The following is a 113,992-nucleotide window of genomic DNA, read 5'->3' on the forward strand; positions in this document are numbered from 1 at the left end:
TTGGTTCACCGTTCACCTATATGTGGGCACGGAGCGGGCGAGAGTCCGGTGCCCGCACACAGACCGCCCCGGCTGGCCTCCCCCGACCAGTCGGGGCTCTTCTGTGTCCGGCCGAGCCGGAACTTTTCGGCCAGGTCGTCGGCGAATATGCCAGAGATATGGCCAGAACCCCATGGTGACAATGTGCCGTGAAAGAAGATACTCGTTCACTGGGAAGGTTGAATTCTGTTCGAATCAACCGTGATCCACCAGTGAGAGGCCCGCGACTCGCGGCCGGTTGCCGACCGGACCGTTTGCGGGGCCCTGGCCGCGAACTGCCCTGGGGGAGTGGCTGTGCACGACGAATTCCTGTGCCATGTCACCGCGTACGGAGTCTGCGGTGGACGGCGGGTCGGTGTGCCGCTCGGCACCTATCGCGCGCCCACGCTTCCGCTGGCCCTGTGGTGGCTGCGTGACCGCGCGACGTGGATCTCGGAACGGCTGGATCCCAGCCCTGCTCATGAATGCTTCCCGGTCCGGGCACTCTTCGAACTGCCGTCCGATGCCCCCGACGTACCGGGTGCGTTCCGTGCCTGGCGGGACGGCGGTCCTCAGCAGGAAAAGGCCGCCGAGGTACTGGCCGGCGGTGGTCTCATGCGATTCGCGATCAACGACGACACCACCGAGTACGAACTTCTCGCGGAATCGGTCGACGCACTCCGGATGCAGCGTGCAATTCCCTCGCCCGCCCCGGCGGCTGCCGATTCTCCACCGGAACACCGCGCCCCCCTGAGGGCAAACGCACAAGGCGGGGGGAGCGGTGAATTCGGCTCTTCGCAATTGACCGGACTTCCGTCGGGTGCCGCCCTGCTCGCCACGCTGGACAGCTCCACCGTGGTGTTCAGCTCTGCGGCAGGATGACCGCGCGGCCGTTGATCTTCCCTGCGTGCAGCCTTTCGTAGGCAAGGGGGGCGTCGTCGATCGCGTACGTCTCCACGTGGACGTCCACGGCCCCGGCGCGCGCCAGATCGAGCACCTCGGTCAGTTCCGAGCGCGAACCCCAGTAGGGCGCGGCCACCGAGACCTCGAAGGGGAGTGCGCCGAAACCGACGGGCAGCGTGCCGCCGCCGATGCCGACCAGCGCGATATCGGCTTCGATACCGGCCACCGCACCGGCCAGCGCCACCGTGGACGGGACACCCACGAAGTCGAAGACGGCCTGGGCGCCGAGCCCGCCGGTCAGCGCGCGGACCCTTGCCGCCGCACGTTCGTCGGAGAGTACGGCCTCGTGGGCACCGACCGTCTTCGCCAGCGCGAGCTTGTCCTCGGTGACGTCGAGCGCGACGACCCGCGTGGCGGACATCGCCCGCAGCAGCTGGATGGCCACATGCCCGAGACCGCCGGTACCGATGACCACCGCGGTGGAGCCGGGGGTGAGCTTCGCCAGTGAGCGCTTGATGGCGTGGTACGGGGTGAGGCCGGCGTCGGTGAGCGGCACGGCGCCGACCGGGTTCAGATCGCCGAGCGGCACCAGGTGGCGGGGGCTGTCCACGACCATGTATTCGGCCATCGCCCCGGGGGCGCCGAGACCGGGCGGGTGGATGCCGAGTTCACCGGCGCGCAGGCAGTAGTTCTCCTTGCCCTCGGCGCACTTGATGCACGTGCCGCAGCCCCACGGTCCGTAGACCGCCACGGAATCGCCCTCGGCGAGCCCGGTGACGCCGGCGCCCAGCCCGGCGACCGTCCCGGCCCCTTCGTGCCCGAGGGTGAGCGGGAGCTCGTAGGGCAGGCTCTCCGCGGGGCGGCTCATCACCGCGATGTCCGAGTGGCAGACACCCGCCGCGGTGACCTTCAGAAGGACCTGCCCCGGCCCCGGCTCGGGCTCGGGAAGGGTGACGACCTCGGGTGCGGCGCCGATCGTGCGGTACTGGACTGCTTTCATGGGTTGTGCTCCTCAGCTGGGCGGCGGGACGGTCCCCGACCCTGGCCCGCCTGGGTGATCGGTCAGCGCGCGGCGTAGCCGCCGTCGACGAGGTGGTAGCTGCCGTGGATGAACGAGGCACGGTCGGAGAGCAGGAACGCGGTCAGCTCCGCCACTTCCCCGGCTGTTCCGAGGCGCCCGGCGGGGTGCAGCGAGACGAGCTGCTCGCGCGCCGGGTTGTCCGTGTCGTGCAGCAGTGGGGTGTCGATGAAGCCGGGACCGACGGCGTTGACGCGGATGTTCTGCGCGGCGTATTCGAGCGCGGCGGTCTTCGTGAGTCCGACGACACCGTGCTTGGCGGCGACATAGGCGGGTGAACCGGCGAAGCCGTTGGTGCCGAGTATGGAGGCCATGTTGACGATGGCGCCGCCGCCTGCCGCGAGAATCGCGGGCAGCTCGTACTTGAGCGAGTAGAAGACGCCGTTGAGGTTGGTGTCGATCACCCGCTGCCAGGCTGTCACTCCGTACTCACCGGTCGGCAGGCTCGGGCCGCCGATGCCCGCGTTGTTCACGGCGAGATGCAGTGCGCCGAAGGTATCGGCGGCGTGCCGCACGGCGCGTTCGACGGAGACGGGGTCCGTGACGTCCACGGTCACGGCGGAGGCTCGGGCTCCGGAGGCTTCGAGCCCGGCGGCCGCCTCGCGCGCGCCTTCCCCGTTGTAGTCGGCCACGACGACTGCGGCGCCGCCGGCGGCGAGGCGGCCGGCGACGGCCAGGCCGATGCCGGAGGCGCCACCGGTGACCAGCGCGGTGCGGCCGGCGAACTCATCTGTGGGGGTGGTGCTGCTCATGGTGTCTGTGTTCCTTTCGTGCTGTGCGCCGCAGCGGTGTCACGACTGCGGCAGTTCGCCGGTGAGAGCGGTGAACGCGGCGTGGACGATGCCGGGCAGGGCGTCCTCGCGGGAGCCGCGGACCCAGGCCGCCTGGGCGGCGACGAGTGCTCCCGCGCCCGCGCCCACCAGAACGGCCGGGCGCAGGTCGTGCTCGTCCGCGATGCCCATCCGGTCGGCCAGGATCCGGATCGAGTCCGCCTGGGCCTCCACACGGATGTGCTGGAAGGCCGCGTACAGCGTGGGCTCCCGGTCCGCGATCCGCATGAGTTCGAAGATTCGCGACCGCCGGTGCCAGGCCGGGCGCTCGTCGTCCCTCAGCCAGTCGGCCACCGCGTTGCGGTAGGCGACGAGCGGTGCCTCGCCGGCCGGGCGGGCACGCAGGGCGGCGTTGATCCGGTCGCCGTCGGCCCGTACGGAGTCCAGGACCGCGTCCTCCTTACTGGAGAAGTAGCGGCTGAACGTCCGGCGGGCGACGTCGGCGCGGTCGGCGATGTCTTCGACCGTGACGGCCTTCAGCCCGCGGTCGCACACCAGGACGCAGGCGGCTTCCGCAAGCGCTTCGCGGGTCCGGCGGGCCTTGCGGCCGCGCCGGTCCCCGGCTGTTCCCTCATCGTTCACGCATTTCACCGTACACCCAGAAATGTCCCACTGGGACATCTTGCCCAGTGGGACATTTCTGCCGCGGTCATACGGCTGTGCGGCTGTGGCTTCGGGGCCCTGGACGGTGCAGGTCAGCAGGCTCCCTTGTCCCGCCAGGCACCCCAGTCACCCGTGGTCCCCGGCTCCTCGTTCTGGGTCCACCACTGGGCCTGCCAGGTGTGTCCGTTGTGGGACACCGTGCTGCCGTTCGTGTATGTCGCTGTGCTGCTCCAGGCGGCCGCGGTGCAGGAGCCGCCCGGCGGCGTGGGAGAGGAGGAGGCCGGCGGCGTCGTCGGAGGCGTGGTGGGTGGAGTGGCCCCGGCGAATGTCACCGCGTACTTGGCGAACTCCCAGTCCGACTGCGGCACGCTGCTGCAGACTCCGGACGTGGCACCGTTGTCCGGCGGGTCGCACTGGCGGTCGCGGTTGAGTGACCAGAAGGTGAAGCGGTCCATGTGGTGGCTGGTGGCGAAGTCCAGGACGGTCTGGAAGTCCGCCTGCTTGAAGTACTCGCCGCTGTCGCTGCGGCCGTTCATTCCCGAGAAGCCCTCGTGGGCGTAGGCGGTCGCCTGGTCCCAGCCGAATGTCGACTGCAGGATCGTGTTGAAGTTGGTCAGCGCGCTCGTCTGTGCGGCGGCCCCGCTGAAGCCCCCGTCGAAGGGCATGATCGAGAAGTTGTTGGGCGTGAACCCCTGCGACTTGGCCTCGTTCAGCATCTGCTTGCCGAACCAGCCGGTGCCGTCGGCCGTGCCCGCTGTGGTCACCGAGACGTACAGGCCGGGGTTGTTCTGCTGGAGGATCTTCGCCGCGCCGATCTCATGGGCCACGGCTGCCGTGTTCTCGTACTCCGGCTCCTCCAGGTCGAAGTCGATGGCCTTCAACTGGTACTTGGTGATGACCTGTTGGTAGGCGGCGGCTGTGGACGCGGCGTCGGAGCAGGCCTGGCCGAGTTTGGTGCCGCCGTACCCGCCGATGGAGACCGAGACGTCGCCGCCCTTGGCGCGGATGCCGCTGATGACGGAGCTCACCGCGGTGTCGGACGACACTGCCGACGTGCCGCCCCATGTCGGGCTGCAGCCACCACCGTTGGGCGCCAGGATGAAGGCGAGCTGGAATGCCTTCAGGCCGGTGGCGTCCATGATGGCCCCGGCGTCGGGCGGGTTGTTGTCCGTGGGCATGAGGTACGGGGCCGCCGCGTACCAGCGGTTGCTGAGCGCGGCTTGACCGGTGGTGGCCCCGGCCGCCTGGGCGGTGGCGAATGCGGAGAGCCCGGCGGCGGCCAGCGCGGCGGTCGCCACGCCGCAGAACAGAGCACGGATGCGTTTCATCTGAGGGCCTCCAGAGTGGGGAAGTGGCCGCCAGAATCGGTGCCTGTCGAGTCCGCGTCAACGACTTGGACTAGACCATTGCCAATCCTTGGGGATTGCCCGGAGCGCGGGGCTCGGGCCCCCGGGGTCGGAACCGCGGATTCCGCGCCCCGGTCCGGGGCGCGGACCTGCGGTCAGCCGCGTGGCAGCGCTGCCGACTGCACCCGCGGGAGCAGGGTCCAGTCGTTGGAGACGACACTCGCGTGAGCTGCGGCGAGTTGGGCGACGCGGGCCTGCGCGTCGGATTCCGACGGATTCTTGTCGTCCAGGGCCGGGGACACGTTCTGGGCGTCGGTCATCACCAGCATGTAGTGATGGGTGTCGTACCAGGCGGTGTCGATCGTCCCGCCGAGGTAGGCGGCGGCGTCTCCGTCGAAGAAGACGAACCAGGGCCGGAGCGAGGTGTCCGCGTACCGTGAACGGGGGTCACCCGGCTGGGCGGAGTGCACCGCGGGAAAGATCTGCGCCTGGCCGATGTCACCCGACGCGTCCAGATCGCGGAGATGTCCGGCGTACTCGCTGTCGGTCCACAGCGAGTCGGTCGGGTTGCTCTCCTCGACGGTGCCGGGGATCGCCTCCAGCAGCACTCTGCCGGCGAGCTGCGCGCGCGTGGGCCAGTTGCCTGCCGTGGCCGCCTCGTCCAGCGTGGCGTACCGGCCGCCGCCCGGCTTGGCCAGCAGGTCCGCCGGGCGGAAGACGGCGGAGCCCAGGTGCGCAGCGATCGCCGCGTCCAACTGAGCCGGACCGAGGCCGAGATCGGACTGGAAGCCCGCTTTCATCTCCAGCTTGATCACGACCGGTGCGTGTCCGGGGTGGGCCGCGAGCCACACCCGCACGTCGTCCAGGCAGCTCTCCAGATTCTTGTTGGCGCCACCGGTGTAGAGCTGGTCGGGGGTGTCGGCGTTCACGCAGTTGTTGCTGTTTCCCAGCGGGTTGGAGTGGCTGACCTTCCACTCCTTGGTGACGAAGTCGTCCCAGACGTCCAACTCGATCATCGAGGTGCCGGTGTCCAGGGACTGGGCGAGATAAGGGAAGGCCGCAGGGTCATAGGTGTTGTGGAGGCCCGACGTCGTGGCTCCCGAGAGGGGCGGCGAACCGGCCGCGGCCGCGCTCCCCGTCCCGCCGGCCGCGGTGATGGCGAGGGCGGCAGCCGCTGCGCCGGTGAGTATCGCGCGCAGCCGGAGCGGAACGCGTCTGAACCGGTTACCTGACATGTGGCCTCCAGTGGGGGGTGACTCTCCGCCGGGATCGTCGCGGGCTCCGATGAAGCGACGGAGACATGCCGAGCAACATAGGCCGAAATTCCCCCGCGGCTAAGGGGTCTTGCACTATGAGCGTCCGATGAGGTCGCGAAGGCCGGACGGGCATAGTGCAAGGGCCCCTGAGGGAACACGTCCGGGCTGGTACGGAAATAGCTCCAGGCAGGCGACATTGACGGATCGTCAGCCGGTCGGGAGCTCTTCACCGCACCGTGAGCAGAAGCGCGCGTCGGCCTGCTGCGCGAGGCGTCCGCAGCCGGTGCAGACCAGGTTCAGCAGGCATGCGGCCTCGCCCCCCTCGTGCTCCACCGCACCCGGGGCGACGGTGAGGCCGGGGCGGCGCCGGTGCACGGTGAGATAGACGAGACCCTCCGGGCCGGCGGCCAGCGCGCGACGGGAACCGTGCGGCAGCCAGACGACCGCCCCCGGCCCCAGGTCCTGGCGCCCTTCGGCCGTTTCCAGGCCACCGCTGCCGCCGACGACGCACACGAGCACGTCGAGGTCCGGTTCCACATGCGCGTCCACCCCGGCGTCCGGCGGCAGCCGGATCACGTTCGAGTCCAGCTGCCGCGCCGGCTCGGCCAATCGCCAGAGTGCCCCGCGTTCAGCCTCGGTGGCCTCGCGGACGAGCCGTACGGTGTCGGTGACGACACCGGGGGCGGGCGTGGGGGACAACGATTCCTCCTGCTGCGGACGGACGGCTGATGCGGGGGAGATCGTACGCCCGCCCGCGCCGGCCCCGCGCAGTCAGGATCGGGTGAGTACCACCACGGGGATCTCACGGTCGGTCTTGGTCTGGTACTCGTCGTACGCGGGCCAGACGGCCGCCATCGTCCGCCACATGTCCGGCTTCTCGCCGGGCTTCGCGGTCCGTGCGTGCGCGGAGAACCGGTCGCCCTTCACCTGTACCTGCACCTGGGGATCCGCCTGAAGGTTCAGATACCAGGCCGGCGGCTCGTCGGAGCCGCCCTTGGAGGCGACCACGAGCAGGTCGTCGCCGTACGGCTGGTAGATCAGCGGCGTGCTGCGCTGCTCACCGCTCTTGCGGCCGGTGGTGGTGAGGATCAGGGTCGTCGTGCCCTGCCACTCGTGTCCCTCGGCTCCATCGGTCGCGACGTAACGCTCGACGTGCTCCTTGCCGAACAGCATCTCTGGCCCCATCTGTTGTCGGAATCCGCCGGTACCCCGTGGCTCACAACCTACGCCCGAGTGCGGGCGATTCAGCCGCCGGCTCCCAGGCGGGCGGGCGCGCCGGCCGGTGTGTCCAGCTGGTGTGCCGTGTCCTTGTGCAGCAGTCCGATCAGCCGGTCCGCCTCGGCGCGCGTCAGATGGAGGAGCATCGCGTCCTCGGGATGCGCGGGGCCGGGCGGGGCGACGACCAGCCGCGCGGTGCTCGCACCGGCCGAGTCGGTGGTGAAGGACGGGGGGAAGGCCTGGCGCCAGTTGACAAGCGCGTCCCTGAGCCGTCCGTGCGGAGAGCTGAGATCGCGTGCGACCCAGCCTGTCGTCACCTGAGCGAGATGATCCAGTTTCTGAGAATTCGTCACTGCTCCATACTCGCCGGACGGCTCGCGGCGCGCTCGCTGGAGACGCGCGGAGGGTGATGGACCACCCGCGCCGGCGGGGGAGGCCCCGGCCGGCGCCGGTCCGGCCGGGGCGAGACCCGGTCAGCGCTCCGGTGGCCGCCCCGCCGCCGGAATCTCCTCCGCGGGTACGACCGGCCCCGGCGGGGTCCCGTCCCCGAACGGGTGGCCGCCCAGCTCCTCCCGGTGGTGCGGGGTGAGCCAGCCGCTCAGGTCCGGACCGAGCGGCACGATGCCGGTCGGGTTGATGCCGGCGTGCACCCCGTAGTAGTGCCGCTTGATGTGGTCGAAATCGACCGTGTCGCCGAAGCCCGGCGTCTGGTACAGGTCCCTGGCGTACGCCCAGAGCACCGGGTCCTCGGTCAGCTTCGCCCGGTTGCACTTGAAGTGGCCGTGGTAGACGGCATCGAACCGCACAAGCGTGGTGAAGAGCCGGATGTCCGCCTCGGTGACCGTGTCCCCCACCAGGTAGCGCCGCCCTGCCAGCCGCTCGGAGACCAGGTCCAGGCGCCGGAACACATCGCGGTACGCGTCCTCGTACTCGCCCTGTTCCGAAGCGAATCCCGCCCGGTAGACGCCGTTGTTGACGTCCCGGTAGATCCCCTCCATGACGTCGTCGATCTCGTCGCGCAGTCGCTCCGGGTACAGATCGGGCGCGCCCGGCCTGTGCAGCGCGGACCACTGCGTGGCGAGATCCAGGGTGATCCGCTGGAAGTCGTTGGTGACCAGCTGACCGCTCGGTACGTCCACGACTGCGGGCACGCTCACGCCGCCCGGATAGCCCGTCTCCCGTGCCTCGTAGGCCTCGCTGAGGTAGCGGATGCCGAGGACCGGGTCCTGGCCATCGGGGTCGAGGGTGAAGCGCCAGCTGCGGTCGTCCTGGATCGGGTCGGTGACGCCCAGCGAGAGCGCGTCCTCAAGGCCGAGCAGCCGCCGTGAGACCAGCGCGCGGCTCGCCCACGGGCAGGCCCGGCTGACCACCAGCCGGTACCGGCCGGCCTCGACGGGCCAGCCGTCGCGCCCGTCGACGGTGATCCGGTCGGCGAAGTGGCTCGTCGACCGCTTGAACGGTTTCCTGCCGTATCCGGCGTTGCCGCCGTCGCCTTTCTCGCCGCTGTCGCTGGGGTGGTTCATCACCGTGATCCTTCCCGTTGGCCGGTGCCCGGTGTGCCGTCCGTACTCCGCCGGACCGCCCGCGCGTACATCCGTCCCGCGGGGTCCGGTGGATCCACGGACCCCGCGGCCCCTCCAGGCTGACACCGTTCCCCTCCACCGCGCAGCCGAAGACGGTCCCCGGGCGTCCACGTGGCACCCGCCCGCTTCAGGAAGCAGTGGGCAGCGTTGCCCCCACCGGCTCCCTGCGGACGACGTCGACCAGCGACAGATCCGTGATTTTGAGGCTGGGTGACACCGCGAGCGTCAGGGTCGACACACTCATGAACGGGTTGAGGTGGTCCCAGCCCCACTCGGTCAGCGCGGTCCGCACCGCACCCGACTGCGCGGCGATCTCCTCCGCCGGAGCCGGGGACATCACCCCCGCGACCGGCAGCGGCATCCGGGCCGCCACCGTGTCGCCGTGCACCACGGCCACCCCGCCGCCGTCGGCGAGCACCGCTGCAGCGGCTGTCGCCATCGCGGCCCGCGATGTCCCGACGGTCACCAGGTTGTGGCTGTCATGGGCGTACGTCGTCGCGACCGCGCCCGCGCCGAGGTCACGGCCGAGCAGCGGGGCGAAGACCGTGCCCGCGCGGCCGTAGCGGTTGCGCACCCTGACCAGGGTCACCCGGCCCTCCCACTGCACCTCACCGTCGCGGACCGGCAGTTCGGCGTCAGCGGCCTCGGTGTACGTGTCGCGCGCGTTGACCCGCATCGCCCGGAAACGGTGCACGCCGTCGGGCAGTGAAATCCGCCAGCGGAAGCCGTCCGGGGTCTGCGGCTCGACGTCGAGGGTGCCCGACAGCGCACCGGCGACCGGTTCCGTCTCGTACGCCGGTTTCCCGTCCCGAGCCACGGTCCGGCCGCCCGCGATGACCAGCGCCGGATCGAAAGCGGCCAGCTCGCCGCGGAGCAGGACCAGGTCGGCCCGCTTGCCCGGAGCGACGACCCCGCGGTCGTACAGCCGCAGCCGCTGCGCCGGGTTCCAGGTCAGGGCGCGCAGTACGTCGACGGCGGGCAGCCCGGCCCGTACCGCGACGCGCGCGATGTGGTCGAGGTGGCCGGTGGAGAGGATGTGGTCGGCGGCCAGGTCGTCGGTGACCAGACACAGCGGCGGCAGCTGCGGGAGTGCCAGGAGCGCTTCGACGACCTCCGGGAGCAGGCACTTCTCCTGGAGCATCATCAGCATGCCCATCCTGACCTTCTCCAGGACGACCTCGGTGCGGTTCTTGGTGTGGTCGGAGTCGACGCCGGTGGCCATGTAGGCGCTGAGTTCCGCGCCACTGAGGTTCGGGCAGTGCCCGTCGAGGATGACCCCGCGCTCGCGGGCCGCACCCACGATGCCCCGCATCCGGGGCTCGTCGGCCACGACCGCCCGGTAGTCCATGACCTCACCCAGCGCGATGACGCCCGGCCACTGCAGCATCGCGTCGATGTCGTCGGCGGACAGGCTGGCGCCGGCGTGCTCGAGGCCTTCGAGCGCGGGTACACAGGACGGCACGCCCCACAGCTGGGTCTGCGGTGTCCCCCGCCCGGCCTCGGTCATCCAGCGCATCGCCTCGGCGCCCGCGACATTGACGATCTCGTGCGGGTCGGCCAGCACCGTCGTCGTCCCGCGTGCGAGCGTCAGCCCGGCGAAGGTCTGCGGGGTGAGGAACGAGCTCTCGATGTGCATGTGCGCGTCGACGAAGCCGGGCACGACGAGCATGCCGGTGGCGTCCACATGCTCCAGCGCATCGCCGGGTGCCCCGGGAGGCAGTACACCGGTGATGCGGTCGCCGCGCAGCAGGACGTCCGCCGCGAACTCCTCACCCGTGAAAGTGGACACCACCCTGCCGCCGCTGATGCGGACGTCGTGGGGTTCCGGCAGTTGCTGCTGGTCAGTGGTCATGCGGTAGGTGCTCCTCAGCGAGCCGTCGTAGTCCCGGGCGGCCGTCCCCGAACCGGTCGGGGCGGCGGGGTCAGGGGACGAGTGTGTAGAAGTAGTAGCCGAGCGGGATCATCACGATCCACAGTCCGGCCGGGATCTCACGGAACCGGCCCGCTGCGGCCTTCACCAGGACGTGGGCGGCGAGTCCGACCGCGATTCCGGTGCCGAAGTTGCCGAAGAAGATGGTTGTGGCGACGACCAGTGCGGCCGGGACGGCATCGGTCGGATCCCGGAAGTCGACGTTGCGCAGTGCGCCGAGCATGCTCAGGCCGATGTACATCAGCACCGGGGCGGTGGCGGCGGAAGGGATCAGTGTGGCGAACGGCGTGACGAGCAGCAGCGCCGCGAAGCCGAGTGCCGCGTACACCGACGTGAGGCCCGTACGGCCGCCGCTGTCCGCGCCCGCCGAGGACTCCAGATACGCGGTCATGCTGGGCGCGCCGAGCCCTGCGCCACCGATCACGGCGCCCGAGTCGACGTAGAACGGCCGGCGGATGCCCGGCACGTTGCCGTCCTTGTCGGTGAGGCCGGCCCGGCCTGCCACGGCCAGCAGCGTGCCCGTCATGGAGAAGAACTCCGAGACGAAGAACGCGAAGATGTACGGGAAGTACGCGGGTTTGAGCGCGCCCAGGATGTCGACATGGAACAGGACGGCACCCGGGCTGTCGGGCGCGCCGAAGAAGTGACCGGGAAGTTCGGTCACCCCGCACGGGATACCCGCCAGGGTCACCACGGCGATGGTGATCAGGAACGCGCCGGGCACCTTCCGGGTCACCAGAGCCGTGAGAAGCACCAGGCCGCCGAGTGCGAGCAGCGCTCCCGGCTGCGAGAGGTCGCCGATGCTCAGTGAGTTGCCCGCGGTCTTCGCGACCACCAGGCCACTGTCGCGGAATCCGAGCAGTGCGATGAAGAGCCCGAGGCCGCCGCTGATCGCGTACTTGAGATTGAGCGGCATCAGCCGGGTGATCAGGTCGCGGATGCCCAGAGCGGTGAGCACCAGGAAGGCGACACCCGACCAGAAGACCATGCCCAGTGCGGAGTCCCACGGGACGCCGTCCTGGCCCACGATGGTGACGGCGAGCAGTGCCACCCCGCCGAGGCCGGGAGCGAGGACGAACGGAAGATTCGCGAACAGCCCCATCGCGAGCGTGGCGAGCACGATCGCGATGATCACAGCGGTGGTGACCGGGCCGATCGGGAGTCCGGCCTTCGCCAGCTGGCCGGGCACGACGACCGCCGCATAGGCGGCGGCGACGAACATGGACAGGCCCGCGACGGCCTCGGTGCGCGGCGTGCTGCCGCGCTCGCGGATGCGGAACCTCCGTTCCAGCAGCGAGGGGCGCGGCCCTGGGGCCGGGTCTGGCGCGTCCTTCACGTCGGACGCGTCGGGGTGGGGCATGAGTACCTCGGCAGGATGAGGGGGCGAGGCCGGGCGGTATCCGGATCCCTTGCGCGTGTCCGGCGGGAGGCTGCGGGTGCGGCACCGCCGGGATTTCTGCAACCGGTCTCTGTAACCGGTTGCAGAGACCGGTTGCGGATAGGATGACACGACCCGGCCGCCACGTGAACCCCGCGATCGGTCACACTGCGGTCACACGGTCCGCCCGGAGGCGTGCGAGCGGAGCGGCCCGGGACATGGCGGACGGGAGGGGATCCGACGATGGCGACGCTGGCAGACGTGGCCCGTGAGGCGGGCGTGTCCAAGGCCACGGCCTCCCGAGCGCTGATGCGCCCGGAGATGGTCGCCGACGCCACCCTGCAGCGGGTGCGTGAGGCCGCCGGGCGTCTCGGATTCCACCCGAATCCCGCCGCCCGCGCTCTGACCACCGGGCGTACCGGCATGATCGGACTGATTGTGCCGACCCTGGCCAACCCCTTCTTCGCACCACTGGTCCTGGGCGCCCAGCAGGCGGCAGAAGAGACCGACAGCCATCTCCTGCTCACCGTCTCCGAGTACAGCGCCGAGCGGGAGGCGGCGCTCGCGGACCGGATCTCCGGACAGGTCGACGGCCTGATCATGGTCGCGCCGGTGGGCCCGGACGCGGCGCTGCGCCTGAGCGCCCGTCGGCGACCCGTCGTCCTGGTCGACCGCCGCTCCGGCAGACTGCCCGCCGTCGTCCTCGACACCGCGTCCGGGACGTCGGCCCTGGTCCGGCACCTGCTCGGCCTCGGGCACCGCGATATCGCGTACGTATCAGGTCCTGCCGGTTCCTGGGCCGACGGGCGGCGCCGTGAGGCCATGGCGGAGCAGGCCGCGGACGCAGGGGCAAGGCTGCGGGTGCTCGGGCCGCTGCCGCCCACCTTCGACGCGGGTATCCGGGCCGCGGCGGCGTTGCCGGCCGGGACCACCGCGGTGATCGCGTACAACAGCTATCTGGTGCTCGGCCTGCTGCACGGGCTGAAGGCCGCGGGCATCCGCGTCCCCGAGGACATGAGCCTGGCCGCGGCCGACGACCTGACGGCGCTCGGAGCGACGTCCCCGGCCGTGACCGCGCTCGGTGTCCCGGTCGAGGAGGCGGGAGCACTTGCGGTGACCCGGCTGCTGGAGGTCTGCGCGGGCAGCCGCAGGACCGTCGTCACCGAGCTGCCTACGGTGCTTCACCGCCGGGCCTCGACGGCCGCGCCGGGGGGCACTCAGCCGTGCTGATCACGTCCCGGCGGTGGACGTTCCGGCCGTGCGCATCCGTCCGAAGGCGTAGACGCACCCGGCCAGTGCCAGGTCGGACAGCAGCATGAAACCGATCGAATAGGTGCCCTTGGCGCTGTAGATCGCGCCCATGACCAGCGGCGGAACGAACCCGCCCAGGCCGCCCATCGCCCCGACGATCCCGGTCACACTGCCCACTTGGGGCTGTGGGGTGACCTGGGAGACCAGCGCGAACACGCTCCCGCTCGCGGTGCCCAGGCCCGCCGCCATAGCCAGGAAGCAGATGGTCCCGGTGGGGTTCAGCGGCGGGTCGAAGGCCTGGATGATGGCCATCAGCGCGACGAGCGCGAGGGCGCCCGCCGTGACGACGGCGGGGTGGATCCGGTCGGCGAGACGCCCGCCGACGGGCCGGAAGATGACGGTGACGAGCGCGAACCCCGCGGCCTTGGTGCCCGCGTCGGTCGGTGACAGGTGGTACCAGGTCTTCAGGTACGTGGGCAGATAGACCCCGAACGCCACGATCCCGCCGAACCCGATCGCGTACAGCGCGGACAGCTCCCAGGTCACCCGCAGCCGTCCGGCTCCGCCGAGCCGGGTGGCGAGCGGGGTGGTGGGAATCTGCCGGTCCGGGTGGTCGGTGATCAGCAGCGCCCCCAGCACGGCGAATGCGGCCAGCGCGACGGCGACCACGATGAACGGCAGGTTGGCGCCGTGCTCTGCGATCCGGGTGGTGAAGTAGCCGGAGATGGCGACCCCGCCCATGCCCATCCCGAAGATGCCGAGTGCGAGCCCCCGGTTCGCGGGCGGGAACCAGGAGTTGACCAGTGGGATACCGATCGCGAAGGTCGTGCCGCCCAGCCCCAGCAGGAAGCCCACGGCCAGCATCGCGCCGTAGGAGTTCTTCGCCGGGATCAGCAGCAGCACCGGCACGATGGTGAGCGCGGTGACCAGGGGGAACATCAGCTTCGCGCCGTACCGGTCGGTGAGTGCCCCGACGGGGATCCGGCCCAGCGACCCGACGATCACGGGCACGGCGACGAGGAGCGACTGCTGGAAGTTGCTGAGCCCGAGCCGGTCCTTGAAATCGCTCCCCAGCGGCGCGATGAGGGCCCACGCCCAGAAGGTCAGCGTGAAGCCGATCGTGGCCATCACCAGGTTCCGGTACGCGGACGCGGTGGGCGCCGTGGGTACGCGCGGTGACGCGGGGGGTGCGGTTGCGGTGCCCATGTTCCTCCGGCTTCCTCTGTGCGGCCTTCCTCCGAGGCTCGGCCGGGCCTCGGAGCGCCGCCACTCGGCACACCCGAATGGTCCATGTCGCAGGGTCCTGTCCGCCGAGCCATAGTCCCGAGCGGTGGCGATCCCCGAGGACGGCCCGGGGACGTCCGCCGCACGGGGGGCCGTGGCACGACTGCGCGGCGGATGTCCGGGGCGCGGAGCGCAGCCGCCTCCGTCGGTAGCTGAGCGGGCCGGTCGGCCGCCTCCACCGCGTGACGGGTCCCGGATTCGGCTACCCCGCCGAGTCCTTCGGGCCGATGCCTCCACCTGGCGGCAGGCCTTCACGCGATGGTTCGGACGCTGCTCGCCGCCCCAGAGCGGTACGGAGCCCGGCTGCTCCCGTACCGAGATCGCCGGGTGATCGCCGCCGCGTCCGGCGTGCTGGACGACGTCTCACGGCCCGCGCTGGTGCACTTCAACCTGTGGCAGGGGAATCTGCTGCTTGCCGGAGCCGACGGGGAGCGGTGCGTCAGCGGGGTCGTCGACGGCGAGCGGATGTTCTGGGGCGACCCGGTCGCCGACTTCGCGGGTGGTCCCGGAGCTCGTCCTCGCCCTGGACGAGCCGGAGCCGGGCCCGTACGGGACGGCATGACGGGGCAGCGTCCGGCTGGGCCGACCGGGGGAGAGGGGCCCGCACCGGAATAGGCTCCCGTCCGGAGGCGGTTGGAGTACCCATGACCTCCGACGAACACGCGCGTTTCGGCAGCATCGGCATCTGGAGCGCAGCCCTGCACCCCGCGGATCCCGGCGACCGCGGTGAAGTGTCCGACGCCGTGGCCGAGCTGGACGAGCTCGGCTACGGCACGATCTGGATCGGCGGCAGCCCGTCGATGGAAGAGGTGGTGCCGGTCGTCGACGCGACGCGGCGCATCACCGTCGCGACCGGAATCCTCAGCATCTGGCAGCACACCGCCGCCGAGGTCGCCGAGCAGGTCGCGGGGGTCGAGAAGCGTCATCCCGGACGGTTCGTGCTGGGCCTCGGAGTCAGCCACGACGCGCTCACCCCGCAGTACGCCCGTCCGTACTCGAAGATGGTCGACTACCTGGACGCACTGGACACCGCGCCCGCCCCGGTCCCGGCCTCGCGGCGGGTCCTGGCCGCGCTCGGCCCGAAGATGCTGAAGCTGTCGGCCGGACGCTCCCTCGGCGCCCACCCGTACCTGGTCACCGCCGAGCACACGGCGCAGGCCCGGACGGCCCTCGGCCCCGACGCGCTGCTCGCTCCGGAGCTGAAGGTCGTACTCGACACCGACATCGAACGCGCGCGGACCGTCGCGCGGGAGACGCTCTCGATGTACCTGCAACTTCCCAACTACACCGAGAACCTGCTGCGCCTCGGATTCACCGAGGCGGACGTGACCGCCGGTGGCAGTGACCGGCTGCTCGACGCGCTGTTCGCCCTCGGTGACCTGGACACGGCGCGGGCCAGGGTGGACGCGTACCGGGCAGCGGGTGCGGACCATGTCGCGCTCCAGGTGCTTTCGGGGGACCGGCACAGCGTTCTGCCGCGTGCGGAATGGCGCGAGCTGGCATCGGCCTTCGCCCTGACCTGACCTGACCTGACCTGACCTGACCTGACCTGACCTGATGTGACCGGCTGACCTGACGCCAATCGCTCGCCCGCCGGTCCGCCTCGTGCCGGCCGGGATGTTCCTGCCATGTTCGACGGCAATGCCCGACGGCCCCGCGGCCCGGTCCGCGGGGCCGTCGTCGTTCGGTGGAACTCGTCTTCGGCGTGGGTCTATTGACGTCTCTGTCCGTCCGCTCCTAAGGTCTCGAACCATTCGACACCTGACGTCTGATGTCATGCGTCAGGTGTTCTGTCGGCCCGCACCAAGGAGCGTTCGAGCAGATGGCATTGATGTGGAGAGCGCCGGCCCGCCTGCGGCGTAAGGGGTCCTTGGACTATGCCCGTCCGGGTCGCGCGGGCCGGCGTCGTGCAAGGGCCCCTATGGCCATTGTTCTGCTGGGGGCGGTCGTGGTCGCCGCCGCCTCCCTGGTGACGACGGGTCCGGCTGTCGCCGTGGGCAGTGCTCAGTCGGCGGTGGTCAGCCAGGACTGCACGAGCAGCCGGGTGCGCGTGTCACTGCTCAACCCCACCGCGGCGGCTACCACCTTCACGGTCACGTGGCCGGGGACCGGCACGTGGACCCGGACGGTGTCGGCAGGCGACCGCAGCGATCTGTCCTTCTCCCGGCCCAGCGGTACGGCCTACTCGTTCCGCGCCACGACGCCCCAGGGGCTGGACAGGACCGCGTCGGGCACTCTGGACTGCAGCACGTCCATGGCAGCGCAGGTGAGCAGCGAGTGCCCGCCTGGCGCGGACGGCTCGCGGCCCGCGGCCCACGGGCTGGGGCTCACCCTCGTCAACCGGTCCGACGCCGCGAGGACCTTCACCGTGGCGTGGCCTGGCAGGTCCGGGTCTCCCTGGACCCGGACCGTCGCGGCCCATGGTTCGGACGACACGATCCACTGGACGGTGGCCGACGGGACCCCGTACCGCATCCGTACGACAGCCACCGGCTTCGGCCGTACCGAGAGCGGGACAGCGAGCTGCGGACTGGCCGCGGGCACGCCCGGCATGAACACCCGGACGCTCTTCGAGGCGCACACCGCCACGAGCGCCGGCACCCCGATCGCCGGCCTGAACCGCGCCAGGACCGGCGGCAGCGGATACGAGACCTACACCGGGGCCGCGGCTTCGGTCCGCATTCCTTCGATGGCCGTCACCAACGACGGCACGGTGATCGCCATGGCCGACGCCCGTGTCGACAGCTCGGCCGACCTGGGCGGCCGGAGCAACAACATTCAGGTCGCCATGCGCCGCAGCACCGACGGGGCAGCCACCTGGACCGGGGCGTCAACTGTCGTGCACGCGGCCACCACCAGCGAGGGGTACGGCGACAGCAGCCTTCTGGTGGACCGTTCGGCCGGCCGGGCCGGGAAGGTCTTCGCGTTCGTCAACTACTCGCCCGCGCCCGGTATCAGCTACGCGGGCTCGTCGGCGGGCTCCAACTCCGCGACCGACAGCACCGCCATGCACATCCGGGTCATCTCCTCCACCGACGACGGTGCCACCTGGAGCAGGCCGGTGGATCTCAACCCGCAGGTGAAGAACGTCAAGTGGGCCGGAATGTTCGCCTCGTCGGGCCATGGCATCCAGCTCTCCGACGGCCGGCTGGTCCAGCCGATCGTCTACAAGGAGGACGGCACCGATCACGCGGGCAACATCTACTCCGACGACCACGGAGCCACTTGGCACGCGGGTGCCTCGGCGGCGACAGGCGTCAACGAGAACAAGGCCGTTCAGCGGGACAGCGGACAGGTGGTGCAGAACCTGCGGTCCGACAGCGGGGGCAACCGGTGGTACGCCACGGCCGCGGACGCCGCCACCGGTCAGAACGTCGCCGGCGCCTACGGCCCGGCCTGGAACTCCGGCCTGATCGACCCAGGTTGCAACGCCGACGAGATCTCCTACCTCAGGCCCACGGATGTCTCCGCCGACGGCTATCCCACGCTGACGCCCGTCATGGCGCAGAGCAACAACGCGTCGTCGGCCGGGCGCAGCGAGCTGACCGTACGCGTGAGCGAGGACGACGGCGTGACCTGGCCCCACCAGGTTCTCATCAAGCCGGGCGCGGCCGGGTATTCGACGACGGCGATCCTCGGCGACGGGGTGGTCGGCGATCTGTACGAGATCGGTGCCACGGGCGGCGTCGTCCTCAGCAGCTTCACCCTTGACTGGGCCCGGCAGTCCTGACCCGGCGGCCGTGACGGCAGGGCGGACGCCCCCGCCCCTCCCCGGGCGAGGAGCGGGGGCGGAGCGTCCGGAGGAGCGGTCAGCCGGTGGCAGGGCCTGCTGCCCTGGCCTCCTCCACGCGCCGCCGGACCGGGGCGTAGTGCTCGGCGATGGCACGGGTGAACGCGTCGACATCGCCGGCGCGCGCCGCATCGACGATCCTGCGGTGGTTGTCCACGGTCTCGGCCTCGTCCTTGCTCGTGAAGTCACCGAGGTGCGGCACGACGATCGTGTACACGTCCCAGAACGCGAGCGACAGCTGTCCGATCAGCTCGTTGCCGAGCGGCTCGACCAGTACGCCGTGGAAGGACCGGTCGGCCTCGACGAATCCGGTGCCGTCGCCGTTTCCCGAGCGCTCCATGTCGTCCACGATGCGATTGAGCGTGCGGAGGTGGTCGCTGTCCAGCGAAGTGAGGATGCGCTCGGCCATTCCCCGTTCGAACAGCTCGCGTACGTCCACCAGGTCCGACATGACCTTGAAGTCGTCGTCACGGCTGAGCAGTCCGCGGAAGGTGAGCCCCTCCACCAGTGCGGAGAGGGTGAGCCTGCCGACGTAGGTGCCGTGGCCGTGCCGTACCTCGACGATGTCCAGCGCGTCGAGGGTCTTGACCGCTTCGCGCACGCTGGAGCGGCTCGCGCCGAGAGTGGCGCTCAGCTCGCTCTCGGTGGGCAGCGGATCTCCCGGACGAAGGCTGTTCTCCAGGATGTACCGCTTGATGCCCTCGCTGACCTCCTGTCTCAGCAGGGACCGTCCTTGACGTCCCTCCGCGACCTGTCGGCTCTCCACCCCTTGACCCCTCTCCTCGGCCCGGCTACGGTCCAAGGCTATCAGCCATCAGACATCAGACATCAGCTCTCTCCGTCGTGGGCTGTCTGCCCGGCGGCTGGTGGGTCATGCTCGGCCCCGACACCGCTCCCACGTCTAACGACGGCCGGGGGCGGGCAGGATGATGGCCCTATGAGTGATCACGACGAGACCGCGGGCAGCCGGAACGCTTTCGACGAGGAGGCGCGACAGGTACTCGCGACGGGCGCACGCGAGGAGAAGCTGCGCCGCCGCTACCCGATCGAATCGACGTCATTCGAGCGCACCCGCATGGCGCCCTACACCGCGTACGCCGCCATGGTCCTCGAAGGCGCCGGATGGCGCCAGATGTTCCCGGCCCAGCCGAGCGAGGACGAGGCCCGGCTCGATCTGGCCGCGGTGCTGCGCGGTACCACCGAGCATCCGCACGTGGCGGCGGTCCGCTACGCGCAGGCCGCCGATGCCGTCGAGAACGGTGCGGACCAGGTCATCCTGGGTGAGAGCGTCTACCGCGTCGTGCGCGTGGAGCAGACCATCGTCATGACGGAGTACGGGCCCGAACCGCCCCAGGGTGCGGACTGCCCCTTCCCCGAGGAGTTCGACGACCGGGAGTCCGAACACTGACTGACGCGTCCGCAGCGGGTGACGACGGGGCCGCCGGTCACGCCTGCCCGGCGAGAGTGTTCCAGAACATCAGCTCGTAGCTCTGCAGCAGCCGCCCGTGACGCCGGGCGGCTGTCAGGTCGAGGCCGCCGTCGAGCCCGGCCTGAACTGCGGCGGTGCCCTGCGCCTCGAGAACGGGGGCGGGTTCGGCGAAGAAGTCGAAGAACCCGCACGCCGCGTCGTCGAAGCCGTAGTGGGTGCGCAGCCCCTCCGCGATGGTGGCGCAGTAACCACCCCAGGCCGCGAAGTTGACGATCAGTGCCAGGGCGGCCTCCGCGGGTGCGGCGGTGAGGGCGAGCCTGGCCACGTACGAGGGGTAGGCCTGGCAGCCGGCGGTCGGCTCGTACGCGGCGGCGTCGGCCCTGTCGAGCCCGCACCCGGTGATGAGCGCCTCCAGCCGCTCGGCCGCGGTGTCCTCCCCGCGCGCGAGGGCGGCGAAGAATACGGCACAGGCGTCATCCCCGCGCGCGGCCGAACGACCGGCCAGATGAGTGAAGGCGCTGCGGTCGCTCGCGATGACGTGCTGCTGCTCCAGGGCGAGCGCCGCCACCGCGCCGCGGTCCGCCGCACCCGACGCGAGGAGTGGAACGAGCCCGTTTTCCGCTGCCCCCGGCGCGAGCTCGGCTGTGGTGGTCCTGAGTACGTCGTGCGCCGTACGGTCCATTCCGTCTGCCTCCGAATGCGTGAGCGGCACCTGTCCGGAAAGCCTGCAGCACCTGTCGTGCACACCTCGCGCGGCGGTGCCATACTCGGACATGTTCACTCGAACGGCTGTCCCTGTCCGAAAGGACGACGCGCCATGACCTGGGCTTCGTGGACGACCGGCGGAATCTTCGCGGGACCGGGCGGAGTCCGTACGGAAGAGGTCGGTGTGCTGACCGGCGACCTGACGGTACACACGACGTGGTGGGAGGATCAGGTGTCCTTCGCCGTGCAGTACAGCGGCGCGTCGGACTGGTTCACGCTGGTCGGCAGTCCGGTGCCGTGCGGCTCGGAGAAGGCCAGCCGGGAACTTCACCAGATCGTCGTCGAGGCGGTCCGTTCCGGTGGCGGTGCCACGGCGCAGACGGTCCAGTACCGGGCGGGGCCCTGGGCTCAGCAGTAGGGAATCCGGACCGCACGCGCGGGGCCGGCGGCCGTCAGTCCAGGGAGTGCGCCGTATCCGCCGTATCCGTCCTGCCCGCAGACTGGGCCGCGGCGGACGGCGCGGGGGCCTCCGCCCCGCGGCGGAGCCGCCGTGCGAGAGGTTCCGTCCACCGCGCGGTCAGGGGTCCCAGGACGACCAGGATGAGGACGTACGCCGTCGCGAACGGGCCGATGCGCGGCTCGGCGCCGACCGCGAGACCCGCGATCACGATCGAGAACTCACCGCGCGCCACGAGCGTGCCACCGGCCCGCCAGCGTCCCGCGGACCTGATCCCGGCACGCCGGGCCGCGTACCAGCCCGTGACGATCTTGGTGAGAGCCGTCACGATCGCGAGGAGCAGCGCGGGGAGCAGGACGGGCGGAATGTCGGCGGGATCGGTGCTCAGTCCGAAGAAGACGAAGAAGACGGCGGCGAAGAGATCCCGCAGCGGAGTCAGCAGGTGGTGCGCGCCTTCGGCGACCTCACCGGACAGTGCGATACCGACCAGGAACGCGCCTACGGCAGCGGACACCTGGAGCTGCTGCGCGATCCCCGCGACGAACAGGGTCAGCCCGAGAACCACGAGGAGCAGCATCTCGGGGTTGTCGGACGAGACAGCCCGGCTGATGAGCCGGCCGTGGCGCAGCGCCACGTAGAGGACGGCGCCGACCGTGCCGAGGGAGATCAGCAGGGTGAGACTGCCTCCGGCCAGACTCAGTCCGGCGAGCAGCGCGGTGAGCAGGGGCAGATAGACCGCCATCGCCAGGTCCTCGATGACCAGGACACCGAGGACGACCGGTGTCTCCCGGTTGCCGAGGCGGCCGAGATCCCCGAGTACCTTGGCGATCACTCCCGATGAAGAGATCCAGGTGACGCCGGCCAGCGCGACGGCGGCGACCGGGCCCCAGCCGAGGAGCAGCGCGGCGACGGCTCCCGGAGTCGCGTTGAGTACGAAGTCGACGATTCCGGACGGGTACTGCGTCTTGAGATTCGTGACGAGTTCTGACGCGCTGTACTCGAGTCCCAGCAGGAGCAGCAGCAGGATGACGCCGATCTCGGCGCCGGTGGCGGTGAACTCCTCGCTGGCGTCCAGCGGAACCAGACCGCCGTGGCCGAAGGCGAGTCCGGCCAGCAGATAGAGCGGGATGGGGGAGAAACCGATGCGGCCGGCGAAGCGGCCGAGGAGCCCCAGGGCGAGGATGACCGCCCCGAGTTCGATGAGCAGCGCGGACATGTCGTGCACGGGCGTTTATCCTCCGGTGATCAGTTCCGCCACGGCGTCCACGCCTTCGCGGGTGCCGACGACCACGAGGATGTCGCCGCCGGCGAAGCGGAAGTCCGGGGTGGGTGAGGGGAAGGCCGCGGTGCGGCGCAGTACGGCGACGATGGAGGCCCCGGTCCGGGTGCGAGCCTGTGTGGCGCCGAGGAGGCGCCCCGCGTACGGCGACCTCTTGGTGATCGCGATGCGCTCGCTCACCAGGTCGATCTCCAGGTGCTCGTGCAGCTGCGCCACCGGGGCCGGTGTGAGAAGCCGGGACAGTGCGGCAGCCTCGTGCGGGGCCAGTGGTGTCGCGTTGCGGCAGTTGTCGTCGTCCTCGGCGTCGTGAAGAGCGAGGATGCGCCGGCCGTCCTGGTGTGCGACGACCGAAAGGTGCTGTCCTGCTTCGGTGTTGAGGTCGTACCGGGTGCCGACCCCGGGCAGGCCGGTCTTCCGGATGTGGGCGGCGGGTTCCAAAGGAGGCTCCCTACAGGCAGGCAGGCAGGCGGTGCACGGGCGCGGACGCCATCGGGGTCGAGCGGGCGTCGTTGCCGGACGACCGCAGGCGGAGCCGTCGTCCGGGCCGGTGATCTGTCAATGGGTCTGCTCTTACCCTAGCGCAGGTCAAGGAAAGGTAAATGGCGTGGTATTTATGGTGATTTGTTTGCTTTTACGTGTGGGGTGATGGGGCAAGCCAAGGCGGGGGCGGTGCTTCGCCTCCGTGACCTGGTTCAAGGCGGCGGCGGGGTGAGGGCGTGGTGACCGGCACATCGGCGTTGCTGGCATGATCGAGGCATGGCTGAACGCGTTATCGCCGCGTGTGACGGGGCGTCGAAAGGAAATCCAGGACCAGCGGCATGGGCCTGGGTCATTGCCGACAGTGCGGGGGCGCCTGTCCGCTGGGAGGCGGGCCCGCTGGGCACGGCGACGAACAACGTGGCGGAACTGACCGCCCTGGAGAGCCTGCTGGCCGCAGTGGACCCGGATGTCGAGATGGAGATCCGGATGGACTCCCAGTACGCGATGAAGGCCGTCACGACGTGGCTGCCCGGATGGAAGCGCAAGGGCTGGAAGACGTCGTCGGGCAAACCGGTCGCCAACCAGGAACTCGTGATGCGGATCGACGGGTTGCTCACAGGACGTACCGTCGAATTCCGCTACGTCCCGGCGCACCAGGTCAACGGTGACCCGCTCAACGACTTCGCCGACCGGGCGGCCAGCCAGGCCGCGATCGTGCAGCAGGCCGCGGGCAGCCGTCTCGGTTCCCCCCAGCCGCCTGCCTCACCCGACGCGGTCCGTGCAGGCGGCGCGCCCCGGCGTTCGGCCGGAGGCGCGACCAAGGCAGGGCCGTCGTCGAAGCGCACCTCGGTACGGACGCTGAACGCGAAGTTCCCGGGCCGCTGCCGGTGCGGACGCTCCTACGCGACGGGGGAGCCCATCGCCAAGAACCCGGACGGCTGGGGCCACCCCGGCTGCCGCACGGCGGACGGCGCCGGGGCGTAGTCTCCCGGCCGGACGGGACCCGATGCCCGGTCCGGCCGGTCAGTGCGCCAGGTGCCACTGGCCGTTGCTGACGACCGGGATCGCCAACGCCTCGGACCGGGAACCCGAATGCTCCGCCGCGCTGTTCTGGCTGCTCGCCAGAGGCCTGGGCCCGGCGGCCCGGATCACCCCGCGGGGGAGTACGAGTAGACCGTCGTGGACACGATGCAGGCGCCCGGCTGGACCACCTCCGCACGCAGGGTGCCGGTGTTCGAGTCGTAGTCGACACCCTCGGACTCGAACGTTCCGGAGCAGATGCTGCGACGGGGGAGCTGGAGCAGCGTCGTCACCCGGCCGGTGACCGTACGTCCGTCCAGGGCGTGTTCCAGATCGACCTGGAGGAGGTCCTTGGCGCTGTCGTCGGAGACGCACACCAGCCGGGTGTCCGAGACGAAGTCACAGGCCTGGATGTCGTTCACCGTGCGGTCCAGTGAGATCTGGCCGGCCTGTGCCAGCGCCCCGCCGGTGGGGGGAGTGGCGGGATTGAGGAGGGGGGCCGGGAAGACCTGGAGGCGGTCCTGGTCCCCCCATTCCCCGGAGACCATCCACTGCGTGTCGGGGGAGACGGCGGCAAAGGAGTTGTTGAGCTTCTCGCCCGGGTCGAGCTGGTGGACGTACTCGTACCGCTTCCCGTCGGGGGTCGTCACCGCGTACATCTTGGATGTCGCGTCGTCGCCGCCCTGGTAGGCGTCGAAGACGTCACCGTCGGCGATGTCCGGGTCGCCGACGTGGCTCCAGCCCTTGACGCGCAGGGCCAGCGGCACCGATGCGAGTCCGCGGAAGAGCAGCGAACCGTCCGCGCGGCTCGCGACGCCCTCGCCGCCGGTCAGGGAGCCGGTGTAGGAGGTGCCCGATTCGGTCCATCCGCCGGGGGCGGCGGACGCGCTCGGCAGGAACGCGGCGGACATGGCTATGGCGCCCGTCAGAACGGCGGCAACGCGGAGCGTTTTGAGGGGCACTGATCCTCCGTCGGTCGGCAGCTGGAGGCGAATCGTAGACCGAATGCCCGTACGGCCGCACTCCCTCCGGCCGGCAACTCCGCTCCGGTGGCCGGAATGCGCCGTACCTGTGGGCCGGGGCGGCCCTACGCTGCGGGCTCGGCGGTCCAGCTGATCACCGGGGGGCGCACCGCACCGCAGAGCGGTTGCCCGTGGGTGTCCGTGAGCCGCAGCCGGCCGGTGAGGTGTCCGGACCGCACAGCGGCGGCGAGCACCTCGGGGCTGACAGCGTCCAGCATCAGTTTGGCGCGGCGGAACATGGTGGCGGGGGCGGCCCCGTCCGACGTGGTCCAGGACAGGTAGACGAAGCGTCCGCCGAAGCGGTTCTGGATGTAGGGGCCGGAGATGACGATGCCGTCCGGTGTCGTGACAGCCGTGCACTCCAGCGTCCACCGGGCCGACGGCAGATCACCGGCGTGCGGAGCGGCCACTTCCTGAGGCCTGTCCTTGGCCTGGACGCCGACATGGATATCGGTGGCATCGGGGAAGGCGGAACTGGTGCGGCCGGGGAGGGCCGTGGCTTCGATACGGATCAGCATGCGGCCATTGTCCCGGTGTCCGGTCCCGCCGGGGCGCGGGCCGGGGTGCCCTGCGGATCGCCACACGCTTGTTCCGCGTTCTTCACCCGCCGGACCGGGGGCTGTGGCAGTGTCCTGTGAACCGTACATGACATCAATGTCGTGCCACCGCACGGCAGTTGGAGAGGACACCCCACATGTCCCGTCTTATGGCCACGAGATGGATGACCGCCGCGGCACTCGCGGTGGCCGCCGCACTGAGCGCCGCACCCCCCACGACAGCGGCCGCCCGCCCCGCTCACGTCCCGCCGGCGACTGCCTCGACGGTGCTGGACGATTCGTACTACGCGGACGCCGAGGGCAAGACCGGTGCTGCGCTCAAGAGCGCGCTCCACACGATCATCAGCAAGCAGTCGACGGTCACCTACGCCCAGGTGTGGGACGCCCTGGAGGTCACGGACCAGGATCCGGCCAACACATCCGACGTGATCGAGCTGTACACCGGAAAGTCCGTGCCCAAGTCCAGCAACGGTGGCGACACGGGTGACTGGAACCGCGAACACGTGTGGGCCAAGTCCCACGGCGGCTTCGGTACCGCCACCGGCCCCGGCACCGACCTGCACCACCTGCGGCCCGCGGATGTCTCAGTGAACGGCATCCGCGGGGACAAGGACTTCGACGACGGCGGCACAGCGGTCGCCGGAGCCCCCGGCAACTACACCGACTCGGACTCCTTCGAGCCGCGCGACGCGGTCAAGGGAGACGTGGCACGCATGATCCTCTACATGGCCGTGCGGTACGACGGCGGTGACGGGTTCCCCGATCTGGAACCGAACGACAAGGTCGACAACGGATCGGCCCCCGCCATCGGCCGGATCAGCGTGCTCACCAAGTGGAGCGACGAGGACCCGCCCGACGCCTTCGAGGAACACCGCAACGACGTGATCTACACCGACTACCAGCACAACCGCAATCCGTTCATCGACCACCCCGAGTGGGTCGACTCGATCTGGTAGAGGACAGCGGTGCCGGGGGACGGCACGGGCGGCGCCGCGGCCCCGCCTGTGCCGTCCCCCGGGCGCGGTGTTTCCGCAGGCGCGCGCGCTCAGTCGGTCTCCGCGTCCCCCTTGGAGGTGTGGGCAATGCATTCGACGTCGATCTGATCGGCGAGTTTGGCCAGTTCGATGGTGAGTGCGGCCACGGTGTCCTCGTCGGCGTTGGACGAGTCGTCGCGCACCGCCTGCAGCCAGCCGGCGCCGAGCGTCCGCAGCATGTGGCTCACATCGGCGGCTGCCACATGCAGCACACCCTGCTCGTCGGGGACCAGGGCCAGCATGACGTCACGGTTCAAAAGTCTCTCCGCCTCCAGTGTCTGCGGAATGCTCCGCGATGCGACTCTAATGACACCTTGCGCCCTCGCGCGGGACATGAGGCCCATGCCCTGCGCGACGGCAGCCGATGCACGGGGTGTCCGTCCCGGTGTCCGTGGCGTCGTGTTCCCGCTTCCGGCCCGTGGTACTCCGCCGGTGGGTCACCCGTACCGGGGCGGAAGGAGTTTCCCGGGTACCCCCACGGCGCGCCGATTCTCAGCGACGCTCCGCGCGGCGCCGGCGGATGACGGCGATGTCGATCGCCGAAACGGCGGTGAGGACGCCGCAGACGGCGGCGAGGACGACCAGGACGGCTGTGCCCGGAGCTCCGGGAGAGCGGGCGGAAACCGCCCACAGGGCGAGCAGCGCCGCCCCCGCGGCGAAGAGCGGCAGCGCCACCGCGGAGAGAAGCAGCCGGGCACCCAGCGCGCTGCGGGCGGTCAGCGGCTCTGTCCCGGTCCTGCCCCGCCCGGGGATTCCTGAGTGGGCACGCGGGGCCGGTCCGCCGTGGCGGGTGCCCAGTACTGCACGGTGGGACATGAGAACCCCTTCCCGGCTGCGGCCGCCGGGAGTGCGGGCGGCCGCGCACTGAATCACGTGGATCCTGTACCACCCAGTGTGCTCCCGCCCGCGCGGGTTTCGGTGTCCCGGGCGGCCGGCGCCCGCGGGCAGGACTCAGTGCCGCCCGCGGACCCGTCCCACCGCGGCGTAGATCCCGCTGCCCTCCGCAGCGGGGGCGGCCGTGTCCCTGAACCACTCCGGCGCTGTCACCAGGCCGGGGGAGACGAGATCGAGCCCGCCGAAGAACCGGCCGACCTCGGCGCGGGTGCGGAAGCCGAGCCGGATGCCGCCTTTCGCGTACTGCGCCGTGACCATGGCCGCCAGCTCCGGGTACCGGTCGGACGCCGCGTGCGACATCACCAGGCAGCTGCCCGGCGGCAGTGTCCCCACCAGGGCGCCGACGATGCCGTACGGGTCCTGGTCGTCGGGTACGAAGTGCATCAGCGCGATCAGGGAGAGCGCGATCGGCCGGTCGAAGTCCAGGACCTTCCGGGCGTGGCTGATGATCGCCTGCGGCTCGCGGACATCGGCCTGGACGTAATCGGTCGCGCCCTGCGCACTGCTCACGAGGAGTGCTTCCGCGTGCCTCAGCACGATGGGGTCGTTGTCCGTGTAGACGACCCGGGCCGAAGGCACGGTCCGCTGCACGATCTGGTGGAGGTTCGGCCGGGTGGGGATGCCGGTGCCTATGTCGAGGAACTGGTCGATGCCGCTGCCTGCCAGCCAGGCCGCGGCGCGGTGCATGAACTCGCGGTTCTGCCGGGCCGCGTCCTTCGCCTCGGTCGGAAGCCCCTCGCCCACCTCCTGGTCGACGGGATAGTTGTCCTTGCCGCCCAGCAGCCAGTCGTAGACCCGCGCGGGGTGCGGCTTGCTCGTGTCGATCCGGGAGGCGGGTACGGCTGCCGTCATGGCGGGCTCCGTTGTGCGAGGAGTGGACGGGGAGCAGGCCCCTGTGTGCGGCCGGGACGACGGGTGGCTGCCGCGCTGCCCTCAGTCCACCGCACCCCGGCCGATCAGCGCCTTGTCGGCGCAGTCTGCCACAGCGAATCGGCGGGCAGCCAGGCACGGCTGAGCGGCGGCGCAGGAGACCGGCATCCGCTTGGTGTCCCGGCGGACCACCGGTCGAAGTGGCCCCCGGTGACAGGCTCTTCGGCCTGCTCGCCCGCCGACTCGCCACCGCGGTGGCGGTCATCACCGCAGGCGACCGTCAGCAGGGAAGCCCCCGCACGGAGACCGACACCGGGGCGGCGGAGCCAGGGCGGGACCACCGTGCTCGCGGTACCCGCCTCACCGCCCGCCCCAGGCCTGTCGGACGAAGACTTCACCCGCCGGACCGCCACCCGGCGATCCGGCGGGCACCGGCCCGCCCTCAGAGGTGGAGCAGCACCGCCGTGGTGCCCAGCGCCGGTACGTCAACCGTCGTCGAGCCGTCGGCATCCGGGTCCAGCCGCTCGCCCGGTGCTCCGAGAAAGTCGGCTGCCACGGTCTCCGCGACCGGGAAGCCCGGAGTGATCCGGCAGGCGACCGGCTCCTGCGCGTACGACTGGAGCCGCACCAGCACCCGGCCGGGGGCCGGAACGGTGAGCCCCACGATCCGGATCCGTGGATCACCGACGGTCAGCAGGCCGTACGAGGCTTCAGGCTCCTCGACCGCTTCTCCCATGGCGCGTACGGCGACCAGCGGGCGGCTTCCTGCGGCCGCTGTCCGCATGCCCAGTTCAGGACCTGCGAACTCCGATGCGGGTGCTACAGCCACGCTGTACCGGAAGACGTGGTCGAAGGCCTGCTCGGAGGGGAAGTTGGTGTCCCAGATGTTGTTGTGCACCCAGGAGAACAGCGTGCCCGGCTCGTCCTGGGCCAGCGACTGCGGGTAGGGCGCATAGGGAATCGCGATCCCGCCCACCTGCACCAGCGGGGCGTCCTGAGTGGCCACGGCGGCGGCCGTGGCCCCCTCCTCGAAGCTCACCCAGCGGCGGACCGCACGCATGTGCCGCGCGGAGCCCGGCACCACCGGCAGACCGGTGCCCGTCATGCCACCGGTGGCCTCCATGCGTACGACCGGATCCCGCATGGCGAAGGGGAATGCGAAGAACGCACTCTCCTTGGTCAGGGTCGCCCGCTTGGCGATCCGGTTCTCGAGATCGATACGGGCCTGACCGTGCGGGAGGTGGACGCGTACGCGCAGCCGCTCGGTGCCGGCCGGCGCACACTCGTAGACGAGCGTCTGGCCGGTCGCGTCACGGGAGCGTTCCACCAGCGCAGCCGCCGGGGCCGCCGTGCGCGAGGCGAGCAGGTGCATCGAATCGGTCGCCGTGGTCTTGCTCGACTGGTGGTTGAAGCCGCCCGCCGTGGCGTACTCGTCGTACACATAGCCGTTGAGGCCGACCGTCGCGTCCTGCCGGACCAGTTCCCGGCCGGTCTGTTTGTCGGTGACCGAACTGATCCAGGCCGAGCGCAGGTCGACGGTCACCCGCAGGAACTCGTTCTCCAGAACGGTCGAGTCCCCTGTGTCCGGTGAGACCACTGCGGCCGTTGAAGCGCCCCCGGCCGGAACGATGTCCACGCGGACCGCACCCTGTGCGGGCACGTCCCGGAGCCGGAACAGCAGGAAGCGGCCCGCGGCCCGGTGCAGCTCGTTGGTCTGGGCCTCCTCGGTGTGCTCCAGGTGTGCGCCGTCGCGCCCGTCGAGTACCCGGACCTGGTCCTCCAGCGGAACCGTGCTCTCCGGAAGGAACAGCCGTACGCTCTCCGAACGCTGCCAGCTGCACGTGTTGGTCACGTAGAAGCCGGCCGGTGTGCCCCAGCGGGGCGACAGCCGGGCGCCGAGTGCCGCCCCGGCGCCGTCGAGGAGTGTCTTCGCTTCGTCGTGGGCACGCAGCGCCTGCGCGTACTTCCAGTGCCACTGCCGCTCCCCGGACTGGTGGCCGTGGTCGCCGTGCGTCCAGGGGTCACCGCCGCCCCAGGTGTGTTCGTTGAACAGTGAAGCCGCACGGTAGACCTCGGGAGCGGCCGCGGTGATCTGCGAGCTGCCCGCCGCTCCGAGGATCTCCGCGTGTGCGGCCACGGTCTGGGCGTCGGCCAGCGCAGCCTGGCCGTCGCGAGTGGCGGCCAGCGGGACGGCGCCAGCCCCGACACCGTCCACCCACCAGTCGCTCCAGTCACCCTCGAAGGTCTCCAGACGGTCACCCAGCCGTGTCTCCGCGTCGAGGAAGAAGTCCTCGTTGCGTGAGGTGCGCAGGACGGGGAAGGCCCACTCCTCGTTCCACCGGCGTACGGTGTCCGCGATCACGCGGCGCGGCGGACCGTTGTCCGCGAACTTGCCCAGCACCCGCAGGTGCAGGATGTCCCACGGGTACGGGTCGCCCTTGAACTCCTCGTCCAGGACCGGGAACCCGGGGATGCCGCGGCCTTCGTGCGGATACTGCCGCGTGGCCAGTGCCGAGAGATAGTGCGGCAGGAGATCGTCGACCCGGTCGAAGGACTCGTCGAACCCGAGGACCGACCCCTCCATGTACGCCAGTCCGTGCGGGGTGTCGGTGCGCCACACCAGCACACTGCGGCCGCTCGGTGCCTTCCAGCGGAACAGCCGGGGGAGCGCCCCGCCGCCGACATGGTGCGGCACCGCACGGCCGGCCCAGTTGTGGGCCACCGAGAGATAGCGGATGCCGCTGTCCGCGAGGACGTCGGGCAGCCCGACGACCTGCCCCGGGACATCCGTCTGCATCGCGGTGGTGATGTCGATGCCGTGCTGCTCGCGGAACTCCCTTATAGGACGCAGTAGTTCGTGCAGCTCATCGGTGGAGCACGTCTCCGTGTGCAGGTTGAACGGCATCGCGGTGAGTTCGATGCGGCCTTCGCGTACCCGCTCCAGGAACCGCGCGACCTGCTCCGGCGGACGGTTCGCCGACCAGTTCTCGAAGCTGAAGAAGCCCTCGACGGCCCAGCGGAACATGGAGGCGTCCGGCCGGTCGTCCGTCGCACGGCACAGCTCGAGGAGGGAGTCGAGGTACTTGCGGCCCTCCGCGAGAACGGTGCCCTGCGGGTCCGTGTAGCCGATGTCGAGGTGGGCGTGCTGCACCAGATGCAGCGTCCAGTGCCGTTGCGGGGTCAGCCGCACCTCGATGTGCTCGCCCTCCGCGATCTCGGGCAGCTCGACCAGGAGCTGGACCGGTGAGTCCACCTCGGGTACCAGAAGCCGGACGTCGCCCTCAGGGCCGGGTATCAGGTCGCATCGCACAGCGGTGCCGGACAGGGTGGTGACACGGGCCCGCGTGAGAGGGCGGTCGGTGCCCACCCGTACGGACTGGAGCAGACCGCCGTCGCCGTCATGGCGCAGCAGCGGCTCGCAGGACAGCCGGACGGCGTGTCCACCGAGGACGCCGGTGGCGCTCACCCCACGGTCGCGCAGGATGTCGCGGGCGATGTCGGAGTCCCACCAGGAGGGGCGGGACAGATCGGGGCGGGGCATGGAGAGGGTTCTCCGCTCTGGCGTGGTGCCGGTTCGGTGCGTTTCAGCGGTCGGTGGTGGAGCGTGGGGCCCGGACGTCCGGGGGTGGTTCCTCAGGAGCGGTCCGTGGCGAGCCCGGCGAAGATCTGGACCATCGCGGACTGTTCGAGGGTTTCGGCGGGCGCGGACGGGTTGTAGTCACCGCCGCCCGACGGCTGGAACCGGAAGAGTCCGTCCGACGGATCCCGGTTCTCCTTCCAGATACGTTCCGCGTAGGCGCTCTCCACCTGCCGGTAGGCCGGGTCGGGGCGTACGCCGTTCAGGATCCGGAGGTTGTCGAAGTAGATGGCGTTGAAGATCGCCGGCTGGTCGTGCAGCCGGTCGCCCTGCTTCCAGTACGCGAGCGACGCGCCGGCGTCCGCCACCGCGCGCTTCAGGTACGAGTGGTCGCCGGTCGCCAGGTACAGCGTGGTGGCGGTGCCGACCATGGCCCCGGAGTTGTAGGTCCACAAGGTGGTGTCGACCGTACCGTCGTCACCGCGGCTGTTCCGGTAGAGCCCCGGGCCCTGGCGCAGACAGGACCGGTTCCACCCGTACCACTTCTCCGCGCTCCGCAGGTAGCGGCTCTCGTGCTTCACCTGGTAGAGCCGCGCGGCCAGCTCCGCTGCGAGACCTGTCACGTTCGCGGCGCGCGTGGTGTTACTGGGAGAGTCGACCCAGTCCATGCCCCCGGGGCAGGTCTTGGACGCGTCGTCGTCCCATCCGCGGCTGACGATGTCGAAGGTCTGCTCCGCCCGGCCGAGGTAGGCGGTGTCCCCGGTGGAACGGTACTGGTCCAGCAGCGACAGCCCGACGACGGAATTGTCGTCGTAGAAGACGTCGCCGCCCTGTCCGAGCGGCGCCGGCAGGTACGAGTCGTAGCCGGGCCGGCCGTCACGGGGTTCGAAGTAGCGCTCCAGGGTGGCGAAGCGCTCGGCCGCGTCCGCCCTGTAGGCGTTTCCGGCCTTGGGCAGGCCGGCCATGTCGACCGTGGCCGCCGCGGCTTCGCGCATCGGCCAGAGAAAGGAGTGGGCGTTGTCCGTGCTCTGTTGCGGGGTCTTCTCCTGGTAGAGGCCGTGGTTCTCCGGGCCCTGGTACAAGTGTTTCTGGAGTGAGCCGTACGTGGCCTCGGCGCGGCCGGTCCACGGGTCCGCGGCCGGTTTCGCGGCGGCGAGAGCCGGCGCGGGGCACAGAACGGAGCAGAGGACCGGGGCGGCGGCCAGGACGAGGGCGGTGCGGACGGGGATCTTCACCGTGGGGTGCCTTTCGGGGGAACGGCCGACGACCGCGGGGCGGGGCCGGTGGCGGGCTGTCTCCGCGGAGGGTCAGCCGAGCTTGAGGCTGCTGACGAAGAAGCGCTGGGCGGAGAAGAACAGGACGACGGTCGGCAGGGAGACCAGCAGCGCGCCGCCGAGGACGACCGGGGGACCGACACTGGAGTAGTTGCCCTGGAGCTCGGCGAGCGCGGCCATCACCGGGCGGATGTTCCGGCTGGTGGAGAGGGTGATCCCGAAGAGGAGGTCGTTCCAGACGGCGACGAACTGGAAGACGAACGCTGCGACCATCGCCGACCGCGAGAGCGGTACGTGGATCTGCCAGAAGATCCGCCACCAGGACGCCCCGTCCAGCCGCGCCGCCTCGATCACCTCACCGGGGAGCGTCTGCGCGAAGTTGCGCATGATGAAGTACGCGAACGGGATCGCCACCGCGACGTACACGAGGAACAGCCCGATCTGCGCGTCGTAGAGACCGGTGTTCGCGTACGCGAGGAACAGCGGCCGCAGGAAGACCTGGAGCGGCAGCAGGGTGCCCGAGTAGATAAGCCAGAACCACAGGGTCTTGCGCTTCACTGGCATGATCACGGTCGCGAAAGCGGCGGTGGTGGCCACCACGATCGCCGCGGCCGCACTGGTCACCGCGTACATCAGGCTGTTGCCCATGGCGGGTCCCAGTCTGGCCCGGGTCCAGGCCTGGGACATGTTGCCGAAGAGCCCGAAGCCCCCGTGCGGCCACCAGTGCGGGCTGCCGCCGTAATCGGCGGCCGGCACCAGTGCGTTGACGAGCAGCAGCCAGGTCGGCACGGCCCAGAGGAGGGAGACGACCACCAGGACGGTGTTGCGGACGGCGGTGCCGGCGGAGATTCGGCGGGTGGACATGGTCAGGCGCCTTTCGGGGTCAGCTGGCGTCGCAGATAGAGCCAGGAGGCCAGCAGCACGATGACGGTGAGGACGACCGCGACGGCCGCGCCGGCGCCCGGACGCAGGGCGAGGAACGTCTCCTGGTACATCGAGACCGCGAGTGTCTCGGAATTGCGGCCGGGGCCGCCCTGCGTGAGCACCCAGATCAGGTCGAACGACTTCAGTCCGTTGACCAGGCTGCTGCCGACGACGATCACGGAGACCGTCCTCAGCTGGGGCAGGACGACGTACCAGAACTTGCGCCACCCGTCGGCCCCGTCCAGGGACGCGGCCTCCAGGGTTTCCGGAGGGATGGTCTGCAGACCGACCAGGAAGAGGATCACGGCGACGCCGGTCGACTGCCACGTGTTGGCGACGATCATGACGAGTGTGTTGCCCGGCCATTCGAGCAGCCAGCCCTGGGCGAACGATCCCAGACCGAGCGCCCGGAGCGCCTGGTTGGCGGCGCCGTCCGTGGTGAGGATGAAGTTCCACACGACGGCCACCGCGGAACCGGATATGGCGTACGGCAGGACCACGAGCAGCCGCGCCACCCGGGACCACCCGGAGCCGTTGGTCATGACCGCGATGCCCAGGCCCAGAACCAGCGGCAGGGCGACCGTGCCCACCACCCACATCAGGGTGTTCTCGACGGACTTCGCGAGGACCGGGTCGGTGAGGAAGAGCCCGTAGTTGGTGAACCAGGTGAAACCGGAGATCCGTCCGTCGCTGAAGAAGCCGCGGTACAGCGTCACCGCGAACGGGGCGAGCAGCAGAGCGGCGACGAGCAGGACGGCGGGTGCCAGGAATCCGGCCCCGGCCAGCCGGTCCTTCAGCCTGCGCGGGGCTGCGCGGCCGGTGACGGACGGCGGGACGTCGGGCGCGGGGGAACCGGCCGCCGTAGGGCGCCGGTCGAGTGCCGATGTCATGACTCGTCCTTGTTCCAGGCGGCCCACTCCTTGGCCGCCCGGCTCGCCATGCTGCGCAGCGTGGCCTCGGGTGACATGCCCTGCGTCATGAAGGCTCCAAGGTCGTCAGTGTTGCCCTGAATGAGATTGGGCGGCCCGGACTGTCCGTACCGGGGGAGCTCGGTCCAGTGCTCGCGCGCGGCCCGCGCCTTGAGACGGGCGAGTACCGGATTGCCGGTGACCGCCTTCGGGTTGGCCGAGCCGTCCTGGAGGAAATCGGTCCACACGTGCTGGACCGAGGGGGCCAGCCAGTGCGCGGCGTTCGCCATGGCTGCGTCGTGCGACACGGCCTTCTCCGGTACGGCGAGAACACCGGCCTCGGTGACCACGGACCGTTTGGTCGAGGCGTCGACGGGAGGCAGGACGAAGGCGTCGAACCCCTTGCCCGGTTTCATCCCGGCGGCAGCCAGCCCCTGCGACTGCCAGGAGCCGTGCAGGAACATGCCGACCTTGCCGGTCTTCAGTGCGGCGGGCCCGTTGTTCTGGTCGAAGTCGGCCGGGGTCATCCAGCCCTTCTTCATGAACTCCTGCCAGATCTGCATGGCCTTGTGCGCCTGCGGATCGGTGTAGCGGGCCCGGCCCGCGATCAGATCGGCGTAGAAGACCGGGTCCACCTTGCTGATGAGCTCCTCGAACCATTCGTACGCCGGCCAGTTGCCGTTCTGCGTGGCGACGAACGGTATGACGCCTGCCTTCTTGAGCACCTCCGCGTTGTGGAGCAGCTCGTCCCAGGTGTCCGGGGCGCGGAGTCCGTGCCTGCCGAATACCTCCGTGTTGTAGAACAGCACGTAGTACGACTGGTAAAGGGGTATCCCGTACACGGCGCCCCGGTAGGACATCGCGTCACGGAGGGTCCTGGTCACCCAGCCCTTCCGCTCGTACGCGTCCCATACGTGCGTCAGGTCACTGAGGCTGCCCGTACGTGCGAGCTGCTTGAGGTCGTATCCCGACTGCCATTTGATGAGGTCCGTCGCCTTGGTGGTCTGCAGCGAGATCTGTGTGACCTGCGTGTAGGCGGTGGGGTTGGGGTTCGAGAGCGGGCGCAGTGCGTACCCGGTCAGCTTCTTCAGCTCCCGTCCGGCAGCGGCATACCCCGCGTCCCAGGTCGGGTTGTCGTTCGCCAGCGATGTCGTGCCCCGCATCGCGGCCGTGCTGTCGCCGCGTGCGCAGCCGCCTGCCAGTGCGGCCGCGGCGCCGGCCCCGAGGCCCGCCAGCACGGTGCGCCGGCGGAGCGGGTGAGACGACGGCTGTGTCGTCTCGCCGGTTGATCTCATGGGTTCACTTCCCTCTGGATCCCGGGCGGGGTCCCTGGCTCTGGGGTGCGGTGTGGGAGATCCGCCGGATGCGCGTACATCGTTCGTATGCGCTCCGGGTTGCCAGGATGTTAACGACACCATGAAGCCGAAACAAGAGGTGTGGCCCTAATTTCAGAGCAAGACCGCTGCTGGCTGCGAATAAGTGCCTCGATGTGTCGAGCGCCTTGTTCGTGCCGAGTGTTATCGATACCATTCAGTCGGTTGTCGGCCCACGTCTTCAGGAGCCCCTGTGCACCAGCCCCGCCCCTACGAACGCAACCCGCGGTACCCGGCCACCGGCGGCACCGTCGTCACCGGCTGGACCGCCGCCGTCGCGGATGTGCCCACCGCCCCGACAGTCCTCGCACTCGACGGGCCTGCCGCGCTGAACTGGGCAGGCGCGGTCGACGGCCTCGCCGAGGCCCTGGGCGCGCGGGGCACGGCCGTGACTGTGCTCGACATACGTGAGCTCTGGTCCGCAGCGGCCGTCGAGCGGCTCTGTGTCCCAGGACCGGACGCCGACCCGTTCTTCCTGCCTCTCGCCGAATTCTCCATGAGTGATCTCTTCGGGACGCCCCCCACCCAGCAGCGCCCGCGCGACGGGGTCCTGCTCGTCTTCGGTCCCGGCGCGGCCCTGAGCCGACCCGATCTGCTGTGGTGGGCCGACCTGCCGAAGCGGTACGCCGAAGAGGCCGTCACCGGGGGAGCGACGGGCACCAACCTCGGCCGTCCGGGCGTACCCGGCGAGCTGCGCAGCCTCTTCTACACGGACTGGCCCGTCGGCGACCGCCATCGGGACGGACTGGCCCACCGGGTCGACCGCTGGGTCGATCTCCAGAGCGAGCAGGGGCCCGCCTCACTGGACGGCGCCGCGGTACGGGCGACCCTCGCCGGGCTCGCCACCGGGCCTGTCAGGACCCGTCCGTTCTTCAACTCCACACCGTGGGGCGGCCAGTGGGCCGCGCGTGAGCTCGGTTTCGAACCGCGCAACGGCAACACCGCCCTCGGGTACGAACTCATCGCGCCCGAAGCCGGGGTCCTGGTCGGGCAGGACGAGGCCGCCCAGGTCGAGCTCCCGTTCCAACTGCTCTGCGAGCTCCATCCCGATGAGTTCCTCGGCCCCGAGGTCCACCGCCGCTACGGCACCTCCTTCCCCATCCGCTTCGACTACCTGGACACCGTCGGCGGCGGCAACCTCTCCCTGCATCTCCACCCGCAGGAGCAGTACATGCGGGAGACGTTCGGCTGGCCCTACACCCAGCACGAGACGTACTACGTGACCGCGAGCGAACCCGGTGCGCAGGTCTACCTCGGCCTGCGGGACAGTACCGACGTGGACGTGATGCGCAAGGAGGTCGAGGCGGCGGCGGACGGGGTCCCGCTGCGGGTCGAGGACCACGTCATGACGCACCCGGCCGAGGCCGGACAGCTCTTCATGATCCCGGCAGGCACCCCGCACGCCTCCGGCGCGGGCAACCTGGTACTCGAGGTCAGCGCGACGCCCTACCTCTACTCCCTCCGCTTCTACGACTGGCTGCGCAAGGGGACATCCGGCGCGCCACGCCCCCTCTCGTACGAGCACGGGTTCGCCAATCTCGGCACCGCGCGGCGCGGGGACGACGTGGTCGACGACCTCGTGCAGCGGCCGCGGACCCTGCGTGAGGGGCCGGGCTGGCGCGAGGAGGCCATCGGTGCGCTGCCCGAGATGTTCTACGCGGTGCACCGCTTCGTGATCGAGGGACCGGAGGCCGCCGCCGACGACACCGCCGGCCGCTTCCACATCCTGAACGTCTCGTCCGGTGACGGCGTCGTGGTGGAGACACCGGGAGGACTCCGTCACGACCTGGCTTTCGCGGAGACGCTCACCGTGCCCGCGTCCGTCGGCCCCTACCGCCTGCACCCCGTCGGCACCCGCCCGGTGCATGTGGTGAAGTCGCTGGTGACGCAGGTATGAGCCAGGTGCCTGTGCTGGAGATCGGCGGTACTCATGTGACGGCCGCCGTCGTCGACACCGGGGCCGGACCGCTCGCTCCTGTCCCGGCCGTACGGCAGCCGGTTCCCGCGGATGCGCCTGCCGGTGAACTCCTCGACGCGATCGCCGGCGCCGCCCACCACCTCGACCTCCCCGAAGCGGCGCACTGGGGCGTGGCGATACCGGGGCCCTTCGACTACTCCGCCGGCATCGGCCGCTTCCGGGGAATCGGCAAGTTCGAGTCGCTGCACGGCATCGACGTGGGCGCGGAGCTGCTGGGCCGTCTCCCGGCAGGCCCCCGCGGCATCAGCTTCGTCAACGACGCCGACGCCTTCGCCATGGGCGAGTACCGGGCCGGTGCGGCGGCAGGCCGGCGGCGGGTCGTCTGCATCACGCTCGGCACCGGGGTCGGTTCCTCGTTCCTCGACGGCGGACAACCGGTAGTGGACGGGCCCGAAGTCCCGCCCGGCGGGCGGGTGCACCGGCTCGCCGTCGACGGGAGTCCGCTGGAGGAGGTCGTCTCCCGCAAGGCGATACTCAGGTTCTACTCGGACATGGCGGCGGATGCGGGCGAGCGCAGGGCGGCGGACGTGCGCGACATCGCCGGGCTGGCGCGCACCGGCGACCCGCACGCCACTCGGACGATCCGGCACTGCTTCGGCGCGCTGGGACGGGCTCTGGCGCCCTGGTGCGAGCGGTTCGGTCCGGAACTCATGGTCTTCGGCGGTTCGATGGCCGGCTCCTGGGATCTGCTGGGTCCAGCCGTCCGCGCGGGCTTCGACGCGTGGGCTCCGGGCGCCGCGCCACCGATCGTCACCGCCCTGCGCCCCGCCGACGCCCCTCTCGTCGGCGCCGCTCACTGGGCTCTGCAACGGTCCGCGGGCATCCCGCCCGTACGGACCTAGAATGACCGCACCCTTGATCGACCCGCCGCACGACGACTCAGGAGGGATGCCCATGGCGCAGCACCGAGCGGGTGACGCCGGCGCGCCGACGATGCGCGATGTAGCCGCCCGCGCAGGCGTCAGTGCCATGACCGTCTCCCGTGTACTCAAGGACGACGACCGGGTCAGCGTGGCCACCCGGGACCGCGTACTGGCCGCTGTCGAGGCACTCGGTTACCGGCGCAACGAAACGGCGCGCAACCTGCGCCTGGGCGGCAGCGGGATGATCGGACTGGTCGTCACCAACCTGGCGAACCCGTTCTACTCGCGCCTGGCGCTCGGCGTGCAGGAGGTGGCGTCCGAACACGGACTGCGGGTGCTGCTCAGCAACACCGCCGAGCAGGTCGACAAGGAGCGCGGGCTTGTCGAGGACCTGGCGTCCCGTCAGGTCGACGGCATGATCGTCGTCCCCGCGGGCAGCAGCCACCGCCATCTCGCACCCACGGCGCTGCGCGGCATGCCGATCGTCCTGGCATCCCGGCCCCCCGCCGGAATGGACGCCGACTGCGTCCTGGTCGACGACTTCGGCGGAGCCGAACAGGCCACCGGGCAGCTCATCGCGGACGGCCACCGCAGGATCGGCTTCCTCGGCAACCCGCCCGCGCTCTACACCGGTGCGGAACGGTTCCGCGGCTACTGGGCCGCCCACGAGACAGCCGGACTCGAACCGGACGAGAACCACATACGGCGCGGACTGGCCGATGTGGCCGCAGCCGAGACCGCCGCACGCGCGCTCCTGCGGGCCCCCGACGCCCCGACCGCGCTCTTCTGCACCAACAACCGCCTGACCCAGGGCGCCATCCGCGCCGTGGCCGAGCTCGACAGACCGGTCGCGCTCGCCGGTTTCGACGACTTCGACCTGGCCGACGTCCTGGGCCTGCCACTGACGATCGTGTCGTACGACGCCGACGAGGTCGGCCGCCGGGCCGGCCAGATGCTCATCGACCGGATCAACGGTTCGCCCACGGAGCCGATCCCGGCCCGCAGAACCGTCGTCCCCACTCACGTCATCCGCTACGGGACGCGCTGATCCCAGCCCCGTGCCGGCCCTCCCACGGCACCGGCTTGCCGTCTTCGCCTCCCGCATCCCTACGGAGCACCCATGCACCACGACCGCACCGTCACCGAACGCCGACTCGACCGCGTGCTCAACCAGCGCCTGCGGCCCGCGGTACACCGCCGCAGCACGCCCCTCGACGTCGCGATATGGAACGTCACCGGCGAACCCGTCCCGGTGTCCGATGGGATCGCCGCCCCGTACGAACCGGTCAGCACCGGCGCGATGTGGGGGCCCGCCTGGTCCACCAGCTGGTTCCGGATCAGCGGTACGGTCCCTGCCGGATGGGCCGGGCAGCGCGTCGAGGCGGTCCTCGACCTCGGCTTCGGCACCACCCAGCCGGGCTTCTCAGCCGAAGGCCTCGTCCATCGCCCCGACGGGACCCCGGTGAAGGCACTCAACCCACGCAACACGTGGCTGCCAATCACCGAACAGGCCACCGGAGGAGAGGAGTTCGTCTACTTCATCGAGGCGGCGGCCAACCCGGTCATCTTCGACTCGGGTACCGACGGCGACCCCTTCGTCCCCACCAGGCGCGGTGGCGTCGCCCCCTGGCTGCGCGGCGACGAGACCCCGGGCGAGCCGCTCTACCGGCTGACCCGGATGGATCTCGCCGTCTTCGACGCCCCCGTCTGGGAACTCGTCCAGGACCTGGACGTCCTCTCCGGCCTGATGCACCAGCTGCCGGAGGACTCCACCAGGCGCTGGCAGCTGGTGCACGCCGTGGACCGGGCCCTGGACGCCGTCGACCTTCAGGACATCAGCGGTACGGCTTCGGGCGCGCGCGCGATCCTGGCTCCCGCACTCGCCTCTCCCGCCCATGCCGGCGCCCACCGCATCTCGGCCGTGGGGCACGCGCACATCGACACCGCCTGGCTGTGGCCGGTGCGGGAGACCGTTCGCAAGGCGGCACGAACCGTCTCCAACGTCACCGCGCTGATGGACGATCACCCGGACTTCCGTTTCGTGATGTCCCAGGCACAACAGCTCGCCTGGCTCAAGGAGCAGCGGCCCGAGGTCTTCGCCCGCGTCGTCGAGAAGGTGCGGAGCGGGCAGTTCCTGCCGACCGGCAGTCTCTGGATCGAACCCGACACCAACCTCTCCGGCGGGGAGTCCCTGGTCCGGCAGTTCGTGCACGGAAAGCGCTTCTACCTGGAGGAGTTCGGGGTCGAGACCAAGGACATGTGGCTTCCCGACACCTTCGGCTACAACGCCGCCCTGCCCCAGCTCATGAAGCTGGCCGGCATCAAGTGGTTCCTCACCCAGAAGATCTCCTGGAACACCACCAACGCCTTCCCGCACCACACCTTCTGGTGGGAGGGCATCGACGGCACCCGTATCTTCAGCCACTTCCCGCCCGTCGACTCCTACAACGGTGATCTCTCCGGCACCGATATAGGCCACACCGAGCGCAACTTCCGGGACAAGGGCGCAGCCAACCGCTCCCTCGTCCCCTTCGGTTACGGCGACGGCGGGGGTGGCCCCACCCGCGAGATGCTGGCGCGCGCGGAGAGGCTGGAGAATCTGGAGGGCTCGGCCCGGCTGCGGATGGAGGGACCCGCGGAGTTCTTCACCAAGGCCGAGGAGGAGTACGCCGACGCACCCGTCTGGGTCGGCGAGCTCTATCTGGAGCTGCACCGCGGCACCCTCACCAGCCAGCTGGCCACCAAGCAGGGCAACCGGCGCAGCGAACACCTGCTGCGCGAGGCCGAGCTGTGGGCGGCGACCGCCGCGCTGCGCACCGCTGAGCCCTACCCGTACGACCTGCTCGACCGGGTGTGGAAGACCGTACTGCTCCACCAGTTCCACGACATCCTGCCCGGATCGTCCATCGCCTGGGTGCACCGCGAGGCCGAGGAGACGTACGCGGAGGTGGCCCGGGAGCTCGGCGCGCTCATCGACACCGCCCAGCGCAGTCTCGCGGCGGGCCCCGACGACCAGGGAGCCGAGACGGTGTTCAACGCCGCGCCGCACCCCCGTGACGGCATTCCCGCGCTCGGTGGCGCACCGCGTCAGCGGGCCGCCCGTGCGGTAGCCGCCCGGACCACCGAGGACGCCGGGTTCATCCTGGACAACGGTCTCGTACGCATCACCATCGATGCCAGGGGCCTGGTCACCTCGGCATACGACCTGACGGCCGGGCGCGAGGCGCTCGCCCCCGGGACGGTCGGGAACCTCCTCCAGCTCCACCAGGACTTCCCGAACCAGTGGGACGCGTGGGACATCGACGCGTTCTACCGCAACACCGTTCGCGACCTGACCGAGGCGGACGAGGTCACCGCGGTGCCCGGCGGCGTCCGCGTCGTACGGAGCGTCAACGCGTCCCGTATCACTCAGCTGCTCAGCCTCAGCGAGGGCAGCCGCCGCCTCGACATCGACACGGAGGTGGACTGGCACGAGTGCGAGAAGATCCTCAAGGCCGCCTTCCCGCTCGACGTGCGCGCGGCGGAGTCGAGCGCCGAGATCCCCTTCGGGCATGTCCGGCGGCCCACGCACACCAACACCACCTGGGACAGCGCCCGGTTCGAGATCTGCGCCCACCGCTACCTGCACATCGCGGAGCCCGGCTGGGGCGCGGCGCTGGTGAACGACTCCAGCTACGGCCACGACGTCACACGGGACGTGCGTCCCGACGGCGGGACCACCACGACGGCCCGGATCTCGCTGCTGCGCGCCCCCCGCTTCCCCGATCCCGACGCGGACCGGGGTGAGCACCGGCTGCGGTACGCGCTGGTGATCGGTGCGGACATCCGGGACGCGGTCCGCGAGGGCTACCACTTCAACCTCCCCGAGCGTGCCGTGCCGGGTGGCGCGGCGGTAGAGCCGCTGGTGGGGACGGACGGCGACGACGTCGTCATCGAGGCGGTCAAACTCGCGGACGACCGCTCGGGTGACGTGGTCGTCCGGCTCTACGAGTCCGGCGGCCGACGGGCACGGGTCACGCTCACGGCCGGTTTCCCCCTCGCCGCCGCACGGATCACGGATCTGCTGGAGCGGGATCTCGATGACGAGCCGGTGCTGTCCTGCGCGCGATCCGAAGTGCCGCTGTCCTTCAGGCCGTTCCAGATCCTGACGGTCCGTCTGACACCGGCCGGGCGCGGAGCGGCAGCCGCCGGCCGGAACTGAGCCCCGCGGGGCCGACCCGGGGGAGGCATCCGCCGCCGTACGGACCGGGCCCCCGGCCCGGTCCGCGCGGGGTCATGGCGCAGCCACCGGTTCCGACGTCTCCCACGGCGGGCGGCTGCCGTCGTCCGTCCGGGCGCGGAAGCTGCGCAGACGCAGGCTGTTGGAGATGACGAAGACCGACGAGAAGGCCATGGCGGCCCCCGCGAACATGGGGTTGAGCAGCCCCGAAGCGGCCAGCGGCAATGCGGCCACGTTGTAGGCGAAGGCCCAGAACAGATTGCCCTTGATGGTGGCGAGCGTGCGGCGCGAGAGACGGATCGCGTCCGCCGCGCCGCGCAGGTCCCCGCGTACCAGAGTGATGTCGCCCGCCTCGATGGCGACGTCGGATCCGGTCCCCATGGCCAGCCCGAGGTCGGCCTGGGCCAGGGCGGCGGCGTCGTTGACCCCGTCACCGACCATGGCGACGACCCGGCCCTCTCCCTGCAGCCGGCTGACGACCTCGACCTTGTCCCTGGGCATGACCTCGGCGATCACCCGGTCGGCGTCGATGCCGACCTCGCGGGCGACCGACGCGGCGACCGTGGCGTTGTCCCCGGTGAGCAGGACGGGGGTGAGGCCGAGCTCGCGGAAGCGGCGGACCGCCTCGGCGGACGTCGGCTTGACCGCGTCCGCGACCACCAGGACAGCGCGGGCCCGCCCGTCCCAGGCCACCGCGACCGCCGTACGGCCCTGCGACTCGGCCTCCGCCTTGGCCTGCAGGAGACCGTCGGGCAGCTCCGTCGAGAAGTCGGCAAGCAGCCCGGTGCGGCCGACCAGCACCGTGTGGCCGTCGACGACGCCCCGGACGCCCAGCCCCTCCACACTGGTGAAGTCCTCGGGTGCGGGCAGCGTCCCGGTGCGTTCCGTCGCGGCCCTGGCGACGGCCTGTGCGATCGGATGCTCCGACGCTTCCTCCAGCGCGCCGGCCAGCCTGAGGGCCTCCAGCTCGTCCGTGCCCTCGCCGGTGTGCACGGCGAGCAGGGTCATCCGGCCGGTGGTGACGGTGCCCGTCTTGTCGAGCACGACCGTGTCCACCTTGCGGGTGGACTCCAGCACCTCGGGTCCCTTGATGAGGATGCCCAGCTGGGCGCCGCGTCCGGTGCCGACCATCAGAGCGGTCGGTGTGGCCAGGCCGAGTGCGCAGGGGCAGGCGATGATCAGGACTGCCACCGCTGCGGTGAACGCCGCCGACACGCTTCCGCCCGTGCCCCACCAGAATCCGAGTGTGGCTACCGCCAGCGCGATGACGACGGGCACGAAGACCCCCGAGACACGGTCGGCGAGCCGCTGCACCTGTGCCTTGCCGTTCTGCGCTTCCTCCACCAGCCGGGCCATCTGGGCCAGTTGCGTGTCGGACCCGACCCGGGTGGCACGGACGACCAGACGCCCGCCCGCGTTCACGGTCGCTCCGACGACGGAGTCGCCGGGGCGGACCGCCACTGGAACGGACTCTCCGGTCAGCATCGAGGCGTCCACCGCTGACGTCCCTTCGCCGATGACGCCGTCGGTGGCGATCTTCTCGCCGGGGCGGACGACGAACCGGTCTCCGGGCGCCAGCTGTTCCAGCGGGACGCGTTCCTCCCGGCCGCCGCGCAGTACGGCGACATCACGGGCGCCGAGGTCCAGCAGGGCCCGCAGGGCCGCGCCGGCGCGCCGCTTGGAGCGGGCCTCGAAATACCGGCCCGCCAGAATGAACGTAGTCACCCCTGCGGCTGCTTCGAGGTAGATGTTTCCGGCCCCGTCGGTGCGGCTGACCGTGAAACTGAAGGGGTGGGTCATCCCGGCCGCGCCCGCCGTACCCCACAGCAGCGCGTACACCGACCAGCCGAACGCGGCGAGGGTGCCCATGGAGACCAGGGTGTCCATGGTCGACGTGCCGTGGCGCAGATTGGTGAAGGCCGCCTTGTGGAAGGGCCAGGCGCCGTACACGACGACCGGCCCGGCCAGGGCCAGTGAGATCCACTGCCAGTTGGTGAACTGCCAGGTCGGCACCATGGCCAGGGCGACGACCGGGACGGACAGCACGGCGGAGATCAGCAGGCGGTCCCGCAGGGCACGGAGCCGGCCCCCGTCTCTCTCGGCGCCGGGATCCGTGTCCCCCGCTGTCGCCCCGCCGGGGGCCACAGGAGGGGCGGGCAGCTCGGCGGTGTAGCCCGCCGCCTCCACCTGGGCGACGAGGTCCTGCGGGACGGTCCCGTCGCCGAACGTGACTTTGGCCTTCTCGGTGGCGTAGTTGACGGTCGCGCTCACCCCGTCCAGCTTGTTGAGCCGCTTCTCGATGCGCATTGCGCAGGACGCGCAGGTCATCCCACCGATCGCCAGCTCGACGCTGTCCGCCCGGCTCGGCGCTTCGGTGCCGGTGCTCGTACTCATGCTGTGACTCCTCGGAACGTCGTGCGGCGCGCCTGCTGCGGTGCATGCGGCTCACGCACCGGCTGCTCCTGCTTCATGTGCACCCGACCGGTGTACGGGGGGAACGGCTCGGTGGTCGTGTCCTCCATGGTCCGCCATACCGGCTCCGCTCCCGGAGCCGGTATGCGGGGCTCCCGCAATGACGGTGAACTCCGCGGTGTGCACTTTTCCCCGGTGCCGGAAGTCCAGGTACAGGCGGTAGGCGCCGGCGCTGGGGAACTCCGCGTGAAAGGTGATCCCGGGCCCGGAGCGGGTGGTGCCGTCCCCCGGCGCTCCCTGCGGGTGCACATGGAGACAGGCGAGGTCACCCGCGCGCAGGGCGACGAGGTGTCCGTACGCGCCGAGGTAGGGCTGAAGACCGGTGATCGGCCGGCCGTTCCTCGCCACCGACATGGTGAGCACGCTCGACGCGCCGGCAGTGGCGCTACCGGACAGTGTGACGGTGTAGCCGTCGGCATGTGCCGTACGGGAGGGCGCAGGCAGCGCAGTGGGCCGGTAGTCGCCCGCGACGGAGACGTCCGCGCCCAGCGTGAGGCCGCTGCCGCCGGCCGGCACGAAGTCCGCGAAGACGCGGTAGGTCCCGGCCGAGCCGAAGGTGAGCGGCAGCGACCAGGTGCCGTCGGCGGAGAGCGCGGGATGCACGTGCTGGAAGCCGGACAGGTCCCTGCGGGCGACGATGAAGTGCAGGTCCTTGCCGTGCGACCGGGTGTAGCGGGTGACAGGCCGGCCGTCGGGGCCGGTGATCCGGAAGCGGAAGTCGGTCTTCCGGCCGGCCGGCAGAGCACCCGGCGGCGGTACGAGGGTGTACCCGTGTTCCGCGATCTGCAGGCCGTCGGGCACGGCGTCGCCGGCCCCCGTCGGGCCGGTGGATCCTGCCGGGCCGTGCGCGGAGCGGGCAGCGGCGGGATTTCCGCCCACCGGCCCCACCGCGTGGCCGATGCCGAGCGAGGCGCCGAAGACCAAGGCGAGGCCCAGGGCGTATGTCCCTGCCCTTCCGACGGTGTTCATGGCTTTCCTTCCGCGGTGCTGACGGGGCTGTGCTGTGCGCGCGGTGCGGCGGCTGGGCGCCGTGTCAGTGGCTGGAGCCGCAGCAGTTCGCCGACGCCTGCTCGGGCGCTGCGGCGATCTCGTACCCGGCTTCGTCGACGGCGGCGGCGACAGCCGCGTCGTCCACGGTGCCGGTGGCCGTCACGGTCAGCCTTCCGGTGGACAGATCGACGTCGGCGCTGGTCACACCGCCGACCTTGGAGACCTCTTCGGTGACGGACTTGACGCAGTGGTCGCAGGTCATGCCACTGACGGTGTAGACGGCGGAGGACGTGGACGTGCCTGTGGCCATGGCGAAGCCTCCTGCTTCTCGGTCGGACCGACGGGACGTCCGACGGTCACTTCCTGAAGCACTACATACCCCTGAGGGGTATCGAGTCAAGTCTGAGCGCCCACCGGATCCGCTCGCCGTCCGAGGTGGTGCCGAATACGGGCTGGGGGTATATTCCTCAGCTTATTGTACCCCCCAGAGGTATATGAGCTCATGGTGTCCGATTCCGCGGAAAACGGCTGATCGCCATCGGCCGGCCTTCGCCGTGGCCGTAGGGAGGGGCTCCTCCCGCTCCGCCTGGCGCGCCGCGCCGGTGGCCGCCGGCCTGCGGGGAGCGGCGCGGCAGCGGTGTCCCGAGGCGGTCGGCGGGCCGGGTCCGGCCCTGCCGGGAGGCTCCGCCGGGACAGCCGCGTCCCCGTCCGCCGGGCCACCTGGACCTGTGGCCTGGGGCTCCGGGGCAGACGTGACAGGATGTCCGCATGTCTACCAACGTTTTCTTCGACATCACCATTCAGGGCGAGGCCGCGGGAAGGATCGTCTTCGAGCTCTTCGACGACGTCGTTCCCAAGACCACGCAGAACTTCCGCGAGCTCGCCACCGGCAAGCACGGCTTCGGCTACGAGGGCTCGGGCTTCCACCGCGTCATCCCGGAGTTCATGCTCCAGGGCGGCGACTTCACCCGCGGTGACGGCACCGGCGGCAAGAGCATCTACGGCGAGAAGTTCGCCGACGAGAACTTCACGCTGAAGCACGAGCGTCCGTACCTGCTTTCGATGGCCAACGCGGGCCCGAACACCAACGGCTCGCAGTTCTTCGTCACCACGGTGAAGACTCCGTGGCTGGACGGCAAGCACGTCGTCTTCGGCGAGGTCGTCGAGGGCCAGGACCTCGTGAAGAAGATCGAGTCGCTCGGCTCCCGCTCCGGCGGCACCAGCGCGCAGATCACCATCGCGGCTTCCGGAGTCGTCGAGAAGTAACCCCCCCGGGGGCCTTCCCGGGCCTCTCCGGCTTTTCCTGGAGGGCCCGAGGTACGGACCGGTGCCCGGATGCCTCCGCGACCGCCGCTGTAGCGAGCGGTCGCGGAGCCCGGACCGCGGCCGTGCCTGCGGATGCTTCAGCCGGTCGGCCCTGCCAGGACCCGCGCCCGGCAGGCGGACGGGGAGCCCCAGGCCGAGCGCAGAGCGCGGGCCTTGCGGATCCACAGCGACAGGTCGTACTCGGCGGTGTAGCCGATGGCGCCGTGCAGTTGCAGTGCGGTACGGGCCGCCGTGTACGCCGCCTCGCCCGCCGCCACCTTCGCGGCCGCGATCGCGGCCCCCGCATCCGGCGATCCGTCCGCGAGAGCCACCGCCGCGCCGTGCACCAGAGGGCGCGCGAACTCCAGCCCGATCAGTGCGTCCGCCAGCCGGTGTTTCACGGCTTGGAAGGACCCGATGGTGGTGGAGAACTGGGTGCGCTGCTTGGCGTAGGCGACGGTCCGATCGACCAGTTCCAGGCCGACCCCCAGGGCCTGGGCCGCAGTTGCGAACGCCGCCCACTGAGCGGCCGTACGGGCCGCCTTGTCCGCGTCCGCGCCCGATACGAGCGGAACACCACCGGCGATGTGCGGGACCGCGAGCCGGCGGGCGGGATCGGTCGAGGGCTGGACGGCGCCGTGCCCGGACGCCGTGCGCAGCTCCGAATGGTCCTGGGCCTCCTCGTGGTTACGGCCGTTGCGGACCGCTTCCGTCGCGCCTGTCACCACGAAGGTGACATCGGCCGTGTCCATGTCCAGGGCGTACGGTCCGCCGTCCGGCATCGCCAGTGAGGCCATGGCCCCTCCGGATGCGAGCCGCGGCAGCCAACGGTCCGCGGCAGCCGTGTCCCCGCACCCCGCTGGCCCCCCCAGGAGGACAGCCGCCGCCACGGTCTCCACCAGGGGGCCCGGCACGGCGTGCCGCCCCAGCTCCATGAATGACACGGCGAGTTCGACGGGCAGCAGTCCCATGCCCTCGTACTCCTCCGGGACGGCGAGAGCGAAGACCCCCGCGTCGGCGATCCGCTTCCACAGCGCCCGGCCGGGGCCGGTGTCGCCCGCACCCCAGGCCCGTACCGCAGCGGGGGTGTCGGCAGATGAGAGCATCCTGTCCAGCGTGCGGCCGAACTCGGCCTGTTCGTCGTCCAGCAGGAATTTCATGACCGGCGCCCCTTCGGCAGGCCCAGCAGCCGCTCGGCGATGATGTCGCGCTGGATCTCGTTGGTCCCCGCGTAGATCGGGCCCGCCAGCGCGAAGGTGTAGCCGTCGGCCCAGCCGCCGCCGGCCGGAGCGTCCGCCGCCTCGTCGGCGAGCTCACCGCGCGGGCCGAGCAGGTCGAGCGCCGTCTCGTGCAGGCTGATGTCCAGCTCTGACCAGAAGACCTTGTTCAGGCTGGACTCGGCTCCGATGGAGCCGCCGGCCGCGATCCGGGAGGCGTTGGCGTACGTGAACAGCTGATAGGCGCGCGAGCGGATCACCGCGTCGGCGACCCGGTCGCGCAGCGCTGTGTCGCCCGCGTCGCCCTCGGCGTGCCACAGAGTGGTGAGCCGGCCGGCCGCGGCGGTGAAGCGTCCCGGGCTGCGCAGTGTCAGTCCGCGTTCGTTGCCCGCGGTGCTCATCGCGACCTGCCAGCCGCGCCCCGGCTCGCCGATCACATCGGAGTCGGGCACGAAGACATCGTCGAGGAAGAGCTCGGCGAAGGCAGGCTTGCCGTCCAGGCGTCCGACGGGCCTTACGGTCACGCCGTCGGCGTCGAGAGGGAACATCACATAGGTGAGGCCCCGGTGCGGCCGGTCCGCGTCCGGGTCGCTGCGGAAGAGCCCGAAGGCACGGTCGGCGAAGGCGGCCCGCGACGACCACGCCTTCTGGCCGTTGAGCAACCAGCCGCCTGCCGTCCGGGTCGCGGTGGAGCGCAGCGATGCCAGATCCGACCCGGAATCGGGTTCCGACCAGGCCTGTGCCCAGATCACCTCACCGCCGGCCATGGCGGGCAGGATCCGGCCGCACTGTTCCGGGCTGCCGTGCTCGAAGAGGGTGGGGGCGAGGAGGTTGATGCCGTTCTGGCTGACCCGGCCGGGCGCTCCCGCGGCGAAATACTCCTCCTCGAAGATCAGCCACTGCAGGATCGAGGCGTCCCGGCCGCCGTGGCGCGCGGGCCAGGAGACCACCGACCAGCGGTCGGCGAACAGGGTGCGCTCCCAGTCGCGATGGGCGGCGAAGCCGTCGGCGGTCTCCAGGGACGGCAGGGGCGCGGCGGGTACGTGTGCGGCGAGCCAGTCGCGGGCCTCGGCCCGGAAGGCGTCCTCCGCTGCGGTGAAGCCGAGATCCATCAGCGTCCTGCCTTCTTCATCGCGCCGATGTCCATTCCGCCGAGCGGGTCCGCCGCCGTCTCGGCGTTGTGCGCGTGGGCCAGGTGGTGGAGACCGAACACCGAGTCGAGGCCGGTGTGCAGGCCCTGGAGATCCTCGGCCTGGTTGACGGCGCGTTTGGTCAGGGCCAGTCCCATCCGTGGCATCTCGGCGATGCGGGAAGCCAGTTCATGGGTGCGCGCGGTGAGTTCGGCAGCTGTCACGACCCGGTTGACCATGCCGACCTCGTAGGCGCGCTGCGCGCTCATCCGGTCACCGGTGAAGAGGAACTCCTTGGCGATCCGCGGGGGCATCACCCAGGGGTGGGCGAAGTACTCGACGCCGGGGATCCCCATCCGCACGACCGGATCCGCGAAGAAGGCGTCGTCCGATGCGACGATCAGATCGCAGATCCACGCGAGCATCAGCCCGCCCGCCACACAGGCGCCCTGTACCGATGCGATCAGGGGCTTCGGCAGTTCGCGCCACCGTCGGCACATGCCGAGATAGACCTCGGACTCGCGGGCGAACCGGCTCTCCGCGCCCGTCTTGTCCGAGTGGTCCCACCACAGTCCCGCGGTGCGGTCGAAGGGGAGGTGCGCATCACGCTCCGGGGTGCCGATGTCGTGGCCCGCGGAGAAGTGCCGGCCCGCGCCCGCCAGTACGACGGCCTTGACCTCGCTGTCGTCGGCCGCGCGGTAGAAGGCGCGGTCGAGCGCGTAAGTCATCGCGGAGTTCTGGGCGTTGCGGTAGTCCGGCCGGTTCATCGTGACGAGTGCGACGGGGCCCTGGCGTTCGTAGCGCACCACGGGCTCTTCATGGTCGGTGGTCATCGGTGACTCCTTCCCTAACAAGTGTTTGGTAGGCTAACCTACGGCCATGAGCAGCGTCGAGGAATCCGGCACCGGGAGCAGCGCCCGGCGGCGGACCGCACCGCGAGGTGAACATCTGTGAACAAGCCCCCGCAGTACCTCCCCGGGCACCAGCTGCTCGCCGGCCGCACCGCGGTGATCACCGCAGCCGCGGGCGCCGGGATCGGCGGTGCCACCGCACGCCGGTTCCTCGAGGAGGACGCCAGCGTCGTACTCGGCGACAGCCACGCCCGCCGGCTCGGCGAGACGGTCCGGGCACTGGCCCTGGAGTTCGGCGCGGACCGCGTCGCCGGTAGGGCCTGTGACGTCACCGACGAGGAACAGGTCGGGGCCCTCTTCGACCTGGCGGAGGAGCGGCACGGCGGTCTGGACCTCGTTGTCAACAACGCGGGGCTCGGCGGCACCGCCGAGCTGACCGAAATGACCGACGCCCAGTGGGACAAGGTCATCGACGTCACCCTGAACGGGACCTTCCGGTGCACCCGCGCCGCGCTGCGCCGGATGAAGGCCTCCGGTCGTGGAGGAGCCGTCGTCAACAACGCCTCCGTCGTCGGCTGGCGCGCCCAGCGCGGACAGGCCCACTACGCCGCCGCGAAGGCGGGCGTGATGGCACTCACCCGCTGCGCGGCCGTGGAGGCCGCCGAGTACGGCGTACGGGTCAACGCGGTCTCGCCCAGCCTGGCCATGCACCCGCACCTGGTGAAGGTCACCACGCCCGAGCTGCTCGAACAGCTCACCGACGCGGAGGCATTCGGCCGGTACGCGGAACCGTGGGAGATCGCCAATGTCATCGTCTTCCTGGCCAGCGGCTACTCCTCGTACATGACCGGCGAGACCGTGTCGGTCAGCAGCCAGCACGCGTGAGCGGGGAACGACAATGGTTCCGTGCCTACAGCCAAGAACGTGCCCTCAGCCAAGAAGAAGCCCGAGATGAGCCCCTCGCCCGCGCGGCGCCGGGAACTGCTCGCCACCGCAGCGGAAGTGTTCGCGGCCCAGGGCTACAACGCCACCACCGTGCGGAAGATCGCGGACGAGGCCGGGATCCTGGCCGGCAGTCTCTACTACCACTTCGACTCCAAGGAGTCGATGCTCGATGAGATCCTGAGCACCTTCCTTGACGAGCTGTGGGCCCGTTACGACGCCGTACTCGCCTCCGGACTCGGCCCCAGGGAGACCATCGAAGCCCTCGTCACCGAGTCCTTCCGGGAGATCGACCGGCACCGCGCCGCAGTCGCCATCTACCAGAAGGAGTCCAAGTACCTGGCCCGGCAGCCGCGCTTCGGCTATCTCGCCGACTCGCAGGAGAAGTACGAGAAGGCCTGGCTCGGAACGCTCGAACGCGGCGTCTCCGAAGGGGCCTTCCGCGGCGATCTCGACGTCCGCCTCACCTACCGCTTCGTGCGCGACACCGTCTGGGTCGCGGCGAGCTGGTACCGGCCGGGCGGACAGCACAGCCCGGAGGAGATCGCCCGCCAGTACCTCGCGATGGTGCTGGAAGGCATCGCCTCCGGGCCGCACCAGGAAACGTAGACCGACCGCCGCTCGCCGGACGGTCGCAACCCCACCAGGTTCCCCATGGAGGAGCAGTCATGGCCGAGGCCTATATCGTCGAAGCGGTTCGTACCCCGGTCGGGCGGCGCAACGGCGGGCTCAGTACCGTCCACCCGGCCGACCTCGGCGCGCATGTGCTCCGGGCGCTCATGGAGCGCTCGGGCATCGACCCGTCCGCCGTCGAGGACGTCGTCCTCGGCTGCCTGGACACGGTCGGCCCGCAGGCCGGGGACATCGCCCGGACGAGCTGGCTGGCCGCCGGGCTGCCCGAGGAAGTCCCCGGGGTGACCGTCGACCGGCAGTGCGGCTCCTCCCAGCAGGCCGTGCACTTCGCGGCGCAGGGGGTGCTCTCCGGCACTCAGGACCTCGTCGTGGCGGGCGGCACCCAGAACATGTCGATGATCCCGATCGCGTTCGCCAGCAGGCAGGCCGCCGAGCCGCTGGGGCTGACCGAAGGCCCGTACGCAGGATCCGAGGGGTGGCGGGCGCGCTACGGCGACCGGCCGGTCAACCAGTTCCACGGCGCCGAACTGATCGCCGAGAAGTGGGGCATCTCCCGAAGCGACATGGAGGAGTTCGCGCTCCGCTCGCACCAGCGCGCGATCCGGGCCATCGACGAGGGACGCTTCGCCCGCGAGACCGTCGCCTACGGGGATGTGACCACCGACGAAGGGCCCCGCCGGGACACCTCACTGGAGAAGATGGCAGGTCTGAAGCCCGTCGTGGAGGGCGGCCGGCTCACCGCGGGCGTCTCGTCGCAGGTCTCCGACGGGGCGTCGGCCATGCTGCTCGCCTCCGAACGCGCCGTGCGCGAGCACGGGCTGACGCCGCGGGCCCGTATCCACCACCTCTCGGTGCGCGGCGAGGACCCCATCCGGATGCTGTCGGCGCCCATCCCGGCGACGGCGTACGCCCTGAAGAAGGCGGGCATGTCCATCGAGGACATCGACCTGGTCGAGATCAACGAGGCATTCGCGCCCGTGGTGCTGGCCTGGCTCAAGGAGACCGGCGCGGACCCCGGCAAGGTCAACGTCAACGGCGGAGCCATCGCCCTGGGCCACCCGCTCGGCGCGACCGGCACCAGGCTGATGACGACGCTTCTGCACGAACTGGAGCGCACTGGCGGGCGGTTCGGTCTCCAGACCATGTGCGAGGGCGGTGGGCAGGCCAACGTCACCGTCATCGAGCGGCTCTGATCCGACCCTCGTGCGACGGCTGTGCCGTTCCCGGCCCCTTGGCCCATCGGGAACGGCACAGCCGTCGCACGGGTGCGCACGCCTCCGGTCGTGCGGCCCCGCCGGTCGGGCCGAAGCGCCCGGCCATGCGGGCGCGGAGCCCGGGGCGACGTGGTGGGCGGTGTCAGCCGGCCGTGGTGAGGGGGGTGTTCTCGGGGGTGTCGGCGGGCACGGGCGGGCCGGCCTTCTTGAGCGGCACTTCCACGACGAACAGCGCGGCGGCGAAGGCCAGGGCGCAGACGACCGCGGCGGTGAGGAAGATGTGGCTGGTGCCGTCCGTGACCGCGGTGAGGTAGGAGCCCTGGGCCCCGGCGGGCCCGTTGCGCAGGGAGTCCGGGTCGGCGCCGGCGGGCAGGTGGGGCTGGACGGCGCGGGTGAACAGCGAGCCGAAGACAGCGACGCCGAGGGAACCGCCCAGGGTGCGGAAGAGGCTGGCCGAGCTCATCGCCGCTCCCATGTCGCGCAGGGAGACGCTGTTCTGCGCGATGGTGCCCGCCATCTGCATGGTGAAGCCCAGGCCGATGCCGACGAGGATCATGTACAGGCTGGTCAGCAGGAACGAGGTGCCGGCGGTCATGGTCGCCAGCAGGCCGAGCCCGGTGGTGAGGAAGACGGTGCCGACCACGGGGAAGACCTTGTACTTGCCGGTGGCGGACATGACCTTGCCGGCGATGGTCGAGACGATCACGACGGGGATCATCATCGGCAGCATCAGGAGGCCGGAGCCGGTGGCCGATGCGCCCTGGACGTTCTGCTGGAAAAGCGGCAGGTAGAGGCCCGCGCCGAACGTGACCACACCGGCGGAGAGGGTCATGACCATCGCCAGCGGGTAGTTGCGGTGGCCTGTGAACACGGACAGGGGGAGCAGCGGCTCACGGACCCGCTTCTCCACCTGAACGAACAGGGCCAGGCCCGTGATCGCGACGGCGCCCAGGGCCAGGATCTGCCAGGATCCCCACGCGTAGGTGCTCCCTGCCCAGGTAGCGGCCAGGACGACCGCGGTGATGGAGAGGGTCAGCAGGCCGATGCCGGCCCAGTCGGTCTTCGCTTTGATGCGCTTGGCGGGAACGTGCAGCTTCAGCCACAGCCAGACCAGGGCGACCAGGCCGAGCGGGAGGTTGATGTAGAAGGCCCACCGCCAGTCGAAGTGGCCGGTGACGAATCCGCCCAGCAGCGGTCCGCCGATGGTGCCGATCGCCATGACCGAGGCGGTCATGCCCTGGTACCTGCCCCGCTCACGGGGCGGGACCAGCGCGCCGATCAGCGCGAAGGCCCCCGCGCCGATGCCGCCGGCGCCGATGCCCTGCAGGACGCGGAAGGCGATGAGCTCGCCCATGGAATGGGACGTCCCGCACAGGGCGGACCCGGCGATGAACACGGCGATGGACGCCAGGTACACGGGTTTACGGCCGTACAGATCGCCGAACTTGCCCCAGACGGGGGTGGTGACGGCGGTGACGAGGGTGTACGCGGTCACGACCCACGAGATGTGCTCCAGGCCGCCGAGGTCACCGACGATCGTGGGCATGGCGGTGCTGACGACCATGTTGTCGAGCATTGACAGCAGCATGGCGAGCATGACGCCGAGCAGTACCCAGCGCGCATTCTTCGGTACGGCCGGTGTGGTGGAGGGGAGGGCTGCGTTCCCGGACATGGCTGAACGCCCCTTTCAGGCAGAGGGGAAGGTCATGGGTGAGGGGCGGGACGGTGTTCCGCCGACGCCTCCCCAGAAGACCACACCAGATCACTAAGTGCAACAGATGCACTTTTGGAGCTGAACAACCCAGAGGGTAGGGTGATGGCCATGTCCCAGCCTGAATCCCCCGCCCCGGCCGCGCCGACGGGGCGCCGCGAGCGCAAGAAGGCCGCCACCCGCCAGGCCATCTCCGACGCCGCGATGCGCCTGTTCCTGGAGCGCGGATACGACGACGTCGGTATCCGCGAGATCGCGGATGCCGCGGACGTGTCCACCACCACCCTGTTCAAGCACTTCCCCGTCAAGGAAGCGCTCGTCCTCGACGAGGACGCCGACCAGGAGGCCCTCCTGCTCGCCGCCGTGCGCGAACGCCCCGAGGGCCAGTCGATCCCCGCGGCGCTGCGCGAGCACGCGCTGCACTACCGCATGGCCGCCGCGAACGGCGACGACCGCTTCACCGCGTTCTTCGCCCTGATCAACGACACTCCGGCGCTGCGCGACTACGTCCAGGCCATGTGGCTGCGCCACGCCGCAGCCCTCGCGCAGGTCATCGCGGAGGAGAGCGGGCTGCCCGCTCGCGACCCCGCCTGTACCGCCCTGGCCCACTTCGCTCTCGAAGCCCCCCGCTCCGCTCGCGGCCACGACGACCTCCGCCAAGCCGTCATCCGCGCCTTCGACCTCCTCGAAAGCGGCTGGGGCGCTCTCGCCTCCGGTCGGTGAACGGGGGAGTGGGCCGGCGGCGGAGTGGGGTGGCCCGACCGGTGGGGCCCCAGGCGGCGGACACGGCCCGGGGCAGTCGCTCCGTGCTGACCGCCGCCCGGCGGAGGCCGATTGGGCGCAGACTCACTCAGGCGGCCCGGCGGCCGTGCCCGGGTCGTCGGCCGCGGCTTCCAGGGCAGCCAGTGAACGCAGCGTCTCCCGGGCCTCGGACATGATGCGGGCGACGAGTTCCGCGCAGGACGGCAGATCGTCGATCAGACCGGCGACCTGGCCGGACGCCATCACCCCCAGATCGGGGCGGCCGTCCACCATCGAGGCCTTGAGCATCATCGGAGTGTTGGCCGCCAGCAGGACCTGACTCCAGGTCAGGTCCTTGCCGTGCTTCATGGCCAGCCCGTCGCGCACCATCTCGGCCCAGCCGAGGCCCGAGTGTGCCTTGAAACCGGCGGCGTGCCGCACGGCCCGCAGCAGCGCCGCGGGCCTTCCCGAGCGCTCCAGTGAGGCGACCAGGGGAGTGCGGAGCATCCGGTGGGGAAGACCGTCGACCCTGGTGGTGACGGTGATGTCCTTGACGCCCGCCGCGAGGTACTCGGCCTTCACCGCGTCCGGCACCGTGCTGTCCGACGTGAGCAGGAACCGGGTACCCATCGCCACGCCCGCCGCGCCCTGGGCGAGAGCGGCCACCAGCCCGCGGCCGTCACGGAAACCGCCCGCCGCGACAACGGGGATGTCCACCGCGTCGACGACCTGCGGCAGCAGCACCGTGGTGGCGACCTCACCGGTGTGCCCGCCACCCTCGCCGCCCTGCACGATGACCGCGTCGGCGCCCCACGCGGCCACCTTCTCGGCATGCCTGCGCGCACCGACCGACGGGATCACGACGACGCCCGCGTCCTTCAGCCGGCCGATCAGTGCCTCGGAGGGCGCCAGCGCGAAGGAGGCGACGCGCACGCCTTCCTCGATGATGATGTCCACCCGCTCGCCCGCGTCGCCGGCGTCGGCCCGCAGATTGACGCCGAACGGCCGGTCCGTACGGGACATGACCTCGCGCACCGCCGACCGCAGCTGCGGCGGCGTCATGGTCGCGGAGGCCAGGATGCCCAGCGCCCCGGCGTCGGCAGACGCCGATACGAGGCGAGGGCCCGCCACCCAGCCCATGCCGGTCTGCACGATCGGATGGCGCACGCCGACCAGTTCGGTGAGCGGGGTGGACAGCAGCGCGGCTCCTGAGCCGGTGCCGCCGCCGGTCATGTCCGCACCTCGCGGTTGCGCAGCCCCGCGGGATCGATGACCGTGCGGATCAGCCGGAGCTCCTGCGCGCTGGGCTCGCGGGTGCGGGGCACGTCGTCGGCGACCGGCAGCGGGAAACCGGTCGCCTCGCGCACCTGCGCCGCGCTCACCCCGGGGTGCAGGGACCGTACCCGCAGCGTACGGTCGGGCGTCTCGAAGTCCAGCACGGCCAGATCGGTGACGACCGTACGGAGCTGGTGGAAGCGGGTGGCCGACGGGCCGGCCGCCGCGGCACGGTCGTGGCCGACGCCGCTGACCATGTCGACCTTGTCGACGAACACCCGGGTGGAGTGGCGGGGCACCCAGTAACTGACCGGATTGTTGATGGTGTTGACCGGGGCGCCGCGCACCCCGAGCAGCTGCCTGGCGGGCTGCTTCCAGTCGCCGATACAGCTGATGTTCTGGTTGCCGTGCCGGTCGAGCTGGCTGGCGCCCATCATCACGTGCCGCTTGCCGCCGGTGACCATGGCCAGGTGCCGCCGGTAGGGCAGCCAGCCCTCGACGACCTCCGGTGTCGCACCGATGGCGGGGACATCGCCGATCACCAGGGCCTCGCCGTCGGTGAGCAACAGGTCGGGGGAGAAGGTCAGCGCGGCGAGCCGGGCACCCGCCGACGGCACGGTCCCCATCGGACTGGCCAGGATCTCGCCGTCCCCCCGCCAGGCCTCCGCGCAGGCGACGACGCAGTACTCGGCGCGGGTGACATCGCTCCGCACATCCCCCGTGGCCTCCTGTGTACTCATGCGCTCTCCTCGGCGAACGCCGCGACCGCGGCCTGGTAGGTGTCCTCGTCCCCGGACAGGAACCGTGCGGTGAACTCCCGCCAGGCCTCCGGGTCGGCGGCGGCCTTGGCGTACGCCGCCTGGAACGGCTCGTCGCGTCCGTAGTCGGGCACGCAGGAGGTGAAGTGCGCCCCGTTGGGGGTCTCGACGACCCCGGTCACCGACTGCCGTCCGACCAGCAGTGTCTGCGGTGCACCGGCACTCGCGAACTCCGTGCTCGGCACGATGCGTTCGCAGGAGACGTACGCCTCGGCGGCCGCGTCGCAGAAGAGGTCGTCGAAGTAGGGATCGGGGCCCAGGTACTGGGCGTTGCCCCGCGCGTCGGCCCGGTTGAGGTGGACCAGCGCCACGTCCATCGACAGCGCCGGTACGGCCACCAGCTCCTCGCCGTCGGCGTAGGGGGAAGTGACCGTTCGCAGCTGCGGGTTGACCCGCATGACGTCCGAGCCGAGTCCGGCCCGCACCGGCAGGAACGGCAGCCGGTGCGTGGCGGCGGTCAGCCCCCACATGAACATCGCCTCGTCCAGCTCGGTCAGTTCGAAGTCGCCCCGCTGGCGGGCCGCCCGGAAGTGCGGCTCCAGCGGTATGGAGTCGAGTGTGGTGAACGCGGCCACCAGCTTGCGGATCTTCCCGGCAGCTGCCAGCAGGCCCACATCGGGTCCGCCGTACGAGATGACCGTCAGGTCGGTGACGTCCGAACGCAGCAGGGCCCGTACGAGCGCCATGGGCTTGCGCCGCGATCCCCAGCCGCCGATCCCGATCGTCATTCCGCTGCGCAACCGGCCGGCGACCTCGTCGGGCGACATGATCTTTCCGCTCTTCCCGGTCACTCCGGGGGTGTCGCTGCTCACGACTTCTCCTTGCTTCCGAAGGTGTTGCGGACCCGGTCGGCGACGCCCAGCAGATTGGCCTGGAAGGTGAAGCCCTGCTCGAAGCGGTAGCTGCGGCGGACGTCGACCGGGTCTATCCCGTTGATGGCCGCCTTCGCGAGGCGGATCAGAGTGCCGTCCTTGGCGGCGATCTCGGCCGCCAGCCGCACGGCCGCGTCCAGCAGCCCGGCGCGCGGGACGATCTCCCACACCGAGCCGTGGCGGTGGAGTTCCTGCGCGGTGGCGGTGCGCGAGGTGTAGTACAGCGTGCGCATCAGATGCTGGGGGACCAGCCGTGCGAGGTGGGTGGCGGCGCCGAGCGCGCCCCGGTCCAGCTCGGGGAGTCCGAACGTCGCGTCGTCGCTGGCCACGATGGCGTCCGCGTTTCCCACCAGGCCGATTCCGCCGCCCAGGCAGAAGCCGGCCACGGCGGCGACCACCGGGACCTCGCACTCGTACACCGCGGCGAATGCCTCTGCGCAGCCCTGGTTGGCGCCCACCAGGGCCTCATGGCCATCGGCTCGCTGCATCTCCTTGATGTCGACGCCGGCGTTGAATCCGCGCCCGGCCGCGGTGAGGACAACGCAGCGCACGTCCGGGTCGGCGCCGGCGGCACGTACGGCTCCGGCCAGGTCGTACCAGCCCCGCACGGGGAGGGCGTTGACCGGAGGGAAGTCGACGGTGACCACGGCGACGCCGCTGTGCGGGCTTGAGGTGGAGACACCCATGAGCAGATCAGCTACCTTTCCACCAAACATTTGTTAGGTGAGAAGGTAGCAGTGGTTCGTGCACCGCGGCAGGGGGCGCCCGGCGTCCCCTGCCCGTACGACTCTCGAAGAGGAGAAGTGGGATGACGCCATACAGGACGGACGGCGCCGGGAACGGCGGCGGGATGTGCGCGGGGCGGGTCGCCGTCGTCACCGGGGCCGGCCGGGGACTGGGCCGCGCACATGCGTGTGCGCTGGCCGCTGAGGGTGCGCGGGTCGTTGTCAACGACCTGGGTGTGGGTCTGGACGGCGCCGGTGGCTCGTCGGGCCCCGCGCAGGACGTGGTCGACGAGATCGTCGCCGCGGGCGGCGAAGCGGTAGCGCACGGAGGTGACATCGCCACGGAGGAGGGCGCGGCTTCCCTGGTCACCACCGCGCTGGACGCGTTCGGGCGGCTGGACATCCTGGTCAACAACGCCGGGTTCCTGCGGGACAGGATGCTCGTCAACCTCGACGAGGACAGCTGGGACGCGGTCATGCGGGTCCACCTCAAGGGGCACTTCCTGTCGCTCAAGCACGCCGGGGCGCACTGGCGTGCGGAGGCCAAGGCGGGGCGCGCCCCGCAGGCCCGGGTGGTCAACACCAGCTCGGGCGCCGGGCTGCTCGGCAGCGTGGGCCAGGGCAACTACGCGGCGGCCAAGGCCGGGATCCTCGGGCTGACCCTGGTCGCCGCGGCCGAACTGGGCCGCTACGGCGTCCAGGTGAACGCCATCGCCCCCGCCGCCAGGACCCGGATGACCGAGACGGTCTTCGCCGATGCCATGGCCGCCTCCGCGGACGGCGGCTTCGACGCGATGGCCCCGGAGAACGTCTCGCCGCTCGTGGTCTGGCTGGCTTCCGGGGCATCCGCTGGGGTCACCGGCCGGGTCTTCGAGGCGGAGGCCGGGAGGATCACCGTCATGGAGGGGTGGCGGCCCGGCCCCGCCGCGGACAAGGGGGCACGCTGGACCCCGGCCGAGGCGGGCGAGACGGCACTGCGGCTGCTCGCGGCCGCCGAGCGGCCGCAGCCCGTGTACGGCGCGCAGTGATCCCCGCCGTGCGGGCGCGCCGCGGACCTGCGCCCGCACGGCAGGTTGTCGAGGACGAGCGCCGGGCGGGGCGGCAGTTGGGACGCTCTGCGGTTCGTACGGGGCCGGGGCGCCGGCTGTGGGTGGCTGTCGCCGGGGCCCCGCGGGCCCGGAGGTCCGTCAGTCCGGAAGTCCGGCGGCCGCGCCGCCGGAGTGTGCGGCGAGGTAGCGGCCGGGGAAGTCGCCGCCCCCGTGGACCGCGAGATCGGCGCCGTTCACGTAGGACGCCTGACTGCCCGCCAGGTAGAGGCAGGCGTCCGCCACGTCGGACGGCGTCGCCATCCGCCCCATGGGGATGGTCCGCGCGACCGCCGCGCCGCCGTCCCTCCCGTAGACGGCCGCGGCGTTCTCGGTGCTGATGAGGCCGGTGGTGATGTGGTTGACGCGGACCAGCGGCGCCCACTCCAGAGCGAGGGCGCGGGTCAGCCCGAGCAGCCCCGCCTTGGCTGCCGAATAGGCTGCCGTGCCCGGCTGGGGGGCGTGGCCCGACACGCTGCCGATGTTCACGACCGAGCCGCCCCGCTCCTGCGTTCGCATGATGCGGTTGGCCGCCTGGGCCGTGTAGAACGGCGCCAGCAGATTGAGCGCGACGATCCGCTCGACGAAGCGGGGCGAGACGGTGGCCGCGTCGGAATCGGGCGAGCCTCCCGCGTTGTTGACGAGCGTGTCCAGCCGTCCGAATCTGGCTGCCGCGTGGTCGATGACACCTGCGGCCGCCGCGGGGTCGCGTACGTCCGCCGCGACGAAGGCGGCCGTACGGCCGCCCGCGGTGGGCAGGGAGTCCGGTTCGCGGCGGCCGCAGACGAGGACCTCGGCACCCGCGCCGAGGAATGCCTCGGCGATGGCGTAACCGATCCCCTTGGTGCCGCCCGTGACGACCACCGCCCGTCCGGTGAAGTCCGCCGGGTTGCTGATGCTCATGAGCCGCCTCCGTACCGTCAGGTCCGGCTGCGCCGTGGGCGGCCGGGTTGATGCAACCTACCAAGCGTTAGGTAGGTGAACCAGGGCGGCGGTGCCCACTCTCCAGTGGTCGCCCGCCGTGGGCCGGCGGCCCCGGTGCGGCGCGCCGCGTGAGTCGCCGTCCACGGCGCCGCGTCGTGAGTCGTCGTGCACGGCGCCGCGTCCCGAACTCACCGGCTGCGGCCGGTGGGTGGAGCGGTGAGCTGATCCCGGTGACGGACCGGGCTCAGCTCCTCACCACTTCGGCGGAGCGTATTCGGCGCACGGTGAGTGAGCTGGGTCACTTTCTGTTGCTGTTCAGGCATAGGTGCAGGTCAATCGGGGAGGGGACCAGACCGCTGGTGCGAATCAGCGGCATCGGTCCGGTGAGGGAAAGGCAGAACACACGTGTCGGCAAGCGAGACCATTCATGTAGACGGGATGTGGCGGGGCGCCGCATCCGGCGCCACACGGGAGGTCCTCGACCCCGCCGACGCGAAGACCCTGCAGGTCGTGGCCGAAGGCGGCGCCGAGGACGCGGACGCCGCCGTACAGGCGGCGCACACCGCGTTCGCGGGCGGCCGGGGCGACTGGCCGAGTACCCCGGTGGCCGAGCGCGCCGCCCTGCTGCGCAGGGTCGCCGGGCTGCTCCAGCGCGACCGCGAGGAGATCGCGCTCATCGAGAGCCGGGACACCGGCAAGACCCTGGAGGAGGGCCGGGTCGACGTCGACGACGTCACCAACGCCTTCCGGTACTTCGCCGATCTGGTGATGAACGAGAGCGGCGGCCGGGTCGTGGACGCGGGTTCGCCCGATGTGCACAGCGTCGTCGTGCACGAGCCGGTCGGCGTCTGCGCGCTGATCACCCCCTGGAACTACCCGCTGCTGCAGGCCAGTTGGAAGATCGCACCGGCGCTCGCCGCGGGCAACACCTTCGTCGTCAAGCCCAGTGAGGTCACCCCGCTCTCAACCGTCCACCTGGTGAAGCTCCTGGCGGAGGCCGGACTGCCCGCGGGGGTGGCCAACATCGTCACCGGACCGGGCGTCCCGGTGGGGGCCAGGCTGGCCGAGCACCCGCTGGTCGACCTGTTCTCCTTCACCGGCGGACTGGCCAGCGGCACCAAAGCCGCCGGCTCGGCCGTCGCCGGCGCGAAGAAGATAGCCCTGGAGCTGGGCGGCAAGAACCCCAACGTGGTCTTCGCCGACGCCTGCGCCACTGAGGAGGGTTTCGACACCGCTGTCGACCAGGCGCTGAACGCTGCGTTCATCCACAGCGGCCAGGTCTGTTCGGCCGGCGCCAGGCTCATCGTCGAGGAGTCGGTCCGGGACCGGTTCGTCGCCGAATTGGCCCGCCGCGCCGAGCGGATCAAACTGGGGCGTGGCACGGCCGACGGCGTCGAGTGCGGGCCCCTGGTCTCCCAGCAGCAGCTGGACAAGGTCGAGGCGTACGTGGCGTCCGCCCTGGCCGAAGGTGCGCAACTGCGCTGCGGCGGGCGGCGTCCCGAGCCTTGCGACGTCCGCCCCGCCACCGGATACTTCTACTCTCCCACCGTCCTGGACGGCTGCCACCGCGACATGAAGGTCGTCCGCGAGGAGACCTTCGGCCCGATCCTGACCGTCGAGACCTTCCGCGACGAGGAGGAGGCGGTGACACTGGCCAATGACACCGAATACGGGCTGGCCGGCGCCGTCTGGTCGGCCGACACCGCCCGCGCCCGCCGCGTCGCCGCCCGCCTGCGGCACGGCACCGTCTGGATCAACGACTACCACCCCTACCTCCCGCAGGCCGAGTGGGGCGGCTTCGGCAAGTCCGGTATCGGCCGGGAGCTGGGACCCACGGGCCTGGACGAGTACCGCGAGTCCAAGCACATCTACGAGAACCTCCGGCCCGTACCGGTCCGCTGGTTCGCGGGCTGAGTGCCCGTCCGTTCCCAGTAGGACGCAAGCCCGCCCAGCACATGGGGGCGGCGTCGCGAGGTCCGGTATGCGCACCGGTGGCGTTGTCGTCAGTCACCAATGCTCCGCGTCGGCTCAATCGTCCGCCTCGCAGCTGCACGCACCGGACCTCGCTCCTTGGCCCACCCCCATGTGCCGGGCGGCCCATGCCCGTCAGTACTTCGCAGAAGGAGCCACGTCCCATGCCCCCGGAGATCTCCACGATCACGGCCGACTACGTCATCGTCGGCGGCGGCACCGCCGGTTCGGTGATCGCGTCCCGGCTCACAGAGGACCCCGCTGTCAGCGTCGTCGTCGTCGAAGGCGGCCCGACCGACATCGACCGCGACGACGTCCTCACCCTCCGCCGCTGGCTCGGTCTGCTCGGCGGTGACCTGGACTACGCGTACCCCACCACCGAGCAGCCGCGCGGCAACTCGCACATCCTGCACAGCCGCGCCAAGGTGCTCGGCGGCTGTTCCTCGCACAACACCCTGATCTCGTTCAAGCCGTTGCCCGGCGACTGGGACGAGTGGTCCGAGCACGGCGCGGCCGGCTGGGACGCGAAGTCCATGGACCCGTACTTCTCCAAGCTCCGCAACAACATCGTCGCGGTCGACGAGAAGGACCGGAACGCCATCGCCCGCGACTTCGTGGCCGCCGCACAGGAGGCGGCGGGCGTCCCACGTGTCGAGGGCTTCAACAAGAACCCCTTCCACGAGGGCGCCGGCTTCTTCGACCTCGCCTACCACCCGGAGAACAACAAGCGTTCCTCGGCGTCGGTCGCCTACCTCCACCCGCACATCGAAGCGGGCGACCGGCCCAACCTCCGCATCATGCTGGAGACCTGGGCCCACCGGCTCGAACTCGAGGGCAGCCGCGCCACCGGAGTGCACGTCCATACCAAGGAAGGCGAAGAGGTCCTCCTGCGGGCCGGACACGAAGTACTGGTCTGCGCGGGCGCGGTGGACACACCGCGGCTGCTGATGCTGTCGGGTATCGGACCGAAGCAGGACCTCGAAGCCCTCGGCATCCCCGTGGTGCACGACCTGCCGGGTGTCGGCGAGAACCTCCTCGACCACCCCGAGTCCGTCATCGTGTGGGAGACCGACGGCCCCATCCCGGAGAACTCGGCCATGGACTCCGACGCCGGACTCTTCGTCCGCCGCGACGCCGATTCACGCGGCCCGGACCTGATGTTCCACTTCTACCAGATTCCCTTCACCGACAACCCGGAGCGGCTGGGCTACGAGAAGCCCGAGCACGGTGTGTCGATGACGCCCAACATCCCCAAGCCGCGCAGCCGCGGCCGGCTGTACCTCACCAGCGCCGACCCCGAGGTCAAACCGGCCCTGGACTTCCGGTACTTCACTGATGAGGAGGACTACGACGGCCGTACGCTGGTCGACGGAATCCGCCTCGCACGTGAGATCGCGAAGACCGAACCGCTCGCCCACTGGCTCAAGCGCGAGGTCTGCCCCGGACCCGATGTCACATCCGACGAGGACATCAGCGAATACGCCCGCAAGGTCGCACACACCGTGTACCACCCGGCCGGCACCTGCCGGATGGGTGCCCCGGACGATGCCCTCGCGGTGGTCGACCCCGAGCTGCGGATCCGCGGCCTTTCGGGCATCAGGATCGCCGACGCGTCCGTCTTCCCGACGATGCCGTCGGTCAACCCCATGATCGGAGTCCTCATGGTGGGCGAGAAGTGCGCCGAACTCCTGGCGGCCACCCCCTCCCAGGGAGGTGCGGCATGACAGCGACCGCACCCACCGCAGCCTCGGGAGACGGCGAGCAGCCCAACGGCGCACCCGCCGCCGTATCGGAGAAGCGTGGCATCGTCTTCTCCGTCCGCAATCTGTGGAAGGTCTTCGGCCCCCGAGCCGAACGGATCCCCGGCGACACCTCGCTGACCGGACTGACCGCCGACGAACTGAGGCAGCGCACCGGTTGCACGGCCGCCGTCCGTGACGTCTCCTTCGACGTCCACGAGGGCGAAGTCTTCGTGGTCATGGGCCTGTCCGGCTCGGGCAAGTCGACCCTGGTGCGCTGTCTGACCCGGCTCATCGAGCCGACCAGCGGCGACCTCACCATGGACGGCGAGGACGTACGCGCCATGGACAGGACCAAGCTCCGCGAACTCCGCCGCCACCGCGCCGCCATGGTCTTCCAGCACTTCGGCCTGCTCCCGCACCGCACCGTCCTGGACAACGTCGCCTACGGGCTGGAGATCCAGGGCATCGGCAAGGCCGAACGCCGCGCCAAGGCAGCCGAGTTCATCGAGAAGGTCGGCCTCACGGGGCTGGAGAACCGGCGGCCGAGCGAGCTCTCCGGCGGCCAGCAGCAGCGCGTCGGGCTGGCCCGCGCACTCGCTGTGGATCCCGAAGTCCTCCTCTTCGACGAGCCGTTCAGCGCGCTCGACCCGCTCATCCGGCGGGACATGCAGGAGGAAGTCGTCCGCTTGCACAAGGACGAGGGCCGCACCATGGTCTTCATCACCCACGACCTGTCCGAGGCGCTGACCCTGGGCGACCGCATCGCGCTGATGCGAGACGGCAGGATCGTGCAGCTCGGTACGCCGGAGGAGATCGTCGGCTCGCCGGCCGACGCGTACGTGCGCGACTTCGTACGGGACGTGCCGCGCGAGCAGGTACTCACCGTCCGCCGTGCCATGCGTCCCGCGCGGGGCAGCGAGGCCGAGGAGGGCGAGTCGGTCAGCCCCGGCACGCTCATATCGGACGCCGTCGACACCGTCGTCCGCTCCGGGGGCGCCGTCCGTGTGGTCGACGGGGACCAGTGCCTCGGCATCGTGGACCACGCCTGCCTGCTCGCCGTCGTTGCCCGCGTCGACCAGAGCGCGGTGGCGGCCTGATGCGTACGAACCCCGTACCCGCGCCCTTCCGCCCCGCGACCCGGAGGCGCGCATGACGGCCGCCACTGCCGCCCCCGTCGGCACCGACAGTCCGGCCGCGCCCGGCAGGACCGCCAGGCTCCGGGCCGCACTGCTCCACCGGGGCGCGGGCAAACTCCTGGTGCTCGCCGTCGCCGCCGCCGTTCTGGTGCCGATCGCGAACGCCGTCTGGTCCAGCGGGCTGTGGCCCGGCGCTCTCACCGTGGACCTCTCGGCACCGCTGGGCCACGTCAGCGACTGGATCATCGACAACCGCGACACGCACCCGTTGTTCCTGTACTTCCTCGGCTATCTGAGCAACGCCGTGGTCATCGCCGTACGCGCCGTCTACCTGGTGCTGCTCGCCCTCGGCTGGACCGGGGTCACCGCCGCGGTGACCCTGGTGGCCTGGCGGGTGGCCGGATGGCGTATCGGCGCCACTGCGCTGGTCTCCTTGCTGGTCAGCGGAGTGCTGGACATGTGGGTTCCGACCATGCAGACGCTCGCCCTGATGGTGGTGGCCGTCATCGCGTCCGCCGTCGTCGGAGTGGTGCTGGGTCTCGCGGGCGGCCTGTCCGACCGGCTGTTCCGCATCCTGCGCCCGGTCCTCGACACCATGCAGGTGCTGCCGGCCTTCGCGTATCTGCTGCCCGTGGTCCTGGTGTTCGGCATCGGCGTCCCGGCAGCCCTGCTCGCCACCGTGGTCTACGCCGCGCCGCCGATGGCCAGGCTCACCGCGCTCGGACTGCGCGGAGCCGACGCCGGAGTCCTGGAGGCGGTCGCCTCGCTCGGCTCCACCGCACGCCAGCGCCTGATCACGGCCCGGCTGCCACTGGCCCGCAAGGAACTGCTCCTCGGCCTCAACCAGACCATCATGATGGCGCTCTCGATGGTCGTCATCGCCTCACTCATCGGAGCCGCGGGCCTCGGCGACCGCGTCTACCAGGCGCTGGCCTCCGTGGACGTGGGCGGGGCCCTGGCCGCCGCCATTCCGATCGTGCTGCTCGCCATCGTCATGGACCGCACCACAGCCGCAGCCGGTGCCCGGCTCGGCAGTGAGCCCTCCGGACCCGTGGCCCTGCGCGGCCTGCGGGGCTGGGGCCTCGCAGCCGTCGTCACCGCCGTCGTCGCGGTGGCCGGCCGGCTGGCGGGCTCCACGCTCTGGCCCACCGGAACCACGGTGGCGATCGCACGGCCGGTCAACGACTTCAAGGAGTGGATGGTCGACCACCTCTACTCCGGAGTGCCGGTCGTCGGCGGCACTGCCGACTGGGCCGCGCACTTCACGTCGTGGATCCTCGACCCGCTGCGCGACGGACTGACGGGACTGCCCTGGTGGGGCGCGCTGCTCATCGTCGCCGCCCTGGCCTGGCTGATCGGTACCTGGCAGACGGCCCTGACCGCGGTACTCGCGCTCTGCGCCATCGGCGTGCTCGGCATGTGGAAGCCGTCCATGGACACGCTCTCGCAGGTGCTGGCCGCGCTCGTGGTCACGCTCGTCATCGGATTCGGCGTCGGCGTCATCGCCGCCGGCAGCCGACGTGCCGAAGCCGTACTGCGCCCGGTCCTGGACGTCATGCAGACCATGCCGCAGTTCGTGTACCTCATCCCCGTGGTGGCGCTCTTCGCCGTGGGCCGTGCGCCGGCGGCCGCAGCGGCGGTCGTCTACGCGCTGCCCGCCGTCATCCGCATCACCACGCAGGGGCTGCGGCAGGTCGACCCCGCCGCCGTGGAGGCGGCCCGGTCGCTCGGTGCCACCCGAGTTCAGACGCTCCGCCAGGTCCAGCTGCCGCTGGCCCGGCCGGCACTGCTCCTTGCCGTCAACCAGGGCGTGGTACTCGTCCTCGCGGTGGTCATCATCGGCGGACTGGTGGGCGGCGGGGCCCTCGGCTACGACGTCGTCACCGGACTGGCCACCGGCGACCTGGCCGTCGGCCTTGTCGCCGGCGTGGCCATCGTCTGCCTCGGTCTGATGCTCGACCGCGTCACGCAGCCCACGGAACGCCGCACACGGAAGGGAGCCTGAGCCATGTCACGTACACGTATCGGTGGCGCCCGCCGAGCCACGACCCCTTTCGCTGTTCTGGCGTCGGGTGCTCTGCTGGTCTCGCTCAGCGGCTGCGGAGCCGCCGACATGACCAAGCAGTCCTCGCCGTTCGCTGCGGCCAAGGGCGCCAAGTCCGTCACGCTGTCGGTGCAGAGCTGGGTCGGCGCGCAGGCGAATGTGGCGGTCGCCAAGTATCTGCTCGAACACGAGCTGGGCTACCGCGTCGACACCGTACAGGTGGACGAGATCCCTGCCTGGGACGCACTCAGCCAGGGCCGGGTGGACGCGATCCTGGAGGACTGGGGCCACCCCGACCAGGAGAAGCGGTACGTCAAGGACAAGAAGACGATCACAGCCGGCGGTGACCTGGGTGTCACCGGCCACATCGGCTGGTTCGTACCGAAGTACTGGGCGGACAAGCACCCCGATGTCACCGACTGGAAGAACCTCAACAAGTACGCCTCTCAGCTGCGTACGGCGGAGAGCGGCAGCAAGGGCCAGCTCATGGACGGCTCACCGTCCTACGTCACGAACGACAAGGCCCTGGTGAAGAACCTCAAGCTGGACTACGACGTGGTGTTCGCGGGGTCGGAGGCCGCACAGATCACCCAGATCCAGCAGTTCGCCAAGGAGAAGAAGCCCTTCCTCAGCTACTGGTACGAGCCGCAGTGGCTCTTCAACCAGGTACCCATGAAGGAGGTCAAGCTCCCGCGGTACACCGCGAAGTGCGCGGACAAGGGGGTGAAGGACCCGGCGTCCGTCGACTGCGCCTATCCGTCGACACCGCTGCAGAAGTACTTCAACACCGAGTTCACGAGGACGGGCGGAGACGCCGCGAAGTTCCTGAAGAACTTCAAGTGGACGAAGAACGACCAGAACAAGGTCTCCGCGATGATCGCCTCGCAGGGACTCCCGGCCGACGAAGCGGCCAAGCGCTGGGTGGACCGGAACCCGGACGTCTGGAAGAAGTGGCTTCCGGGCAAGAAGTGACAGCGTGTCATGCCGGCGGTCCACCGCGGCCGGCGGCATGACACGCCGGCACCTACCGCTCGGCGGCCGCCGGTTCTCCGCGGTGGGTGCCGGGTGTCCGGCCGGCGGATCCCGTCCGCCGCCGGATTGCGTTCCCGTGCCCCGGGGCGCCGTACGCCGGACGGATGGCCCGGAGCCGTGACGGCAGCGATGCGCCGTACGGGTGGGGCTCGCGGGCCGTCCGCAGGGCGCTGGACGGTTTCTGTTTCGGCGGCCCTGCGGCCCCGGTATCCATGGCACAACAGCCAGCGGCTGCCGTACCAAGCGGGCAAGAGGGACTCCCCGGCCGAGTACGGACGGCCCGCCGCACCCCGTACACCGGAGGCCCCCTTGCTGACGACCCACTACGTCCCCGGCACGCCGAACTGGCTGGACCTCGGTTCCACGGACATCGACGCAGCCGTCGCGTTCTACACCGCCGTGTTCGACTGGACCTTCCGGTCGGCGGGCCCCGACGCCGGCGGCTACGGCTACTTCCAGAAGGGCGGCAGGACCGTCGGAGCCGTCGGTCCACTGACGGAGGAGGGTGCGGGCGCCGCCTGGACGGTCTACTTCCACACCTCCGACGCCGAGGCCACGGGCCGCGCCGTCGGGCAGGCCGGGGGAACGGTCCGCTTCCCGGCGATGGATGTCTTCACGGCAGGCCGCATGGCAGGCTTCACGGACCCGGCAGGCGCTGAGTTCGCCGTGTGGGAACCCGGCGATGTACAGGGCCTGGACACCGTAATGGAGCCGGATGCCATGTGCTGGACCGAGCTGCACACCACTGACGCCGCGGCGGCGAAGGCCTTCTACGGAGCGGTCTTCTCCTGGCAGTACCAGGACATGCCGGCCGGGGACGGCATGGTCTACACCGTCGTCTCCGCGCCCGGCGGCGGCAAGGGCGGCGACACCGGCCACGGCGGCGTCATGCAGCTCCCGGAAGAGAACCGGGAGGCCGGAGCGGTGTCCGAGTGGCATCCGTACTTCGGCGTCGACGACTGCGACACCACCTTCGCCGCGGCGACCGGACACGGTGCGACGGCTCTGATGCCGCCGAGCGACGTTCCGGGGGTCGGGCGGCTGGCGATGCTGCGTGACCCGGCCGGCGCCGTGTTCGCACTGATCAAGGGCGATCCGACGGTGAGATGACAGTTCGGCGGCCGCCCCGGAACCCATCGGGGGCACGGCCCCTGCGTTTGCGGGGCTGCGCCGTCGTGCCGAGAATCGGACTCGGTACGGCTCGGCCTTCCCGGTGCGGCGCGAGCGCGGTGGCGCCGCCCCGCCCGTAGTGTCCGGTCGCCACGGCGGCTCGCGGGACAAGGGGCGCGAGTCATCGCGCGCAGAACGGAGCACGGCCATGAAGCCGATCGTCACCGTAGGGCTGGACAGTAGGGCCGAGTCGCTCTCCGCGGCCCGCTGGGCCGCGCGCGAGGCGCAGTCGCGAGGCGCGACGCTGCGCATCCTGCACGCGCGTGCGGAGCCGCCCGACGGCCCGCACCGGGATTCGGGCGCCGGCCAGCAGGATCTGCCCAGGTGGCTCGTGGAACGGGCACGCATCGTCGTCGACGAGCGCTGCCCAGGACTGCCCGTTGCCGAGGCGCTGACGGAGGGCGACCCGGTGGCGGCGCTCCTCGAGGCGGCCGGCGATTCGGCTGCGGTGGTACTCGGCTCCCGGGACATGGCACCCCTGGCCGGCTACCACCTGGGCGACATCGGCCTCCAGGTGCTGGCGCGGGCCGACGCCCCGGTCGTCCTCGTCCGGGCGCGCGAGGCCACCGGCCCGGTGGCGGATGACGGCGCGGTGGTGCTGGGTCTCTCGCTGCACGGTCCGTGCGACGCGCTCTGCGAGTTCGCCTTCGAGACCGCGGCCAGGCGCGGTGTCCTGCTCCGGGCCGTCCACGGCCGGAGCCTGCCGGAACACGCGTACACCCGCAGTGGTGTCGACCCGCACGCCTCCGGCCGGGAGACCGAGCGCGCCCAGCTGGAACTCGGCGATGCGCTGCGGCCCTGGAGGGAGAAGTTCCCGCAGGTCCGCACAGCCGACCGGGTGCGCACCGAGAGCCCGGCCCAGGCCGTCGTCAGAGGCGCCACGGGTGCGGGGCTCCTGGTCGTCGGACGACGCAGGAACCAACCCGCGCCCGTGCCGCCGGTGGGGCACGTCCTGTCCTCGGCCGTACACCACGCGCCCTGCCCGGTAGCGGTTGTCCCGCACGACTGAACCCCTCACCACTCGACGCGCCCCGCATCAGGGGCGCAGGGTGCCCGGACCGGCCACGAACGCCATCGGATCGAAGGAACACCATGCGTGACACCAGTGCGGGAGCACCGGCCGCGGTCACCGACGACGAGCTCGCGTCACTGCTCGCCCACTGGCGGGCCGCGAACTACCTCGCGGTCGGTCAGATCTATCTCCTGGGAAACCCGCTGCTCACCGAACCGCTGCGGCCGGAACACATCAAGCCCCGGCTGCTGGGCCACTGGGGAACCTCGCCCGGACTGAACCTCGTTCACACACACCTCAACCGTGTCGTCAAGGCGCGCGGCCAGGACACCGTGTGTGTCTGGGGGCCCGGCCACGGCGGCCCGGCGGTCCTCGCCAACGCGTGGCTCGAAGGCAGTTACTCGGAGACGTACCCGGACATCGCCCGCGACGCGGAGGGCATGGCCCGGCTCTTCCGCCAGTTCTCCTTCCCCGGCGGAGTCCCCAGCCATGTCGCCCCGGAGACACCGGGCTCGATCCACGAGGGCGGGGAGCTGGGCTACTCCCTCTCGCACGCCTACGGTGCCGCTTTCGACAACCCCGGCCTGCTGGTCGCCTGTGTCATCGGCGACGGCGAAGCGGAGACGGGCCCGCTCGCGGCCTCATGGCACTCCAACAAGTTCCTCGACCCGGTGTGCGACGGAGCCGTACTCCCCATCCTGCACCTCAACGGGTACAAGATCGCCAACCCGACGGTGCTCGCCCGTATCCCCGAAGCGGAGCTCGACGAACTGCTGCGCGGCTACGGTCATGACGTCCTGCATGTCACCGGGGACGACCCGGCCACGGTGCACCGGGCCATGGCGGCGACCATGGACACGGCACTCGACCGTATCGCCGCCATTCAGCGTGACGCCCGTGAGGAGGGTGCCACGGAGCGCCCACACTGGCCCATGATCGTCCTGCGCACGCCGAAGGGGTGGACGGGCCCCGCGAGGGTCGACGGGCTGCCGGTCGAGGGCACCTGGCGGGCGCACCAGGTGCCCCTGCCCGAGGTCCGCGAGAACCCGGATCACCTGAGGCAACTGGAGACGTGGCTGCGCTCCTACCGGCCCGAGGACCTCTTCGACCGCGAGGGACGGCCCAGTGCCGATGTACTGGCCTGCGTCCCCGACGGCCCGCTGCGCCTCGGTGCGAACCCGCACACCAACGGCGGCCTCCGGTTGCTCGACCTTCCCGTGCCGCAGCTGGAGGAGTACGCAGTCGAGGTCGCCCGTCCGGGCGCGGGCATGCACGAACCGACCCGTGTGCTCGGCGACTTGCTGGAAGCGGTCATGGCAGCCACCGCCCAGCGCCGCGATTTCCGGGTGATGGGACCCGACGAGACCGCCTCCAACCGGCTCCAGGCGCTGTACGGGGCCTCGGGCAAGGCGTGGCAGGCCGGGACCCTGGACGTCGACGAGCACCTCGACCGGCACGGCCGCGTCATGGAGATCCTCTCCGAACACACCTGCCAGGGCTGGCTGGAGGGTTATCTCCTCACCGGCCGGCACGGCCTCTTCTCCTGCTACGAAGCCTTCGTGCACATCGTCGACTCGATGGTCAACCAGCACATCAAGTGGCTGAAGGTGTCGCGCACCCTGCCCTGGCGCCGCCCCATCGCCTCCCTCAACTACCTGCTCACCTCGCACGTCTGGCGCCAGGACCACAACGGCTTCTCGCACCAGGACCCCGGCTTCGTCGACCACGTGCTCAACAAGTCCCCGGAAGTCGTACGTGTCTACCTGCCGCCGGACACCAATACGCTGCTCTCCGTCGCCGAACACGTCCTGCACAGCCGGGACTACGTCAATGTCGTCGTCGCCGGGAAACAGCCCTCCTTCGACTGGCTCACGCTCGACGAGGCGCGCGCCCACTGCGCACGCGGGGCCGGGGTCTGGCAGTGGGCCGGTACGGAGCGTGAGGGCGAGGAGCCCGATGTCGTCCTGGCCTGTGCGGGAGACGTGCCCACCCAGGAGGTGCTGGCCGCGGCCCAGCTGATCCGGCGTCACCTGCCCCGGCTGGCCGTCCGGGTCGTCAACGTGGTCGATCTGGCCAGGCTCCTCCCGGAGTCGGAGCACCCGCACGGGCTGTCCGGCAAGCAGTACGACGCGCTCTTCACGCGTGACAAGCCGGTGATCTTCGCGTACCACGGCTACCCGTGGCTGATCCACCGGCTTGCCTACCGCCAGGCCGGTCACGGAAATCTGCACGTGCGCGGGTACAAGGAGTCCGGGACCACCACCACCCCCTTCGACATGGTGGTGCGCAACGACCTGGACCGCTACCGGCTGGTCCTGGATGTCATCGACCGCGTACCAGGGCTGGCGGTGCGTGCCACCCATGCCCGCCAGGCCATGGAGGACGCCCGGCTGAGACACCACTCCTGGATCCGCGAGCACGGCACCGACCTCCCCGAGGTGGCCGACTGGACCTGGCAGCCGCTGCCGCTCGACACCTGACACAACCTCCCGTGCGGGCAGGGCTTCCCGCCGTAGGGGCCGGTGCCCGCGCGCGAACGCTGTGCCGTCGACGACCGGTTCCCGATTCCCGGCGTGGCAGTACCGCACGCGCGCTGACCCCGGCACAATCAGGGGTGCCGTACGGGGCCTCTGGTTCTGCCGGGGGCGGCGCGGCGGCAATGGTTTGCGAAAGGGCCCCTTCATGACAACTCCTCGCGTGCGCCGGGTGGATGTGCCGGAAGCGGCCCGGACCTCGGGCGACTTTGCTGCTGCCGACTACGCCTCCGCCTTCGGACTGCCCATGCCGCGCGCCGGCTCCCGGACACCGGAGCAGTGGGCGCGGGCCACCTTCGAGGACGCTCCCGCCGCCGTGCGATGGTTCCTGCTGCGGGGCTGGACACTCGTACTCGGCCTGCGGATGGGGCCGAGGCCCTCACCGGGGCACGTCCTCGGCTGGCTGGTCTCCCAATCCGGGCCGGGGTCGGTGACCCTCGAAGCGCGGTCGTCCCTGGTCGTCACCCGCAACATCGTTGTGGTGGACGGCTCCGGGGTCGTCTGGATCACGTTCGTCCGGTACAACCGGCGGCTCTCGCGGCTGGTGTGGGCGGTGGCCGCGCCCGTCCACCATCTGGCGGTGCCCCGTCTCCTCGGCCGGGCGGCCCGCACCCGCACCGGCGCCTGACCCGCGGAGGCCGGGCCCGGCGTCCATGCCCTGATCCACGGCCGGATGCCCGGCCGTGGACCGCGGGCCGCTGTACGGTTCCCGCGTCTGCGGGGTTCTGGTGCACTGCTGACCATCGCCGCACTCGGTCTTCACTCTGCCTGGCTTCTCAGCGTCGCGGTCGGCATTCTCGTCATCGGACACGTCGTGAGGCGCACCGGCTGAGCAGCCGTCACTTCGGCGGCACACGCAGCGGAGTGATCCCTGATGCTGAAGGCATCACGAGGCATGGAAACCGTGTTCAGCACTCTCGTAGTGACGTGCTCGGACGGAGGAACCACCCGGGTCGCCGGGCACTGTCAGTGGCGGATGGCAGCATCGGGCTCATGACGAACACGACACCGTTCGACTGGCGGCCGTTCCTGCTCGGATGGAGCGGGGAGTGGTCGGATTCGCTGTCCGACGAGGAGGCACGGGGGGAGGATGAGGGCGCCCGTCGGGCCCGGTGGCTGGGCTTCCCGTCGGCGTCCGAGGAGCGGATCGCAGCCATGGAGAAGCGCCTCGGCCGGCGGATGCCCCCGTCGTACCGGGAGTTCCTCGAGGTCAGCGACGGGTGGCGGCACGCCGGCGAATTCATCTGGCTCCTGGCGGGGACCACGGACGCGCGCTGGCACAACAACGAGTCGGGTCTCGCGGACATGTTCGAGGAGTACTTGGACGAGGACGCCGGTCCTGCCGAGCGGCAGGACGCGGACATCTGGCGGCGCGGGCTGCAGCTCGAAGTCGAGTCCGACGCCACCCATGTGCTCATGGACCCTGAGGACGCGGACGAGGACGGCGAGTGGGCCGTTTACACGTGGGCCGGCTGGCGTGCCGAACCGCCCGCGCGGTACGCGAACTTCGCCGAGTTCATGCGCGACATGTACCGGGAGTTCCACAGCCTGCGGGCAAGCCGGGCCGGTGGGGAGCAGGACTTCGCCAACGACACGACGCGAGAGCTGGACGCCCTGGTCGAGCGGGCCCGGCTGGAGGCGCTGCGCGGCGACTGGGAGCGGGCCGGGCGCGCGCTGGACGAGGCGAAGGAGTACGGCAGGCCACGGGCAGCCGGACTGGGCGACCAGATACGCCGTCTGCTCGGACAGACCTACATGGTGTACTTCGAGGACGTGGTGACCGACCCGCGGTATGCGGCTGAGCTGCTGCCGGCACTGGTCGCTGAGCATGCGGCGCACTCGTACCGGGACGACTCCACGCTGATGTTCCACCTGCGGGGAGCCGGAGACGACGTGGTGTCGCTGGCCCGCGTGACGCTGGAGCAGGTGCGCAACGGCACGTACCGGTACACGGCGGCCGGACCGTTCGGGGAAGCGGTCGAACGCGCGCGGCAGCTGGCGCGATGGGGCGACACCGACGGTGCGTGGCGCACGCTGACGGACGCTCTGCCGGTATGGCAGCCGCTGGGGCCCGACCACCTGGCGCCGCTGGGCTGGGTGGCCGACCCTCTGCTCGGGCCCCTGCTGACGCCGGACCGGGGCCGCGAGCTGCTGTCCACCCCGAGGGGCGGACAGGCGGGTGAGGCACCGCCCAGGCCGACCGGCCTCGACCCGCACGGCCTGGCCTGGCTCGCGCATCCGGACGCCCACGACGACATCACGTCCTACCGGTTCGTCCTGGTCGAAGGTGTGGAGCCGGAGGGCCTGCCGGAACGCCTCGCGGACGCGAACGGGGCAGCACTGGACGATCCCATGACCTCCGAGGAAGCGCGCCGCCGACTGCTGCGCGGGAAGCGGGAGTTCTCGTCCTACGACGACAGGGCCCTCATGGCTGTCGGCCGGGCGGGCGCCCGTTGGAGCTTCGCCTTCGACGGGGACCCTGCGCAGTTCGACCCGCAGCGGTTCGTGTCCCCGGCCGCGGAGGCCGGCGCAGGTAGCCGTGCGGTGGTCGTGTGGAGCGGTCTGAGGACCCGGTCCGGGGAACCGTTCTTCCACCTTTCCGTGGCACGCAACGGCACCGAGCAGTACGCCTTCACGTACGCGGGTGGAGAGACACACCGGACCGGACCGATACCACCGGCACTGGACCCGGACCGGTACTTCGGCTCCCAGGAGGAGCCCACCGAGGCGGAACGGTCCCTGCTGGAGGCCGTGACCGGCGAGTTCGGGGTCCAGCTGCCGCGCCACGCGATCATGAACGGACGGCTGCACACGTTCACCACCCGCTCATGGACGCGGCCGCCGGGAAACGGGGAGACCTTCGCCGTGATCACCATGAACCGGGATGCCGCAGGCTGACGGACAACGAACCCTTACCGCGCCACGGTCTCCCGCTGCCGTGGCGCCGTCTGGTCCGTCCGTGCGTCAATCGCGGCGAGCTCCTGAGGCGACCGCCGTCCTCAGGCCCTGCGGGCCGCCACTCCCGAGTGCGGGATCGGCGTCATGTCCGACGGGGCCGAGCCCGGTGAATCCGTTGCCGCCGGACGCAAGTCGCAGGGCCGGCCGGCTGGTACTCCCGGTGCGCTGCTGTGTGCCGGTGTGTGCCAGTGTGCTCACTGGCGCCTTCTTGGCCTGGCGCCGCGGTGGCGTCCACCGGATCACGGTGCGCCGAGGCCGGGCCGTGGAGGGGCGGGCGGGGTCAGAGGTCGGCCCAGACCAGACGGCCGCCGGCCTCCTGGGAGGTGCCCCAGTCGGCTGCCAGGGCCGTGACGATGAGCAGGCCGCGGCCACGCTCGGAGAGGTCCACCCTGGGGCCACCGTCCGGATCGGTCTCGCAGGCCGGTGGGCGGCGCTGGGACGGGACGCCGTCGCCGCCCGCGTCCCACACCTGGATCGTGATCCGGGAGCAGGTGCGCCGCAGGCAGCAGCGCACCGTCGCTGACCGTGCGCTGTACCGGACCGAGTTGGTCACCAGCTCGGACACCAGCAGGACCGCGGTCTCCGTGCGTTCCTCCGGTTCGCCCCAGGCGAGCATGGCGTCGCGGACTCGCTGCCGGGAAGCGATGACGCCCTCGGGTATTCGCGGCATCGACCAGCGGTAGGCCGCTTCGTCCATGGCGTTCCTGGAGTCGGGGGAGTCGGGGTCTTCGGGGTCGTCGGAGCGCGCGGCAGAGGCATCACCATCGAATTCAGACATATATGCACTATCAACATATTCGGCATACTCTGCAACTGTCAGAGTGTGAATGATACGGAATGTAACAGGTCGGTTCCCCGGTTTCGCCCGAAGGAGATGGACACCGTGAGAGCCCGTTCAGGACCGACCCTGGAGCACCGAGTCGTCGCCGAGAGGCTCCGTCAGGCCCGTGAACGTGCGGGATGCAGCCTTGCGGCGGTCGCCGCAGCGCTGGAATTGTCCGAGGCCACCGTGCGGCGCATCGAGCGGGCGGAGACAGCTCTGGACGCGGGCCAGGTCAGGGACCTCCTGACGTTCTACGGTCACCCCGATGACGACGCCCGGCGGATCAGATCCAGCCTGGTCAGGGCGAACGAGCCGGGTTGGTGGCACCGCTGGCGGGACGTTCTGCCGCCGTGGCAGCGGGAGGTGATCGGTATCGAGTCGTCGGCCGACGTGATCCGGATCTGGCACCCCGGGCTGGTCCCCGATCTGCTGCGGACACCCGGTTACGCCGCCGCTGTGGAGGCGGTCCGCCACCCCGGGGCGCCGGATGAGGAACGGGCACGGCGCACGGAGTTCCTGCGGGCCCGGCAGGAACGGTTCCACGAACGGGAGGCAGTCCTGTGGGGGCTGATCCCGGAGGCCGCACTCCACACCTGCGTAGGCTCCCCGGATGTCATGCGTGAGCAGCTTGAGGCCTTGCGGGACGCGGCCGCCCGTCCCCACATCAGCCTGCAGGTAATGCCTCTTACGGCCGGACCGCACGCGCTGACCGGCGCGCCGCCGCTGGAGCTGATCCGCCTCCCGGTGCCGGAGATCCCGGACCACGCCGTCGTCGGCGGGCCAGGAGGCGAGGCGGCGGTCACCCATGACCGCGGCGCCGTTTCCGGCTACCGCATGCTGATGGACTCCGCCTGCGGCGTGGCGCCGCCCCCCGGCGCCGCCCTCCCGGCTGTCCATCCGGGCCACTGAAACAGGGAGGGCGCGGCGCGGGGCCGCACCTCGCGCCGCGGGCCCCTGCTTTCCGGCAGGGGCCCGCGGCGAAGGATCCCTTGCGCCATGCAGCGCCCGGACCGGACGCTCATGGTGCAAGGCTCCCGGGAGCGCTCAGTCTCCGAGCGAGTCCTTCATGCCCTTGGCGCGGTCCTTCGCGTCACCGAGTGCGTTCTTGGTGCCGCCCTTCGCCTGGTCGGTCTTGCCTTCGGCCTCCTGGCGCTTGTTGCCGGTGACCTTCCCGGCGGCCTCCTTGGCCTTGCCCTTGATCTTGTCGGTGGCGCTGTCGTCGCCCATGGTCGCTCCTTGTGCGGTGTGGATCGCTGACCAGGCCACGGTAGGACCCTTCCGGAGATACCGCCCGATATCGGACCCCGTCGGCGGATCGGCCTGCCGGCCGGCAATGGCCGCTGTCCCGACGCCTCACCGCGCTGCCGCGCAGCGCCGGGGCCGTGCGGGCGAGTCGCTGAGGAGGAAATCCGCCACGGCGTCACCGGCGCACCCTTCTGCGATGGCCACACCGTGCCCGGTCGCCTCGACGGTGACCATCGCGGCTCGGCCTCCGAAGGCACGCAGCGTCCTGCGGGCCTCGCTCAGCGGAGTCGAGGGGTCAGCGGTGTTCTGCGTCAGCAGGATGTTGTGCGGACCGTGCGTGACCGGCTTCGGCGGATGGTCTGATCCGGCCACGGGCCAGAAGGCGCAGGGCCAGATGTTCGCGGGCGATCCCGCTGTCAGCGGGAACCGCGCTGCACTGTGCGCGACCGCCCGCCGATAGCCCCCGATGTCCTTGGGCCAGACGCTGTCGTTGCAGACGATGGCGTCCTGTGCGCTGAAGAAGTTGTCCGGGAACACGCTGCCGAACTGGAGCCTCGCCGTGACGTCGGCGGGGACCGAGCCGTCGTGGGCCGCAGCGAGCAGCGCCGCGAGCCCCGGCAGATAACCCTGCTGTTCGAGCAGTGCTTCCTCTGCTTCCAGCAGCAGGTTCCCGGTGAGGCCGTCACCCGTCATGAGCGGCAGGGGCGACTCGTTGAGCCCCCGCACGGTGGAAAGGACCGTTTGCCGCACGGCCCTCGCCGAACTGCCGAGGTGGTACGTGCTGTCCCGGGCGGCGGCCCAGCGCGCGAAACCACCGAAGGCATCCTCGACGCCGCGCCCCTTGTTCTGGATGGCGGCCTTCACGCCGCCTGGCGGGACCACACTGTTCAGCAGCACCCGTCCGGAAGTCCCGGGAAAGAGCGAGGCGTAGACCTGCCCGACGAACGTCCCGTACGAGATGCCGGTGTAGGACAGGGTCCGCAATCCCAGGGCGACCCGGATCCGGTCGATGTCGCGTGCGATGTTCACCGTGTTGAAGAAGCGCAGTCCGGGGCCCGCATGATGGCTGCAGGCGGCCGCCACCCGCCGGGCCGACGCGGCATTCGCGTCGATGCGGCCGTCGGCCGCCGGGTAGGGGATGCCGGCGGCCTCGGTGCGGTCGGCGCGAGCGATGCCACAGCGCAGTGGGGCGCTGTGGCCGATACCCCGGTAGTCGAGGCCGTACAGGTCGGTGGTCCGGGTGACGCGCGAGGGCAGTGCGGACGCGTCCTGCGACGGCAGATCGAGCCCGCTGCTGCCGGGGCCGCCCTGGCCCGTCATGAGGGACCTCGGGCGGGCGGCGCCGGAGCGGATCCTGGACACCGCGATGGAGAGATGGCGGCCGTCGGGCGCGTGGTAGTCGAGGGGGACACGGACAGTCGTGCACCGCTGGCGCGGATCACGCTTGACCGGGGTGCCGCCCGTCCCCGCGTCGGGCGCCGGACAGGCGCCCCACTTCAGCGCCCCGGCGGACACGGCGGCGGTGGGCGACCCCTCCGTGCGGCGCTCCGTCGGGCTGCTGCAGGCGGCCGCCGGGGTCAGGAGGCAGACGGCGACAGCCAGCGTGACGGGCGCCCGGTGCAGCCGGCCCCAGCCGGCCGGCAGGGCCCTCATGCGGCGGTGGGGTGGGTGAGCAGCCTGATCAGTAGGTCGCTTGCGACAGCGACGTGGTCGACACCGGAGCTATTCACGGAGGTGCACCCTTTCAGCACGACGGATGGAGTCGTTACCTTCCAGAGTGTGTCGCCTGCGGCCCGTGAGAACGATCAACCCGCTGGGTGGAGTGTTGCATCGCTTCCGGTGGCCGGGCGGGCGGCCGATCCGTCGGCTCGGCCTTGCCGTGGTGGCGATGATCCCGCCGCACCGGCTGATTCCGCCTCGTCGGCGCCACCGGTGCGAGCGGGTGACGAGACCGTCGGCACCGTGCGGTGAGAGCGGCGCGAGACGGTGTCCGTGCCGCATGGAGCAGGCCTCGGCCTGCAGGCTGACTCCGCCTTCCCGGTGCAGCCCGACCGGTGTGCGCTGTTGAGTGTGTTGGCGCCGGTATTGCTCACCGGCGCTGTGTTGCGGCCGACGTGGGACGACCGGGGCGGGGAGGAACGGCACGAGCCTGCCGGCGAGCGCGGTCCGCTGGGGTCCGCTGCCACCGGCAGGCTCGTGGCCGCCGTTCCTCCGCGGGCTTTCGCTCACCCGCAGCAGGTCGGTCCACGTCGTGGATCTCCTGCTCAGTAAGCGGAGTTGACGTTGTCGATGGAGCCGTAACGGTGGGCCGCGTAGTTGGCGGCGGCCGTCAGGTTCGCGACGGGGTCGGTCAGGCTGTCTGCGGTTCCGGCCACGTGGTAGATGTCGAAGGTGGGCTGGATCACCTGGAGCAGGCCCTTCGAGGGAACGCCGTTCTGCGCGTTGATGTCCCAGTTGTTGACGGCGTTGGGGTTGCCGCTGGACTCACGCATGATGTTGCGGTGCAGACCCTCGTAGGTGCCGGGAATGTGCTTGGCCTTCATGATGGCCAGCGATTCCTTGATCCAGCCGTCGAGGTTGTTCTTGTACGTCCTGGGCGCGGCGGCCTTGTGCTTCGCAGCGCTCTTCTTGAGGGCAGCGGCCTTGGCCTTTGCCGCCTTCGCGGCCTTCGCCTTGGCGGCCTTGTCGTCCTTCTTGGCGGGCTTGGCGGCGGCCTTCTTCGCGGTGTCCTTCTTCGGCGCGTCCTTGGCGGGAAGGCCATTGACGGAGACCGGCTTGACCGAGGCGGCTGCGTGCGCCGGTATCTGGGCGCTACTCGTCTCGGCGGTGGCCGCAAGGGCGGTGCTTGCTCCCACGGTCACGAGGACGGCGGCGGCGATCTTGTGCGTACGGGTCGTGCGGGGCAGGGAGATGCGGGGCATGCTGGCCTCTTCCAGGTGGGGGACGTGACGGTGCGGCCTTCGGCGGCGCAGTTGGTGAAACCGAGGGTCTTGGCCGCGTTCGCCGACTGGCGTTGGTCGCAGGCTCGTTCTCGGTGCTTGCCGAGATACATGGTTAGCGCCCGTCCTCAGTGGAGGCAATGACCACCTGTACTACCTCTCATCGTGAGATGAGGTGAAATGCCCGAAATAATGCCTGTTCTGCCGGGCTGGGTGGGCCCGCGGGTCGACTATCGCGGGTCGTAAGTGACGTGGGTCCTATGGCTGGTGTCACCTCGCGAGGCACCGGAAAAGACCGAAAAAGTTGTGTGGGTCACAGTGTTGAGGGGCTTTGCGGTGGTTCGGCACCCCTATGGGCGGGTACGCGTGCGCGTCGTCGGCGGCGCTTCCCGGCCCATCGGCGGCGCGGGCGAGGGGCACCGTCATCGCGCAGAGGCAGTGAGGCAGTGAGGGGCTGCAGGCAGGGGCGGCAGTGAGGGGCGCTCCCCGCCCCGGGGGAGGTCCGCCCGGCGCACTGGCCGCCCGCCGGGGATCCGCCACCGTCGATCGCGCCCCTGCTCGCTCCCCGGGCCCGGTGAGCAGACAGCCGGTTCATGGCCGGTACGGGCGACCCGGAGCGAACAGTCCCGGACGAACCTCCCCGGGGCCGGAAAGGAACGGAAAGGGAGGGGCCACCGGGGATACCCTCGAATCAAGGGAATCCCCGCCCGTCATCCGGAGATGCGACAGCCGTGGCGCGCGGGACATTCAGCGAGGAGGTTCCCACCATGACTTCCACCACGCGGCTGATGAACGTACTTCCCGCATTCCACCGCGATCTCCTGATGGGCCTGGCCCGTGACGTCTTCTTCCCTCAGGACGCGAGGATCTTCGAGGAGGAATCACCCGCCGACAAGTTCTGGATCATCCACACGGGCACCGTGGCACTGGATCTGCACGTCCCGCAGCAGGGGCGGGTGATGGTCGACACTCTGGGCGTCGGCGACCTGCTCGGCTGGTCGTGGCTCTTCCCTCCACACCAGTGGCATTTCGGTGCTGAGGCGTTCAGCCCGGTCCGCGCGCACGAATTCGACGCGGTGACGACCAGGGAAGTGTGCGAGAGCGACCACGAGCTGGGCCTGGCCCTGGCCCGCTCCGTCGCCGAGATCCTTGCCGTTCGCCTGGAAGTGGCCCGTACGAAGCTGCTGGACCAGTACATGCTTCACGGAGCGACAGGCGTATAGAACGGAGCACCGGCCGACGGTACGGGGCGGCCGGGACGCAGGTCAGAGTGGCGGAGACGCGGGTGGCGTGCCACCCGTCACGGTCTGTGCCGAGGTCGACACAGCGGTACGCCGGAGCTGCCTGAGCCGGTGCATCACGTCGTTGGCGCCCCGGCCGAAATAGTCGTGCAGCAGGCAGTACTCCGCATAGAGGAGGTCGTACGCCGCTGCCCGGTCCGGATCGGGCTCGTGTACGTCGTGGCGGACCCCTCCCATCGCCGCTGCCGCGGCGTGGATGTCCCGGTACGCGCCCGCGGCGACCGCCGCGTGCATCGCCGAACCGAGCGCGGGGCCCCTCGACGAGCGGATCAGGCTCAGCGGCCGCCGGATGACATCGGCGTAGAGCTGGGTCAGGAAGGTGTTCTCCAGCAGGCCGCCGGCGAGCGTGACACCGCTGACCGGCACCCCGGCTTCCTCGAAGGCCTCGATGATCCGCCGGGTGCCGAAGGCCGTCGATTCCAGCAGGGCGCGGTAGACATCCTCCGGCCGGGTGGCCAGCGTCAGCCCGACGACGGTGCCGCTGAGCTCATGATCGACGAGAACCGACCGGTTGCCGCTGAGCCAGTCCAGGGCGACGAGACCGTGCTCTCCGACGGCCTGTCCAGCGCTCAGCCGGGTCAGGTGATCGTGCAGGGTCAGCCCCAGCCGCCGTGCCTCCCGCGCGCAGGACTCCGGGACGGCGGTGCGCACGAACCAGCCGAAGATGTCTCCGACACCGCTCTGTCCGGCCTCGTAACCCCACAGCCCGGGGACGATACCGCCGTCCACCACCCCGGACATGCCCGGTACCGGGCTCGGCTCCGCGGAACTCACCATGTGACAGGAGGAGGTGCCCATGATCAGGACCATCCGGCCCGCCCCGGCCGAGCCCGTCGCGGGCACGGTCACGTGTGCGTCGATGTTCCCGACGCACACCGCGATCCCCTCCGGCAGTCCGGTCCAGGCGGCCGCTCGGGCGCTCAGGCCGCCGGCCCGTGTTCCGAGCGCGCCCGTAGGGTGTTCGACCTTGTCACGCACGAAGCCCCGGAACCCGGGGGCAAGTGCGGCGAGGAAGGCTTCGGAAGGGTGGGCGCCGTCCTGCAGCAGCCCCTTGTACCCGGCGGCGCAGGCACTGCGCACATAGCTGCCGCACAGCTGCCAGACGATCCAGTCCGTCGCCTCCACCCAGTGGTCCGTCAGGTCGTACAGCTCCGGGTCCTCCTCGAGGAGCTGCAGCCCCTTGGCGAACTGGCCCTCCGATGAGATCCGGCCTCCGTAGCGGTCCAGCCACGGTTCGCCCAGCTCAGCAGCCAGGGCGTTGATCCGGTCGGCCTGGGGCTGCGCCGAGTGGTGCTTCCAGAGCTTCACGTACGCGTGCGGGCGCGACGCGTACTGCGGCAGCTCGCAGAGCGGGGTCCCGTCGGCGGTGACCGGAATCATCGTGCACGACGTGAAGTCGGTGCCCACACCGATCACCCGCTCCGCCGGAACCCCGCTCGTGGCCAGGGCTTCCGGTACCGCGCGGCGCAGTACCTCGATGTAGTCCGACGGCATCTGGAGCGCCCACTCGGGTGGCAGCCTCGGCCCGCCGGCGGGGAGCGCCTCGTCGATCACACCGTGCGGGTAGACATGTTCGGCCGCTCCCAGTTCGGCGCCGTCCTGTACGCGGACCACGACCGCACGGCCGGACAGAGTCCCGAAGTCCACACCGACGACGTACGACTCGTTTTCCCGGCCGCTCCCCGGAGCTGCGCTCACGACTCACTTCTCCTGCCCGTAAGGAGGTGCCGGCCTGGGCTGCCGGTCCCGTCGGCGGCGGATACGCGGGGCGCCGCCGACCGCAGGTCATCGTACGCGCAGGGAGGCGGGGGCCCCTTGCACACGCCGGTTCGTCGCATGCCGTGGTCCACCGGCAACGGCCGGGAGCGTACGCGGCTCGTCCGGGGCGCCGGCGTCCAGTGCGACGCTGTCCGGGCAGCCACGTGCGGCCCCGGGATCGCGACCCGACCGGGCTGTCGTGGCGGTCCGCCCCGGTCTGCTACTTCTCCTGGTCCGCTCCCAGGTTGGGGCGGGCGGGAATCCGGTGGCCGAAGTAGTCGAGGTCCGTACCGTCGTCGACCGGGGTTCCGGCGCCGCGGGCGGGGGAGCCGGGGAGCAGCCGGACACCGTCCGGCGTCGTGGGGTGTGCGGAGCGCAGCAGGGGGTCCGCACCGACAGCTGCCGGGTCACGGGGCTGCCCGGTGTTCCAGTAGAGGTTGCCGGAATACGTGCTGAGAGTGTCCGTGACCGGTGACCCGCCCTCGGCGCCGACGAAGACATTGCCGGAGAAGGTCACGCCGCTCTGGCCGTTGTCGGAGACCATCGCCGTGTCCGGCCTGTCGGTGACGACCGTGTTGCGGTAGACGCGGGTGTCCTTGGTGCTCCCGCAGGCCACCGATATCACCCCGTAGGGCGCCGATGTGTTGCGGTCGTTGATGCTGATGTTGTCGTGCACGCGGTTGCCGTTCGTGGTCGTTGTCGCGCCGTTGCAGACGAGCAGGAAACCGCCTTCGTTGTCGTGGCTGTAGTTGTAGCGGTAGACGTTGCGGGTGTTGGCGCCGTCGATGTCGTACGCCATGGAGTCCCGGGTGCCGTGTCCGCCGCTCACCTCGTTGTACTGGTAGAGGACGTGGTCCGAATTCCAGGCCCACACCCCGGCGTTGTACGCGGCGGAGCGCATGTTGAAGCCGTCCACGCGGTTGTGCTCGACCAGCGCCTGCCGTGCGTTCTGCACAACGATCCCGTCGCCGCCCGCGTCGGTCACCTTGTTCCGGTCGATGACCAGGCCGGTGATGGCCTGCCAGCTGCTGCCGGTGCCGTCCGGATTCTCGTCCCGGTGGCTCCACGTCGACGCCGTCCCGATACCGGTGCGGTCGGTGTGCCTGACGGTCGAATCCGTGATCCGCACGTCGTCGAAACGGGTCGGCACGTCGGAGCCCTGCACCACGAAGAGGATGCCGCCACTGGGGTCGGGGTCCTTGCTGTCGGAGCCGTTGACGTCATGGACGTCCACGCCGTCGACGAGGTAGTGGTGGCCCACGCCGAAGTCCCGCAGCAGGACGAGCAGTCCGGCCCGGCGGTCCGTGGTCGTGGCGGGGCCCGTGTCGGAGAGGTCGAGGTCACGCACCTCCCAGCCCTCGGAGTCGCGCAGCAGCACGGCGGCCCGTGCGCCGGCGCCCTCGATGTGCGGTTTGCTGCCGCTGCCGTAGGCGCCGAGCGAGATGGGCTCGGCAGCCGTGCCCGAACCGGTGGGGGCGAGAGTTCCGGTGCAGTCGCGTCCGCGCCGCAGCAGCAGCCGGTCGCCCGGCCCGTAGGTCCGGGAGGCCTTGCTCAGGCTGTGCCAGGCGGTGGCACCACTGGTGCCCTGGGCGGTGTCGCTGCCGTCGCGGCAGTCCACGTAGTAGGTGGTGCCCGCCCGGTCGTGAGCGACGGCCGTGGCGGGGGCCAGCCCGGCGACGGCGGCTGCCAGCGCGGTCAGCGCGGCCTTCGTTCGCAGCAGTTCTCGGAGCATGGCCGGACGGTAGCCAGTGTCCCGGTCGCCCGGCCATGGACATACGTTCAGGGCACTTGGACCTCCGTGCGGGCGCCGCCCCCGCCCGCAGGCCGCATCAGCGGCGGCCGGCGCTGACGACCCGGCGGGCGATACGCACGATGTCACCGGACGGCTCCGTGGGGTACGGCGGGTGGTTACGTACCCAGCCGTCCTCGATGGTGTACCAGTCGATGTCCCGGGGCGCGCGGCTCTCGGCCAGCGCCGTGTCGAGCTCCTGGAAGTAGGTCTTCCAGCGCAGTGTGTAGAGACCGCCGACCAGCCCGGCCCACTCGCGGTTCGCATAGTCGCGCAATCCGCCGTCGTCCGCCGCAGCACGATCGCCCCAGACGGTGAGGAGTGAGACGGCGTCATGGGCGAGCCGGTCCTTCTCGGCGCTGTCGGCGCCCCAGGCGCGGGCGTCCGCGATCCAGCGCCCCAGCAGGAACCGCCGGTCGGTGGCGACTGTCTCCTCCAGGAGCCCCATCCACTCGAACCACTCCGTGGTGAGTTCGCGGAACGCCGCCAGGCCGGCCCTGTCGTAGGCGGCCTTGATCTGCGGGAGCAGGGCGCGGCTGTGGTGCGAGACAGTCTGCCGGGTCACATCGAGAAGGTCGTACCTGTACGCGCTGCTGTGTTTCAACGCGGCGGGTACCGCGAGGAGTTCGGGTAGGGCCCGTGCGAACTCGGCGGTGTCGTAGCGGAGGCTGTCGGGCGACCAGGACGCGCCATTTCGCGCGGTCAGCGAGGGCCGGGCGCCGAAGAGCCCGTCCGGCGCTTCGCTCCAGCTGTCCTGCCGGGTGGTCCCGTACGCGGTGCGCCGCAGGATGTCCCATGCCGCGGCCGCGTGCCGGTCGGGCGCCCCGTACCGCTCGGCCGACCACTGCTCGAACCACGCGGTGAGTGAGACGGGGCCGTCGCTCCAGGGCAGGTCGCTGAAGAGCGCGAAGGCAGCGGGATTGTTGTCCGATCCCTCGGGCATCAACGCGATTCCGCTGAGCGCGCTGCCCTTTCTCGTACGCCACTGCTCGTACAGTGCCGTCCAGTCGGGGGTGTTCGCCCCCATCGTGGTGTGTCCGCCGAAGTTCCAGATCGAACCGAAGGCATACGGTGTCCCCGCCCAGTCCGCTTCGCGGTCCGTGACGGTCGGGAAACGGTCCGACAGCCCGTCCACGATGAACATCTTCGACTTGTCGACGGCATCGATGATGTCGCGGCGCGGGTTGGTCTGCCAGCCGAGTACGTTCCAGACAGCACCGGGATGCGCGGTCCGCAGAGCCTTCTCGACGGCCTTCGCGGCCTCGCCGACAGGTACGTCCCCGGGGTCCCCGCCCTCGTGCAGAAGGTCGACCTTGTACATGTCCGAGTCGCCGAGGAGGGCGCTCTGGATCCGGTAGAAGGCCTCGGCGACCCGGGCGAAGACAGCGGTGCGCGGATCCAGCCAGTCGGGGCGGGCGAAGCCGCTCCAGTCGCCCTGCGGCACGACATGGGCACCCGTGTTCCGGTCCGCGAAGCCCGGCGGGACCGTACCGAAGTAGCCGGGGAGTACGGGGGTCATGCCCAGCTCGCGCACCCGCCCGACGATCCGCCGAGCGAGGCGCAGGCGCCGGTCCAGGAGCTGTTGGGACACCGGCCCGCCGAAGCCGGACATGTTCTGGAGCAGCCACCACGGCTGGTGCGCCGGGCCCGGAATCCAGGCCCGCAGTTCGGCGTCGCCGTACCCGAACTCCTGGAACGTACGGTGATAGACGGTGTCCGCACCGAGGTAGACCAGGACCTCGTTGTAGCCGTGCAGGGCCAGGACGTCCAGCTCGTGCTCCCAGTAGTCCCAGCTGTTGCAGGGGCCCGTGTAGCCGTCGTTGGTGTCGTTGAAGACAAAACGGTGAGCGACGTTCGCCGACTTGACCAGCGGCGTCCGCAGGCCCGGCAGCAGACGGGGGAGACCGGTCTGCTCGCCGTTCCACGAGAAGTGGGCGTGGGCCGCCGATCTCAGGTAGTGGTGCACTCCGGTGAGCTGCACCGCGGGTGTGGTCCCCTCGACGACTATCCGGCCGGCCGTCCCGGCGACCCGGAAGGCGTCTGCGCCGTCCCTGGCCGGCACGGTGCGGAAGGTGACCTGGTCGCAGTGGCGGGGGAGGAGCCGAGCCAGCGCCCGCGATGCCGCTGACCTGGGCGCTGCCGCGGCGGCGCCGTTTCCGGCGCCCAGTGCGGCCGCGGCGCCGAGGGCGGTGATGATCGTGCGTCGGCCGATGTCCATGGCGGGACTCCATTGCGTCAGTGAGCGGACTGGGTCGCTGGCCGGGGATCTTAGGCGCGGTTGACGAGAGCCGGTCAAGAGCGCGCGCACGCCCGGAGCCGAGTCCGCGCGTGCGCACAGGTGTGGCAGAGGCAGCGGGCCGCGCCCGTCGGTGCGGGTGGAGGGGAGGCGTAGGGGCAGGTCAGCGGGTGGAGGTTTCTCCGTCCGGCCGGTCCCACAGCCGCAGTCCCGCGGTCAGCCCGTGGACGCAGCGTGCCGCGAGTTCGGCGGGCCCTCCGGGGCCGTGGTCCGGCGCGTCCGTGGCGGCCCACACCTCGACCGCGACGCGCATGGCCGTGTTGGCGGCGGCGGAGGCCAGTCCGATCTCCAGCGGGTCCGCGTCTCGGCCCGCCAACCCGGCCAGTACCGGGGTGAGTTCCTGCTCGGCGTCGTGTGTCACACGGAGCCATACGGAGAGCAGAGCCGGATGGGTGTCCATCGCCCTGATGAGCCCCCTCGTCCAGTACAGCGCCTGGGCCTCGGTTTCGTCGGCCGGGGTGAGCGCCCGCAGAGCGGCGCGTTCGAGGGCGCGCGGCGCGGGCAGCCCGGACGGGCTGTCTCGGAGATCGGCGATCCACTGCTTCACACCGCTGGACAGCAGGGGGGCGACCGCGTCCTCCTTCGTCCGGAAGTACCGGTAGAAGGTACGCAGCGCGATTCCCGAAGCGCGGGCGATGTCCTCGGCCGTGGTGCCTTCGGCACCCTTTTCGGCGAACAGGGCGGCTGCGGTGCGGGCGATCTCCAGCTGGGTCGCCGCCTTGCGCCGCTCGGTCAGCGAGGGCCGTGGTGTGTCTGTCCGGGACGTGTCTGGCATGGCCACAGGGTATGTCCCGGTCGCCCCGGACCGCTCGATCTGCCTTTGTGGCACAACGTGCCATCTAGGCGTACCGTGCAGGAAGGGTTCGAGGGCGAGCCCGGAACGGAGACAGGGACTATGAACCGCTTTGACGGACGCCGCGTACTGGTCACGGGGGGTGGGTCGGGCATCGGTCAGGCCACTGTGGCCCGCATCCTCGCCGAGGGCGGCACCGTCGTCGCCGCCGACATCGTCGAGGCGGGCCTCGAAGCCACCCGCGAGCAGGCGCGTGCGGCAGATGCCGGGGACCGCCTCACGACGGTGGTGGCCGATATTTCGGACGAGTCGTCGGTGCGCAGTGCCATCGGAGGCGCCATAAGGGACCTGGGCGGTCTGGACGCGCTGGTCAACGCGGCGGGCATCCTGCGCTCCTCGCACACCGCGGCGACGACGCTGGAGTTCTGGAACAGGATGCTCGCGGTGAACCTCACCGGTACCTTCCTGGTCACCCGTGAGGCGCTGCCCGCGCTCCTGGAGAACGGAAAGGGAGTGGTGGTCAACTTCAGCTCCACCTCCGCGACCTTCGCGCATCCCTACATGGCGGCCTACGCGGCGACCAAGGGCGGCATCCAGTCCTTCACGCACGCCATCGCGATCGAGTACGCCAAGCAGGGGCTCCGGGCCGTGTGTGTCGCGCCGGGCTCCATCGCCTCCGGCATGACCAGTGACCCGGGTCTGCCGGAGGACGCCGACTTCAGCCTGCTCGCGAAGCTCTCCCCGGCCATCGGCCAGGGCTTCGCCGGGCCCGAGACGGTGGCGGGTGTGATCGCCATGCTCGCGTCCGACGACGGTGCGTTCGTCACGGGCACCGAGCTCCGCATCGACGGCGGCACGCACGCCTGACACGCTCCGCGACTGAGAGGGCCACCGCTCGCGCCGATCGCCTCCGCAGGGACCTCTGCGCCGGGTGCTCGACGAGCGGTGGCTGTCCTGAGTGGGCAGACTGGAGGGACCGGACGAGGCGCCGTCGCGGCGCTCTGCCCTGCCGGTACCGCTGCCGAGGCGCGCGGCGGGCCAGGGGCAGTGGAATCGGACGGTTCGCGACGGACGAGGAGGAGATCCTGTGGATACCGCAGGCGTGGAGTGGAGCGACGCGGTGTCCGGGGCCCCCTGCTGGGTCAATCTGACCGGACGGAATCTGGCGGCGTCGCAGGACTTCTACGGCGCCGTGATGTCCTGGGATTTCCGGCCGGCGAAACTCGGTGAGGAATTCAGCGTCGCCCTCCTGGACGGAGCACCCGTCGCCGGTATCGGCGCACTCGCGCCCACCCTCCAGGTCGCCGTGGCCTGGACGCCGTACTTCGCCGTCTCGGACGCGGATGTGGCCGCGTCCCGGATCAGGGAGCGCAGCGGCACGGTGGCCATCGGTCCGGTCTCCCTGGTCTCCGGTCGCGGCGCGCTGGCCTCGGACCGGGACGGAGCGGTGTTCGGGATCTGGGAAGGACAGCTTCTCTCCGGCTGGGAGGCATGGCGTGACAACGCCCCCGCCTGGCTGCGCCTGCGTACCCGCGACGCCTTCGACGCCGCGATCTTCTACGGGGGAGTGCTGGACTGGGCCAGCGGGCTGCCGGGCAGCTGCGAGGTCGAGTACGAACAGGACGAGGTCGTACTGCGCAGCGGCGGCCATGTGGTTGCCCGTCTCAGCTCCGGGGCGCTGGAGGCGGCGAGTGACCCGGCGATCCGGCCGCACTGGCAGGTGCATTTCCCAGTGCCCGACGTGCCGGCCTGCGTGGATGCGGCGCTCGCGCACGGAGGTACGGTCGTCGCCCGCCAGGCGACGCCCTCCGGTACGGAGGCGACGCTGCGCGACCCGGACGGCGGCCTGTTCACCGTGACCCCGCTGCACCCCGGGGATGTGGGTGCCCGGCTCGCGCCGGGGCCGGCCGAGTAAGAATTCAGCCGGACGGTAACGCTGCGGGCCCTGCCGAGCGGCTGAGTGGCCGGGGTGCGTTCGGACCGGTGCCGTCTTCCTGGGCCCGTGCGAGCCCGTGCGCCTTGTCGCGCAGCAGGCAGGAATCCCGGCGCTGTCGGCCACTGCCCCGCACCCGGCCGCTGTACCCGTCCGCGCGGTCGGTGAACTCCGGGACGCCGCCTCGGAATTCGTGACCTCCTCCGCTCCCGGCCCCGGCCGTGCCGCAGGCAGGTACCTCGGTGTCCCCGGTGTGGGCGACGGCCTCGCGGGAGCCCTCGGCCCCCACTCCTCGCCGGCCCGTACGCCACCCGGGCGAGGCCCCGCGTGGGTGGGCGCTGCGCGCCGGACTGCGCCCGTCCCCTCAACACCCCTGCATCCAGTGGTGGTTCGACGCCACACCTGTACCCCGTCTGCTCACTCTCCTCAGTAGGCAAGCCTTTGGCCATGGGATACCCATCGGCCGTCCCCGAGAGTAAAGCGCGTGTACAGACGCCCCCGGTCATCTTGTTGACGTGTTCCTGGCGAACGTAGGTTGTGGCCGCCCCTGCCGCGTAACCCGTCGGCCCGGGGTGCAAGCGCACTCACACAGCTCCTCGTTCCCCCACAAGACGGAGGCAGAACGTTGTTGCGCAGATCCCTTTCCCTCACGGCGGTGGCCGGTATGGCCACCGCCGCGCTCGCGCTGGCCGCACCCCTCGGCCAGGCGGCGCCCGCCCATTCGGGCTCATCGGCCCAGGGCGTCAAGGTTGCCCGTTCGTGTGCCCAGCCGACGAAGAAGGACTACATGGCGTGCAACGCACTCCATGTCACCTCCGGCACCCCGGCGTCGGCCAACACCGAGCGCAACCTCACCGCCGCGGCCGCGCCGTCGGGTCTCGGCCCGTCCTCGCTCCAGGCGGCGTACAAACTCCCTTCCGCCACCGCGGGTTCGGGAGCGACCGTCGCGATCGTCGACGCGTATGACGACCCGAAGGCCGAAGCCGACCTCGGGACCTACCGCAAGCAGTACGGGCTTTCGGCGTGCACCACGGCCAACGGCTGCTTCAAGAAGGTGGGCCAGTCCGGCACCTCCACCCTGCCCTCGGCCGATGGTGGCTGGGCCGAGGAGATATCCCTCGACCTCGACATGGTCAGCGCTGCCTGCCCCAACTGCAAGATCCTCCTGGTGGAGGCCACGTCTCCGACGATGGCCAACCTCGGCACCGCGGTCAACTCGGCCGTCAAGCTGGGCGCCAAGTACGTCTCCAACAGCTACGGCGGCGGCGAGTCCTCCTCCGACACCTCGTACGACACCAAGTACTTCAATCACCCCGGTGTGGCCGTCACCGTGAGCTCCGGTGACGACGGCTACGGCGCCGAGTACCCGGCCTCCTCGCGCTACGTCACCGCTGTCGGTGGTACGTCGCTCAAGACCGCCTCGTCCACCCGCGGTTGGGCGGACACGGTGTGGAGCGGCGCCGGTTCGGGCTGCTCGGGCTACGACGCCAAGCCGACGTGGCAGAAGGACACCGGCTGCGCCAAGCGCACGGTCGCCGATGTGTCCGCGGTCGCCGACCCCAACACCGGCGTCGCCGTGTACGACTCGTACAGTCCGGGCACCGGCTGGATGGTCTTCGGCGGCACCAGCGCGTCGTCGCCGCTGATCGCGGCGGTCTACGCACTCGCGGGCACCCCGTCGTCGGGCTCCACGCCGGCGTCGTTCCCGTACGCGCACACCGGCTCGCTCAACGATGTCACCAGCGGCTCGAACGGCAGCTGTGGCTCGTCCTACCTGTGCACCGGCAAGGCGGGCTACGACGGCCCGAGCGGCCTCGGCACCCCCAACGGGACCGCGGCCTTCACCGGCTGACGTCCGTTGCTTCGGCTCCTCGCGGGGCGGTCCCCTGTGGACCGCCCCGCGAGGCTGTTCCCGGCGCCGCCCGGCGCCGCCCGGCGCCGCCCGGCGCCGCCCGGCGCCGCCCGGCGCCGCCCGGCGCCGCCCGGCGCCGCCCGGCGAGCACGGGTGCAGGTGACCTGGGCGGTGAATTCGCAACCGGGTCCTCCGCCGGGCAGCGGGCGGCATTCCCGCGCCGCGGCCCTCACTCCTCGGTGACCGCCAGGTCCTCCAGCAGTGTTCCCAGCGCCCCGAGCACCAGCCTGGAGATGTCGTCCGGTGCCGCGCTGGCCAGCGGCTCCCTCGCCACGACGGTCCGCATCAGGCCGATCCCGAGCAGCCATGCCATGGCGAGATCGGCGCGCAGCAGGCTGTCCTCCTCGCCGGACAGGGTGGACAGCGCGGCGGTGTACTCGTCGCCCAGGGCCTTGACCATGTCGCCGGCCCCGCCTCCGGTCCCGATCGACCGCAGATAGACCGACAGCGGAAGATCCGCCCCCTCTTTTCCGCCACCCGTGAGCATCTCCCGCAGGGCTGTGGCGAACAGCCGTTCCGGCGGGGTCGTGCGTACCTGCTCCTGGCCGCCGGACGCCATGACCTCCGTGAGCAGTGCCTGCTTCGAGCCGAAGTACCTGAAGAGCAGGGCCTGGTTGACCCCGGCCTCGGAGGCGATGTCGCGCACCGTCGCGGCCTCGTACCCACGCTCGGAGAACAGTTTCGCCGCCGCGTCGAGGAGCAGTTGCCGGGTCCCACGGGCGTCCCGGCGCCGCTCGGCGGGCCCGGTGTTGGTGTGTTCCTCCATGGTCCGGCTCCTCATCGGTGAGGCGTCAGCATAACGGCCGTATACCGCCGTTGACGGTGCTCCGATGCCCGCCTACGGTTTGTAAGCAGGTGCTTACAAAAGAGGAGAGCAGTGTGACCACAGCCAGCACGGAACCTCTCGCCTATCCCTTCAACACGGCCGAGGGCCTTGCCCTGGCCGAGGAGTACGAACAAGTACGCAACAGGCCGGGGCTGCTGCGGGTCCGGATGGCCTACGGCGAACCGGCCTGGCTCGTCACCCGCTACGAGGAGGCCCGCTTCGTCCTCGGCGACCTGCGCTTCAGCCGGGCCGAGGGATATAACCACGACGAGCCCCGCCAGGGCGAAGGACGCAGGGACAGCGGCATCCTGGGCATGGACCCGCCCGACCACACCCGGCTGCGTTCGCTGGTCGCCAAGGCGTTCACTGTCCGCCAGGTCGAGAAGCTGCGTCCCCAGGTACGGGAGCTGACCGCGGGACTGCTCGACAGGATGGAGGCCGCCGGGCCGCCGGTGGATCTCGTCGAGGAGTACGCGCTGCCGATCCCGGTCGCTGTGATCTGCCGGATGCTGGGAGTCCCGGAGCAGGACCGGCCCAAGTTCCGCGTCTGGAGTGATGCCGCGCTCTCGACGAGTTCCCTGACGGCCGATGAGTTCGATGCCAACCGTGATGAACTGCGCGCCTATATGGCCGGGTTGATCGCTCAACACCGCGCCGAGCCGCGTGACGACCTGATGACCGCGCTGATCGAGGCCAGGGACGGCGGCGACCGGCTGTCCGAGCTCGAACTGGTCGACCTCTGCGTCGGTATCCTGGTCGCAGGCCACGAGACCACCGCGAGCCAGATTCCCAACTTCGTGCACACCCTGCTGGACCACCCCGGTGAGTGGCAGCGGCTCCGGTCGGAACCCGGCCTCATCGACAGCGCGGTGGAGGAACTGCTCCGCTTCGTGCCGCTGGGCAGCGGCGCGGGCCAGCCGCGGTACGCGAAGGAGGACATCGAGGTGGGCGGCACCCTCGTGCGGGAGGGCTCCCCCGTGCTGGTCGCGGTGGGCGCGGCGAACCGCGACGCGCTGCGCTTCTCGGCTCCGGGCAAGCTGGACCTCTCCCGCGCCGCCAACCAGCACCTCGGTTTCGGCCACGGGGTCCACCACTGCCTGGGCGCCCCGCTCGCCAGGCTCGAACTGCAGGAGGCACTCGGCGCGCTCATTGCCCGCTTCCCGGATCTCGGCCTCGCGGGCGACATCGTCTGGAAGGGCGAGATGCTGGTCCGCGGCCCGCGTGTCATGCCGGTGGGGTGGTGAGCCGATGACCTGGCATGTGGAAGTGGACCGCAACCAGTGCATGGCATCGGGAATGTGCGCGGGAGCCGCCCCCGATCTCTTCGCTCTCGACCACGACCGGGCCCGCGCGCTCAACAGCGACATCGCCGAGGACGATCGGGCCCTGGACGCGGCGGACATCTGTCCCGCGATGGCCATCACGGTCCGCGACGGGGACGAGACCGTCGGACCGCGGGAATAGGCCCGCAATGTGGGGTGGGCCCGGGGCGGCGAGGCCGCACCGGCCCCACTCCACCCCGAGACGGCCGGGCAGAAGCCCGGCCGTCTCAGATGTCCAGCAGCCACCGGGCCGCAGCACCGAGCGCCGCGTCCGCCTCGGGCAGGATGCCCGCGGCCCCGAGGAAGCCGTGGAACATCCCCCGTTCGACCCGCGCTTCGGCCTGGACACCTGACTCGCGCAACCGCTCCGCGTAGGCACGTCCCTCGTCACGGAGCGGGTCGCACTCGGGCAGTACCAGCAGGGCCGGGGGCAGCCCGCTCAGGTCGGCTGCGCGCACCGGCGAGGCATACGGGTCGGCGCCGTTACCCTCCGGCCCGAGATACTGCTGCCAGTACCAGCGCATATGGGCGGTGGTGTGGAAGTAGCCCGTGGCGTACGCCGTCGCGGAAGCCGTTTCGAGGCGGTGGTCGAGCACGGGATAGAACAGGAGCTGGCCGGCGATGGCCGGCCCGCCCGCGTCCCGGGCCATCAGGGCGGTCGCGGCGGCCAGGTTGCCGCCGCTGGAGTCACCGGCGACGATCAGCCGGGACGGATCGCAGCGCAGTTCCCGGGCGCGCCCGGCTGCCCAGCCGGTGACGGCGTACGCATCGAGAAGCGCGGAAGGGAACCGGTGCTCCGGGGCGCGGCGGTAGTCCACCGAGACAACCGCCGCGCCTGTGCGGGCGGCGAGTTCACGGCAGAGCCCGTCGTGTGTGTCCAGGTTGCACAGCACCCAGCCACCCCCGTGGAGGAAGACGACGAGCGGCCGGTGCCCGTCCGCCCCGTGCGGGTCGGGGTCGTAGATACGTACGGGCACGCTCGGGGCGCCCGGCGGTCCAGGGGCGGACACTTCGCTCACCCGGGCGATCTCCGGGAGCCCGCGCACGGGTCCTGCCGACGAGGCCCTGCGCAGGGAAACCGCGTCCAGAGGCCCGGCCGCAGGGTCGGGGAAGCCGTGCGCCAGCGCGTCGGCGAAGCGGCGGGCGGCGGGAGTGAGGCTCATCCGGTCGTCAGCCCCCCGTCAACGGTGAATTCGGCGCCGGTGATGTACGAGGAGGCGTCGGAGGCCAGGAAACGTACGAGTTCGGCGACCTCGGACGGCCGGCCCATACGCCGCAGCGGTACCCGGGGGTGCTCGCGCTGCCCGGCGTCCTGGCCCAGCGCCCCGGCGACCATCGGGGTGTCGACCATCCCCGGGTGCACGGAGTTGACCCGGATTCCGTCGGGCGCGAGGTCCAGTGCGGCGTGCTTGCTGAGCCCGCGCAGCCCGAACTTGCTCGATCCGTAGGCCGCGTGCCGTGCGATCCCCACCAGGCCAGCGGTCGACGAGATGTTCACGACGGAACCGCCGCCCGCCTCCCGCAGCGCGGGGACCGCCGCCTTGATGCCGAGGAAGGGCCCCAGCAGATTGACGCGGAACAGCAGCTCGAAATTCTCCTGTGTCTCGGTGTCGACCGGCTCCGTCCGCCACAGGGCAGCGTTGTTGACGAGTACGTCCAGCCGTCCGAAACTCCGTACGGCCGTCGCGACCGCTCTGTCCCAGCTCGCCGCGTCGGACACGTCGTGCGGCACGAAAACCGCCGCCGAGCCCAGCCCGGCAGCGACTTCGCGGCCCTCGTCCTCCCGGACGTCGGTGACCACGATCCGCGCGCCCGCCTCGGCGAACAGCCGGGCCTCGACCGCTCCCTGGCCCCGGCCGGCCCCGGTGATCAGTGCCACCTTGCCGTCCAGCCGGACGCCGTCCGCCGCCTCCGAGTCCGTGGGGGCGGTCACTTCTGGCTCTCCAGCGCCCGGAAATGCGGGATGACCGTCTCGCCCCACTGACGGATGGTCTCCATGCACGCCTCCTGCGGCACGGTGCCCATCTGGATGAGGCACATCACCTCGTCCACCCCGATCTCGCGCAGTTTCTCGACGTAGGCGATGGCTGTCCCGGCGGTGCCGTAGGCGTGGTCCGCGTTGTAGGTGCCGGTGTCGACCGGGCGGGCCGGGATGTTGGCGTCGTGCAGCCTCGCGACCAGTTCGTCGCGGTCGCGCGCCATCACCGCCACGTGGTCCTCGTCCTCGTCGTCACCGGTGGGCGCGGGCGAGTTCCCGTACCAGTGCGCGATGGACTCCGCGAAGAAGCGCTGGCCCCGGGTGCCGATGCGCAGCGCACTCTCAGCGTCGTCGAGGACGACTGTCGGGCACAGCGCGGAGAAGTGGTCGTTGACCTCTGTGGAGACACACCGCTCGCCGTTCCTGGTGGCGATGGCCTCGTCGTACACCGCACGCATCGCCCGTACGTCGTCGGCGCCGGCGAACCCCATCACCAGTGCGCCGATGCCCAGTTCGGCGGCGAGCTTGAGGGTGTCGTGCTTGCTGCACGCCATGAACAGCGGTGGATGCGGGTCCTGCACCGGGCGGGGAAGGATGGCGCCGGGGCCGATGTCGATCGATCCGTGCCACTCGAACTGCTCCTCGCGCCAGGCCGCGGCGAAGATCCGAAGTGCCTCCTCCATCTGCGGGTAGGTGTCCTCGGGCCGCACCCCGTACATCGACATCTCCTGCTTCGTCGCGCCGCGTCCCGAGCCGATGTCGACGCGCCCGCCGGAGAGCACATCGAGCATGGCCGCGCGCTCGGCCACCCGGACCGGGTGCTGGTAGCCGAACGGCATGGTGACCACGCCGTGGCCGATGCGGATGCGCGAGGTCCGGGCGGCGACCCAGGTCAGGAAGATCTCGGACGCACTCATGTGCGCGTACTGCGAGAGCGAGTGGTGCTCGACGGCCCAGATCCGGTCGAAGCCCATCTCCTCGGCGTATACGGCCTGTTCGACGCAGTCATGGATGACCTGGCGCTCACGCTCTGGGGTCGGGTTCGAGAGCTGGGCCTCGAAGATCATGGAGAACTTCACGGAATGCCTCCGGAGTATTTCGATTAGGAATACTTCTATCAGGCATAAATGTCTGACGGAAGGGGTGGGGGTGCGGGAGGGGCGGGGCGGGCCGCCGCGGTCCGGTCCGGCGTGGCCGGACCGTAGACTGCGGGGCGTGGCGGAGAAGCGGACGAGCGGTGAACAGGGCGGCGAACCAGTCGGTCGGCAGGGCGCCGAGCCCGGCAGGGCAGCCCTCCCGGCGACCAGCTGGGCCGTGCTCGGGCTGCTCTCCTTCGGTGAGGAGCTGTCCGGTTACGACCTCAAGAAGTGGTCGGACTGGTCGCTGAGGTTCTTCTACTGGAGCCCGTCGTTCTCGCAGATCTACGGTGAGCTGAAGCGGCTGGACAAGGTCGGGTACGTGACTTCCCGGATGGTCGCGCAGGAGACCGGCAACCGCGACAAGCGCGTCTACTCGATCACCGATGACGGGATGGCCGCCGTGCGGACCTGGGCGCGCGAGGCGCCCGTCGAGCCGCCCGTGCTCAAGCACGGCGTCATGCTGCGCATCTGGCTCGGCCACCTCCTGGAGTCCCAGCAGATGCGGGACGTGCTCGGTACCCACCGCGAGTACGCGGAGAAGATGCGGCAGCGGGCCGAGGTCGACATCGCCGGGGCGCGCGGGGAAGAGGCGTGGGCGTATCCCACGCTCACCCTCAAGTGGGCCGAGCGGTACTACGCGTCGGAGCGCGACCTGGCCGACTCGATGCTCGCCGACCTGGAGGAGCTGGAGCGCAGGCGGCCGTAGCCCCGCCGGAAGTACAGCAGTGGCCCGGCGTCGCCGTGCCGCTCCAGCGCGGTGACCCGGCCGAGTGCGATCAGGTGGTCGCCGCCGGGGAAGGTGCCCGCGAGATCGCACTCGACGGTGGCCAGTGCCCCGTCGAGCAGCGGCGCCCCGTTGGCGCCCGGCCGCCAGCCCGCGTCCTGGAACTTCTCCTTTCCTGTCACCGCGAACTGCCTGCACAGCGACTGCTGTTCGGCGGCGAGGATGTTCACGGCGAAGCGGCCCGCCGCGCGGATGTGTGGCCAGGTCGTCGAGGTGAGGGCCGGGCAGAAGCAGATCAGCGGCGGCTCCAGTGAGACCGACGAGAAGGACTGGACGGCCATGCCGGTGGGGCGGCCGTCCGTCTGAATCGCGGTGATGACCGCGACTCCGGTGCAGAAACTGCTGAGGGCCTCCCGCATGGAGTCGTCGAATCCAGGCACGGGGCGAGGGGTGAGGGTCGGCATGCTGTCTCCAATATTCCTACTAGGTATATGCCTAACCGAAACACGTGTGATTGGATACCGGCCACGCTCGCACGTCAAGTAGGGAGGGTCATCATCAGCGCACACCAAGTGCCACCACCCACCACCCTCGCGCAGTTGGCGGACTTCGCCGCCCGCACATACGAGGGCCTCGACGCCCTCGCCGACGGAGAGGTCCGCTGGAGTTTCGGACAGCTGGGTGCCGCGGTCCACGCCGCGGCGCGCGCCGTCATCGCCCACGGTGTGGAGCCGGGTGACCGGGTGGCCGTCTGGGCCTCCAACAGCCGCGAATGGATCTCGGCCGCCCTCGGCGCCCTCTCCGCCGGAGCCGTGCTCGTCCCCCTCAACACCCGCTACAAAGCGGCCGAGGCCGCCGACATCATCCGTCGCAGCGGCGCCCGCACCCTGCTCACCGAACGCGGCTTCCTCGGCATCGACTACGTGGCCATGCTGCGCGACTCCGGTGAGGATCTCGGCGGCCTGGAATCCGTCGTCGTGCTCCGGGGCGGGGCGACCGGACCGGAGCTGAGCTGGGGGAAGTGGCTCGCGCGTGGCCGGTATGTCTCCGAGGCGACGCGATCCGCCCGCGCCGCGGCCGTCCTTCCCGACGACCTCGCCGACATCCTCTACACCTCCGGCACCACAGGCCGGCCCAAGGGCGTCATGGGCACCCACAGGCAGGTGCTCGCCGGAATCGAGGCCTGGTCCCGGGCGGTCACCCTGCGCCCCGGCGACCGCTACCTTCTGGTCAACCCCTTCTTCCACACCTTCGGCTACAAAGCCGGCTTCGTCGCCTGCCTGCTGCGCGGCGCCGCCATGATCCCGGAAGCGGTCTACGACGTGGACAGGGTGCTGCGCCGCATCGCGGACGAACGCATCAGCGTGCTCCTCGCCCCGCCGACCGTCTTCCACGGGCTGGTCCGCCATCCGGGCCTGGCCCACCACGACCTCGGCGCGCTGCGCCTGGCGGGCACCGGGGCCTCCGTCGTACCGGTCGCGCTCGTCGACGAGATCCGCGAACGTCTGGGTGTATCAGGTGTGTTCACGGCCTACGGGCTCACCGAGTGCATGGGTGTCGTCGCCGTCTGCCCGGTAGACGCCGACGCATGGAGCGTCTCCCACACCGTCGGGCTGCCGCTGCCCGGAACCGAGATCCGCATCGTCGGCCCCGGCGGCCCGGACGGCGGCCGGCTGCCCGCCGGCAGCGCGGGAGAGGTCGCGGTGCGGGGCCCCCAGGTCATGCTCGGATACCTCGACGACCCGCAGGCCACCGCCCGCATCCTGGACGACGCCGGCTGGCTGTACACCGGGGACATCGGCGTACTCGACGAACGCGGCTACCTCTCGATCACCGACCGGCTCAAGGACATGTACGTCGTCGGCGGCTTCAACGCCTACCCCGCCGAGGTCGAGAACGTCCTGCGCGGCCACGAACTCATCAGTGAGGCCGCGGTGGTCGGGGCCCCCGACGAGCGTCTCGGCGAGGTCGGAGTCGCCTATCTCGTCACGGAGGACGGGCGCCACCCCGACCCGTCCGAACTCACCGCGTGGACCCGGGAACGGCTCGCCAACTTCAAGGTACCGCGCCGCTTCCACGTCATCCCGGAACTGCCGCGCAACGCGAGCGGCAAGATCCTCAAGGCCGAACTGCGGCGCGCCGCACGGGAGAACGTCCGGGAGGGCCGCAACGGCCGGCCGGCCGCGCCCGGTGCCGCGCACATCGCCGAAGAGCAGGCCCGCCCGGAACCGGAAGGAGAGAGCCGATGAGATTCGGCGAAGAGCACGGAGAACTGCGCACAGCCGTGCGGTTGTTGCTGTCCCGGTACGAAGGGGCCGCGGCCTGGGAGCCGCTGACCCGGCAGATCGGGGTGGCCGGGCTCGCCGTCCCAGAGGAATACGGCGGGGCGGGGTGCGGCCCGATCGAGGTGCATGTGGTCATGGAGGAGCTGGGGCGGGCGCTCAGCCCCGTCCCGTATCTGGGCTCCGCGGTCCTCGCCACCCAGGCGCTGCTGGCCGCCGGTGACACGGAACTGCTGCCCGCCCTGGCGGACGGCCGGACCACCGGCGCACTCGCCTGGGCGGAGAGCGGGGCGTGGCGGCCGGAAGCCGTCCGGGCCCGCGCGGTGCGCGACGCGGGGGGCTGGCGGATCACCGGCGTCAAGGACCATGTCCTGGACGGGGCTGATGCCGACGTCCTGCTGGTCGTGGCCCGCACCGAGGCCGGGCTCGCACTGTTCCACGTACCGGCCGGGGCCGGCGGCGTCAGCCGTGAGGCGCACACCACGATGGACCTGACCCGGCCGCAGGCGACGCTGCGGTTCGACGGAGCCGGGGCCCGCGCGCTCACCGCGGACGGTGACCGGGTTCTCGCACACGTACGGGACCTGGCCTGTACCGCTCTCGCCGCGGAACAGGCCGGCGCGGCGGAGCGCTGTCTCGAACTCACCGTCGCGCATGTCCGCGACCGGGTTCAGTTCGGGCGTCCGATCGGCTCGTTCCAGGCCGTGAAGCACCGGCTCGCCGACGCCTTCGTACGTGTCGAGTCCGCGCGCTCCGCCGCTCTCGGCGCCTCCTGGGCGGCCGCGGAAGGCTCACCGGACCTGTCGAGATACGCGGCGGTCGCCAAGTCCGCCTGCTCCGAGGCGTTCTCGGCGGTGGCCGGGGACATGATCCAGCTGCACGGCGGGATCGGCATCACCTGGGAGCACGACGCCCACCGTTACTTCAAGCGGGCCCACGGCTCGGCCCAGCTCCTCGGCTCACCCGCCGGGCACCGCGACCGCATCGCCGAGGTACTGGTCGGACCGTGCGGGGCGGGTGCACAGCGTCGTGCCTGACATCGGCTCAGCGGCCGGGCGTTCCACCGGCCCGTGTCCGGTCCCCTTCTTCCCAGCGATCGTTCGGCAGGTGTAGGTGTCATGAGCAGTACCGAGAAGTTCCGCGCGGAGTTCCGTACGTGGCTGCGGTCCGCGCTCACCGGTGAGTTCGCCGCGCTCAAGGGCCGCGGCGGGCCCGGCCGGGAACACGAGGCCTTCGCCGAACGCCTCGCCTGGGAACGGCACATGGCCGCGGCGGGCTGGACCTGCGTCGGCTGGCCGCGGGAGTGCGGGGGCCGCGGTGCGACGCTGGAGGAGCAGGTCGCCCTCCACGAGGAGTACGCACTCGCCGACGCCCCTGCCCGGGTGGGGCACATCGGGGAACAGCTCATCGGGCCCACCCTCATCGCCTTCGGCACGGACACGCAGCGGGCCCGCTTCCTTCCGGCGATCAGGTCCGTAGACGAACTGTGGTGCCAGGGTTACAGCGAACCCGAGGCGGGTTCGGATCTGGCGAACGTCCGCACCCGCGCCGAGCTGGACGCGGAGGGATGGTCGGTCACCGGGCAGAAGACCTGGACCTCGCTGGCCCATGAGTCCCAGTGGTGCTTCCTGGTCGCCCGCACCGGACAGGGCACCCGCCGCCACGAGGGCCTGTCCTATCTGCTCGTACCCATGGACCAGCCCGGGGTCGACGTGCGGCCCATCACCCAGCTGACCGGCACCAGTGAGTTCAACGAGGTCTTCTTCGACGGGGCCCGTACCGGCGCGGAGAACGTCGTCGGCGAACCCGGCGACGGCTGGAGGGTGGCGATGGCCACCCTCGGCTTCGAGCGCGGCGTCTCCACTCTCGGCCAGCAGGTCGGATTCCGGCGCGAGCTGGAGGCGCTGATCGCTCTGGCACGCGAGAACGGCGCGGCCGGCGACCCCCTCATCCGCGACCGGCTCGCCAGGGCCTGGACGGGACTGGAGATCATCCGGTTCAACGCGCTGCGGATGCTGGGCGGCGCGGCCGCCGGAGCCCCCGGGCCCGAGGCCTCCATCAGCAAGATCTACTGGGCGACCTGGCACCGGGAGCTCGGCGAGCTGGCGATGGACGTCTGCGGCGCCGGCGGCATGCTGGCGGACGGCGCACCGTACGATCTCGGCGACTGGCAGCGGCTGTTCCTCTTCTCCCGCGCCGACACGATCTACGCCGGGTCGAACGAGATCCAGCGCAACATCATCGCGGAGCGGGTCCTCGGCCTGCCGAAGGAGACACGGGTCTGAGCGCGCCGGGGTGCCGGGGCCGCTACATCAGGAGCCGGGCGCGGAGCTTGTGCAGCGTCCCGGCATCCAGGCCCAGCCCCTTCGAGAGGTAGCCGTCGAAGCTGCCGTACCGCTGGGCGGCCTCGGTGAGCGCGGCACCGAGATAGTCCCCGCTGACCTCCTGCAGCGGAACGATCAGTTGCGGATCCCGCATGATCCCCGCCTTCTCCAGACCGGCGCGAGTCCGTTCGTCGGCGGTCCTGCGGATGTCGTTGGAGAGCAGATAGTCCGCCTCGGCCGTGTGGGCGGGCACCCCCACCGCGCGCAGCAGGACGTAACTCATCCAGCCGGTCCGGTCCTTGCCCGACGTGCAGTGGAAGAGCAGCGGCTGCCCCGTGCCGTCGGCGATGGTGTCCAGCACCCGGGCGAACTGGCGGCGGGCGCCCGCCTCGGTGACGAACGTGCGGTAGATCCGCCGCATTGTCCCCGCCCCTCTTCCGTCGCCCAGCGCCTGCTGCTGCTTCGCCGCGTCGCGGCTGCCGATGGCCGCCGTCGTCCGCTCGTACAGACCGGTGTCGTCGATCGGCAGCGGAACGGCGGACACCCCCGTCGGCAGCCGGTCGGTACCGTCGGTCCTGACTTCGAGCGGGAGCCTGAAGTCGACCACCGACCTGAGCCCGAGCTTCGATACCGCGGTGAGATCCGCCGGTGTGAGCTTGCCGAGCGCGTCACCGCGGTACACGACTCCGTAGCGAAGCCGTTTGCCGTCGCTGGTCCGGTATCCGCCCAGGTCACGGACGTTGACCGCGCCCTTGAGCGCGATGTGGCGGGCGTCGGGCGGCACCGGTCGCGAACCTTCGGCGGTGTGGCCGGTGTCCGGGCGTGCGCTGGGCGAAGGGCCGGAAGCACTGGACGGGTGGGACGTGTCGGAGCACCCGGTGAGCACCAGAGCCGCGCTGAGTACGGCGGTGGCGGCCCGGGTCAGGACCAGGGTGCGGTTCGGGTTTCGGGTACGGCGCATCAAAACAACTCCCGGGGAGCGTGGGCAGGGGTGAGGTGTGGGGACAGGCGGGTCCGGAGCGTGGCGGCTGCGGAGAGCAGTGCGGCCGGGCCACCCGCTGTGGGGGAGCGGCCCTGGTCGGTGCGGAGCGTCCGTGACCGGGGTGGCCGGAGACTGCAACCCCGCAGCGGGCGGTGAACTCCCGCTCGGACAGCGGCGGCGGGCGCCCGCCCCGTGACGGGGAGCACAGGCGTTCGCGCTGCTCCGCCCGGTACGGCGGACGGATGCTGGACGGGAAGGTAGCAGCGGATCCGCTCCCCGGGGGAGGTGCCGGCGCCGGGCTTGTCGGATGGCCCGGCTCGGACCCGCGCCGTCCGGAGTCCCCGGGCTCCCGCACCGCCGTCATCCGCGCCCCTGCCTGCGGGAACACCAGCGGCTCCGGTGGCGTCCGCCGCCCCGCGACACCGAAGGGACCGCGCGGGTTTCCCACTGAGCGGGAGCAGCCGCTCGGCCCGGCCGGGGCCCGCGGCCTAGCCTCGGCGCACAGTCCACCACCCCTGGTGCACGACCCGAGCAGCACCGCACACCTCTCATCTGCTCGCCGCACCGCCCCCCGTCCTCGGCTCGTTGTCGCACCGTCCTCGTCCCACAACTCCCTGTTTCACAACACCCCTGTCCCACCACACTGCGGAGGACCGCCCATGCTCACGGCCAGTGAACGGCAGACCGCCGCCGGCGCGCTCGGCGCGGCCGAGCGCGACCGGCGGCCCATCGCCCCGCTGACCGAGCTGTTCCCGGAGATCGGCACCGAGGACGCCTACGAGATCCAGCTGCTCGGAATCGGCCGCAGGCTTGCCGCCGGAGCGGTCGTGCACGGCCACAAGGTGGGGCTCTCCTCGCCCGTCATGCAGCGCATGATGGGCGTCGACGAGCCCGACTACGGCCACCTCCTGGACGACATGCGGCTGCCGGACGACCGGCCCGTTCCCGTGGACCGCTACTGCGCGCCGCGGATCGAGGTCGAGGTCGGTTTCGTCCTGGGCGACGACCTGCCCGGCGAGGGCTGCACCACGGCGGACGTACTCGCCGCCACCGAGCGCGTCGTCCCCGCCATCGAGCTGATCGACAGCCGCATCGCCGACTGGCGCATCACCATCGCCGACACCGTCGCCGACAACGCCTCGTCCGCCGGGTACGTCACCGGCGAAGGCCGCGATCCGCGCGAACTGGACCTCAAGGCCATCGACGCCGTCCTGCGCCGCGGATCCGAGCAGATCGCCGCGGGCCGCAGCGACGCCGTACTCGGCGACCCCGCGGCCTCCGTCGCCTGGCTGGCCCGCACGGTGGCCCGCTTCGGCGTTCCGCTGAAGAAGGGGCATCTGGTGCTGCCCGGTTCCTGCACCCGGGCCGTCGACGTCGAGGCGGGCCGGACCTACACCGCCGATTTCACCGGGCTCGGCCCGGTCTCGCTCTCCTTCATCTGAGGTGATGATGACCAACAGGACCAAGGCGACCGCCGCCATCGTCGGCTCCGGCAACATCGGGACCGACCTGCTGTACAAGCTCCTGCGGTCCCCGCACATCGAGCCCCGCTGGATGATCGGTGTCGATCCGGCGAGCGAAGGACTCGCCCGCGCCCGCGCCGCCGGCATCGAGGCCCGCCCCGACGGAGTCGGTCCGCTGCTCGACGGCGACGAGCGGCCCGACCTCGTCTTCGAGGCGACGTCCGCGGCCGTGCACCGGGCCAACGCCCCGCGCTACGCCGAACTCGGCATCCGCGCCATCGACCTCACCCCGGCCGCCGTCGGCCCGGCCGTCGTACCGCCCGCGAACCTGCGCGCCCATCTCGACCAGCCGAACGTCAACATGATCACGTGTGGCGGCCAGGCCACGATCCCGATGGTCCACGCCGTCTCACGGATCGTCCCCGTCCGGTACGCGGAGATCGTCGCGTCCGTCGCCTCCGTCTCGGCGGGACCCGGAACCCGCGCCAACATCGACGAGTTCACCCGGACCACCTCCCGCGGCATCGAGGACATCGGCGGCGCCGAGCGCGGCAAGGCCATCATCATCCTGAACCCCGCCGACCCGCCCGTGATGATGCGCGACACCGTCTTCTGCGCCATCCCCGAGGACGCCGACCGCGACGCCATCACCCTCTCCGTCAAGCAGGTCGCCGAGGACGTCGCCTCGTACGTGCCCGGCTACCGGCTGCGCTCCGAGCCGCAGTTCGACGACCCCACCCCGGAGAGCGGCGGCATGGCCCGCGTCGCGGTCTTCCTGGAGGTGGAGGGCGCGGGCGACTATCTCCCGCCGTACGCCGGGAACCTCGACATCATGACCGCCGCCGCCACCAAGGTCGGCGAGGAGTTCGCCAAGGCGCTCCTCGCACCCGGCCGCTGAGAAGCAATCAGAAGCAGGAGTACCAGATGCCCTACTCGGACACGCTCGACATCCGCGTCACCGACTCCTCGCTGCGCGACGGATCGCACGCCATGCGCCACCGGTTCACCGTGGAGCACGTACGGTCGATCGTCACCGCGCTCGACGGCGCCGGCGTCCCGGTCATCGAGGTCACGCACGGCGACGGACTCGGCGGATCCTCCTTCAACTACGGCTTCTCCGCCACCCCCGAACAGGACCTCATCAAGACCGCAGTGGACACGGCGCGGCAGGCCCGGATCGCCTTCCTGATGCTCCCCGGGCTCGGCGTCAAGGACGACATCCGCGCCGCCCACGCCAACGGCGCCGCCATCTGCCGTATCGCCACGCACTGCACCGAGGCGGACATCTCCGTCCAGCACTTCGGACTGGCCCGCGAGATGGGCCTGGAGACCGTCGGCTTCCTGATGATGGCGCACTCCACCACGCCCGGGACGCTCGCCCGGCAGGGCCGCATCATGGCCGACGCGGGCTGCCAGTGCGTGTACGTCGTCGACTCGGCCGGTGCGATGGTCATGGACGACGTGACCGACCGGGTCGCCGCGCTCGTCGCGGAACTCGGCGACGACGCGCAGGTCGGCTTCCACGGCCACGAGAACCTCGCACTCGGCACCGGCAACTCGATCGCCGCCATCCGGGCCGGAGCGCTCCAGATCGACGGCTCGACACGGCGGCTCGGCGCCGGCGCGGGCAACACCGCGGTGGAGGCGCTCGTCGCCGTCTGCGCCAAGATGGGCATCCGCACCGGCATCGACGTACTCAAGATCATCGACGCGGCCGAGGACGCCGTCCGCCCGGTGATGGACGACGAGTGCCGCCTCGACCGGCTCGCCCTGCTGATGGGACACGCGGGCGTCTACTCCAGCTTCCTCAAGCACGCCTACCGCCAGGCCGACCGGTACGGCGTGTCCGGCGCCGAGATCCTGCTGCGCGCGGGGGAGCGCAGGCTCGTCGGCGGCCAGGAGGACCAGCTCATCGACATCGCGCTCGAACTCTCCGCCGGCCGCTGACGCAGACCCCCCGCGGAGCAGCCAGTCCCGACGCGTCACCACCACCAAGGAGGCACAAGATGACCGCAGCAAGCGAAGAAGTCCGCGTCATTGAGGCGGCCGCGCCGCCCGCCCGCTTCGCGCGGGGCTGGCACTGCCTGGGCCTCGCTGACTCCTTCAAGGACGGACAGCCGCACGAGGTCGAGGCGTTCGGCACCCGGCTCGTGGTCTTCCAGGGCCAGGACGACGGTGAGCTGCACGTCCTCAACGCGTACTGCCCGCACATGGGCGGCAACCTCGCCCAGGGCACCGTCAAGGGCGACGCCGTCGCCTGCCCGTTCCACGACTGGCGCTGGTCGGGCAACGGCCGCTGCGCGGGGATTCCCTACGCGCGCCGGGTGCCGCCGCGTGCCCGCACCCGCGCCTGGACCACCGTCGAGGAGAACAAGCAGCTCTTCGTCTGGCACGACCCCGAGGGGAACCCGCCGCCGCCCGGTGTCACGGTCCCGCGCATCGAAGGGGTCTTCAGCGACGAGTGGAGCGACTGGAGCTGGAACGTCCTGCGGGTGGAGAACTCCAACTGCCGGGAGATCGTGGACAACGTCGTGGACATGGCGCACTTCTTCTATGTGCACTACTGCTTCCCCACGTACTTCAAGAACGTCTTCGAGGGGCACACCGCCACTCAGTACATGGAGAGTTCGCCCCGCGGTGACGTCGACCTGGGCACCCTCAGCACCGAGGGCGTGCTCCGCTCCGACGCCTCGTACCACGGCCCCTCCTACATGATCGACTACATGTGGAGCGATGTCGGTGCGGACGTGGACATGGAGAGCGTGCTGATCAACTGCCACTACCCGATCGACTCCGACAGCTTCCTGCTGATGTACGGCGCGATCGTCAGGAAGCTGCCCGGTATGACGGACGAGCAAGCGGCGGAAGCCGCCCGGCTCACATCGGACGGCCTCGCCGTCGGCTTCGAGCAGGACGTCCACATCTGGAAGAACAAGACCCGCATCGACAACCCCCTCCTCTCGGAGGAGGACGGTCCGGTCTACCAACTGCGCCGCTGGTACGAGCAGTTCTATGTGAACGCCGGCGACGTCAAGGACGAGATGACCCAGCGCTTCGAGTTCGAGATCGACACCTCCCGCGCAACAGCCGCGTGGCAGCGCGAGGTCGACGAGAACGTGGCGCGCCACCGGAGCGAGGGCTGACATGACACCGGTCGAGTGCGCGGCCTGCGGCAATCAGGTCCTGTGCGAGAAGTTCTCCACGGCCCACACCTCCGTGCAGTGGACGGCCGATGCGGCGGAGGTCTGCGCCGAGTACCGGGACCCGATGCGTACCTGTGCGGCGCTGCGCGACAGCATCGACCGGGCCGTCGGCGACGGGCGGCTGGCGGTGGCCGATGCCTGAGCTGCCCCAGGTGCCGGCGGCCCGGACGCACCGGGTCCGGGTCACCGAGGTGGTGGCCGAGACGGCCGACGCGCGCTCGTTCGTGCTGGCCCCGGCCGACGGCGTACTCGCCTACCGGCCGGGCCAGTTCCTGACGCTCAGACTGCCCGGCCCGGACGGCGGAGCGGCCGCACGCTGCTACTCCCTCGCCAGCTCCCCGCACTCCGGCGAACCGATGAAGATCACGGTGAAGCGGGTGGCGGGCGGCCACGGCTCCAACTGGCTCTGCGATCACATCGGTGTGGGCGACGAACTGGAGGTGCTGGCCCCGGCCGGCACCTTCGGCTCCGGCCCGCTGGACGGCGATCTGCTGCTGGCGGCCGCGGGCAGCGGTATCACCCCGGTGATCTCCCTCGCCAAGGCGGCACTGGCAGGGAGCCAGGGGCGCGTCGTGCTCCTGTACGCCAACCGCGACGAGAGCGCGGTGATCTTCCGGGACGAACTGCGCGCACTCGCCGCGGCCCATCCCCGGCGGCTGCTCGTCCTGCACTGGCTGGAGACGCTCGACGGCCTGCCGTCCGCGGACCGGCTCACCGCGCTGCTCGGCCCCTATGCGGGCCACCGCGCGTACCTCTGCGGCCCCGCGCCCTTCATGGACGCGGTGGACGAGGCCCTGCGCGCGGCGGGCGCCGCCCCCGCCGCCATCCACCGGGAACGCTTCTTCTCGCTCACCGGGGACGTCTTCCGTACGTCCCCGGCCGCAGCCGCCCAGCCCGCGGCGGGCGGTGCCGCCTCCCGGGCGGTGGTCGAGCTGGACGGCGAGACCCACGACGTGACGTGGGGCGCCACCACCCCGCTGCTCGACGCCCTGCTCGCGGCGGGGATCGACGCCCCGTACTCCTGCCGCGAGGGCTCCTGCGCCGCCTGTGCCTGCCGGGTCGTCGAGGGTGAGGTCACCGTGGTCCACGACGACGTCCTGGACGACGAGGACCGCGCGGACGGTTACGTCCTGGCCTGCCAGGCGCTGCCGGCCAGTGAGCGGATCAGCATCAGCTACTCCTGACCGGCCGCCGCCGGACCGTCCCCGGGCCCCGCCCGTCCGGACGGCGGCCTCCCCGCCCGCTTCTCCCGCGCACGGCCCCAGAACCCCGCCGTCACATCCAGTCCGCGAACCGCATCCACGACATCATGTTGTCCATCTCGGCAGGGTCGATGGGCGGAGCCACCACGGGCTCGGGCGACGATGCCGGGGCAGGGGCCGTGCGCGGCCGGGCCTCGGCGCGGCCCGGTCCGAAGAGCGAGCGCCACACCGCCCGGGACGTGGCCAGCACCACGGGAGCCAGCCGCTCCAGCTCGCGGTGCGTGCCGTTGCCGCAGATCGACACCGACGCGATCGCCCGCCCCGCGCCCCGCAGCGGCGCCGCCACGCACGAAACGCCCCGGAACGCCTCCTCGACGTCGAACGCCACACCGCGCTCCCGGATCCGCGCCAGCTCCTGATGGAACGCCACAGGCCGCGTGATCGTGCGGGCGGTGCGCGGCCGCAGCCCAGCCCGCACCGTCTCGGCGACGAGCGACTCTTCGCTGAACGCGAGGATCGCCTTGCCGGTCCCCGTGCAGTACGCCGGCTGCCGGCCGCCCACCCGCGAGGGCACGCCCCCGTCCTGGGCGCCGCCGATCCGCTCCAGATACACCACCTCGGGTCCGTCGAGTACGGCGAGGTGCGCCACGTGCCCGGTGGACTCGTGCAGCGCGTGCAGATGGGGCAGGGCCGCCCGGCGCAGCCGGTTGTGGTGCGAGGCAAGGGCCCCGAGCTCCAGCATCCGCATGCCCAGCCGGTAGTCCCGGCCCTCCCGGTCCAGCCAGCGCAGACGGACGAGCTGATCGAGGATGCGGTGCACCGACGAGCGCGGAAGACCCGAACGGTGCATCACATCGGTCAGCGTCAGCCGGGGTGCGGGGCCTTCGAAAGCGCCCAGCACCAGCGCGGCCTTCTCCAACAGTGAGGGTGGCTGCTCTGCCATGCCGTGAGGCTTCCACGGTTCCCGCTCAGCGGGAAGAAGGTATTTCGTTTCGGAATAGTAAAAGCGTAGGTTCCTGGCACTCATCCAGGACGACCGAGAGGGGATGCGCATGAGTGCCGACGAGGTTCTCGCCGCCGTACGGGCCCTTGCCCCGGCCCTGCGCGAGCGCGCCGCCGAGACCGAGGCGCTGCGCCGCGTGCCGGACACCTCCATCAAGGAACTCGCCGAGACCGGCTTCTTCCGGCTCCTCCAGCCCAAGGCTTACGGGGGCTTCGCCGCACACCCCGCCGTCTTCTACAGCGCCGTCAGAGAGATCGCCAGGGCCTGCGGGTCCACCGGCTGGGTGGCCTCGGTCGTCGGCGTCCACCCCTGGCACGTCGGTCTGTACGACCGGCGCGCACAGGACGAGGTGTGGGGGCCGGACAACCGGGCCCGCATCTGCTCCTCGTACGCCCCGACCGGCAAGGTCACCCCCGTCGACGGCGGCTTCCGGATATCCGGGCGCTGGCGCTTCTCGTCAGGCTGCGACCACGCCGACTGGGCCCTGCTCGGCGGCATCATCAAAGACGACGAAGGTAAGCCCGTCGATATGCGCACCTTTCTGGTGCCGCGCACGGAATACCGTATCGACGACGTCTGGGACACCGTCGGACTCCGCGGCAGCGGCAGCAACGACATCATCATCGAGGACGCGTTCGTCCCCGACCACCGGGCCCTCAGCTTCGGACCGGTCACCGCCCTGCAGGCCCCCGGGTGCCGGCACAACCCCGAACCGCTCTACCGCCTGCCGTACGCCTCGGTCTTCACCACCACCATCTCCACCCCGGTGATCGGCATCGCCGAAGGCGCGTACGACAGCTATGTCGACGCCACCCGTGAGCGGATCCGCGTCTCGTACGGTCAGCAGGTCGCCGAGGACCCCTTCGCACAAGTGCGCATCGCCCGTGCCGCCAGCGACATCGACGCATCCTGGCTCCAGC

The 113,992-nt window shown here is 70.9% G+C and carries 99 protein-coding genes and 1 pseudogene (1 of these 100 cut by a window edge); 47 read left to right on the forward strand and 53 right to left on the reverse strand.

Translation table 11 applies throughout. The annotated features are described in order from the left end of the window. Positions 1-333 precede the first annotated feature (333 nt). Positions 334-723, forward strand: a pseudogene (locus OG584_RS33035) (hypothetical protein); the annotation flags it as partial. Positions 724-880: 157 nt separating this feature from the next. Here OG584_RS33035 and OG584_RS33040 read toward each other — a convergent pair. The 11 genes from OG584_RS33040 to OG584_RS33090 all read right to left on the reverse strand — a co-directional run bounded on the left by OG584_RS33040 (position 881) and on the right by OG584_RS33090 (position 12,125). Then, positions 881-1,921, reverse strand: coding sequence for an NAD(P)-dependent alcohol dehydrogenase (locus OG584_RS33040; protein ID WP_405783363.1), 1,041 nt, complete (start codon positions 1,919-1,921; stop codon positions 881-883). 62 nt (positions 1,922-1,983) lie between these two features. Then, positions 1,984-2,751, reverse strand: coding sequence for an SDR family NAD(P)-dependent oxidoreductase (locus OG584_RS33045; RefSeq protein ID WP_405783365.1), 768 nt, complete (start codon positions 2,749-2,751; stop codon positions 1,984-1,986). Positions 2,752-2,790: 39 nt separating this feature from the next. Then, positions 2,791-3,411, reverse strand: coding sequence for a TetR family transcriptional regulator (locus tag OG584_RS33050; protein ID WP_405783367.1), 621 nt, complete (start codon positions 3,409-3,411; stop codon positions 2,791-2,793). A 113-nt stretch (positions 3,412-3,524) separates the two neighbouring features. Beyond that, on the reverse strand, positions 3,525-4,760 hold the full coding sequence (locus tag OG584_RS33055; RefSeq protein WP_405783369.1) for a chitinase: 1,236 nt from the start codon (positions 4,758-4,760) through the stop codon (positions 3,525-3,527). 173 nt (positions 4,761-4,933) lie between these two features. Then, positions 4,934-6,013: a phosphatidylinositol-specific phospholipase C domain-containing protein gene (locus OG584_RS33060; protein ID WP_405783370.1), complete on the reverse strand. Its 1,080-nt coding sequence runs from the start codon at positions 6,011-6,013 to the stop codon at positions 4,934-4,936. A 228-nt stretch (positions 6,014-6,241) separates the two neighbouring features. Further along, positions 6,242-6,733, reverse strand: a complete 492-nt coding sequence (locus OG584_RS33065) for a cupin domain-containing protein (RefSeq protein ID WP_405783371.1) — start codon at positions 6,731-6,733, stop codon at positions 6,242-6,244. Positions 6,734-6,805: 72 nt separating this feature from the next. Next, positions 6,806-7,207 (reverse strand): nitroreductase family deazaflavin-dependent oxidoreductase, encoded by a 402-nt coding sequence (locus tag OG584_RS33070; RefSeq protein ID WP_405783373.1) that lies wholly within the window; start codon positions 7,205-7,207, stop codon positions 6,806-6,808. 71 nt (positions 7,208-7,278) lie between these two features. Beyond that, complete coding sequence (locus tag OG584_RS33075; protein ID WP_405783374.1) at positions 7,279-7,605, reverse strand: hypothetical protein; 327 nt, start codon at positions 7,603-7,605, stop codon at positions 7,279-7,281. 120 nt (positions 7,606-7,725) lie between these two features. Further along, on the reverse strand, positions 7,726-8,775 hold the full coding sequence (locus OG584_RS33080) for a glutathione S-transferase family protein (protein WP_405783376.1): 1,050 nt from the start codon (positions 8,773-8,775) through the stop codon (positions 7,726-7,728). 187 nt (positions 8,776-8,962) lie between these two features. Then, complete coding sequence (locus OG584_RS33085) at positions 8,963-10,687, reverse strand: adenine deaminase C-terminal domain-containing protein (protein WP_405783377.1); 1,725 nt, start codon at positions 10,685-10,687, stop codon at positions 8,963-8,965. A gap of 70 nt (positions 10,688-10,757) precedes the next feature. After that, positions 10,758-12,125 carry an NCS2 family permease gene (locus OG584_RS33090; RefSeq protein ID WP_405783379.1) on the reverse strand — a complete coding sequence of 456 codons (1,368 nt, stop codon included), beginning with the start codon at positions 12,123-12,125 and terminating at the stop codon, positions 10,758-10,760. Positions 12,126-12,386: 261 nt separating this feature from the next. Between OG584_RS33090 and OG584_RS33095 the strand changes: the two genes are divergently transcribed. Beyond that, on the forward strand, positions 12,387-13,373 hold the full coding sequence (locus OG584_RS33095; RefSeq protein ID WP_405783380.1) for a LacI family DNA-binding transcriptional regulator: 987 nt from the start codon (positions 12,387-12,389) through the stop codon (positions 13,371-13,373). Here the strand turns inward: OG584_RS33095 and OG584_RS33100 are convergent, their stop codons facing one another. Beyond that, the gene (locus OG584_RS33100) at positions 13,374-14,600 is read right to left on the reverse strand and encodes a nitrate/nitrite transporter (RefSeq protein ID WP_405783381.1); all 1,227 of its coding nucleotides are present in this window, start codon (positions 14,598-14,600) and stop codon (positions 13,374-13,376) included. A gap of 336 nt (positions 14,601-14,936) precedes the next feature. On the opposite strand from OG584_RS33100, the gene OG584_RS33105 reads away from it, so the two are divergent. From OG584_RS33105 to OG584_RS33115, 3 genes are all read left to right on the forward strand, one after another. After that, entirely contained in the window at positions 14,937-15,293 is a 357-nt protein-coding gene (locus OG584_RS33105) for a phosphotransferase (RefSeq protein ID WP_405783383.1), read from the forward strand. A gap of 29 nt (positions 15,294-15,322) precedes the next feature. Next, positions 15,323-16,201 carry an LLM class F420-dependent oxidoreductase gene (locus OG584_RS33110; RefSeq protein WP_405783384.1) on the forward strand — a complete coding sequence of 293 codons (879 nt, stop codon included), beginning with the start codon at positions 15,323-15,325 and terminating at the stop codon, positions 16,199-16,201. Positions 16,202-16,599: 398 nt separating this feature from the next. After that, positions 16,600-18,408, forward strand: coding sequence for an exo-alpha-sialidase (locus tag OG584_RS33115; protein ID WP_405783385.1), 1,809 nt, complete (start codon positions 16,600-16,602; stop codon positions 18,406-18,408). Positions 18,409-18,487: 79 nt separating this feature from the next. Here OG584_RS33115 and OG584_RS33120 read toward each other — a convergent pair whose 3' ends face one another. After that, a complete protein-coding gene (locus tag OG584_RS33120) occupies positions 18,488-19,234 on the reverse strand; it encodes a FadR/GntR family transcriptional regulator (protein WP_405783386.1) in 747 nt (248 codons plus the stop codon). 171 nt (positions 19,235-19,405) lie between these two features. Between OG584_RS33120 and OG584_RS33125 the strand changes: the two genes are divergently transcribed. Further along, positions 19,406-19,876: a DUF5954 family protein gene (locus OG584_RS33125; RefSeq protein WP_405783388.1), complete on the forward strand. Its 471-nt coding sequence runs from the start codon at positions 19,406-19,408 to the stop codon at positions 19,874-19,876. A gap of 37 nt (positions 19,877-19,913) precedes the next feature. Here the strand turns inward: OG584_RS33125 and OG584_RS33130 are convergent, their stop codons facing one another. Further along, on the reverse strand, positions 19,914-20,579 hold the full coding sequence (locus tag OG584_RS33130) for a transcriptional regulator (protein WP_405783389.1): 666 nt from the start codon (positions 20,577-20,579) through the stop codon (positions 19,914-19,916). A gap of 135 nt (positions 20,580-20,714) precedes the next feature. Between OG584_RS33130 and OG584_RS33135 the strand changes: the two genes are divergently transcribed. Continuing rightward, complete coding sequence (locus OG584_RS33135) at positions 20,715-21,020, forward strand: hypothetical protein (RefSeq protein WP_405783390.1); 306 nt, start codon at positions 20,715-20,717, stop codon at positions 21,018-21,020. Between the two features lie 34 nt (positions 21,021-21,054). Here the strand turns inward: OG584_RS33135 and OG584_RS33140 are convergent, their stop codons facing one another. Continuing rightward, positions 21,055-22,275 (reverse strand): cation:proton antiporter, encoded by a 1,221-nt coding sequence (locus tag OG584_RS33140; RefSeq protein WP_405784402.1) that lies wholly within the window; start codon positions 22,273-22,275, stop codon positions 21,055-21,057. 15 nt (positions 22,276-22,290) lie between these two features. After that, positions 22,291-22,776 (reverse strand): cation:proton antiporter regulatory subunit, encoded by a 486-nt coding sequence (locus OG584_RS33145; protein ID WP_405783392.1) that lies wholly within the window; start codon positions 22,774-22,776, stop codon positions 22,291-22,293. Positions 22,777-23,094: 318 nt separating this feature from the next. Between OG584_RS33145 and OG584_RS33150 the strand changes: the two genes are divergently transcribed. Continuing rightward, the gene (locus tag OG584_RS33150; RefSeq protein WP_405783394.1) at positions 23,095-23,802 is read left to right on the forward strand and encodes a ribonuclease H; all 708 of its coding nucleotides are present in this window, start codon (positions 23,095-23,097) and stop codon (positions 23,800-23,802) included. Between the two features lie 164 nt (positions 23,803-23,966). Here the strand turns inward: OG584_RS33150 and OG584_RS33155 are convergent, their stop codons facing one another. Together OG584_RS33155 and OG584_RS33160 are read right to left on the reverse strand one after the other, a co-directional pair. Further along, on the reverse strand, positions 23,967-24,749 hold the full coding sequence (locus tag OG584_RS33155; protein ID WP_405784404.1) for a hypothetical protein: 783 nt from the start codon (positions 24,747-24,749) through the stop codon (positions 23,967-23,969). A 176-nt stretch (positions 24,750-24,925) separates the two neighbouring features. After that, on the reverse strand, positions 24,926-25,378 hold the full coding sequence (locus OG584_RS33160) for a DUF5990 family protein (protein WP_405783395.1): 453 nt from the start codon (positions 25,376-25,378) through the stop codon (positions 24,926-24,928). A 176-nt stretch (positions 25,379-25,554) separates the two neighbouring features. On the opposite strand from OG584_RS33160, the gene OG584_RS33165 reads away from it, so the two are divergent. Next, positions 25,555-26,373 (forward strand): endonuclease I family protein, encoded by an 819-nt coding sequence (locus tag OG584_RS33165; RefSeq protein ID WP_405783397.1) that lies wholly within the window; start codon positions 25,555-25,557, stop codon positions 26,371-26,373. A gap of 89 nt (positions 26,374-26,462) precedes the next feature. Here the strand turns inward: OG584_RS33165 and OG584_RS33170 are convergent, their stop codons facing one another. From OG584_RS33170 to OG584_RS33205, 8 genes are all read right to left on the reverse strand, one after another. Continuing rightward, positions 26,463-26,708 (reverse strand): DUF6213 family protein, encoded by a 246-nt coding sequence (locus OG584_RS33170; RefSeq protein WP_405783398.1) that lies wholly within the window; start codon positions 26,706-26,708, stop codon positions 26,463-26,465. A gap of 235 nt (positions 26,709-26,943) precedes the next feature. Beyond that, positions 26,944-27,267: a DUF6343 family protein gene (locus tag OG584_RS33175; RefSeq protein WP_405783399.1), complete on the reverse strand. Its 324-nt coding sequence runs from the start codon at positions 27,265-27,267 to the stop codon at positions 26,944-26,946. A gap of 135 nt (positions 27,268-27,402) precedes the next feature. After that, the gene (locus tag OG584_RS33180; protein WP_405783400.1) at positions 27,403-28,197 is read right to left on the reverse strand and encodes an SAM-dependent methyltransferase; all 795 of its coding nucleotides are present in this window, start codon (positions 28,195-28,197) and stop codon (positions 27,403-27,405) included. A 460-nt stretch (positions 28,198-28,657) separates the two neighbouring features. Continuing rightward, entirely contained in the window at positions 28,658-31,756 is a 3,099-nt protein-coding gene (locus OG584_RS33185) for an alpha-mannosidase (RefSeq protein WP_405783401.1), read from the reverse strand. Between the two features lie 92 nt (positions 31,757-31,848). Next, a complete protein-coding gene (locus OG584_RS33190; RefSeq protein WP_405783402.1) occupies positions 31,849-33,027 on the reverse strand; it encodes a glycoside hydrolase family 76 protein in 1,179 nt (392 codons plus the stop codon). Positions 33,028-33,099: 72 nt separating this feature from the next. Beyond that, positions 33,100-33,930 carry a carbohydrate ABC transporter permease gene (locus OG584_RS33195; protein WP_405783403.1) on the reverse strand — a complete coding sequence of 277 codons (831 nt, stop codon included), beginning with the start codon at positions 33,928-33,930 and terminating at the stop codon, positions 33,100-33,102. A 2-nt stretch (positions 33,931-33,932) separates the two neighbouring features. Next, a complete protein-coding gene (locus OG584_RS33200; RefSeq protein WP_405783405.1) occupies positions 33,933-34,880 on the reverse strand; it encodes a carbohydrate ABC transporter permease in 948 nt (315 codons plus the stop codon). Beyond that, positions 34,877-36,193: an ABC transporter substrate-binding protein gene (locus OG584_RS33205; protein WP_405783407.1), complete on the reverse strand. Its 1,317-nt coding sequence runs from the start codon at positions 36,191-36,193 to the stop codon at positions 34,877-34,879. The genes OG584_RS33200 and OG584_RS33205 overlap by 4 nt, the downstream gene beginning before the upstream one ends. 271 nt (positions 36,194-36,464) lie before the next feature. Between OG584_RS33205 and OG584_RS33210 the strand changes: the two genes are divergently transcribed. The 4 genes from OG584_RS33210 (at position 36,465) to OG584_RS33225 (ending at position 43,313) form a co-directional block, all read left to right on the forward strand. Then, the gene (locus tag OG584_RS33210) at positions 36,465-38,168 is read left to right on the forward strand and encodes a class I mannose-6-phosphate isomerase (RefSeq protein WP_405783408.1); all 1,704 of its coding nucleotides are present in this window, start codon (positions 36,465-36,467) and stop codon (positions 38,166-38,168) included. Continuing rightward, positions 38,165-39,091: an ROK family protein gene (locus OG584_RS33215; protein WP_405783409.1), complete on the forward strand. Its 927-nt coding sequence runs from the start codon at positions 38,165-38,167 to the stop codon at positions 39,089-39,091. Before OG584_RS33210 ends, OG584_RS33215 begins: the two co-directional genes overlap by 4 nt. 52 nt (positions 39,092-39,143) lie before the next feature. Continuing rightward, positions 39,144-40,160: a LacI family DNA-binding transcriptional regulator gene (locus tag OG584_RS33220; RefSeq protein ID WP_405783411.1), complete on the forward strand. Its 1,017-nt coding sequence runs from the start codon at positions 39,144-39,146 to the stop codon at positions 40,158-40,160. 72 nt (positions 40,161-40,232) lie between these two features. Further along, positions 40,233-43,313 (forward strand): alpha-mannosidase, encoded by a 3,081-nt coding sequence (locus OG584_RS33225; protein ID WP_405783412.1) that lies wholly within the window; start codon positions 40,233-40,235, stop codon positions 43,311-43,313. Positions 43,314-43,385: 72 nt separating this feature from the next. Here the strand turns inward: OG584_RS33225 and OG584_RS33230 are convergent, their stop codons facing one another. From OG584_RS33230 to OG584_RS33240, 3 genes are all read right to left on the reverse strand, one after another. Further along, complete coding sequence (locus OG584_RS33230; RefSeq protein ID WP_405783413.1) at positions 43,386-45,725, reverse strand: heavy metal translocating P-type ATPase; 2,340 nt, start codon at positions 45,723-45,725, stop codon at positions 43,386-43,388. 51 nt (positions 45,726-45,776) lie between these two features. Beyond that, entirely contained in the window at positions 45,777-46,772 is a 996-nt protein-coding gene (locus OG584_RS33235; protein WP_405783414.1) for a hypothetical protein, read from the reverse strand. A 64-nt stretch (positions 46,773-46,836) separates the two neighbouring features. Continuing rightward, entirely contained in the window at positions 46,837-47,103 is a 267-nt protein-coding gene (locus tag OG584_RS33240; RefSeq protein ID WP_405783415.1) for a heavy-metal-associated domain-containing protein, read from the reverse strand. A gap of 458 nt (positions 47,104-47,561) precedes the next feature. Here OG584_RS33240 and OG584_RS33245 point away from each other — a divergent pair, with 458 nt between their 5' ends. Then, positions 47,562-48,059 (forward strand): peptidylprolyl isomerase, encoded by a 498-nt coding sequence (locus OG584_RS33245; protein ID WP_405783416.1) that lies wholly within the window; start codon positions 47,562-47,564, stop codon positions 48,057-48,059. Positions 48,060-48,196: 137 nt separating this feature from the next. Here the strand turns inward: OG584_RS33245 and OG584_RS33250 are convergent, their stop codons facing one another. Genes OG584_RS33250 through OG584_RS33260 form a run of 3 tightly spaced genes read right to left on the reverse strand, consistent with a single transcriptional unit; the run spans position 48,197 to position 51,278 of the window. Beyond that, positions 48,197-49,258, reverse strand: a complete 1,062-nt coding sequence (locus OG584_RS33250) for an acyl-CoA dehydrogenase family protein (protein ID WP_405783418.1) — start codon at positions 49,256-49,258, stop codon at positions 48,197-48,199. Then, the gene (locus OG584_RS33255) at positions 49,255-50,427 is read right to left on the reverse strand and encodes an acyl-CoA dehydrogenase family protein (protein ID WP_405783419.1); all 1,173 of its coding nucleotides are present in this window, start codon (positions 50,425-50,427) and stop codon (positions 49,255-49,257) included. Before OG584_RS33255 ends, OG584_RS33250 begins: the two co-directional genes overlap by 4 nt. Continuing rightward, positions 50,427-51,278 (reverse strand): enoyl-CoA hydratase, encoded by an 852-nt coding sequence (locus OG584_RS33260; RefSeq protein ID WP_405783420.1) that lies wholly within the window; start codon positions 51,276-51,278, stop codon positions 50,427-50,429. Before OG584_RS33260 ends, OG584_RS33255 begins: the two co-directional genes overlap by 1 nt. 117 nt (positions 51,279-51,395) lie before the next feature. Between OG584_RS33260 and OG584_RS33265 the strand changes: the two genes are divergently transcribed. The 3 genes from OG584_RS33265 to OG584_RS33275 all read left to right on the forward strand — a co-directional run bounded on the left by OG584_RS33265 (position 51,396) and on the right by OG584_RS33275 (position 54,064). Further along, positions 51,396-52,181 (forward strand): SDR family oxidoreductase, encoded by a 786-nt coding sequence (locus OG584_RS33265; RefSeq protein WP_405783421.1) that lies wholly within the window; start codon positions 51,396-51,398, stop codon positions 52,179-52,181. 66 nt (positions 52,182-52,247) lie between these two features. Next, on the forward strand, positions 52,248-52,847 hold the full coding sequence (locus OG584_RS33270) for a TetR/AcrR family transcriptional regulator (RefSeq protein WP_405784406.1): 600 nt from the start codon (positions 52,248-52,250) through the stop codon (positions 52,845-52,847). A gap of 59 nt (positions 52,848-52,906) precedes the next feature. Beyond that, the gene (locus tag OG584_RS33275; protein ID WP_405783422.1) at positions 52,907-54,064 is read left to right on the forward strand and encodes an acetyl-CoA C-acetyltransferase; all 1,158 of its coding nucleotides are present in this window, start codon (positions 52,907-52,909) and stop codon (positions 54,062-54,064) included. A 163-nt stretch (positions 54,065-54,227) separates the two neighbouring features. Here OG584_RS33275 and OG584_RS33280 read toward each other — a convergent pair whose 3' ends face one another. Continuing rightward, a complete protein-coding gene (locus OG584_RS33280; RefSeq protein ID WP_405783423.1) occupies positions 54,228-55,757 on the reverse strand; it encodes an MDR family MFS transporter in 1,530 nt (509 codons plus the stop codon). 150 nt (positions 55,758-55,907) lie between these two features. Here OG584_RS33280 and OG584_RS33285 point away from each other — a divergent pair, with 150 nt between their 5' ends. Then, a complete protein-coding gene (locus tag OG584_RS33285; protein WP_405783424.1) occupies positions 55,908-56,519 on the forward strand; it encodes a TetR/AcrR family transcriptional regulator in 612 nt (203 codons plus the stop codon). Positions 56,520-56,642: 123 nt separating this feature from the next. Here the strand turns inward: OG584_RS33285 and OG584_RS33290 are convergent, their stop codons facing one another. The 4 genes from OG584_RS33290 to OG584_RS33305 are packed head-to-tail and all read right to left on the reverse strand — an operon-like array spanning position 56,643 to position 60,188. Then, positions 56,643-57,734 carry an NAD(P)H-dependent flavin oxidoreductase gene (locus OG584_RS33290; protein WP_405784408.1) on the reverse strand — a complete coding sequence of 364 codons (1,092 nt, stop codon included), beginning with the start codon at positions 57,732-57,734 and terminating at the stop codon, positions 56,643-56,645. A 32-nt stretch (positions 57,735-57,766) separates the two neighbouring features. Next, on the reverse strand, positions 57,767-58,552 hold the full coding sequence (locus OG584_RS33295; protein WP_405783425.1) for a CoA-transferase subunit beta: 786 nt from the start codon (positions 58,550-58,552) through the stop codon (positions 57,767-57,769). Then, positions 58,549-59,397, reverse strand: a complete 849-nt coding sequence (locus tag OG584_RS33300; protein WP_405784409.1) for a CoA transferase subunit A — start codon at positions 59,395-59,397, stop codon at positions 58,549-58,551. Before OG584_RS33300 ends, OG584_RS33295 begins: the two co-directional genes overlap by 4 nt. Before the next feature lie 41 nt (positions 59,398-59,438). Further along, the gene (locus OG584_RS33305; protein WP_405784411.1) at positions 59,439-60,188 is read right to left on the reverse strand and encodes an enoyl-CoA hydratase family protein; all 750 of its coding nucleotides are present in this window, start codon (positions 60,186-60,188) and stop codon (positions 59,439-59,441) included. A gap of 122 nt (positions 60,189-60,310) precedes the next feature. Between OG584_RS33305 and OG584_RS33310 the strand changes: the two genes are divergently transcribed. Continuing rightward, complete coding sequence (locus OG584_RS33310; protein WP_405783427.1) at positions 60,311-61,255, forward strand: SDR family oxidoreductase; 945 nt, start codon at positions 60,311-60,313, stop codon at positions 61,253-61,255. Between the two features lie 159 nt (positions 61,256-61,414). Here OG584_RS33310 and OG584_RS33315 read toward each other — a convergent pair whose 3' ends face one another. Next, entirely contained in the window at positions 61,415-62,215 is an 801-nt protein-coding gene (locus tag OG584_RS33315; protein WP_405783428.1) for an SDR family oxidoreductase, read from the reverse strand. Positions 62,216-62,674: 459 nt separating this feature from the next. Between OG584_RS33315 and OG584_RS33320 the strand changes: the two genes are divergently transcribed. From OG584_RS33320 to OG584_RS33365, 10 genes are all read left to right on the forward strand, one after another. Continuing rightward, complete coding sequence (locus OG584_RS33320; protein WP_405784412.1) at positions 62,675-64,150, forward strand: aldehyde dehydrogenase family protein; 1,476 nt, start codon at positions 62,675-62,677, stop codon at positions 64,148-64,150. A gap of 221 nt (positions 64,151-64,371) precedes the next feature. Next, positions 64,372-65,931: a GMC family oxidoreductase gene (locus OG584_RS33325; RefSeq protein WP_405783429.1), complete on the forward strand. Its 1,560-nt coding sequence runs from the start codon at positions 64,372-64,374 to the stop codon at positions 65,929-65,931. Continuing rightward, positions 65,928-67,046 carry a glycine betaine/L-proline ABC transporter ATP-binding protein gene (locus OG584_RS33330; RefSeq protein ID WP_405783430.1) on the forward strand — a complete coding sequence of 373 codons (1,119 nt, stop codon included), beginning with the start codon at positions 65,928-65,930 and terminating at the stop codon, positions 67,044-67,046. Before OG584_RS33325 ends, OG584_RS33330 begins: the two co-directional genes overlap by 4 nt. 52 nt (positions 67,047-67,098) lie before the next feature. After that, positions 67,099-69,090, forward strand: a complete 1,992-nt coding sequence (locus OG584_RS33335; protein WP_405783431.1) for an ABC transporter permease — start codon at positions 67,099-67,101, stop codon at positions 69,088-69,090. 3 nt (positions 69,091-69,093) lie between these two features. Beyond that, a complete protein-coding gene (locus tag OG584_RS33340) occupies positions 69,094-70,101 on the forward strand; it encodes an ABC transporter substrate-binding protein (RefSeq protein WP_405783433.1) in 1,008 nt (335 codons plus the stop codon). A 369-nt stretch (positions 70,102-70,470) separates the two neighbouring features. Beyond that, positions 70,471-71,271: a VOC family protein gene (locus OG584_RS33345; RefSeq protein ID WP_405783434.1), complete on the forward strand. Its 801-nt coding sequence runs from the start codon at positions 70,471-70,473 to the stop codon at positions 71,269-71,271. A 208-nt stretch (positions 71,272-71,479) separates the two neighbouring features. After that, the gene (locus tag OG584_RS33350) at positions 71,480-72,340 is read left to right on the forward strand and encodes a universal stress protein (RefSeq protein ID WP_405783435.1); all 861 of its coding nucleotides are present in this window, start codon (positions 71,480-71,482) and stop codon (positions 72,338-72,340) included. Between the two features lie 83 nt (positions 72,341-72,423). Beyond that, positions 72,424-74,823, forward strand: a complete 2,400-nt coding sequence (locus tag OG584_RS33355) for a phosphoketolase (protein ID WP_405783436.1) — start codon at positions 72,424-72,426, stop codon at positions 74,821-74,823. Positions 74,824-75,025: 202 nt separating this feature from the next. Beyond that, positions 75,026-75,505: a DUF2867 domain-containing protein gene (locus OG584_RS33360; RefSeq protein ID WP_405783438.1), complete on the forward strand. Its 480-nt coding sequence runs from the start codon at positions 75,026-75,028 to the stop codon at positions 75,503-75,505. Positions 75,506-75,870: 365 nt separating this feature from the next. Continuing rightward, positions 75,871-77,775: an SMI1/KNR4 family protein gene (locus OG584_RS33365; RefSeq protein ID WP_405783439.1), complete on the forward strand. Its 1,905-nt coding sequence runs from the start codon at positions 75,871-75,873 to the stop codon at positions 77,773-77,775. Between the two features lie 340 nt (positions 77,776-78,115). Here the strand turns inward: OG584_RS33365 and OG584_RS33370 are convergent, their stop codons facing one another. After that, positions 78,116-78,613 carry an ATP-binding protein gene (locus OG584_RS33370; protein WP_405783440.1) on the reverse strand — a complete coding sequence of 166 codons (498 nt, stop codon included), beginning with the start codon at positions 78,611-78,613 and terminating at the stop codon, positions 78,116-78,118. Positions 78,614-78,718: 105 nt separating this feature from the next. Between OG584_RS33370 and OG584_RS33375 the strand changes: the two genes are divergently transcribed. After that, complete coding sequence (locus OG584_RS33375; RefSeq protein WP_405783441.1) at positions 78,719-79,567, forward strand: DUF5753 domain-containing protein; 849 nt, start codon at positions 78,719-78,721, stop codon at positions 79,565-79,567. Positions 79,568-79,702: 135 nt separating this feature from the next. Here OG584_RS33375 and OG584_RS33380 read toward each other — a convergent pair whose 3' ends face one another. The 3 genes from OG584_RS33380 to OG584_RS33390 all read right to left on the reverse strand — a co-directional run bounded on the left by OG584_RS33380 (position 79,703) and on the right by OG584_RS33390 (position 82,824). Beyond that, positions 79,703-79,885 (reverse strand): CsbD family protein, encoded by a 183-nt coding sequence (locus tag OG584_RS33380; protein WP_405783442.1) that lies wholly within the window; start codon positions 79,883-79,885, stop codon positions 79,703-79,705. Positions 79,886-80,011: 126 nt separating this feature from the next. After that, on the reverse strand, positions 80,012-81,556 hold the full coding sequence (locus tag OG584_RS33385) for an alpha/beta hydrolase (protein ID WP_405783443.1): 1,545 nt from the start codon (positions 81,554-81,556) through the stop codon (positions 80,012-80,014). A 611-nt stretch (positions 81,557-82,167) separates the two neighbouring features. Beyond that, entirely contained in the window at positions 82,168-82,824 is a 657-nt protein-coding gene (locus tag OG584_RS33390; RefSeq protein WP_405783444.1) for a transglycosylase SLT domain-containing protein, read from the reverse strand. A 785-nt stretch (positions 82,825-83,609) separates the two neighbouring features. On the opposite strand from OG584_RS33390, the gene OG584_RS33395 reads away from it, so the two are divergent. After that, positions 83,610-84,065, forward strand: a complete 456-nt coding sequence (locus tag OG584_RS33395) for a cyclic nucleotide-binding domain-containing protein (protein WP_405783445.1) — start codon at positions 83,610-83,612, stop codon at positions 84,063-84,065. Between the two features lie 42 nt (positions 84,066-84,107). On the opposite strand, the gene araB is transcribed toward OG584_RS33395, so the two are convergent. The 4 genes from araB to OG584_RS33415 all read right to left on the reverse strand — a co-directional run bounded on the left by araB (position 84,108) and on the right by OG584_RS33415 (position 90,761). Beyond that, the gene (gene araB / locus OG584_RS33400; protein ID WP_405783446.1) at positions 84,108-85,841 is read right to left on the reverse strand and encodes a ribulokinase; all 1,734 of its coding nucleotides are present in this window, start codon (positions 85,839-85,841) and stop codon (positions 84,108-84,110) included. A 280-nt stretch (positions 85,842-86,121) separates the two neighbouring features. Next, entirely contained in the window at positions 86,122-87,633 is a 1,512-nt protein-coding gene (locus OG584_RS33405) for a right-handed parallel beta-helix repeat-containing protein (RefSeq protein WP_405783447.1), read from the reverse strand. 97 nt (positions 87,634-87,730) lie between these two features. After that, positions 87,731-89,908, reverse strand: a complete 2,178-nt coding sequence (locus OG584_RS33410; protein ID WP_405783448.1) for an alpha-N-acetylglucosaminidase — start codon at positions 89,906-89,908, stop codon at positions 87,731-87,733. 181 nt (positions 89,909-90,089) lie between these two features. Further along, positions 90,090-90,761: a TetR family transcriptional regulator gene (locus OG584_RS33415; RefSeq protein ID WP_405783449.1), complete on the reverse strand. Its 672-nt coding sequence runs from the start codon at positions 90,759-90,761 to the stop codon at positions 90,090-90,092. 120 nt (positions 90,762-90,881) lie between these two features. Between OG584_RS33415 and OG584_RS33420 the strand changes: the two genes are divergently transcribed. From OG584_RS33420 to OG584_RS33430, 3 genes are all read left to right on the forward strand, one after another. After that, entirely contained in the window at positions 90,882-91,646 is a 765-nt protein-coding gene (locus tag OG584_RS33420; RefSeq protein ID WP_405783450.1) for an SDR family NAD(P)-dependent oxidoreductase, read from the forward strand. 220 nt (positions 91,647-91,866) lie between these two features. Then, positions 91,867-92,694: a VOC family protein gene (locus tag OG584_RS33425; protein ID WP_405783451.1), complete on the forward strand. Its 828-nt coding sequence runs from the start codon at positions 91,867-91,869 to the stop codon at positions 92,692-92,694. A 682-nt stretch (positions 92,695-93,376) separates the two neighbouring features. Then, positions 93,377-94,564 carry a peptidase S8 gene (locus OG584_RS33430; RefSeq protein ID WP_405784414.1) on the forward strand — a complete coding sequence of 396 codons (1,188 nt, stop codon included), beginning with the start codon at positions 93,377-93,379 and terminating at the stop codon, positions 94,562-94,564. A gap of 229 nt (positions 94,565-94,793) precedes the next feature. Here OG584_RS33430 and OG584_RS33435 read toward each other — a convergent pair whose 3' ends face one another. After that, the gene (locus OG584_RS33435; protein WP_405783452.1) at positions 94,794-95,390 is read right to left on the reverse strand and encodes a TetR family transcriptional regulator; all 597 of its coding nucleotides are present in this window, start codon (positions 95,388-95,390) and stop codon (positions 94,794-94,796) included. 113 nt (positions 95,391-95,503) lie between these two features. On the opposite strand from OG584_RS33435, the gene OG584_RS33440 reads away from it, so the two are divergent. After that, entirely contained in the window at positions 95,504-96,694 is a 1,191-nt protein-coding gene (locus OG584_RS33440) for a cytochrome P450 (protein ID WP_405783453.1), read from the forward strand. Positions 96,695-96,698: 4 nt separating this feature from the next. Beyond that, positions 96,699-96,914: a ferredoxin gene (locus OG584_RS33445; RefSeq protein ID WP_405783454.1), complete on the forward strand. Its 216-nt coding sequence runs from the start codon at positions 96,699-96,701 to the stop codon at positions 96,912-96,914. A gap of 85 nt (positions 96,915-96,999) precedes the next feature. On the opposite strand, the gene OG584_RS33450 is transcribed toward OG584_RS33445, so the two are convergent. From OG584_RS33450 to OG584_RS33460, 3 genes are read right to left on the reverse strand one after another with little or no spacing between them, the layout of a single operon-like run. Beyond that, positions 97,000-97,935 (reverse strand): alpha/beta hydrolase, encoded by a 936-nt coding sequence (locus OG584_RS33450; protein WP_405783455.1) that lies wholly within the window; start codon positions 97,933-97,935, stop codon positions 97,000-97,002. Beyond that, positions 97,932-98,705 (reverse strand): SDR family NAD(P)-dependent oxidoreductase, encoded by a 774-nt coding sequence (locus OG584_RS33455; RefSeq protein ID WP_405783456.1) that lies wholly within the window; start codon positions 98,703-98,705, stop codon positions 97,932-97,934. The genes OG584_RS33450 and OG584_RS33455 overlap by 4 nt, the downstream gene beginning before the upstream one ends. Beyond that, entirely contained in the window at positions 98,702-99,829 is a 1,128-nt protein-coding gene (locus tag OG584_RS33460) for an LLM class flavin-dependent oxidoreductase (protein ID WP_405783457.1), read from the reverse strand. Before OG584_RS33460 ends, OG584_RS33455 begins: the two co-directional genes overlap by 4 nt. A 136-nt stretch (positions 99,830-99,965) precedes the next feature. Between OG584_RS33460 and OG584_RS33465 the strand changes: the two genes are divergently transcribed. Next, on the forward strand, positions 99,966-100,595 hold the full coding sequence (locus tag OG584_RS33465) for a PadR family transcriptional regulator (RefSeq protein WP_405783459.1): 630 nt from the start codon (positions 99,966-99,968) through the stop codon (positions 100,593-100,595). Here the strand turns inward: OG584_RS33465 and OG584_RS33470 are convergent. Further along, positions 100,523-101,077, reverse strand: coding sequence for a flavin reductase family protein (locus tag OG584_RS33470; protein ID WP_405783461.1), 555 nt, complete (start codon positions 101,075-101,077; stop codon positions 100,523-100,525). The two genes, OG584_RS33465 and OG584_RS33470, sit on opposite strands and share 73 nt — an antisense overlap. Positions 101,078-101,185: 108 nt before the next feature. On the opposite strand from OG584_RS33470, the gene OG584_RS33475 reads away from it, so the two are divergent. From OG584_RS33475 to OG584_RS33485, 3 genes are all read left to right on the forward strand, one after another. Beyond that, positions 101,186-102,862: a FadD3 family acyl-CoA ligase gene (locus tag OG584_RS33475; RefSeq protein ID WP_405783462.1), complete on the forward strand. Its 1,677-nt coding sequence runs from the start codon at positions 101,186-101,188 to the stop codon at positions 102,860-102,862. Then, entirely contained in the window at positions 102,859-103,932 is a 1,074-nt protein-coding gene (locus OG584_RS33480) for an acyl-CoA dehydrogenase family protein (protein ID WP_405783463.1), read from the forward strand. Before OG584_RS33475 ends, OG584_RS33480 begins: the two co-directional genes overlap by 4 nt. Before the next feature lie 81 nt (positions 103,933-104,013). Further along, complete coding sequence (locus OG584_RS33485; protein WP_405783464.1) at positions 104,014-105,180, forward strand: acyl-CoA dehydrogenase family protein; 1,167 nt, start codon at positions 104,014-104,016, stop codon at positions 105,178-105,180. A gap of 22 nt (positions 105,181-105,202) precedes the next feature. On the opposite strand, the gene OG584_RS33490 is transcribed toward OG584_RS33485, so the two are convergent. Then, positions 105,203-106,180: a tyrosine-protein phosphatase gene (locus OG584_RS33490; RefSeq protein WP_405783465.1), complete on the reverse strand. Its 978-nt coding sequence runs from the start codon at positions 106,178-106,180 to the stop codon at positions 105,203-105,205. Between the two features lie 680 nt (positions 106,181-106,860). On the opposite strand from OG584_RS33490, the gene OG584_RS33495 reads away from it, so the two are divergent. From OG584_RS33495 to OG584_RS33520, 6 genes are read left to right on the forward strand one after another with little or no spacing between them, the layout of a single operon-like run. Further along, positions 106,861-107,643: a 2-keto-4-pentenoate hydratase gene (locus OG584_RS33495; protein ID WP_405783467.1), complete on the forward strand. Its 783-nt coding sequence runs from the start codon at positions 106,861-106,863 to the stop codon at positions 107,641-107,643. 7 nt (positions 107,644-107,650) lie between these two features. Further along, positions 107,651-108,562, forward strand: a complete 912-nt coding sequence (locus OG584_RS33500) for an acetaldehyde dehydrogenase (acetylating) (protein WP_405783468.1) — start codon at positions 107,651-107,653, stop codon at positions 108,560-108,562. 26 nt (positions 108,563-108,588) lie between these two features. After that, positions 108,589-109,611, forward strand: coding sequence for a 4-hydroxy-2-oxovalerate aldolase (gene dmpG, locus OG584_RS33505; RefSeq protein WP_405783470.1), 1,023 nt, complete (start codon positions 108,589-108,591; stop codon positions 109,609-109,611). 59 nt (positions 109,612-109,670) lie between these two features. Further along, positions 109,671-110,807 (forward strand): Rieske 2Fe-2S domain-containing protein, encoded by a 1,137-nt coding sequence (locus OG584_RS33510; protein WP_405783471.1) that lies wholly within the window; start codon positions 109,671-109,673, stop codon positions 110,805-110,807. Between the two features lies 1 nt (position 110,808). Beyond that, positions 110,809-111,009, forward strand: a complete 201-nt coding sequence (locus tag OG584_RS33515; protein ID WP_405783473.1) for a hypothetical protein — start codon at positions 110,809-110,811, stop codon at positions 111,007-111,009. Then, complete coding sequence (locus OG584_RS33520; RefSeq protein ID WP_405783474.1) at positions 111,002-112,051, forward strand: 2Fe-2S iron-sulfur cluster-binding protein; 1,050 nt, start codon at positions 111,002-111,004, stop codon at positions 112,049-112,051. Before OG584_RS33515 ends, OG584_RS33520 begins: the two co-directional genes overlap by 8 nt. A 91-nt stretch (positions 112,052-112,142) precedes the next feature. Here the strand turns inward: OG584_RS33520 and OG584_RS33525 are convergent, their stop codons facing one another. Then, on the reverse strand, positions 112,143-113,012 hold the full coding sequence (locus OG584_RS33525) for an IclR family transcriptional regulator (RefSeq protein WP_405783475.1): 870 nt from the start codon (positions 113,010-113,012) through the stop codon (positions 112,143-112,145). A gap of 109 nt (positions 113,013-113,121) precedes the next feature. Here OG584_RS33525 and hsaA point away from each other — a divergent pair, with 109 nt between their 5' ends. Next, on the forward strand, positions 113,122-113,992 hold the 5' portion of the coding sequence (gene hsaA / locus OG584_RS33530; protein WP_405783476.1) for a 3-hydroxy-9,10-secoandrosta-1,3,5(10)-triene-9,17-dione monooxygenase oxygenase subunit. Its footprint extends 299 nt past the window's final position; 871 of the gene's 1,170 nt are visible here — the first part of the coding sequence; its start codon is at positions 113,122-113,124; its stop codon lies beyond the right edge, outside the window.

The organism is Streptomyces sp. NBC_00859 (assembly GCF_045161865.1).
Taxonomy (GTDB): domain Bacteria; phylum Actinomycetota; class Actinomycetes; order Streptomycetales; family Streptomycetaceae; genus Streptomyces.

Excerpts from the sequence above, each read along its gene's own strand:
- OG584_RS33110 (WP_405783384.1), top strand. The coding sequence starts at position 15,323 with ATGACCTCCGACGAACACGCGCGTTTCGGCAGCATCGGCATCTGGAGC.
- OG584_RS33385 (WP_405783443.1), bottom strand. The coding sequence starts at position 81,556 with ATGAGGGCCCTGCCGGCCGGCTGGGGCCGGCTGCACCGGGCGCCCGTC.
- OG584_RS33165 (WP_405783397.1), top strand. The coding sequence starts at position 25,555 with ATGTCCCGTCTTATGGCCACGAGATGGATGACCGCCGCGGCACTCGCG.
- OG584_RS33155 (WP_405784404.1), bottom strand. The coding sequence starts at position 24,749 with ATGTCCGCCGCGTTCCTGCCGAGCGCGTCCGCCGCCCCCGGCGGATGG.
- OG584_RS33420 (WP_405783450.1), top strand. The coding sequence starts at position 90,882 with ATGAACCGCTTTGACGGACGCCGCGTACTGGTCACGGGGGGTGGGTCG.
- OG584_RS33435 (WP_405783452.1), bottom strand. The coding sequence starts at position 95,390 with ATGGAGGAACACACCAACACCGGGCCCGCCGAGCGGCGCCGGGACGCC.
- OG584_RS33315 (WP_405783428.1), bottom strand. The coding sequence starts at position 62,215 with ATGAGCATCAGCAACCCGGCGGACTTCACCGGACGGGCGGTGGTCGTC.
- OG584_RS33125 (WP_405783388.1), top strand. The coding sequence starts at position 19,406 with ATGAGTGATCACGACGAGACCGCGGGCAGCCGGAACGCTTTCGACGAG.
- OG584_RS33325 (WP_405783429.1), top strand. The coding sequence starts at position 64,372 with ATGCCCCCGGAGATCTCCACGATCACGGCCGACTACGTCATCGTCGGC.
- OG584_RS33410 (WP_405783448.1), bottom strand. The coding sequence starts at position 89,908 with ATGGACATCGGCCGACGCACGATCATCACCGCCCTCGGCGCCGCGGCC.
- OG584_RS33380 (WP_405783442.1), bottom strand. The coding sequence starts at position 79,885 with ATGGGCGACGACAGCGCCACCGACAAGATCAAGGGCAAGGCCAAGGAG.
- OG584_RS33090 (WP_405783379.1), bottom strand. The coding sequence starts at position 12,125 with ATGCCCCACCCCGACGCGTCCGACGTGAAGGACGCGCCAGACCCGGCC.
- OG584_RS33150 (WP_405783394.1), top strand. The coding sequence starts at position 23,095 with ATGGCTGAACGCGTTATCGCCGCGTGTGACGGGGCGTCGAAAGGAAAT.
- OG584_RS33495 (WP_405783467.1), top strand. The coding sequence starts at position 106,861 with ATGCTCACGGCCAGTGAACGGCAGACCGCCGCCGGCGCGCTCGGCGCG.
- OG584_RS33480 (WP_405783463.1), top strand. The coding sequence starts at position 102,859 with ATGAGATTCGGCGAAGAGCACGGAGAACTGCGCACAGCCGTGCGGTTG.
- OG584_RS33205 (WP_405783407.1), bottom strand. The coding sequence starts at position 36,193 with ATGAGATCAACCGGCGAGACGACACAGCCGTCGTCTCACCCGCTCCGC.
- OG584_RS33395 (WP_405783445.1), top strand. The coding sequence starts at position 83,610 with ATGACTTCCACCACGCGGCTGATGAACGTACTTCCCGCATTCCACCGC.
- OG584_RS33115 (WP_405783385.1), top strand. The coding sequence starts at position 16,600 with ATGGCCATTGTTCTGCTGGGGGCGGTCGTGGTCGCCGCCGCCTCCCTG.
- OG584_RS33270 (WP_405784406.1), top strand. The coding sequence starts at position 52,248 with ATGAGCCCCTCGCCCGCGCGGCGCCGGGAACTGCTCGCCACCGCAGCG.
- OG584_RS33510 (WP_405783471.1), top strand. The coding sequence starts at position 109,671 with ATGACCGCAGCAAGCGAAGAAGTCCGCGTCATTGAGGCGGCCGCGCCG.
- OG584_RS33185 (WP_405783401.1), bottom strand. The coding sequence starts at position 31,756 with ATGCCCCGCCCCGATCTGTCCCGCCCCTCCTGGTGGGACTCCGACATC.
- OG584_RS33225 (WP_405783412.1), top strand. The coding sequence starts at position 40,233 with ATGCACCACGACCGCACCGTCACCGAACGCCGACTCGACCGCGTGCTC.
- OG584_RS33200 (WP_405783405.1), bottom strand. The coding sequence starts at position 34,880 with ATGACATCGGCACTCGACCGGCGCCCTACGGCGGCCGGTTCCCCCGCG.
- OG584_RS33135 (WP_405783390.1), top strand. The coding sequence starts at position 20,715 with ATGACCTGGGCTTCGTGGACGACCGGCGGAATCTTCGCGGGACCGGGC.
- OG584_RS33520 (WP_405783474.1), top strand. The coding sequence starts at position 111,002 with ATGCCTGAGCTGCCCCAGGTGCCGGCGGCCCGGACGCACCGGGTCCGG.
- OG584_RS33215 (WP_405783409.1), top strand. The coding sequence starts at position 38,165 with ATGAGCCAGGTGCCTGTGCTGGAGATCGGCGGTACTCATGTGACGGCC.
- OG584_RS33360 (WP_405783438.1), top strand. The coding sequence starts at position 75,026 with ATGACAACTCCTCGCGTGCGCCGGGTGGATGTGCCGGAAGCGGCCCGG.
- OG584_RS33365 (WP_405783439.1), top strand. The coding sequence starts at position 75,871 with ATGACGAACACGACACCGTTCGACTGGCGGCCGTTCCTGCTCGGATGG.
- OG584_RS33255 (WP_405783419.1), bottom strand. The coding sequence starts at position 50,427 with ATGGATCTCGGCTTCACCGCAGCGGAGGACGCCTTCCGGGCCGAGGCC.
- OG584_RS33195 (WP_405783403.1), bottom strand. The coding sequence starts at position 33,930 with ATGTCCACCCGCCGAATCTCCGCCGGCACCGCCGTCCGCAACACCGTC.
- OG584_RS33305 (WP_405784411.1), bottom strand. The coding sequence starts at position 60,188 with ATGGGTGTCTCCACCTCAAGCCCGCACAGCGGCGTCGCCGTGGTCACC.
- OG584_RS33060 (WP_405783370.1), bottom strand. The coding sequence starts at position 6,013 with ATGTCAGGTAACCGGTTCAGACGCGTTCCGCTCCGGCTGCGCGCGATA.
- OG584_RS33160 (WP_405783395.1), bottom strand. The coding sequence starts at position 25,378 with ATGCTGATCCGTATCGAAGCCACGGCCCTCCCCGGCCGCACCAGTTCC.
- OG584_RS33175 (WP_405783399.1), bottom strand. The coding sequence starts at position 27,267 with ATGTCCCACCGTGCAGTACTGGGCACCCGCCACGGCGGACCGGCCCCG.
- OG584_RS33295 (WP_405783425.1), bottom strand. The coding sequence starts at position 58,552 with ATGAGTACACAGGAGGCCACGGGGGATGTGCGGAGCGATGTCACCCGC.
- OG584_RS33250 (WP_405783418.1), bottom strand. The coding sequence starts at position 49,258 with ATGAAATTCCTGCTGGACGACGAACAGGCCGAGTTCGGCCGCACGCTG.
- OG584_RS33355 (WP_405783436.1), top strand. The coding sequence starts at position 72,424 with ATGCGTGACACCAGTGCGGGAGCACCGGCCGCGGTCACCGACGACGAG.
- OG584_RS33450 (WP_405783455.1), bottom strand. The coding sequence starts at position 97,935 with ATGAGCCTCACTCCCGCCGCCCGCCGCTTCGCCGACGCGCTGGCGCAC.
- OG584_RS33240 (WP_405783415.1), bottom strand. The coding sequence starts at position 47,103 with ATGGCCACAGGCACGTCCACGTCCTCCGCCGTCTACACCGTCAGTGGC.
- OG584_RS33405 (WP_405783447.1), bottom strand. The coding sequence starts at position 87,633 with ATGCTCCGAGAACTGCTGCGAACGAAGGCCGCGCTGACCGCGCTGGCA.
- OG584_RS33220 (WP_405783411.1), top strand. The coding sequence starts at position 39,144 with ATGGCGCAGCACCGAGCGGGTGACGCCGGCGCGCCGACGATGCGCGAT.
- OG584_RS33515 (WP_405783473.1), top strand. The coding sequence starts at position 110,809 with ATGACACCGGTCGAGTGCGCGGCCTGCGGCAATCAGGTCCTGTGCGAG.
- OG584_RS33180 (WP_405783400.1), bottom strand. The coding sequence starts at position 28,197 with ATGACGGCAGCCGTACCCGCCTCCCGGATCGACACGAGCAAGCCGCAC.
- OG584_RS33285 (WP_405783424.1), top strand. The coding sequence starts at position 55,908 with ATGTCCCAGCCTGAATCCCCCGCCCCGGCCGCGCCGACGGGGCGCCGC.
- OG584_RS33085 (WP_405783377.1), bottom strand. The coding sequence starts at position 10,687 with ATGACCACTGACCAGCAGCAACTGCCGGAACCCCACGACGTCCGCATC.
- OG584_RS33275 (WP_405783422.1), top strand. The coding sequence starts at position 52,907 with ATGGCCGAGGCCTATATCGTCGAAGCGGTTCGTACCCCGGTCGGGCGG.
- OG584_RS33340 (WP_405783433.1), top strand. The coding sequence starts at position 69,094 with ATGTCACGTACACGTATCGGTGGCGCCCGCCGAGCCACGACCCCTTTC.
- dmpG (WP_405783470.1), top strand. The coding sequence starts at position 108,589 with ATGCCCTACTCGGACACGCTCGACATCCGCGTCACCGACTCCTCGCTG.
- OG584_RS33105 (WP_405783383.1), top strand. The coding sequence starts at position 14,937 with ATGGTTCGGACGCTGCTCGCCGCCCCAGAGCGGTACGGAGCCCGGCTG.
- OG584_RS33430 (WP_405784414.1), top strand. The coding sequence starts at position 93,377 with ATGGCCACCGCCGCGCTCGCGCTGGCCGCACCCCTCGGCCAGGCGGCG.
- OG584_RS33525 (WP_405783475.1), bottom strand. The coding sequence starts at position 113,012 with ATGGCAGAGCAGCCACCCTCACTGTTGGAGAAGGCCGCGCTGGTGCTG.
- OG584_RS33310 (WP_405783427.1), top strand. The coding sequence starts at position 60,311 with ATGACGCCATACAGGACGGACGGCGCCGGGAACGGCGGCGGGATGTGC.
- OG584_RS33300 (WP_405784409.1), bottom strand. The coding sequence starts at position 59,397 with ATGTCGCCCGACGAGGTCGCCGGCCGGTTGCGCAGCGGAATGACGATC.
- OG584_RS33415 (WP_405783449.1), bottom strand. The coding sequence starts at position 90,761 with ATGCCAGACACGTCCCGGACAGACACACCACGGCCCTCGCTGACCGAG.
- OG584_RS33095 (WP_405783380.1), top strand. The coding sequence starts at position 12,387 with ATGGCGACGCTGGCAGACGTGGCCCGTGAGGCGGGCGTGTCCAAGGCC.
- OG584_RS33235 (WP_405783414.1), bottom strand. The coding sequence starts at position 46,772 with ATGAACACCGTCGGAAGGGCAGGGACATACGCCCTGGGCCTCGCCTTG.
- OG584_RS33230 (WP_405783413.1), bottom strand. The coding sequence starts at position 45,725 with ATGAGTACGAGCACCGGCACCGAAGCGCCGAGCCGGGCGGACAGCGTC.
- OG584_RS33080 (WP_405783376.1), bottom strand. The coding sequence starts at position 8,775 with ATGAACCACCCCAGCGACAGCGGCGAGAAAGGCGACGGCGGCAACGCC.
- OG584_RS33350 (WP_405783435.1), top strand. The coding sequence starts at position 71,480 with ATGAAGCCGATCGTCACCGTAGGGCTGGACAGTAGGGCCGAGTCGCTC.
- OG584_RS33070 (WP_405783373.1), bottom strand. The coding sequence starts at position 7,207 with ATGCTGTTCGGCAAGGAGCACGTCGAGCGTTACGTCGCGACCGATGGA.
- OG584_RS33045 (WP_405783365.1), bottom strand. The coding sequence starts at position 2,751 with ATGAGCAGCACCACCCCCACAGATGAGTTCGCCGGCCGCACCGCGCTG.
- OG584_RS33245 (WP_405783416.1), top strand. The coding sequence starts at position 47,562 with ATGTCTACCAACGTTTTCTTCGACATCACCATTCAGGGCGAGGCCGCG.
- OG584_RS33320 (WP_405784412.1), top strand. The coding sequence starts at position 62,675 with ATGTGGCGGGGCGCCGCATCCGGCGCCACACGGGAGGTCCTCGACCCC.
- OG584_RS33260 (WP_405783420.1), bottom strand. The coding sequence starts at position 51,278 with ATGACCACCGACCATGAAGAGCCCGTGGTGCGCTACGAACGCCAGGGC.
- OG584_RS33445 (WP_405783454.1), top strand. The coding sequence starts at position 96,699 with ATGACCTGGCATGTGGAAGTGGACCGCAACCAGTGCATGGCATCGGGA.
- OG584_RS33330 (WP_405783430.1), top strand. The coding sequence starts at position 65,928 with ATGACAGCGACCGCACCCACCGCAGCCTCGGGAGACGGCGAGCAGCCC.
- OG584_RS33490 (WP_405783465.1), bottom strand. The coding sequence starts at position 106,180 with ATGCGCCGTACCCGAAACCCGAACCGCACCCTGGTCCTGACCCGGGCC.
- OG584_RS33055 (WP_405783369.1), bottom strand. The coding sequence starts at position 4,760 with ATGAAACGCATCCGTGCTCTGTTCTGCGGCGTGGCGACCGCCGCGCTG.
- OG584_RS33390 (WP_405783444.1), bottom strand. The coding sequence starts at position 82,824 with ATGCCCCGCATCTCCCTGCCCCGCACGACCCGTACGCACAAGATCGCC.
- OG584_RS33130 (WP_405783389.1), bottom strand. The coding sequence starts at position 20,579 with ATGGACCGTACGGCGCACGACGTACTCAGGACCACCACAGCCGAGCTC.
- OG584_RS33370 (WP_405783440.1), bottom strand. The coding sequence starts at position 78,613 with ATGTCTGAATTCGATGGTGATGCCTCTGCCGCGCGCTCCGACGACCCC.
- OG584_RS33335 (WP_405783431.1), top strand. The coding sequence starts at position 67,099 with ATGACGGCCGCCACTGCCGCCCCCGTCGGCACCGACAGTCCGGCCGCG.
- OG584_RS33140 (WP_405784402.1), bottom strand. The coding sequence starts at position 22,275 with ATGTCCGCGCTGCTCATCGAACTCGGGGCGGTCATCCTCGCCCTGGGG.
- OG584_RS33280 (WP_405783423.1), bottom strand. The coding sequence starts at position 55,757 with ATGTCCGGGAACGCAGCCCTCCCCTCCACCACACCGGCCGTACCGAAG.
- OG584_RS33470 (WP_405783461.1), bottom strand. The coding sequence starts at position 101,077 with ATGCCGACCCTCACCCCTCGCCCCGTGCCTGGATTCGACGACTCCATG.
- OG584_RS33500 (WP_405783468.1), top strand. The coding sequence starts at position 107,651 with ATGACCAACAGGACCAAGGCGACCGCCGCCATCGTCGGCTCCGGCAAC.
- OG584_RS33485 (WP_405783464.1), top strand. The coding sequence starts at position 104,014 with ATGAGCAGTACCGAGAAGTTCCGCGCGGAGTTCCGTACGTGGCTGCGG.
- OG584_RS33100 (WP_405783381.1), bottom strand. The coding sequence starts at position 14,600 with ATGGGCACCGCAACCGCACCCCCCGCGTCACCGCGCGTACCCACGGCG.
- OG584_RS33040 (WP_405783363.1), bottom strand. The coding sequence starts at position 1,921 with ATGAAAGCAGTCCAGTACCGCACGATCGGCGCCGCACCCGAGGTCGTC.